General features: G+C 48.3%; 104 protein-coding genes and 1 pseudogene (2 of these 105 only partly in view). 40 read left to right on the top strand and 65 right to left on the bottom strand.

Going from position 1 to position 115,343, the window contains the following annotated elements; genetic code table 11:
* A protein-coding gene (locus ACYU8Y_RS13070; RefSeq protein ID WP_460937829.1) for an NAD-dependent epimerase/dehydratase family protein crosses the window boundary here: on the top strand, positions 1 to 344 show its 3' end. The gene continues 625 nt to the left of window position 1, outside the view; the window shows 344 of its 969 coding nt (coding positions 626–969); the start codon falls outside the window, past its left edge; its stop codon occupies positions 342 to 344.
* Positions 319 to 1,332 carry a glycosyltransferase gene (locus tag ACYU8Y_RS13065; RefSeq protein WP_460937827.1) on the top strand — a complete coding sequence of 338 codons (1,014 nt, stop codon included), beginning with the start codon at positions 319 to 321 and terminating at the stop codon, positions 1,330 to 1,332. Before ACYU8Y_RS13070 ends, ACYU8Y_RS13065 begins: the two co-directional genes overlap by 26 nt.
* Here ACYU8Y_RS13065 and ACYU8Y_RS13060 read toward each other — a convergent pair.
* From ACYU8Y_RS13060 to ACYU8Y_RS13050, 3 genes are all read right to left on the bottom strand, one after another.
* A complete protein-coding gene (locus tag ACYU8Y_RS13060) occupies positions 1,329 to 2,237 on the bottom strand; it encodes a DUF4249 domain-containing protein (protein WP_460937825.1) in 909 nt (302 codons plus the stop codon). The two genes, ACYU8Y_RS13065 and ACYU8Y_RS13060, sit on opposite strands and share 4 nt — an antisense overlap.
* A gap of 41 nt (positions 2,238 to 2,278) precedes the next feature.
* Positions 2,279 to 4,690: a TonB-dependent receptor gene (locus tag ACYU8Y_RS13055; RefSeq protein WP_460937823.1), complete on the bottom strand. Its 2,412-nt coding sequence runs from the start codon at positions 4,688 to 4,690 to the stop codon at positions 2,279 to 2,281.
* Positions 4,691 to 5,037: 347 nt separating this feature from the next.
* Positions 5,038 to 5,904, bottom strand: a complete 867-nt coding sequence (locus tag ACYU8Y_RS13050; RefSeq protein WP_460937821.1) for a glycoside hydrolase family 99-like domain-containing protein — start codon at positions 5,902 to 5,904, stop codon at positions 5,038 to 5,040.
* A gap of 357 nt (positions 5,905 to 6,261) precedes the next feature.
* Here ACYU8Y_RS13050 and ACYU8Y_RS13045 point away from each other — a divergent pair, with 357 nt between their 5' ends.
* A complete protein-coding gene (locus ACYU8Y_RS13045) occupies positions 6,262 to 8,034 on the top strand; it encodes an exo-alpha-sialidase (RefSeq protein ID WP_460937819.1) in 1,773 nt (590 codons plus the stop codon).
* 150 nt (positions 8,035 to 8,184) lie between these two features.
* Here the strand turns inward: ACYU8Y_RS13045 and ACYU8Y_RS13040 are convergent, their stop codons facing one another.
* The 14 genes from ACYU8Y_RS13040 to ACYU8Y_RS12975 all read right to left on the bottom strand — a co-directional run bounded on the left by ACYU8Y_RS13040 (position 8,185) and on the right by ACYU8Y_RS12975 (position 22,927).
* The gene (locus tag ACYU8Y_RS13040) at positions 8,185 to 9,330 is read right to left on the bottom strand and encodes a DUF1972 domain-containing protein (protein WP_460937817.1); all 1,146 of its coding nucleotides are present in this window, start codon (positions 9,328 to 9,330) and stop codon (positions 8,185 to 8,187) included.
* Between the two features lie 8 nt (positions 9,331 to 9,338).
* On the bottom strand, positions 9,339 to 10,442 hold the full coding sequence (locus tag ACYU8Y_RS13035) for a glycosyltransferase family 4 protein (RefSeq protein ID WP_460937815.1): 1,104 nt from the start codon (positions 10,440 to 10,442) through the stop codon (positions 9,339 to 9,341).
* 51 nt (positions 10,443 to 10,493) lie between these two features.
* Positions 10,494 to 11,276, bottom strand: coding sequence for a glycosyltransferase family 2 protein (locus ACYU8Y_RS13030; protein ID WP_460937813.1), 783 nt, complete (start codon positions 11,274 to 11,276; stop codon positions 10,494 to 10,496).
* Between the two features lies 1 nt (position 11,277).
* The gene (locus ACYU8Y_RS13025; protein WP_460937812.1) at positions 11,278 to 12,681 is read right to left on the bottom strand and encodes an O-antigen ligase family protein; all 1,404 of its coding nucleotides are present in this window, start codon (positions 12,679 to 12,681) and stop codon (positions 11,278 to 11,280) included.
* A gap of 14 nt (positions 12,682 to 12,695) precedes the next feature.
* The gene (locus ACYU8Y_RS13020; protein ID WP_460937810.1) at positions 12,696 to 13,538 is read right to left on the bottom strand and encodes a 6-hydroxymethylpterin diphosphokinase MptE-like protein; all 843 of its coding nucleotides are present in this window, start codon (positions 13,536 to 13,538) and stop codon (positions 12,696 to 12,698) included.
* A gap of 7 nt (positions 13,539 to 13,545) precedes the next feature.
* Positions 13,546 to 14,994, bottom strand: a complete 1,449-nt coding sequence (locus tag ACYU8Y_RS13015) for an MATE family efflux transporter (RefSeq protein WP_460937808.1) — start codon at positions 14,992 to 14,994, stop codon at positions 13,546 to 13,548.
* Between the two features lie 21 nt (positions 14,995 to 15,015).
* A complete protein-coding gene (locus tag ACYU8Y_RS13010; RefSeq protein ID WP_460937806.1) occupies positions 15,016 to 15,744 on the bottom strand; it encodes an SDR family NAD(P)-dependent oxidoreductase in 729 nt (242 codons plus the stop codon).
* A 4-nt stretch (positions 15,745 to 15,748) separates the two neighbouring features.
* A complete protein-coding gene (locus tag ACYU8Y_RS13005) occupies positions 15,749 to 16,693 on the bottom strand; it encodes a phosphoglycerate dehydrogenase (RefSeq protein ID WP_460937804.1) in 945 nt (314 codons plus the stop codon).
* A complete protein-coding gene (locus ACYU8Y_RS13000; RefSeq protein WP_460937802.1) occupies positions 16,690 to 17,373 on the bottom strand; it encodes an acylneuraminate cytidylyltransferase family protein in 684 nt (227 codons plus the stop codon). Before ACYU8Y_RS13000 ends, ACYU8Y_RS13005 begins: the two co-directional genes overlap by 4 nt.
* A gap of 35 nt (positions 17,374 to 17,408) precedes the next feature.
* Positions 17,409 to 18,047 carry a cyclase family protein gene (locus tag ACYU8Y_RS12995; protein ID WP_460937800.1) on the bottom strand — a complete coding sequence of 213 codons (639 nt, stop codon included), beginning with the start codon at positions 18,045 to 18,047 and terminating at the stop codon, positions 17,409 to 17,411.
* Positions 18,040 to 18,984 carry a glycosyltransferase family 2 protein gene (locus ACYU8Y_RS12990; protein ID WP_460937798.1) on the bottom strand — a complete coding sequence of 315 codons (945 nt, stop codon included), beginning with the start codon at positions 18,982 to 18,984 and terminating at the stop codon, positions 18,040 to 18,042. Before ACYU8Y_RS12990 ends, ACYU8Y_RS12995 begins: the two co-directional genes overlap by 8 nt.
* 89 nt (positions 18,985 to 19,073) lie before the next feature.
* A complete protein-coding gene (locus ACYU8Y_RS12985) occupies positions 19,074 to 19,748 on the bottom strand; it encodes a sugar transferase (RefSeq protein WP_460937796.1) in 675 nt (224 codons plus the stop codon).
* Between the two features lie 39 nt (positions 19,749 to 19,787).
* Positions 19,788 to 22,118, bottom strand: coding sequence for a GumC family protein (locus ACYU8Y_RS12980; RefSeq protein ID WP_460937794.1), 2,331 nt, complete (start codon positions 22,116 to 22,118; stop codon positions 19,788 to 19,790).
* Positions 22,119 to 22,129: 11 nt separating this feature from the next.
* A complete protein-coding gene (locus ACYU8Y_RS12975) occupies positions 22,130 to 22,927 on the bottom strand; it encodes a polysaccharide biosynthesis/export family protein (RefSeq protein WP_460937792.1) in 798 nt (265 codons plus the stop codon).
* 663 nt (positions 22,928 to 23,590) lie between these two features.
* Here ACYU8Y_RS12975 and ACYU8Y_RS12970 point away from each other — a divergent pair.
* The gene (locus ACYU8Y_RS12970; RefSeq protein WP_460937790.1) at positions 23,591 to 24,082 is read left to right on the top strand and encodes a hypothetical protein; all 492 of its coding nucleotides are present in this window, start codon (positions 23,591 to 23,593) and stop codon (positions 24,080 to 24,082) included.
* A gap of 119 nt (positions 24,083 to 24,201) precedes the next feature.
* On the opposite strand, the gene ACYU8Y_RS12965 is transcribed toward ACYU8Y_RS12970, so the two are convergent.
* Positions 24,202 to 24,870, bottom strand: coding sequence for a TetR/AcrR family transcriptional regulator (locus ACYU8Y_RS12965; RefSeq protein ID WP_460937788.1), 669 nt, complete (start codon positions 24,868 to 24,870; stop codon positions 24,202 to 24,204).
* Between the two features lie 397 nt (positions 24,871 to 25,267).
* Here ACYU8Y_RS12965 and tsaB point away from each other — a divergent pair, with 397 nt between their 5' ends.
* Positions 25,268 to 25,975, top strand: coding sequence for a tRNA (adenosine(37)-N6)-threonylcarbamoyltransferase complex dimerization subunit type 1 TsaB (tsaB, locus tag ACYU8Y_RS12960; protein WP_460937785.1), 708 nt, complete (start codon positions 25,268 to 25,270; stop codon positions 25,973 to 25,975).
* Between the two features lie 96 nt (positions 25,976 to 26,071).
* Positions 26,072 to 26,863, top strand: coding sequence for a type III pantothenate kinase (locus ACYU8Y_RS12955; protein ID WP_460937783.1), 792 nt, complete (start codon positions 26,072 to 26,074; stop codon positions 26,861 to 26,863).
* 15 nt (positions 26,864 to 26,878) lie between these two features.
* Here ACYU8Y_RS12955 and ACYU8Y_RS12950 read toward each other — a convergent pair whose 3' ends face one another.
* Positions 26,879 to 27,067, bottom strand: a complete 189-nt coding sequence (locus ACYU8Y_RS12950; protein WP_460937781.1) for a type II toxin-antitoxin system antitoxin — start codon at positions 27,065 to 27,067, stop codon at positions 26,879 to 26,881.
* 104 nt (positions 27,068 to 27,171) lie between these two features.
* Positions 27,172 to 28,023 (bottom strand): SPFH domain-containing protein, encoded by an 852-nt coding sequence (locus ACYU8Y_RS12945; protein ID WP_460937779.1) that lies wholly within the window; start codon positions 28,021 to 28,023, stop codon positions 27,172 to 27,174.
* A 263-nt stretch (positions 28,024 to 28,286) separates the two neighbouring features.
* On the opposite strand from ACYU8Y_RS12945, the gene lysS reads away from it, so the two are divergent.
* Entirely contained in the window at positions 28,287 to 30,062 is a 1,776-nt protein-coding gene (gene lysS, locus ACYU8Y_RS12940) for a lysine--tRNA ligase (RefSeq protein ID WP_460937777.1), read from the top strand.
* A 214-nt stretch (positions 30,063 to 30,276) separates the two neighbouring features.
* Here lysS and ACYU8Y_RS12935 read toward each other — a convergent pair whose 3' ends face one another.
* The gene (locus tag ACYU8Y_RS12935; protein ID WP_460937775.1) at positions 30,277 to 32,250 is read right to left on the bottom strand and encodes a CotH kinase family protein; all 1,974 of its coding nucleotides are present in this window, start codon (positions 32,248 to 32,250) and stop codon (positions 30,277 to 30,279) included.
* 476 nt (positions 32,251 to 32,726) lie between these two features.
* A complete protein-coding gene (locus ACYU8Y_RS12930; RefSeq protein ID WP_046576608.1) occupies positions 32,727 to 32,933 on the bottom strand; it encodes a cold-shock protein in 207 nt (68 codons plus the stop codon).
* 338 nt (positions 32,934 to 33,271) lie between these two features.
* On the opposite strand from ACYU8Y_RS12930, the gene ACYU8Y_RS12925 reads away from it, so the two are divergent.
* A complete protein-coding gene (locus ACYU8Y_RS12925) occupies positions 33,272 to 33,493 on the top strand; it encodes a PspC domain-containing protein (RefSeq protein WP_097127207.1) in 222 nt (73 codons plus the stop codon).
* A gap of 39 nt (positions 33,494 to 33,532) precedes the next feature.
* On the opposite strand, the gene ACYU8Y_RS12920 is transcribed toward ACYU8Y_RS12925, so the two are convergent.
* The 3 genes from ACYU8Y_RS12920 to ACYU8Y_RS12910 form a co-directional block, all read right to left on the bottom strand.
* Complete coding sequence (locus ACYU8Y_RS12920; protein WP_460937772.1) at positions 33,533 to 34,567, bottom strand: glycosyltransferase family 2 protein; 1,035 nt, start codon at positions 34,565 to 34,567, stop codon at positions 33,533 to 33,535.
* Between the two features lie 88 nt (positions 34,568 to 34,655).
* Entirely contained in the window at positions 34,656 to 34,994 is a 339-nt protein-coding gene (locus tag ACYU8Y_RS12915) for a YbaB/EbfC family nucleoid-associated protein (RefSeq protein WP_460937770.1), read from the bottom strand.
* A 78-nt stretch (positions 34,995 to 35,072) separates the two neighbouring features.
* On the bottom strand, positions 35,073 to 36,395 hold the full coding sequence (locus ACYU8Y_RS12910; protein ID WP_460937767.1) for a T9SS type B sorting domain-containing protein: 1,323 nt from the start codon (positions 36,393 to 36,395) through the stop codon (positions 35,073 to 35,075).
* Between the two features lie 865 nt (positions 36,396 to 37,260).
* Between ACYU8Y_RS12910 and ACYU8Y_RS12905 the strand changes: the two genes are divergently transcribed.
* On the top strand, positions 37,261 to 38,553 hold the full coding sequence (locus ACYU8Y_RS12905; RefSeq protein ID WP_460937765.1) for a bifunctional 3,4-dihydroxy-2-butanone-4-phosphate synthase/GTP cyclohydrolase II: 1,293 nt from the start codon (positions 37,261 to 37,263) through the stop codon (positions 38,551 to 38,553).
* A 60-nt stretch (positions 38,554 to 38,613) separates the two neighbouring features.
* Positions 38,614 to 38,919: a thioredoxin gene (trxA, locus tag ACYU8Y_RS12900; protein WP_460937763.1), complete on the top strand. Its 306-nt coding sequence runs from the start codon at positions 38,614 to 38,616 to the stop codon at positions 38,917 to 38,919.
* A 206-nt stretch (positions 38,920 to 39,125) separates the two neighbouring features.
* Here trxA and ACYU8Y_RS12895 read toward each other — a convergent pair whose 3' ends face one another.
* Positions 39,126 to 39,608, bottom strand: coding sequence for a hypothetical protein (locus tag ACYU8Y_RS12895; RefSeq protein ID WP_460937761.1), 483 nt, complete (start codon positions 39,606 to 39,608; stop codon positions 39,126 to 39,128).
* 349 nt (positions 39,609 to 39,957) lie between these two features.
* Between ACYU8Y_RS12895 and ACYU8Y_RS12890 the strand changes: the two genes are divergently transcribed.
* Positions 39,958 to 40,506, top strand: a complete 549-nt coding sequence (locus ACYU8Y_RS12890) for an outer membrane beta-barrel protein (RefSeq protein WP_460937759.1) — start codon at positions 39,958 to 39,960, stop codon at positions 40,504 to 40,506.
* Between the two features lie 86 nt (positions 40,507 to 40,592).
* Here the strand turns inward: ACYU8Y_RS12890 and ACYU8Y_RS12885 are convergent, their stop codons facing one another.
* The 3 genes from ACYU8Y_RS12885 to ACYU8Y_RS12875 form a co-directional block, all read right to left on the bottom strand.
* Positions 40,593 to 41,879 (bottom strand): AGE family epimerase/isomerase, encoded by a 1,287-nt coding sequence (locus ACYU8Y_RS12885; protein ID WP_460937757.1) that lies wholly within the window; start codon positions 41,877 to 41,879, stop codon positions 40,593 to 40,595.
* Between the two features lie 2 nt (positions 41,880 to 41,881).
* Positions 41,882 to 42,886: a bifunctional heptose 7-phosphate kinase/heptose 1-phosphate adenyltransferase gene (locus tag ACYU8Y_RS12880; RefSeq protein WP_460937755.1), complete on the bottom strand. Its 1,005-nt coding sequence runs from the start codon at positions 42,884 to 42,886 to the stop codon at positions 41,882 to 41,884.
* A 127-nt stretch (positions 42,887 to 43,013) separates the two neighbouring features.
* Positions 43,014 to 43,631, bottom strand: a complete 618-nt coding sequence (locus ACYU8Y_RS12875; RefSeq protein WP_460937753.1) for a class I SAM-dependent methyltransferase — start codon at positions 43,629 to 43,631, stop codon at positions 43,014 to 43,016.
* Between the two features lie 202 nt (positions 43,632 to 43,833).
* Between ACYU8Y_RS12875 and ACYU8Y_RS12870 the strand changes: the two genes are divergently transcribed.
* The 3 genes from ACYU8Y_RS12870 (at position 43,834) to ACYU8Y_RS12860 (ending at position 47,639) form a co-directional block, all read left to right on the top strand.
* Positions 43,834 to 45,183 (top strand): D-arabinono-1,4-lactone oxidase, encoded by a 1,350-nt coding sequence (locus tag ACYU8Y_RS12870; protein ID WP_460937751.1) that lies wholly within the window; start codon positions 43,834 to 43,836, stop codon positions 45,181 to 45,183.
* Positions 45,184 to 45,711: 528 nt separating this feature from the next.
* On the top strand, positions 45,712 to 46,395 hold the full coding sequence (locus ACYU8Y_RS12865) for a hypothetical protein (protein ID WP_460937749.1): 684 nt from the start codon (positions 45,712 to 45,714) through the stop codon (positions 46,393 to 46,395).
* Between the two features lie 194 nt (positions 46,396 to 46,589).
* The gene (locus ACYU8Y_RS12860) at positions 46,590 to 47,639 is read left to right on the top strand and encodes a methyltransferase (RefSeq protein WP_460937747.1); all 1,050 of its coding nucleotides are present in this window, start codon (positions 46,590 to 46,592) and stop codon (positions 47,637 to 47,639) included.
* Between the two features lie 10 nt (positions 47,640 to 47,649).
* Here ACYU8Y_RS12860 and ACYU8Y_RS12855 read toward each other — a convergent pair whose 3' ends face one another.
* From ACYU8Y_RS12855 to ACYU8Y_RS12825, 7 genes are all read right to left on the bottom strand, one after another.
* The gene (locus ACYU8Y_RS12855; RefSeq protein WP_460937745.1) at positions 47,650 to 48,255 is read right to left on the bottom strand and encodes a DUF1684 domain-containing protein; all 606 of its coding nucleotides are present in this window, start codon (positions 48,253 to 48,255) and stop codon (positions 47,650 to 47,652) included.
* Between the two features lie 123 nt (positions 48,256 to 48,378).
* Entirely contained in the window at positions 48,379 to 51,135 is a 2,757-nt protein-coding gene (locus tag ACYU8Y_RS12850; protein ID WP_460937743.1) for a putative Ig domain-containing protein, read from the bottom strand.
* A gap of 644 nt (positions 51,136 to 51,779) precedes the next feature.
* Entirely contained in the window at positions 51,780 to 52,148 is a 369-nt protein-coding gene (locus ACYU8Y_RS12845) for a VOC family protein (RefSeq protein WP_460937741.1), read from the bottom strand.
* A 1-nt stretch (position 52,149) separates the two neighbouring features.
* Entirely contained in the window at positions 52,150 to 53,187 is a 1,038-nt protein-coding gene (locus tag ACYU8Y_RS12840; protein WP_460937739.1) for an aldo/keto reductase, read from the bottom strand.
* A gap of 158 nt (positions 53,188 to 53,345) precedes the next feature.
* Positions 53,346 to 54,008 (bottom strand): mannitol dehydrogenase family protein, encoded by a 663-nt coding sequence (locus ACYU8Y_RS12835; RefSeq protein WP_460937737.1) that lies wholly within the window; start codon positions 54,006 to 54,008, stop codon positions 53,346 to 53,348.
* Positions 54,009 to 54,158: 150 nt separating this feature from the next.
* A complete protein-coding gene (locus tag ACYU8Y_RS12830; protein WP_460937735.1) occupies positions 54,159 to 54,470 on the bottom strand; it encodes a hypothetical protein in 312 nt (103 codons plus the stop codon).
* 28 nt (positions 54,471 to 54,498) lie between these two features.
* On the bottom strand, positions 54,499 to 54,669 hold the full coding sequence (locus ACYU8Y_RS12825) for a hypothetical protein (protein WP_460937733.1): 171 nt from the start codon (positions 54,667 to 54,669) through the stop codon (positions 54,499 to 54,501).
* A gap of 423 nt (positions 54,670 to 55,092) precedes the next feature.
* Here ACYU8Y_RS12825 and ACYU8Y_RS12820 point away from each other — a divergent pair, with 423 nt between their 5' ends.
* Together ACYU8Y_RS12820 and ACYU8Y_RS12815 are read left to right on the top strand one after the other, a co-directional pair.
* Positions 55,093 to 56,145: a LacI family DNA-binding transcriptional regulator gene (locus tag ACYU8Y_RS12820; protein WP_460937731.1), complete on the top strand. Its 1,053-nt coding sequence runs from the start codon at positions 55,093 to 55,095 to the stop codon at positions 56,143 to 56,145.
* 141 nt (positions 56,146 to 56,286) lie between these two features.
* A complete protein-coding gene (locus ACYU8Y_RS12815) occupies positions 56,287 to 56,502 on the top strand; it encodes a DUF4926 domain-containing protein (protein WP_460937729.1) in 216 nt (71 codons plus the stop codon).
* Positions 56,503 to 57,123: 621 nt separating this feature from the next.
* On the opposite strand, the gene ACYU8Y_RS12810 is transcribed toward ACYU8Y_RS12815, so the two are convergent.
* On the bottom strand, positions 57,124 to 57,888 hold the full coding sequence (locus ACYU8Y_RS12810) for an ImmA/IrrE family metallo-endopeptidase (RefSeq protein ID WP_460937727.1): 765 nt from the start codon (positions 57,886 to 57,888) through the stop codon (positions 57,124 to 57,126).
* Between the two features lie 342 nt (positions 57,889 to 58,230).
* Entirely contained in the window at positions 58,231 to 60,711 is a 2,481-nt protein-coding gene (locus ACYU8Y_RS12805) for a ribonucleoside-diphosphate reductase subunit alpha (RefSeq protein ID WP_460937725.1), read from the bottom strand.
* Positions 60,712 to 61,318: 607 nt separating this feature from the next.
* On the opposite strand from ACYU8Y_RS12805, the gene ACYU8Y_RS12800 reads away from it, so the two are divergent.
* The 4 genes from ACYU8Y_RS12800 (at position 61,319) to ACYU8Y_RS12785 (ending at position 65,038) form a co-directional block, all read left to right on the top strand.
* Positions 61,319 to 61,591 (top strand): type B 50S ribosomal protein L31, encoded by a 273-nt coding sequence (locus ACYU8Y_RS12800; RefSeq protein WP_460937723.1) that lies wholly within the window; start codon positions 61,319 to 61,321, stop codon positions 61,589 to 61,591.
* A 904-nt stretch (positions 61,592 to 62,495) separates the two neighbouring features.
* Positions 62,496 to 63,245, top strand: coding sequence for an acyl-[acyl-carrier-protein] thioesterase (locus ACYU8Y_RS12795; RefSeq protein ID WP_460937721.1), 750 nt, complete (start codon positions 62,496 to 62,498; stop codon positions 63,243 to 63,245).
* A 23-nt stretch (positions 63,246 to 63,268) separates the two neighbouring features.
* The gene (locus ACYU8Y_RS12790; RefSeq protein ID WP_460937719.1) at positions 63,269 to 64,177 is read left to right on the top strand and encodes a 2-oxoadipate dioxygenase/decarboxylase family protein; all 909 of its coding nucleotides are present in this window, start codon (positions 63,269 to 63,271) and stop codon (positions 64,175 to 64,177) included.
* 21 nt (positions 64,178 to 64,198) lie between these two features.
* Positions 64,199 to 65,038 (top strand): sugar phosphate isomerase/epimerase family protein, encoded by an 840-nt coding sequence (locus tag ACYU8Y_RS12785; protein WP_460937717.1) that lies wholly within the window; start codon positions 64,199 to 64,201, stop codon positions 65,036 to 65,038.
* 39 nt (positions 65,039 to 65,077) lie between these two features.
* Here ACYU8Y_RS12785 and ACYU8Y_RS12780 read toward each other — a convergent pair whose 3' ends face one another.
* From ACYU8Y_RS12780 to ACYU8Y_RS12750, 7 genes are all read right to left on the bottom strand, one after another.
* Entirely contained in the window at positions 65,078 to 66,322 is a 1,245-nt protein-coding gene (locus tag ACYU8Y_RS12780) for an exo-beta-N-acetylmuramidase NamZ family protein (RefSeq protein ID WP_460937715.1), read from the bottom strand.
* A 72-nt stretch (positions 66,323 to 66,394) separates the two neighbouring features.
* Positions 66,395 to 67,462 (bottom strand): aminotransferase class I/II-fold pyridoxal phosphate-dependent enzyme, encoded by a 1,068-nt coding sequence (locus ACYU8Y_RS12775; protein WP_460937713.1) that lies wholly within the window; start codon positions 67,460 to 67,462, stop codon positions 66,395 to 66,397.
* Positions 67,459 to 68,481 (bottom strand): dipeptide epimerase, encoded by a 1,023-nt coding sequence (locus ACYU8Y_RS12770; RefSeq protein ID WP_460937711.1) that lies wholly within the window; start codon positions 68,479 to 68,481, stop codon positions 67,459 to 67,461. Before ACYU8Y_RS12770 ends, ACYU8Y_RS12775 begins: the two co-directional genes overlap by 4 nt.
* A gap of 26 nt (positions 68,482 to 68,507) precedes the next feature.
* Positions 68,508 to 69,158: a response regulator gene (locus ACYU8Y_RS12765; RefSeq protein WP_460937709.1), complete on the bottom strand. Its 651-nt coding sequence runs from the start codon at positions 69,156 to 69,158 to the stop codon at positions 68,508 to 68,510.
* 123 nt (positions 69,159 to 69,281) lie between these two features.
* A complete protein-coding gene (locus ACYU8Y_RS12760) occupies positions 69,282 to 70,094 on the bottom strand; it encodes a sensor histidine kinase (RefSeq protein WP_460937707.1) in 813 nt (270 codons plus the stop codon).
* Complete coding sequence (locus ACYU8Y_RS12755; RefSeq protein ID WP_460937705.1) at positions 70,070 to 70,717, bottom strand: hypothetical protein; 648 nt, start codon at positions 70,715 to 70,717, stop codon at positions 70,070 to 70,072. The genes ACYU8Y_RS12760 and ACYU8Y_RS12755 overlap by 25 nt, the downstream gene beginning before the upstream one ends.
* A 47-nt stretch (positions 70,718 to 70,764) precedes the next feature.
* Complete coding sequence (locus ACYU8Y_RS12750) at positions 70,765 to 70,947, bottom strand: hypothetical protein (protein WP_460937703.1); 183 nt, start codon at positions 70,945 to 70,947, stop codon at positions 70,765 to 70,767.
* A gap of 468 nt (positions 70,948 to 71,415) precedes the next feature.
* On the opposite strand from ACYU8Y_RS12750, the pseudogene ACYU8Y_RS12745 reads away from it, so the two are divergent.
* Positions 71,416 to 71,656: pseudogene (locus ACYU8Y_RS12745) on the top strand (phosphoribosylformylglycinamidine synthase I); the annotation flags it as partial.
* A 123-nt stretch (positions 71,657 to 71,779) separates the two neighbouring features.
* Here the strand turns inward: ACYU8Y_RS12745 and ACYU8Y_RS12740 are convergent.
* On the bottom strand, positions 71,780 to 72,871 hold the full coding sequence (locus tag ACYU8Y_RS12740) for an alkene reductase (protein ID WP_460937701.1): 1,092 nt from the start codon (positions 72,869 to 72,871) through the stop codon (positions 71,780 to 71,782).
* Between the two features lie 95 nt (positions 72,872 to 72,966).
* On the bottom strand, positions 72,967 to 73,236 hold the full coding sequence (locus tag ACYU8Y_RS12735; protein WP_460937699.1) for an ArsR/SmtB family transcription factor: 270 nt from the start codon (positions 73,234 to 73,236) through the stop codon (positions 72,967 to 72,969).
* A 274-nt stretch (positions 73,237 to 73,510) separates the two neighbouring features.
* Here ACYU8Y_RS12735 and ACYU8Y_RS12730 point away from each other — a divergent pair, with 274 nt between their 5' ends.
* Together ACYU8Y_RS12730 and ACYU8Y_RS12725 are read left to right on the top strand one after the other, a co-directional pair.
* Positions 73,511 to 74,080 (top strand): type 1 glutamine amidotransferase domain-containing protein, encoded by a 570-nt coding sequence (locus ACYU8Y_RS12730; RefSeq protein WP_460937697.1) that lies wholly within the window; start codon positions 73,511 to 73,513, stop codon positions 74,078 to 74,080.
* Between the two features lie 86 nt (positions 74,081 to 74,166).
* Entirely contained in the window at positions 74,167 to 74,694 is a 528-nt protein-coding gene (locus ACYU8Y_RS12725) for a hypothetical protein (protein WP_460937695.1), read from the top strand.
* 21 nt (positions 74,695 to 74,715) lie between these two features.
* On the opposite strand, the gene ACYU8Y_RS12720 is transcribed toward ACYU8Y_RS12725, so the two are convergent.
* A complete protein-coding gene (locus ACYU8Y_RS12720) occupies positions 74,716 to 76,497 on the bottom strand; it encodes an ABC transporter ATP-binding protein (protein WP_460937693.1) in 1,782 nt (593 codons plus the stop codon).
* A 268-nt stretch (positions 76,498 to 76,765) separates the two neighbouring features.
* Here ACYU8Y_RS12720 and nusB point away from each other — a divergent pair, with 268 nt between their 5' ends.
* The 8 genes from nusB (at position 76,766) to ACYU8Y_RS12680 (ending at position 83,005) form a co-directional block, all read left to right on the top strand.
* Positions 76,766 to 77,902 (top strand): transcription antitermination factor NusB, encoded by a 1,137-nt coding sequence (nusB, locus tag ACYU8Y_RS12715; RefSeq protein WP_460939036.1) that lies wholly within the window; start codon positions 76,766 to 76,768, stop codon positions 77,900 to 77,902.
* Positions 77,903 to 78,037: 135 nt separating this feature from the next.
* Complete coding sequence (locus tag ACYU8Y_RS12710; protein WP_460937691.1) at positions 78,038 to 78,340, top strand: YtxH domain-containing protein; 303 nt, start codon at positions 78,038 to 78,040, stop codon at positions 78,338 to 78,340.
* A gap of 100 nt (positions 78,341 to 78,440) precedes the next feature.
* Positions 78,441 to 78,893 (top strand): DUF1573 domain-containing protein, encoded by a 453-nt coding sequence (locus tag ACYU8Y_RS12705; protein ID WP_460937689.1) that lies wholly within the window; start codon positions 78,441 to 78,443, stop codon positions 78,891 to 78,893.
* Positions 78,894 to 78,905: 12 nt separating this feature from the next.
* Positions 78,906 to 79,229 (top strand): preprotein translocase subunit YajC, encoded by a 324-nt coding sequence (yajC, locus tag ACYU8Y_RS12700; protein WP_460937687.1) that lies wholly within the window; start codon positions 78,906 to 78,908, stop codon positions 79,227 to 79,229.
* Between the two features lie 3 nt (positions 79,230 to 79,232).
* Positions 79,233 to 79,922, top strand: coding sequence for a hypothetical protein (locus ACYU8Y_RS12695; protein WP_460937685.1), 690 nt, complete (start codon positions 79,233 to 79,235; stop codon positions 79,920 to 79,922).
* Positions 79,923 to 80,034: 112 nt separating this feature from the next.
* Entirely contained in the window at positions 80,035 to 80,643 is a 609-nt protein-coding gene (coaE, locus tag ACYU8Y_RS12690) for a dephospho-CoA kinase (RefSeq protein WP_460937683.1), read from the top strand.
* A 51-nt stretch (positions 80,644 to 80,694) separates the two neighbouring features.
* A complete protein-coding gene (locus tag ACYU8Y_RS12685) occupies positions 80,695 to 82,362 on the top strand; it encodes an amidase (protein ID WP_460937681.1) in 1,668 nt (555 codons plus the stop codon).
* Positions 82,363 to 82,435: 73 nt separating this feature from the next.
* On the top strand, positions 82,436 to 83,005 hold the full coding sequence (locus ACYU8Y_RS12680; protein WP_460937679.1) for a DUF4136 domain-containing protein: 570 nt from the start codon (positions 82,436 to 82,438) through the stop codon (positions 83,003 to 83,005).
* Between the two features lie 97 nt (positions 83,006 to 83,102).
* On the opposite strand, the gene ACYU8Y_RS12675 is transcribed toward ACYU8Y_RS12680, so the two are convergent.
* From ACYU8Y_RS12675 to ACYU8Y_RS12665, 3 genes are all read right to left on the bottom strand, one after another.
* Positions 83,103 to 84,014 (bottom strand): nucleotidyltransferase family protein, encoded by a 912-nt coding sequence (locus ACYU8Y_RS12675; protein WP_460937677.1) that lies wholly within the window; start codon positions 84,012 to 84,014, stop codon positions 83,103 to 83,105.
* A gap of 459 nt (positions 84,015 to 84,473) precedes the next feature.
* Positions 84,474 to 84,821 carry a hypothetical protein gene (locus ACYU8Y_RS12670; protein WP_460937675.1) on the bottom strand — a complete coding sequence of 116 codons (348 nt, stop codon included), beginning with the start codon at positions 84,819 to 84,821 and terminating at the stop codon, positions 84,474 to 84,476.
* A gap of 59 nt (positions 84,822 to 84,880) precedes the next feature.
* Positions 84,881 to 85,609 carry a carbon-nitrogen hydrolase family protein gene (locus tag ACYU8Y_RS12665; RefSeq protein WP_460937673.1) on the bottom strand — a complete coding sequence of 243 codons (729 nt, stop codon included), beginning with the start codon at positions 85,607 to 85,609 and terminating at the stop codon, positions 84,881 to 84,883.
* A 303-nt stretch (positions 85,610 to 85,912) separates the two neighbouring features.
* Between ACYU8Y_RS12665 and ACYU8Y_RS12660 the strand changes: the two genes are divergently transcribed.
* The 5 genes from ACYU8Y_RS12660 (at position 85,913) to ACYU8Y_RS12640 (ending at position 92,501) form a co-directional block, all read left to right on the top strand.
* A complete protein-coding gene (locus ACYU8Y_RS12660) occupies positions 85,913 to 86,863 on the top strand; it encodes a hypothetical protein (protein WP_460937671.1) in 951 nt (316 codons plus the stop codon).
* A 36-nt stretch (positions 86,864 to 86,899) separates the two neighbouring features.
* Positions 86,900 to 87,487 (top strand): RNA polymerase sigma factor, encoded by a 588-nt coding sequence (locus tag ACYU8Y_RS12655; protein WP_460937669.1) that lies wholly within the window; start codon positions 86,900 to 86,902, stop codon positions 87,485 to 87,487.
* Positions 87,471 to 88,808 (top strand): hypothetical protein, encoded by a 1,338-nt coding sequence (locus ACYU8Y_RS12650; RefSeq protein ID WP_460937667.1) that lies wholly within the window; start codon positions 87,471 to 87,473, stop codon positions 88,806 to 88,808. The genes ACYU8Y_RS12655 and ACYU8Y_RS12650 overlap by 17 nt, the downstream gene beginning before the upstream one ends.
* Before the next feature lie 65 nt (positions 88,809 to 88,873).
* Positions 88,874 to 89,845 carry a hypothetical protein gene (locus tag ACYU8Y_RS12645; protein WP_460937665.1) on the top strand — a complete coding sequence of 324 codons (972 nt, stop codon included), beginning with the start codon at positions 88,874 to 88,876 and terminating at the stop codon, positions 89,843 to 89,845.
* 274 nt (positions 89,846 to 90,119) lie between these two features.
* On the top strand, positions 90,120 to 92,501 hold the full coding sequence (locus tag ACYU8Y_RS12640) for an ABC transporter permease (protein ID WP_460937663.1): 2,382 nt from the start codon (positions 90,120 to 90,122) through the stop codon (positions 92,499 to 92,501).
* Between the two features lie 231 nt (positions 92,502 to 92,732).
* Here the strand turns inward: ACYU8Y_RS12640 and ACYU8Y_RS12635 are convergent, their stop codons facing one another.
* The gene (locus ACYU8Y_RS12635; protein ID WP_460937661.1) at positions 92,733 to 93,479 is read right to left on the bottom strand and encodes a M17 family peptidase N-terminal domain-containing protein; all 747 of its coding nucleotides are present in this window, start codon (positions 93,477 to 93,479) and stop codon (positions 92,733 to 92,735) included.
* 491 nt (positions 93,480 to 93,970) lie between these two features.
* Here ACYU8Y_RS12635 and ACYU8Y_RS12630 point away from each other — a divergent pair, with 491 nt between their 5' ends.
* On the top strand, positions 93,971 to 95,707 hold the full coding sequence (locus tag ACYU8Y_RS12630) for a thiamine pyrophosphate-dependent enzyme (RefSeq protein WP_460937659.1): 1,737 nt from the start codon (positions 93,971 to 93,973) through the stop codon (positions 95,705 to 95,707).
* Between the two features lie 199 nt (positions 95,708 to 95,906).
* Here ACYU8Y_RS12630 and ACYU8Y_RS12625 read toward each other — a convergent pair whose 3' ends face one another.
* The 4 genes from ACYU8Y_RS12625 to ACYU8Y_RS12610 all read right to left on the bottom strand — a co-directional run bounded on the left by ACYU8Y_RS12625 (position 95,907) and on the right by ACYU8Y_RS12610 (position 100,709).
* Entirely contained in the window at positions 95,907 to 98,216 is a 2,310-nt protein-coding gene (locus ACYU8Y_RS12625) for a sensor histidine kinase (protein WP_460937657.1), read from the bottom strand.
* A 153-nt stretch (positions 98,217 to 98,369) separates the two neighbouring features.
* Positions 98,370 to 99,191, bottom strand: coding sequence for an alpha/beta fold hydrolase (locus ACYU8Y_RS12620; protein ID WP_460937655.1), 822 nt, complete (start codon positions 99,189 to 99,191; stop codon positions 98,370 to 98,372).
* A gap of 63 nt (positions 99,192 to 99,254) precedes the next feature.
* Positions 99,255 to 100,034, bottom strand: coding sequence for an alpha/beta fold hydrolase (locus tag ACYU8Y_RS12615; RefSeq protein WP_460937653.1), 780 nt, complete (start codon positions 100,032 to 100,034; stop codon positions 99,255 to 99,257).
* 216 nt (positions 100,035 to 100,250) lie between these two features.
* Positions 100,251 to 100,709: a nuclear transport factor 2 family protein gene (locus ACYU8Y_RS12610; RefSeq protein WP_460937651.1), complete on the bottom strand. Its 459-nt coding sequence runs from the start codon at positions 100,707 to 100,709 to the stop codon at positions 100,251 to 100,253.
* A 421-nt stretch (positions 100,710 to 101,130) separates the two neighbouring features.
* Here ACYU8Y_RS12610 and ACYU8Y_RS12605 point away from each other — a divergent pair, with 421 nt between their 5' ends.
* Entirely contained in the window at positions 101,131 to 103,191 is a 2,061-nt protein-coding gene (locus tag ACYU8Y_RS12605) for a sigma 54-interacting transcriptional regulator (protein ID WP_460937649.1), read from the top strand.
* Positions 103,192 to 103,222: 31 nt separating this feature from the next.
* On the opposite strand, the gene ACYU8Y_RS12600 is transcribed toward ACYU8Y_RS12605, so the two are convergent.
* On the bottom strand, positions 103,223 to 103,693 hold the full coding sequence (locus tag ACYU8Y_RS12600) for a nuclear transport factor 2-like protein (RefSeq protein ID WP_460937647.1): 471 nt from the start codon (positions 103,691 to 103,693) through the stop codon (positions 103,223 to 103,225).
* Positions 103,694 to 104,050: 357 nt separating this feature from the next.
* On the opposite strand from ACYU8Y_RS12600, the gene ACYU8Y_RS12595 reads away from it, so the two are divergent.
* A complete protein-coding gene (locus ACYU8Y_RS12595; RefSeq protein WP_460937645.1) occupies positions 104,051 to 106,351 on the top strand; it encodes a histidine kinase dimerization/phosphoacceptor domain -containing protein in 2,301 nt (766 codons plus the stop codon).
* Positions 106,352 to 106,572: 221 nt separating this feature from the next.
* Positions 106,573 to 108,735: a tetratricopeptide repeat-containing sensor histidine kinase gene (locus tag ACYU8Y_RS12590; RefSeq protein WP_460937643.1), complete on the top strand. Its 2,163-nt coding sequence runs from the start codon at positions 106,573 to 106,575 to the stop codon at positions 108,733 to 108,735.
* Positions 108,736 to 108,782: 47 nt separating this feature from the next.
* On the opposite strand, the gene ACYU8Y_RS12585 is transcribed toward ACYU8Y_RS12590, so the two are convergent.
* The 8 genes from ACYU8Y_RS12585 to ACYU8Y_RS12550 form a co-directional block, all read right to left on the bottom strand.
* Positions 108,783 to 109,370 carry a DsbA family protein gene (locus tag ACYU8Y_RS12585; protein WP_460937641.1) on the bottom strand — a complete coding sequence of 196 codons (588 nt, stop codon included), beginning with the start codon at positions 109,368 to 109,370 and terminating at the stop codon, positions 108,783 to 108,785.
* 97 nt (positions 109,371 to 109,467) lie between these two features.
* Entirely contained in the window at positions 109,468 to 110,385 is a 918-nt protein-coding gene (locus ACYU8Y_RS12580) for a helix-turn-helix domain-containing protein (protein ID WP_460937640.1), read from the bottom strand.
* 333 nt (positions 110,386 to 110,718) lie between these two features.
* Positions 110,719 to 111,216: a MaoC family dehydratase gene (locus tag ACYU8Y_RS12575; protein ID WP_460937638.1), complete on the bottom strand. Its 498-nt coding sequence runs from the start codon at positions 111,214 to 111,216 to the stop codon at positions 110,719 to 110,721.
* A gap of 194 nt (positions 111,217 to 111,410) precedes the next feature.
* The gene (locus tag ACYU8Y_RS12570) at positions 111,411 to 112,346 is read right to left on the bottom strand and encodes a ring-cleaving dioxygenase (RefSeq protein WP_460937636.1); all 936 of its coding nucleotides are present in this window, start codon (positions 112,344 to 112,346) and stop codon (positions 111,411 to 111,413) included.
* A gap of 109 nt (positions 112,347 to 112,455) precedes the next feature.
* Positions 112,456 to 112,860 carry a response regulator gene (locus ACYU8Y_RS12565; RefSeq protein WP_460937634.1) on the bottom strand — a complete coding sequence of 135 codons (405 nt, stop codon included), beginning with the start codon at positions 112,858 to 112,860 and terminating at the stop codon, positions 112,456 to 112,458.
* A 144-nt stretch (positions 112,861 to 113,004) separates the two neighbouring features.
* Positions 113,005 to 113,790, bottom strand: a complete 786-nt coding sequence (locus tag ACYU8Y_RS12560; protein WP_460937632.1) for an alpha/beta fold hydrolase — start codon at positions 113,788 to 113,790, stop codon at positions 113,005 to 113,007.
* A gap of 645 nt (positions 113,791 to 114,435) precedes the next feature.
* Positions 114,436 to 115,023 carry a hypothetical protein gene (locus tag ACYU8Y_RS12555; RefSeq protein ID WP_460937630.1) on the bottom strand — a complete coding sequence of 196 codons (588 nt, stop codon included), beginning with the start codon at positions 115,021 to 115,023 and terminating at the stop codon, positions 114,436 to 114,438.
* 206 nt (positions 115,024 to 115,229) lie between these two features.
* A protein-coding gene (locus ACYU8Y_RS12550) for a hypothetical protein (protein ID WP_460937628.1) crosses the window boundary here: on the bottom strand, positions 115,230 to 115,343 show its 3' portion. The gene runs 75 nt beyond the window's last position; the window shows 114 of its 189 coding nt (coding positions 76–189); its start codon lies beyond the right edge, outside the window; its stop codon occupies positions 115,230 to 115,232.

The raw sequence follows: 115,343 nt of genomic DNA, 5'->3' as shown, positions 1-115,343 counted from the left end.
TCGGTGACGGCCGCAGCCAGCGCGATTACACGTATGTCGACGATATCGTACTGGGTATCAGCCGGGCGATCGAGCGGGTAAAAGGCTTTGAACTTATCAATCTCGGCAGTGCCAACCCGGTTACGCTGCTGGAACTCATTGCTCTGCTCGAACAGCAAACCAAACGGCGCGTTCCGCTCAACTGGCTGACGGATCAACCGGGCGATGTGCCCTACACGCACGCCGACATCCGGAAAGCCCGCCAGCTATTGGATTATCAACCGACTACCAATCTGACCGAAGGCCTGCGCCGAATGGTCATGAGTTACCAGCAAAACCATGTCTACTTACCAGCCCTCGATTAACCAGCCGGTTACGGAGCATCCGTATGTCTCGGTTGTTGTATGCGCCTACAACGAAGCCGGTAACAGCAAGCCGCTGGTTGCCCAGCTGACATCGGCGCTACAAACGCTCGATTACGAGATCATCTATGTCAACGATGGATCGACGGATGCAACGCTGGCCGAGCTGCTGGCCATTCGGCACGAGCGGCTGACTATCCTCGATCTCCAGAAGAACTACGGCCAAAGTGCAGCCCTGGCAGCGGGCATCAGTGCGGCCAGGGGCCAGTTCATTGCTACGATGGATGGCGACCAGCAAAATGACCCGCTCGACATTATCCCGATGCTTCAGGTAGCGGAGGAACGCGATGTGGATCTGGTGGTTGGGCACCGGCACAACCGGCAGGACAACGCCTGGCTACGTCGTTTGCCAAGCCGGCTGGCCAACAGCCTTATCCGGCGAGCGGTTGGATTACCCATCCGTGATAACGGTTGTGCACTCAAGGTCTTCCGGGCTGGCTTTGCCAAACGAATTGGCTTATACGGCGAACTTCACCGGTTCATCGCGATACTGGCTCACTTCGACGGAGCGCGGATTGTTCAGGTTCCCGTTCGCCATCATCCCCGCCGGATCGGTCAGTCCAAATATGGACTAGGTCGTACGGGTCGCGTATTGAGCGACCTGCTATTACTGCTGTTCCTCAAACGCTACCTCAACAAACCCATGCACCTGTTTGGCGGCCTGGGCCTTTCTCTGCTTGCCAGTGGATTATTCCTGGCTACGCGTTTTTTTTGGGTTACCGACCCGAATGTTACGGGACTGGATCGGTTTGCAGTCGGGATCGTCTGGTTACTGGCGGGCCTGCAATTTCTGGCGTTCGGCCTTGTGCTCGATCTCCAGATGCGCACCTATCACGAATCGCAGGGTAAGAAGAACTACCTCGTTCGGCGCACGTATCGTGCTGTTCTCTCCTCCGTTTATGAGTCGGTTTTAACTGACTATCAGGGTTAACGAATTCTCAGTTTCATACTGATTGTCGAACAATTATAAGACCCGAAGCAGCCTAATCCACCCTGAATATTGCTCGGAATTAACACGGGTTCGGCAAAGGGGTTCGTGCTGGCCTGTAATTGACGGTCAAGCGCTTCATTGTACCGATAATACATTTCATCGATATGCAGCAGACTGACCGATACGGCTGATGAGCGACACCGTTTGTTGATCGTTTCTGCCCCTACTTCATCACATAAGTAGGCCGATGCCGACAATAGAGCACTGACTCCTCTGTTACTCAGCAGTCCTGAATTATTGTCGGCCATTTTGAAGGGGACGACGCTCAGGTTCGTGTATGAAGCCGTGGAGGGTAACTCACGCTGAATACCTTTGATGCTTCCCTGAATCTGATAAAAATTCGTTGCCGTACCGGCATCCTGCCAGTTGCAAACTACAGAATATTGCTTTTTACTGGATTTGTCTACCTGCGTAACCAGTGAAGAGTCCAGCACAACCGTTTTGAGTGAAACGGCCTGGGGAACCGTGGTAACAGCCGTTACCTGATTACCATCGGGTGTCCGAACAGTCAACGTATACGTAGCACTCGCGCGGATAGGCATTTTGGCTGCCGTTGCCCGGTAATACCGGAGTTGAGAATCGTAAACTAAAGCGACAGTCTGAGTACCGTTAGTGAGTTGGACAAGTGCATCGGTAATTTCCACGCTTTTCGACGGATCGCTGTCCAGAACCGGCCGTGATCGGGTAACCTTGGCCGTTAAGACGGTGTCTTGTGGAGAAATAAAACAGTTGACAACCAATCGTCCGGTCTGGGTGGTTAGTCCAACTGGCTGAACTTCTTCCCGATTGCTTTCGCAGGCCGTAAACAGGAGTGATGATAGAATGAGCGTAAGTAGTAATTTCATTGGTCGGTTAGGTTATACGTTTGGTTTCGTTGACGGGTTGATTAAAAGCGAATCGCGTAGCTGACGGTGGGTACAATAGGAAACAGTGAGTATTTATACAGAACCGTTTTCGATGGCAGGTCTTTCCCCTGATCTTTTCCCTCCAGCGAATACAGAAACGCGTTGCTGCGGTTGTAAACATTGTAGACACTCAGCTCCCATGTCCGCTCGTAATGAGCTTTCTTTTTGTTGAACTGAAGACTGATGTCAAGCCGATGGTAAGGAGCGGCTCTGAAGCTATTCCGATCGCCGTATTCCTTAACGTTTGGCCCATCTCCGTATAAAAGTGCAGCCGAAGGACGAGTGGACGCCTGGGTGTTGTTTGTGAATCCAGAATAGCGAGATAGTGGCATGGTCAGCGCATTACCCGTTCCGTAAACCCATGTACCCGCCAGGGTAATTGAAGGAGTCAGTTCATAAATCAATACAGCAGAAGCATCATGCCGACGATCGTAACGTGGGTTGAATCGCTTGCCTCCGTTCAGTTCGGCAAACTGCCATTGCGTCCAGGAGAGGGTATAACCCAACCAGCCGGAAAGCCGTCCCACCCGTTTCTGAAGCATCAACTCTACGCCGTAAGACCAGCCCTGTCCGTTCGTCACGTTGTTTGTCCAGTTCGAGGCATCGACTGCCCCCTGCGCATTCGTGGATACGAAACTGGCTCCCTCCCGATAGCTAAGCAGATTCTGCATTTGCTTGTAGTACCCTTCAGCCGTGAACGTAAGGCCCGATGCTGGCAAGTCTTTGGCAAGGCCCAGGGCTATTTGCTGCGATTGCTGAGGCTTGATGTGATCGACCGTCGGCATCCACAGATCGGTTGCCAGGCCAATGCCCGTGCTCGATAGCAGGTGAACGTATTGATTCATCAGGGCATAGGAACCTTTCAGCGCCATCGTCGACGACACCTTATAAGCAACGGATAAGCGGGGTTCAGGTTTAATATAGCTCTTCGTTCCCACGGCTGGATTGGCAGACGTACCCAGCACTGAATAATAGCTTAAACGTAGTCCGCTATTGATCCGTAACCGATCCGTTGGCTGCCAGTAGTGCTCGCCATAAACGCCGGCTTCCAGCGCGTTGATTGTTTGCGTGCTGGCCTGCTGCGGCAATGTATCCTGAGCGGATGTGATCGTCGCTTTAGGCGTAAACTGATGATTGGTCGCCTGAATGCCGTACTGGAACTGGTGTTTGTCCGAGATGTACTGGTTGATGTCATACTTCAGGCCCAGGTCACGAATGCCTGACTGGTATTGAAGGGTGTAAAGTTGATTTTGTGCCGCAGGCGATAACGATTGCTGATCAGAAACGCCCATTTTGTACTGGCTGTAGATGAGCGACAACGTAGACGTGGTGCCGCCTGCGAAGCGGTGGCTCCACCGAGCACTCCCCGCCAGATTGGCCCAGTTAAGGCCCGACCGCAGCGGAGTTGCCCCTGCCTCGCGAACACTGAAAAACTGGTCCTGACTCGTGTAAGCACTCAACGATACCTTATCTGCCACGCCAGCATCAACGGTCACTTTCGCATTCAGGTCGTAGAAATACGATTTGGTAGCAGGCTGAGCCGAATTGCTGTTCTGAATAAGACCGCTTAACAAATCCAGATAAGTACGCCGGCCGGAGACGAGAAACGAAACTTTCGGAGACAGCAAAGGCCCCTGAAGCGTCAATCGGGATGCCACCAAGCCAAGGCTTCCTTCTCCGTGCAACTTATCGGAACCACCGTCTTTGGTGGACAGCTCGACAACCGACGACAAACGGCCGCCGAACCGAGCCGGAAAGCCTCCCTTCGTTAAGTCGACCCGCTTCAGTACATCGCCATTGAAGGCGGAGAAAAAGCCAAGTAAGTGATTAGGGTTGTAAATGGGCGCGTCATCCAGCAGAATCAGGTTTCCATCCGGACTGCCTCCCCGTACATACAGTCCTGCGTTCCCCTCAGAACCTTTCTGCACCCCTGGCATCAGTTGCAGCATCTTCAGCGGATCTTTTTCGCCAAACAACGCGGGTATTTTCCGCAGTTGAGCTCCCGTAATGCTGATGGTGCTCATCGTCGCTTCATTACTAACGCTGCCTGCCTTGGTAGCCCGTACCGTTTGTTCGTTCAATTGTTCGCCCGGCGCCAGGTAGATGTCGAGTTTGGTGTCCTGAGCGAGCGAAATAGTCTGCACGATTGATGAAAACCCAACAAACGAGAACCGAACCTTCAGGCTGGCACTAACGGGTACACTCAGGGTGAAATAGCCCTGCTCGTTCGTTACGGTACCTACCTTATTATCAAGTACATAGATCGTCGCATGAACAATAGGCTTGCGACTTCCTTCTTCGTACACGTAACCGCTTATCGTACATTTCTTCGGCGCTCCGAAGCTGAAAGAGCTTATTAACAAGAGAAATGGTAACAGGACTGACAGGCGCATCTTGAGTAATCGTTTTTGGCTTGAGATTAACGTCAAAACAAAATTCCCTCATTTGATGGCGCTCTTTTTTTCTATTCGATAAACTGCTCTTTTCCGCTCTTTTTTGGTAAAGGCTGACTGATTTCCGGAATTCGAAGCGATCCCTCCTACCCGCATAACGGGCAATTCTGAGCATACTGGTAGTTGCCTGTTGTTAACTACCAGATTTTTGCAAACGCGCTAAACTACCTTTCATTAAAAGCAATCAGGCTCTATAGAGGTATCCCTATAGAGCCTGATGTTGTGACGATTACCTGCGCCCATGTAAGCCAATCAGCAATTAGCACGGGACGAACAGCCTAGAGAAGTTAAGGTTTCACAGCACGACGTACACCATCAAGTGGGCTATCACTCTGGCTAACAGAAGGCGTAAGCCAGGCTCCCTCCCCATTTTCATTCCAGGCATAGGCCAAAATTAATCTCTCCTTCGGTGTCTTGTCAGGATGTGCATTAATCCAGTTACGGGCATCTGTTATTGCCTTATACACGGAGCTAGACGAATACCCCACATACCGGGGCGACTGAGCATAAGAGCGACTGGTAGATGCCCAGGGGCGAGGATCCCAGTTTAAAGTGGCCACAGGAATGTAAGGCAGTGGTGAGGCCTCGAAGCGATCCCAGATTCGGCGACTTCCAGCCAGTAAACTATCTATGGGTATCACCTGATTATCCTGCTTAAAACCAGCGTAATGGTAGTTATACCCCGTAAGTACATCAAACCCACATGCCTGGGCCTGCGTTAGATCTGGTTTACTTCCTGACATACAGGCTGCGATGGTTACGCCTGGCAGCCCTTGGGCTATAGCATTCGTACGTAAACTATCGAAGGCCTGGTGAACGGCCTGTGGACTACCAAATTTCTGAATAAGTGAACTCAAACTAAAAAAAATCAGTAGCGGACGTCCGTTCACTTTCACATACTGGGGTTGTTTAAACAAATCAATCCATGCCTGAGAAACGCGGGACCATTCTGGTGGCCCAATGAAAAAGCCCGAGTGATTAGCCACCATCAGGCAAAACTTAAGACGCTTCTGATTGGGAGCTTTCAGATAAAATTTTAGCGCCCGATTAAGAGGGTCGTTTTGAAATGTAGTTTTCGGATTGTTTGGCGAATACCAGCAGAAACTGAAAAAAGAAAGCCCTGCATCCGCTGCCGCATCGATTTGATCCTGCATGATTGCGGGCGTACTCGTCATCCATCCCCATTTTGGTTTTCGCTCAGGGAAGCTGTCAATAAGAGCTTCCGTTAAATGACCGTTTGTTAAGCCAGACCAGCCATCAAAATAATAAGCACCAAGTTGAACAGATTGTGAACGTTGACCGACCGCACTGGTTTTCAATTGCGTAGCAGTAGTCGACCTTGGCAAAACCCAATTGGTCAATACGGAACTTAGGACCAGTAAAATACAGAAGTGATGTAGTTTGAAATAATTCATACCGCTGGGTTGAATTTTTATTTAAATATAAATTATTTTATATACTTTAGTTCTCATTTAATATAATTTTAATTAACTAGTTATTGACTTATTATCATGAATAACACATTATACGGTTATTACTGTATACTTTTTTTCTTTATTCTTAGTTGTCGATCAGGCAAAGAACCTCTCGACCCGTCAATTGCTATAACCGATCCAGACTCCCGAAAAGCTGAAACAGGAAATCCTATGGTTGCCAATGGCTATGTTGATCAGCCTTATACTATAGTTCTCCCGAGTGGAAAGTGGTTCAGTTGCCCCACAGTTTCTCCTGGTGGCGAGGGTAGTGATCTGGAAGCGGTGCGTTGCCTATTTAGTACCGATCAGGGAAAAACCTGGTCGTCACCTGCTTACCTGGAACAACACAGTAATCTCTCAAATTCTTACGCTCTTCCTTACCTTACTACATTCAACAGATTGTATGTATTCTACATGTACAATGGAGATAATATTCGCCAATTAAATGGAAAAAAAGTCCGTAATGATATGCTGGGCTGGTTTTGCTACCGCTACTCCGACGATGAGGGAAAAAGTTGGTCGGAACGGTACCGACTCCCTATTCGCACGACCTCAATTGACTTAACGAATGATTGGCAGGGAAAGGTGCAAATGATGTGGGGAACTGGAAAACCCGTCAGAACAAATTCTGGCATGTTCTTCGGATTTTCTAAAATTGGCACTTATCTGATAGACAATACAGAAGGATGGTTTATGAACTCACCCAATATTGACCATGAGAAAGATCCTCAAAAATTAATCTGGAATATGTTGCCTAAAGGAGACGAAGGCATCAAGAATCCTCAAATGGGAACAATCAATGAAGAGCAAAATCTTGTAGAATTAAGTGATGGGACATTATATTGTGTGTATCGGACCAGCAAGGGATATCCAGCCCATGCGCTTAGTAAAGACCAGGGTCAGACATGGATGTTGCCTACTCCTATTACTTACAAAACGGGAAATCAACTTAGACATCCCCGAGCTTGCCCCCGTATTTGGAAATGTCAAAATGGGAAATACTTACTTTGGTTTCATAATACAAGCCTTGACATACGCAATCCTGGCTGGGTAACGGGTGGAATTGAAAAAGATGGTACTATTGAATGGTCGCAACCAGAAGTGTGCATCTATAGTAATGACCTTAGTCAACGATTTAGTTATCCTGATTTAGTTGAAATCAATGGCAATTATTGGTTAACAGAAACCCAGAAAAAAATAGCACGTATTCATTCCATCGACCCTAGCCTATTCGATGACCTCTGGAATCAAGGCACTCGCCGTGACTTAATTGTAAAGGGACTAGCGTATCAACCAGAAGACTCTCAGTCGGCTAGCTCATTCCAGTGTCAGTTGCCAAGTTTATCAACAGGAGGTTTTACGCTGGAATTCAAGGTTTCAGCCACAAGCTGGAGCCCAGGGCAAATTTTGTTTGATAGCCGTCAATACGACGCTAAAGACCACGTCAAGGGGGTAGTAGTGCAAACGGGAAGCTTGTCTAACCTGTTTATCCAGGTAAGCGACGGAGATAAAACGTTTACCCTCACAACCAACCCAAATACCTTCACTCAGTTGAATAAGCTCTATCAGGTGGCCTTCGTTGTGGATGGAATGGCTAATCTTGGTACAGCTGTCGTAAATGGACAGTTGTGTGATACTGGCAACTCTTTCTATGGCTGGAATCGCTTCGACGACTCTTTCAGCGATATTAACGGCACTGGCAGGTTGAGCATTAGCCCTAAGTTTAGTGGCACTATTCGGTCTGTGCGAATATATAATCGCTACTTGCGCACTTCCGAGTTACTGAGTAACTATCTTTCCGGGAAATGACCTGTTATCCTTACTATCAAATGTAAGATGACTCTCCTATTGCAGGAGATAGAATAAACAGTAAATCTATTTCCAAGATTTGACAGGAGCTTTGCCACCATTATCTATTACAATAATAGTGGCAAGGCTCCCAAAAAACAACCCATGCGGTTAAAGCGCTTTAGCCGAAGACATGGCTAAAGCTTCTTGTGGCTGCGTTGTTCTGCTGTTTTCCAGCGCTGAAATGAACAGACTTTCGTATCGATCAACAATTAATGGCCAGTGATAAATGTCCCGAACCTTGGCCCGGTTCCTGTCCACGTACAAACTATATTGCTTTTTACTAATCGTTTCCAACTGCCTGGCAACATCTGCTGGCTCACTGAAGTAAAATGCATCGCTCTCCAGTATAGCTTTATTGAATGCATTATCGTGCGCACAGATCAGGCAATCAGAACCCATTGCTTCCAACAACGACGGATTAGTACCACCGACGGTATGACCATGAAAGTACAGGTTCGAAAAGTGCCGTACATTGTTCAACTTTTTCAGGTTGTATATTCCGCCCATAAATCGAATGTTCGACTGCGCTTTGTACTTTTCGACCAGATACTGACCATATTTTGTATGATTTTTACCGACGACCAGAAACTGGGTATTATCCTTGGCCGCCACAACTCCGTCCAGGATCAACTCGATACTATTCTCTGGTTCCAGCCGGGCCACCAGCATGTTGTAGGTGTATGGAGCCAGGCCGTATTCCTGTAATATAGACGTATCGGGTTCATCGAAAACATACGAACCATAGGGTATATACGTCGAGTCTTTATTGTATTTATCTTTCAGGTATTGTTGTATGCCTTTTGAATCGGATACCAGATAATCGCTCGTGTGAGCTGCCCAGGATTCGGCCTGTTGCAGAAAGCGTTGAACCTTGGGTGAAAATTTGGTACGTTTCCATTCCAGTCCATCCATGTTGGTAATGATGACGGCATTACGGGGCAGCAACTTGTTCCAGATGGAATTGCTGTTGTAGCCTAGCTGGAGAATAATGTCGAAGTTCCGCTTGCGCGAATCAATGATGCAATTCAGATCGTAGATAAACTGTCCAAATGTGCCAACACGGTACTCGGGATCGTAACAATGAATAATATCTACTCCTTTAAACGTCTTCTCCTGGTGCAAATGATTATGCGAATTATACACGGTCACCTGATGGCCCTTCTCAACCAGAGCTACAGATAGGAACTCAGCACACTGCTCGAAGCCACTATAGTGGTTTGGTACTCCACGGGTACCTATAATACCTATTTTCATATCAATTGTTAAGATAAAACTACAGACTCATTTAGTGCACGTTCGTATGCGTAAAGTGTTTTCTGAGCAGTTATTTCCCAAGTATAGTTTGAAAGAATATTCTTTCTGAGTTCCTCAGGGAACGGAGAATTATACGCTTCTACAATCTTACTTTTAATCGAATCAACGCTACCAGGATCACAATAAAAGGCGTAATCACCAAAATAATCATAGGTGTCTCCCTTTTCAGTTATGACAATATTGCAACCCATTAATGCGGCTTCAAGCGTACTCAAACCAGTAGTTTCAAACCAACTAGCTAGTACATGAACACTAGCAGCTTGGTATATAGGTGCTAAATCGTCCTGTTTTAAATGATCAATAAAACGAATACGATTGGAGCTGGAAGCCATCTGACGACATTCATTAAGATACTGTATGTGGTTTGGAGATGCTTTACCAATTATATCAAGTGAATAATCTGTTTGTAAAAGTGCTTTTACCACATTTAGCTGATTCTTACGCCCTTCAATTCGGCCAACGCACACAACGTGGTCAAGATATTCAGAATTAGGTGTCGTTTCTTCCTTAAATAGAGTTGAATCGATTGCATTAGGAATAATATAATAGGGCCGCTCTATGGAATAACTATTAACAAACCTTTTATATTCACTGGCAGAATTAGGCAGTAAAAATTTAGCTTCTTTCGCAACATATTTTATTGAATTGTGATGTCCATTTAATAAATAATAATTACTACGTATTGGCTCATTATTTTTAACATACCTTGCGATACATTTAAAATACTCAATTGTATCAGCGCTAAAAAAGCGAAAGGCGGCACCTAATAACCCTTTTCTATTTTTCTTCTCATACTCAGAATAATCTACATAAATAGTTGAAACGACAAAGGGCAACTTTGATTCTACTATATGTGATACTATATCTGCAGGTCTTATGATATTAAAAAAATGGATTAAATCATAATCTTTATAATCAATAAGGTCATTTGTTAAGCGGATATCAACATCAACACCTAAATAGCGCAAATATGCTGCTGTGTTATTAATTTGTATTGTATCCCCGCCAGGACTACTATACAAAGTAGATCGACTTATCATCAAAACTTTCATATATAAATTATTTATAAGCTAATTTTACTAATCAGCGTCCTGCACTCCAATTCATTTCCGTAAGTAGACATTAAACCCAATAGATCGAAAAATTTTTTTCGTATAAAATTTAGAACCTGTAAGCAACATATTAGTCTTAGAAGATAAGACGGAAGATTGACCAGTTAAAATACACGCGCGACTATGTTCCTGTATGGCGGCCCAGCTATCACTAGCCCCTCCTTCTCTCATTATTACTGTTATAATATCCATGTATTCAGACTTCAGATCAACACGTGGTCGAAGTAGAAACTCATAATCACCGACAATTTTGTAATCTATATTGAAGCGCCCATATTTATCAAACATCTTTCGAGCATGTAATGATCCTGGATGAGCAACTGTCATTTCTTTTAAGAAGCGAGGCCATTCCCAAGCCCAGCCTTTAACTCGTATAAGATTTAGATTTTGATCTGTTATTTTAACTTTAGAAGATATATACTCTACATCTGATGACACTGTATTTACAAATTTTGCATACTCATAAAGGGCATTTGGTAATAGGATATCATCACATCCAAGAAACATTATCCAATCTCCAGTTGCTTTATCTATCCCTTTATTCCAGGCATCATAAATTCCTTTATCAGGTTCACTTATCCAATATGAAACATATTGATTGAATTGTTTAATAATAGTAACCGATTTATCTGTCGATCCCCCATCAATTAAAATCAATTCTAGATTATCATAATTTTGCTCAACAATACTTTGAAGTAAACCTTCAAGATATTGCTCTCCATTATATATAGCAGTAACAATAGATATTTTTGGCAGTTTCATTTGTTTTTTCATTTTATAAGATCACTTCTTTTTCATATTTAAAATATACAGCCGGGTTAGGGACAAAACTTTTCTTTTTCTCAATATTACCTCCTAAAACGTTACCATCGGAAACAGTTCTAAATGCCAATCCCATAAAAATCCAATAGTAATAGATGTAGGTAGTTCCTACTACATTAATAGAAATAAAACCAGCTATCAAAGTTGATACAGTTATAGCAATTGCGTATGACTCAAAAGGAAATAATACTTCATAACGCCTTGATAACTGTTTATACTTTATAGTTTCAAGTAATATATTTACGTTGATTAAGAGAAATAGAAATAGGCCTAGAATACCTAATTCATAACCTATGTTCCACCAACCGCTTTCTACAAAAAAACCTAAACTTTCTTTATAGCGTAAATCACTAGTCCCAACACCATGACCCAAGGGTTCAACAATTGTTTTTTCAACACCTTTCCAAAATTGATTTCCTCTATCCGCAGCACTAGCCTCTTTCATACTTATTGAATTCGTTAGAACTTCACCAGCTTTGATGATAGTATCCGGAGCGAGCGCAGTAGCAATTCCTATAATTAAAAGCGTGACAAAAGTTAGACCAAAAACACTTTGTATTTTATTCTTTATGTGCACTAAAAAAATGATCGATAATGAAGCAATGGCTATAAACCAACCTGCTCGAGAGAAACTTAAAACTAAACATGCAAAAGTGCCTATTATATTAAGCACAATTAGAGCATTAAATAGCTTAGAGAATGAGTTTTTATTAGGAGACAAAAAAATTACCGTTGAAAAAACAAACACTAATGCCATGTATACCCCAAAATCATTTGGGCCAGGAAAAGCTCCAGACATTCGTTCAATGCCCATTATTCGAAAGGATGTGTTGACATACTGGACGTACCCTTCATCATCAACAAAATCAATTGTTCCCTTATAAATAGAAAAAGGAAGGCTCAGCAAATATTGCTGTACAAACCCCAAGATAACAGCAATAAGAGAAGAGTAAATAGTAGATCTAATTAGCCATTTCGGCTCAATTGCGAATCTGGAATTTGCGATTATTATAAAACATACAGCTGGAAATGTATAATTTCTTAAACTCGCAAGACTAGTGATATGATTTTCAGTGATTATATAGAAAATAAAGGACAATGTAATAAATGACAATATTTGAAATTGAATTTTAGGTAGTATATTCTGCCTAGAGCTAAATGTCTTCGTAAGTAATATTATGACCAACAACTCTTTCCATACAGAAAACAAATCACCGCTAGCAAATTGATTATCAAAAACTTTCTTTAAAAAAAACTGGTGTGGCAAAAAAAACAATATTAAACATATAGTCACATAAGGTTTCTTGTACCATGCTAAAGCAGCGGTAATCAAAACGAATATTAGTGCAAATATCATACTGTTCAGTTTTATTATTTACGGTCTGACATTCCCAAAAAGTCCTGCAAGCTTAATCGCTCAAATAGCTCTAACTTTCCACCTTCTGTACAATTATAAATAATTCGACCAGCTTCATAATACTCATCTCTTGCCAATTGATAATGAAATTCCGATCCTAGTAAGTCTGGCAATTGCCATTTATCTTTTTCAGAAAAATAATTAGGATCAAAGTGGTTGGGATCATGCCCGTTTAATTTAATTTCCTTATTAGCAGTCCCTTTGGTTTCGAAATTATGATCACACCCCACCAACGCCACTTTAGAGAAACCAAGATGGTAGGCTATTTGTGTAGCCACATACGTTACTGTATATCCCTGGCATATCCCTAACGAGATATCCTTCGCAAATTCACCAAGAACATTCACCGAATTAAGGAAATGTAAATTCGGACGACTTTTCAACGTTGAAATATCAACTCTAGCTGCTTTAGTAGTTACGTAATCTAAAAATACAGGAATATCAGTTTCTTTGAAAAACTCATAATTCTGTTGAATAACATAAGGATTCACACACACTATCGCTTTCGGACGATGAGCTACCCTTGAAAATAACAGATTTATTTTATTAAGCCCAATAGTAAAGACACCAGATTCATCGAGTGCATCGAAGTCTACTTTATTTAAAGAAGGACCATTACAAAGAATTACACATTTCTGGTCTTTATATTTATTTCTAAGTTCTTTTAACTTATAATAATTTTTGAGCGCATAGGGATTAAAATCATACTTTAATCGATTAAAAAGTACACTCGCTCCAATTCGATATGGATTTATCGTATCCTTAACCTTTTTTTCTAAATTAGCAGTAGTAGACATAGAATTTTCAGATGAGTGATTTAACGACAACAAGTAGAATAATAGAGAGTGGTAACAGAACTATTCCTGCTTCAAAACTTTTAAATTTTAAGGAGAACGTTGAATATGACTTATTACTTGAATACCATGAATAGAAGCATAAATAGGCAACTAACATGCTTACAGGAAAAGCAAAAACACCAACTATCGGATATGTAATAACAGCCAGCATTATATAAATAGCACCCGTTATGCCGTTTGCTATATGCCAAACAATAGTATTTGTAATACTATATAACTGTAAATGCATAGCCCCATATCGCTCAATAAAGAAGGCTAATCCAATAATAGCCCATAGCCGTTGGTCCACAAATTGAATAGAACTACCTATCAACCCCATGACAGGCTGAGCCAAAAATGCGACAGCCATAAATCCGATGACAAACGTCCAGTGTGCACGCTGCATTCCTTTTTGGGCTACTTCTATTATTTGCTCGCGTTTGTCCTGAGCATACAAACGAGCCATCAAAGGAAGCTTGCTGTAGAAGGGTGCCTGAGCGAATGTGATAATGATCTGGATAAGGCGCATGGCAAACAAGTAAGCCGATACCTGCCCAACCTGGTTACTTTGTGCATAAATCAAGCTACTACTTTGGATCAGCCCATACGACATGAACACCCCAACACCGCTACGCCAGGCTGCAGGCCAAATCTCTTTTAGAATGTCTCTGTCGAATTTGAAGCGTTGACCAGGAATAAATACCCCTTCATTGAACCGGTAGCACAACCAGCGGTTCCTTATAACTGACAAAACATTCCACAGTTGATTGACGGCTACCAGACCAACCAGTCCTGCCTTTGCATAAAGCACTACAACACTGGTTAGAATGGCGGCTAATGAAAACAGCGTTTCATAACGTCGGAATTCGGCAATTCGATTTATACCCTGTAAATACGTTGAATAGGCATTTCCGCGAAAAGTGATCGTCGTCGCCAGTATCACAATGCCCCATGCAATCCATCCCTGGTTTGGATTTGACAAGAAATGGATGGGTTTATAGACAGAAAAAGTCCCGGCAGTTACCAGCAGCAGGAATACCACACCCGACAGCCAGCTGAAAAGAATTTGCTGAGTACCGACTACTTTAAGCAGATACGAGGCCTGACTAGAACCATTACCATCAGATAACGCTGCCGGCTTTATGCTTGCTTCCGTTCCATTCAACCCACCCATAGCGTAAGCCACAAATCGGGAGAAAGTAGTGCCTAACCCCAAATCAACCATCAAATTCAAGCTGATAATTGTACTGAATAGGTACCATAATGAGATTTCAGCCGGACTAAATTGCCGGAGGATGAATGGAATCAATAGGACTAAATTCAGCGAACGCGTTGCCAGACTGGCCCATGTTGTAAATGTTGGGGAGTGCCAGAGACGGTTAAACACTGAATGCTGTCTTATTTCCAATGGTAGCATAAACCTGCTTTTACGCGTATTTTATAAATCCTTCAATACCGAGCTGATGCCCCCATCCAGCGACAGATTCGCGCCGTGGATGAAACCACTACTTTCGGAGGCTAAAAACAAGGCCATCTTGGCGACATCACATGGGGAACCAATCCGCTGCACGGGGTGAATTTTTCGTAGTTCATCCAGAGCGTCCTGATTCCCGTCAAAGCCTGCTAACAGCATATCCGTTTCAATAGCTGCCGGACTGATGGCGTTGACCCGTACCCGCCCTTCCAGGTCCACCGCTAACGCGCGGGTTAAACCAATGAGCGCACTCTTTGAGGTGGCATAGCTAATGAACCGGCGCTTGGTAAGCTGCTGGTGAATGCTGCCAATGTTGATGATGCAGCCATTGGTTTCTTCCAGCGTTTCCAGAAAATGCTGACTCAGCAAAAGCGGCCCGGTTAAGTTGACTGTCATGGTGTGATTCCAGTCGTCCAGCTTCAGATCGGCCAGACTATCCAGCAATTGAACCGCGGCATTGTTGATCAACACATGCAGCTCCGGTATCATCACATTGAAGTTGTGCTTCCACTCATTCCGATAGGTCTCGTCGGTGCTGAACTGGTGCAGATCGAACTGGATCAATCGGTCAGCTTCGTGTCGGTCAGACTGTTGAATGTCCAGGCCGTAGACGTAAAATCCAGCTTCCCGAAAGGCTAGTGCCAGCGCACTACCAATACCCCCTAAAACCCCTGTGATCAATACTTTTTTCATCGTCTTACGCCGTTACTCCAATTTCCAGAAACTCGAACATGGTACGGATGGCCTGATGGCTGGCGCGCCGAACGCCCTGAATGGTATTGGACCCGTTGTGGGTACCGAAAATGCACCGGTCGAAATTCCGCAGTTCCGAGTCCATCGGTAGGGGCTCGGTTTCGAATACGTCCAGACCCGCTGAATGAACCTTGCCACTTTTAAGCCCAGCGATCAAAGCCGCTTCGTCGATGATTGGCCCTCTCGATACATTGACAATCCGGACGCCGTCCTTCATCCGCTGGATGCTTTCGGCGTTGATCATGTGTTTTGTACTGGCTGTCAGGGCGCAGGTCGTGACCACGAAGTCAGCGGTTTCTAACTCGTCCGGGAAGCTCAGGAACCGGTAAGCGGCCTCGTCAGCTTCTGTCCGGCTAGCAAATGGATCATACACATTGATGTGCATGTCGAAGGCCTTGAGGAAGCGGGCCGTGGACTTGCCGATATCTCCGAAGCCAACGAGTGCCACCGTATGACCCGCCAGCGACATACCCGCCGGTTTGACCCAGTTGCCCGCCCGCACTTCGCGGTCGATGTAGTAGGTTTGGCGAGCCAGTCCCAACACGTAGGATACGGCGATGGTGGCTACTTCGGCCCCAAACATCATGGGGGTGTTGATAATGGGAATACCCAGTTCTTTGCAGGCCTTGAAATCGACATTATCGACGCCAATCCCCCATTTGACGGCCGCTTTCAGCTTACCGGCTTTACCCGCCCGGAAAATCTTCTCGGTAGCCTGGTCATCTCCGATAATCCAGCCATCGACCGTTGGAACGAGTTCCAGTAATTCTTCTTCCGATAGAATTTGAACGACATTGGGCGCAACAACCTCGATGCCTGCTTCTTCGAAGATGGGTAAAAACTCGGCCAGTTGCCCCAGCATGGGTGGACAGGTAATTAAGACTTTCATAGGGCCAGTTCAGGATAAAGTTCAGTAAAGAGGAATTCAGCGACTTTAAAATTCAGTTCAACATCAATATCCTGGGCTTCAATCTCGGCGATTTCATACATGAAAGGGCGATCACCAATCCGGTTGCCTTTCTGAATCAGGGTCTCTTTCTTGAAGATATACATGCAGGAGTTTTCCATGTAAACGGGCGGTAAATCCTGAGTGCGTAGCAAGATGTTTGCGTTGTGGTTGATGGCGCGTGCCAGCGGGTCCCAAAGCCGGGTCTGCATCCGGGTCACCCCAAACAGCGTGTCGTATATCGGGTACTGATTCAGAAATTGCTTAACGCCTTTCTCAACCGTTTCGGCCGACAGCAGTGGATTGGTGCTGTGGGTTTGCAAATAAAAATCGGCCGGGACCTGCTCACAGCTATTGAGCAGCACGTTGTTCATGGGAATGGCCCCGTCGCGCAGGTGCTGGGGACGTTCCAGAATAGTAACCGATGGGTAATAGATTTCGGCCTGTTCGATGACGGTAGGGCTATCGGTATCGATCACCACCTGCGTAATCGAAGGACACTCCAATAGGGTGTCGATAATGCGGTGAAACAACGGTTTACCGGCGAAGTCACGGTAGTTTTTTCCAGGAACGCGTTCGCTGGAATGGCGCATCGGAACAATAGCAGCAACGGAATAAGACATAAGCTATTGGTGTTGGTTTATAGTTTTTTGGCTACTTAATTCTGATACAGTATGGCCCGGCAGGGAACCCCTTCAACACCCTGAACTTTCAGGGGCAAACACACTAACTGGTAAGCGCCGGGCTCCACATGTCCCAGGTAAATCCCTTCCAGAATGATAACCCGGTTGCGCAGTAGAATTTGGTGCGTAGCGGGGGAATCGGCATAGCGCTGGATGGACAGATAGTCGATGCCAATCAGCTCCACCTGGTTATCGACTACCCATTCAGCCGCATCCGCAGCCAGGGCCGTAAACGAGGTTCGAAACGGTTTTTCTTCCCATTTCGTCCGTGAATTATCCGTGCGTAACAACAAGCGACGGGGTATTTCGGTCCCTACGTGCTGCTCCAGCAACGACCGGGTAATGGTCTCGGTATCAGGAATCGAGACGACGCGACAGGCACCAACCAGTGTCGTTAGGGACAGCGAGCTGGTATCCTCACCACCCGCCACAAAATGCAGGGGGGCGTCGAGATGCGTTCCCGTATGAACGTCCATATCCAGGCGACTCACATTGGCATCCGACTCGGGGCCAATGGCTTGCAGCGACTTCGTCTGTACACCGATGCTGCCCGGCCATGTTGGTAGCGTAGGACACAGGGTTACTGAAATATCAATAATGGCCTCGCTAGTCATACGCAATCTGTTTCATGAGTGGCCGAACGGCGGGTTCCACTTTCTCGCGCCGGAAAAATTCATTGGGGTAATAAAAGCGCTGCCGCAACGTGCGGTCGAGTGTACCAATGAACCGGTAACCTTGGTACGTTCCCCAGAACTGCAATACCCGAAACATGGGAATGTCGAGGCTATTGGTCCAGAAAGTACCTTCCTGTATAGCTGCGATATAATCGCTCAAGATGTTGGTGATGGCTAAATAGACGAAGTTCCAGGCGTTGAACCGAGCATGGGGCTTGAGCCGTTTGAAAGCGATAGCCTCCCGATAATACCGGTTAAAGATTTTACGGGGCGTCTCTTCATGCACATGGACGATAACGGCATCGGCCTCGTAGGCAATCTTGTAGCCCTGTTGCTGGATAGCGCCCGCCCAATGCAGATCTTCGAGGCCGGTCAGGGATTCATCATACCTCAACTGTTCCCAGAGCGAGCGTCGGATAGCCGTATTGGCATTGTTACAAAACGGAATAAGCTGGTTGTAATTCGAAACAGGCGGAAACCACTTGGCAAATAATTGCTGCTCGGAGAATTTACTGAGGTGGTTACCAATTTGGCGTCCGTAGGTCAGTCCCACTTTGGCGTCCTCGAAAGGGGCCAGCATGCGGTCAATCCAGTTGGTATAGACCGGGTACACGTGGGCACTGGCAAACAGCAGAATATCGCCCGTAGCCTGCTGGCAGCCCAGGTTGAGGGCCCGACCGAAGGAGAATTCTTCGGGGCGGATTCGAACGACTATCGCTCCTTTCTGCTCCGCGATCTGGACGGTATTGTCCGTTGACCCCGAATCGACTAAGATAATTTCTACCGTATGCTGACTCTCCCGACAGGCGATGCCGTCGAGGAGTTTTCCAATATGTTTTTCTTCGTTAAATGCGCGGATGATGACACTACACTTCATAAGTAACAAGCCTTACAAGCCCCTTTAAACGTTTCCTAATGTCCGTCAACGACTCATTATTTTACCCCAACGGGTACCAGAGCGAACGTTTACCAGGCTTTTTTATCCCCCTGTATCATCTTGGCCACTGTCCACCAACAGATCTTAAGATCCAGAACTGGCGACCGTCGGGCTATGTACCAGCGATCCAGCCGAACGCGGTGTTCCATTTTCTGGAGTGTGTCCGTTTCACCCCGGCAACCGCGTACCTGAGCCAGCCCCGTTATGCCGGGCTTTACGGCGTAGCGTTCAGGGTAGTTTGGCATCGTATACCAGTGCTTGGCATCCAGTGGGATGGGGTGAGGACGCGGCCCCACTACGCTCATGTCGCCCAGCAGTACATTCAGAAACTGGGGCAGTTCGTCCAGGTTCGTTTTCCGCAATACCTGCCCTAGCTTGGTAACGCGGGGATCATTTTGGGTAGCTTGCTGAAATACCGTTTCGGGTCGGCTGACCATCGTCCGGAGCTTGAAGCACTGGAACTGGCGTCCTTTTCGTCCTGTCCGGGATTGAACAAACAAAACTGGCCCCGGTGAATTTAGACGGATGGCCATACCCAGCATGGGAATAAGCCACGACAGCACAAAGAGACAGATCACCAGGGAGAAGCCAATGTCGAACAGGCGCTTACCCAGCATACTGTGTTCGGTGACCGACGTTGTTAAAACGTCGTCCTCTGCATCGATATACGGGTTGGTGTTGGAAAAGGAGGCATTACTAAGCATAATAATCTCTGAATTTGCTTTTCATGAATACACAAGGAACTAAGACAGTGCTTTGCGGGCCTTTTTATCCGACTTTTCGTCATCATAGTAGCCGCCATAGCTGTAACTATAGTAGTAGGACTCCCCATCACCCACGGCATTCAGAATGACATTCAGGTTCTGGAACCGATGCTCTTTGTAGAGCGAGTCGACCATTTTGAGGTAAGTCTTGGGCGTTATATCATGCCGAACCATGTATAATGTTGCATCTGCATACGGAGCAATCACCTGGGCATCGGTTACCAGCCCAATCGGTGGCGAATCGACAATGATGTACTCGAATCGGGCACGCAGTTCGTCGAACAGCTTGCCCAGGTAGGGGCCATTAAGCAGCTCGGATGGGTTCGGCGGTATGGGACCACAACTGATCAGATAATAGTTTGGGAATCCTTCGATTGGCTGCAACACATCATCCAGCGAAGCCTCACCAATCAGATAATTACTGATACCGACCGAATTACGCATACCCAGAGCCACATGCAGCTTCGGCTTCCGCAAATCCATCTCCAGGATCACAGTAGGTCGATCAACCAGCGCTAAACTGGCCCCTACATTCATCGACATGAACGATTTGCCTTCGCCACTAATGCTTGAGGTGAATAGTAACACCTGGCTGCCCGTTGGGTTACTGCGGAGGAACTGCAGGTTCGTACGAAGGGCCCGTATCTGCTCGGCAATTACTGAACGACTTTTCGAGACAACAACCAGTGCTTTCTTACCGTCAGATTGAACAACTTCACCGAGAATGGGGACTCTGGAGGCTTCTTCCACATCCGACCGGCGGACAACCCGGTTGTTTAACATATCCTTAGCGGATATGGCGCCTACAGGTAACAATAACCCGATGATAGCGAACAACATAAATGTCATTTTACGCACTGGCTTGATCGGGTCCTTCTCATGACGAGGTAGATCGACCGTGCGGCTATCGGGTAGCGTGGATGCGTACGACAAGGCTGTTTCTTCCCGCTTCTGCAACAGGTAGGTGTACAGGTTGTTCTTGATGGCCTGCTGCCGGGTGATGTTAAGCAGTGCCCGCTCTTTATGGGGCACGGTACGAACCATGCTTTCCAGCTTCCGGTTTGTTGAGTTCAGTTGACTTTTAGTACTGGTCAGCTGTTGTTTTATCGTCTGAATATTTTCGGAGATGCTTTCTTTAGTCGATTTGATCTGACTGTCCAGCGATTGTAAAAGCGGGTTACGTTCCGAGGTTGTCCGGGCCAGTACATCCCGCTGAAGCTCCAACTCCGATACCTTCGTCACCAGACCTAACAAAACAGGATCGCTCAGGCTGAGCGTACCCGGCGTGGTGCCCCGGCTGTCTGCCTTGCTGTTCACGTAGCGCTCAATGTCGTTCAATGAGGTAAGCTGAATATTTACCTGATTGAGTTGAGCATCGTTGGCCTGAACCGTTTGCAAAAATGTTTGCGCCTGTACGCTCAGATCAGTAATCCCCTCGCTTGTTTTATAGGACTCAACGTCTTTTTCTACATTGGTCAGTTCCCCGGAAATCAGTCGGAGACGCTCCTCGATGAAGTCGAGTGTGCTGGCTGCCACCAGGTTTTTGTCGACAACAGCCGCCTGGTTGTATTCTTCGATCAGTTGTCTTAATACCGCTTCGCCTTTGGCAGGTACAGCTTCTTCCAGCGTTATCTGTAATACAGTCGATGCTTTGCTGGTTGTTTCAACGTTTAGATTTTTCAGATAATCGTTTACGGTTTCGGTGCGGGGCGACACGGCTATCTTAATCGGCTCCAGCGACGCTTTCAGGGGCTGACGGGCAAAAACGCGTAGCCGGCCGTAAGGCGTTTTGATGGATTGGTTGACCGGATAAGTCTGATCGTTGATTCGTACGTGATTACCGTCTACGAAGCTGAGTTGTAGCTTTTCTTCATAAAGGGACGATAGTGGCCGTTCAACGATCAACCGAATCGGCACTTCGCCATACATTTCCTCGTCGACCGTTTTGGTGGGTCTGAAATACTGAACATCCAGATTGAGGTGATTCACCACCTTATCCATCAAGGTGTACGACTTGATGATTTCGATCTCGTTCTCGACCGTTTTCTTCGGCTTCAGAATATCCATTTCCTTCAGGATATTTTCGCCATCGAGCCCTTTTTTGTCATCCTTGATGAGCAGACTCGCCTGAATTTTGTAGATGGGCGTCTGGTATATTAAATAAATATAGGCGCCGGCTCCAGCTAGTATTAATGACAGGACAAACCATTTCCAATGCTTCAGATACCGAAGCAATATTACACGCAGGTTTGGCTGGTTATCAGCACTATAAACCTGATATGGTGTGTATGAGTAGGCATTTTCAGACATGTGTATACTAGTTAAAATCGACTAAATATGATAGCTAGAAAAGAAAGCGCACTGAGAGCAATAGGTAATAATTGATAGGTTCGGTCAGCAGTAGCTACGCGGGCCCGGCCGGGCTCAACGTAAATGACATCGTTCGGACGCAGGTAATAATACGGTGAACGAAAGAGGTCGCGGTTCGTAAGATCAAGGCGAGTGAAGGTCCGCTGACCATTCACTTCCCGAATCAGCAATACGTTGTCCCGTCGGCCGTAGATGGTGATGTCACCCGCCAGACTGAGGGCTTCCAGCATCGTGATCTTTTCATTCGGAACTGTGAAGAGCGATGGCCGGGCCACTTCGCCCATGACCGAAACCCGGAAGTTCTGGTTTCTGATGTTAACGGTCGGCTCCTTGAGGTACGTTTTAAGTTCTTCACGAATCCGGTCGGTTGCCTGAGCCGTGTTCAAACCGCCCACTTTTACTTTTCCTATTAGTGGCAATTCCAGTGTGCCATCCGGATTAACCAGATATCCGGTCACTTCGGGAAGCGATGTCATGATTGGCGTCATCATTCGATCGATCGGCATGGTTGCCGATGGTGGATTGAAGAACGCCGTAGCCTCTGGGCTTAAACTACTTACGCGGACGGTCAGAATATCGCCTGGCTGAATTGTTGGCATGAACCGATCCGTTAATTTGATTGAATCGGCAGCGGTTGGCTGACCCTGGAAGTAGACTAGCTGTTTCGACGATATACATCCCGACAAAAACGAAATCAAACTTAACCCAATCAGTATAGGTAACTTTTTTACATACGTGAATGAAAGCATAGATGGCAAGCGTAAAGTAAGTAACGTGGAGTAAAGCGATAGTAAATGATTGAACAGACAGGTTTTCTATTTTTAAAAATTGATTACTCTGAGCTAACGTTTAAATTATTGGAGCCTCTGACTTACTATTATCACAGCCTTTGGCCGTCGTTTCTAGCCCTATTACATTGTTATCACTTTTCAAATATATCTTATCTATTCTGTAGTAGCAAGCGAATATTGTATATATTATATTAACACTTTAAATAAAACATAAACTAATAAGATATTACTTCTGGGCTATGCTCTACCGGGCTACGTGTATAAGGTTTACTATCAGTCAGTTACAATCCAACGCGATACGGATCTGATAACTACTTACCTTTTTATAAGTAGTATATCTATTTTTAAGAATAGCCCTGAAAATAAAGTGGTGTAAGAGAGCCTGTTTTTTGTATTTTATACTATTCTGTGAAATTATAAAATATAATAAATATCCTATAAACGAGCTTGTGGGGCGGTTTTAAAAAATTGCATATTTGCAAAATCCAGGAACCATACACTATGAATTTACAATCTTCAGTAGATATATTACAAAATAGAAACTGGGAGTTAGTACACCAAAGCAAGACATGTTGCATCTACAAGTGTAAAGGCCAATACCTGCTATTGCCCGTCAAAAGTGTGGGGAAGGTACCCTCGGGTACGCTGGATGCTATATTTAGATCACCCTCTATACTAAAAGAGGATATAGTCTACTCCAATAGCAAGCTCCCGCTCATTCGGGTGATTCTGGAGAAGCAAAGTAGTCAAATCTGGGGGCGGATTGACTGGCAGGGTATAATGGCAATCGCTTCGGGGAATAGCGACGATGCTGTGACTAAAAAACTGAATGCTCAACTAAATGAGTTCGCGACGTACACCCGTACGGAATACACGAACCAACCCTTATTTCCAACGGAGTTTGTTTTCGATTATCAATATGATCTGACCCGTGTCAGAGAGCTTCTTCAACAATTCAGAATTACCAGCCTGGCTGATCAAACGACTATTTCGCCTGAATTACTTAGTCAGTTCATGACCAATAAGCAATATCCCTCTCTCCAACAGGCGCGTCAGATAGAATCATCGATCCACGAATTAGGCAGGGAATTACTCAATTTCGCTCTTTTATAAATAAAGCTGTTTATTGTGTGCCCAAAATGGCCTGGACCACCAGGCGTTATGTACAAAAAAAGCTTTCATCTTAATTGAAAGCTTTTTTTGTACATAGCCATCGAGCATTGGCAGAGGTTTTACCATTGACTTGCAGGTTGAGCTTTTGCCTGAGCACTGAGTTTCACAGTTTGCGAATCGACGGCCATTTTATTCAAGGCTAAATAAATCACCTTAACCGCTCCTTCAATACGTTGCCATCCCTGTTCGCTTCGCAGGTCGATACCAACCATCGTGTGATTGTTCTGTGCCTGAATAGTCAAATAAGACAAAGCGCCCAGCATTACTGCCGATACGGCCTGAATATCCGGTCCCTCGATAAACGAAAGCTGGTTGACCAACCGCATTAGTTCATCGTCCTGTGCTTTGCTGATTACATCGGCAGTTGGATCGTTTTCAACAACATTCGCTTTCAACACTTCACGAGCCGCCTTCGATGTCCGCATGTAACGAAACATCTGAATCGCCTGCCGATACCACACTTTCGCCAGATCATCCTGATGAATCGGACGAATTTGATCCAGCATTGCTGGTGTAAACTGCGGAAACATCCGCCCCATACGCACGTAGTATTCCATTAATCCGTCCAGACCACCAAAATACCGGTAGATCAGCACTTTGCTAATACCCGCTTTTTCAGCGATCTGATTGATTCTGGCACCTTCAAGGCCCTGCTCAGCTAATACATCTTCAAGGGCATTTACGATGCGCTGTGTGGTTTCTGCGCGGTTTCTTCTAATTTTTTCCATCTATAATCGGAGGCAACATTAGATACTTACTGCTAATGTAGAATTTATAGTTAACAAAAAGTCACCTTAAATCAACTATTTATTTTAAGTACATAGCTATAATTAACACGAAACTGATGAATTTAAAGGAATTTATTTAGTATTTATACTTATTTTTTTTTGCATTTCTACTCGATTTTAGCCGGCCTATTGACCATGAGTTTATTTACTCATGCCTGTACCTATATACCTATCTGTTTGATCGACGGGCAATACCAGGGCAGAAGAGTATCACTAAAAAATAAGCCTTCTTAGCGTACAATGGCCCTTTCTCCGTTTAATTTCATTAAGTAGTAACAACCGTTTTGTTAATTCTTCGGACGGGGCTTACTTTGAAATTCGTTTCGTTTTCAGGCTTATGGCGCTTATTCTTTCCCTCGATACATCTACTACCGTTTGTTCAGTTGCCCTGCATCGTCAGAACGACTCCTCGGTCACGGCATTGCTCGGCTGTTATGAACTATTTATCGAACGGACCTCTTCAGCTATGCTGACGACCCTGATCAACGACATCGTTAATCAGGCGGGTTTTACCTTACCGGAGCTGGACGCTATTGCCGTAGCCAAGGGACCAGGCTCTTATACGGGCTTACGTATTGGTGTCTCAACGGCAAAGGGGCTTTGCTTTGCCCTGGATAAACCGTTGCTGGCGATCAATACCCTGACGGCCATGACTGAACAGGTTCGGCCATACTTTTCTGACAACCAGCTGCTCTGCCCCATGATCGACGCCCGGCGAATGGAAGTTTACTGCGCGCTTTACAAGACCAACGGGCAGGAGATCCAGCCAACAGCCGCCACAATCATCGACGATCAATCGTTTGCCGACTCGCTGGCTCAGGGGCCCGTCGTTTTCTTTGGTGATGGCGCCGAAAAATGTCGATCCTTGTTGGGTGTTCAGCCAAACGCCATCTTCCCGGCCATCACTGTCCTGCCTTCGGCCCGCACCATTGGTAAACTCGCCCTGGAAGCTTTTCATCAGGGACAGTTTGATGATGTTGCCACATTCGAGCCGTTTTACCTGAAAGATTTCATGGCGATGAAACCCAAAAAGCCGATGTTTTGACCGGTCAGCGGCTTTAGAAATTGAATGACGGTATCAATAAAGTGTGATTCTGCCGTTTTTCCCCTTATTTCGCCCCGGTAACTACTTCCATCGCTCGTGCAGATTATCGTTGATATTGGCAATACCGATGCCGTCTTCGGATTATATACCTCAACTACCTGGCAGCATATCTGGCGCACACCCGTCGGAAAGCCGAACCTCCAGCGCAATGAGCCCGCTCAATCCTACGAACGTCGGCTGCGGCTGTGGCTGCTCGAAGCGGGTATTCCCCTTAGTGCCATACGATCAACGGTTTTGAGCAGCGTAGTGCCCGATCTGACGCCGACGATACGCGCCATGCTGGCCGAGCTGTTCGGATATGATCCCGTTGTTGTCGGGCCGGGCGTTTATCCACTTTTGCCAATTGAGGTCCTGCGTCCGCATGAGATCGGTACTGATCTGGTTGCCAATGCCCTGGCTGCGTACACGCGCTACCGGCGAACCTGCGTTGTCGTTGATTTTGGAACGGCCTTAACGTTTACAACCGTATCGGGCACAGGTAAACTGCTGGGCGTGGCCATCGCTCCCGGTTTGAAAACGGCCATTCGGTCACTGTTTGCCAATACCGCACAGCTACCCGAAGTACCGATCGAAGTGCCTTCGTCGGCGCTCGGTACCAGTACGACCCACGCCATTCAGGCCGGCGTTGTGTTGGGTTACGAAGGGCTGGTACGTTCGCTGGTTGGCCGGATTCAGGCCGAACTCAACGGCGACTGTATTGCGGTGGCCACGGGTGGTTTATCGGGCCGGATTCCCTCACTGCAGGACGTCTTTACAGATATTGTTCCATCGCTGACGTTGGATGGTATACGACTGATTGGCGAACTGGTAACCACATCGCAACCGTAAACCCATAGCAAGGCATTAGTCCTCAGCTGACGATACCTCGTCAGCCGGGTCAGATATTGTTTTTTTTCGCTTGCGCAAGGCGTCGTTCAGGAGATACTCGATCTGGCCATTTACGCTCCGAAACTCTTCCTGTGCCCAGCGTTCCAGTTCCTTCAACGTTTCGGGTTGAATGCGCAGGACAAATGCTTTTTTCTCAGCAGCCATTTTTTTGAGGAGCGAGGAAGCGGGGCGGGAGAAGCAAGGAGCCATCCGGCGGCATAGCCTGCGCCAGCAACTCTTCGTTTCGCACGCCCCGCTTCGGGTACTGTCTAATTATACAACGTTCCCGCATTGACAACCGGGCTGACCGATTTCTCACCGCACAGGACGACCAGCAAATTACTCACCATAGCGGCTTTACGCTCTTCATCCAGTGCAATAACACCATTTTTTTCCAGACGCTCCAGGGCCATTTCTACCATACCTACAGCGCCCTCAACAATTAGCCGGCGAGCGGCAATCATAGCCGACGCCTGTTGCCGCTGTAGCATGGCCCCCGCAATTTCGGAAGAATATGCCAGGTGACTGACGCGGGCTTCGATAATATCGACACCCGCCCGTTCCAGACGCTCGTTGAGTTCCTTTTCAAGAAATTCATTGATCTGACCCGTACTGTCGCGCAGGGTTACCGACGAGGTTTCGTCTTCCATGTGGTCATACGCATACGAGTTGGCTAACTTCCGCACGGCCGCTTCGGACTGGATCTGGACGAAATTAACGTAATTATCGACCTCGAATAAGGCTTTAGCCGCATCGCTCACCTGCCAGACGACAACCGCTGCAATCTCAACCGGATTGCCCATTTTATCATTTACCTTCAGTGTCTGCCCATTCAGGTTACGAGCGCGTAAACTAATCTTCGTTTTGCTGTAAAGTGGGTTCACCCACCTCAATCCCGTTTCTTTAATGGTGCCAACATAGTCGCCGAAGAACGTAGCATTCATCCCTTCTTTTGGATAAATGACAACGATGCCCTTCAGCAAATAAAAACCGGCCAATCCCAGCAATATGGCCAACAAAGGCGCATTATAGGCAGCGGCCAGGGCAGCGACACCAAAACAGGCCAGGGCACCTATCACAAAAATGTAACCCGAAACAGACGTAAGCTTTTTCTCCTGCATGACCGTAAACGTTAATTCAAGTGAATAATATCATTTTGATATCACAATGATAGATACTATTATCATTTCTTTCGAAGAAATTGTGAGAACGGTTGAGCAAGTCCACCAGCGGCTCTGCTAATCAAGGAACTATAAGCCGAGTAACTAAATGCACGTATTAACGCGCCGGTTGATCTGCATCCATATAAAGGCCAATCCTTTTCACTATTTTTGCCCCCTCTAAATACGGGTTAGCTTAGTGGTTAACCGACTCATTGACGATCATGCTGCTGAGTGAACAGGAAATAAATCGCCGACAAAAGCGCGAAGAATTGATGCGGATGGGCATTGACCCCTACCCCGCCGAGTTAGTGGACGTAAACACAACCATTGCCGACATTCGGGCGGCTTTCCAAACCGATGGCCCCGGCACAGAGGTTGCTCCTGAACAGGACTTTTCCGGCGATGAACGCTGGGGAAATGTACAGCTGGCGGGCCGGTTGATGGTCTTTCGGATAAGTGGCAGCGCGTCGTTCGCTGAACTACAGGATTCGACTGGTCGAATGCAGTTTTACTTCCGCCGGGACGACCTTTGCCCCGGCGAAGACAAAACGCTCTACAATACCGTCTTCAAAAAGTTACTGGATATTGGCGACATCATCGGCATAAAAGGCCATGTGTTCACGACGAAGACCGGCGAGCTATCGGTTTACGTTCGGGAGTTCAAAATCCTGAACAAGTCACTGCGCCCGTTGCCCGTGGTGAAAGAAGTTATCAATGAGCAGGGAGAAAAGGAAACTTATGACGCCTTTACCGATCCTGAACAACGCTACCGCCAGCGGTATGTCGACCTGATCGTGAACCCGCAGGTGCGCGACATTTTCATAAAACGTACCAAACTGGTCAATTCGATCCGGCAGTTTCTGAGCGAAAAAGGCTATCTGGAAGTGGAAACGCCCATTTTGCAGCCTATTCACGGCGGGGCTACTGCGCGGCCATTCCGTACGCACCATAACTCGCTCGACATGACGCTGTATATGCGGATTGCCAACGAGCTCTACCTGAAACGCCTGATCGTGGGCGGGTACGACGGTGTCTTTGAGTTTGCCAAAGATTTTCGGAACGAAGGCATGGACCGCACGCACAACCCGGAATTTACCCAGGTTGAATTCTACGTTGCCTACAAGGATTACCTCTGGATGATGGACACCATTGAGGAAATGGTGGAAAAAGTAGCCCTCGATGTGGCGGGAACCACGAAAGTGACGGTGGGCGAAAACGTTATTGACTTCAAACGGCCCTGGAAACGGCTGACTATGTTTGAAGCCATTCAGGAATATACGGGCGTGGATGTATCGGCGATGGAAGAAGCGGAACTCCGGCAGGTAGCCGAAGGCCGGGGCATTAAAGTAGACAGCACCATGGGCAAGTCGAAGCTGATCGACGAGCTATTCGGTGATGCCTGCGAGCCTAACCTGATTCAGCCGACGTTTATTACGGATTATCCCGTTGAGATGTCGCCCTTGACCAAAAAGCACCGGAGCAAAGCAGGCCTTGTCGAACGGTTTGAAGCCATTTGCAACGGCAAAGAGATTGCCAATGCGTACTCTGAGCTAAATGATCCCATCGACCAGCGCGAGCGGTTTGAAGAGCAGTTGCGACTGGCCGAACGGGGCGATGAAGAAGCCATGGCTTTGGACGAGGACTTCCTGCGGGCGCTTGAATACGGTATGCCGCCAACGGCGGGTGTGGGCCTGGGCATCGACCGACTGGCCATGATCATGACCAATCAGGCGTCTATTCAGGATGTGCTGTTTTTCCCACAGATGCGCCCTGAGAAAAAACAGGAGCAATCCGATGAAACTGATTTCGTTTCGGCAGGCGTTCCGGCCGAGTGGGTTCCGGCCGTGCAGAAACTTGGGTTTATGACGGTAGAGCAGCTTCAGGCAGCTAACCCGAACAAATTGTTCAATGACTTGGGGGGCGTCCGTAAAAAGCTGAAGTTAGACGCGAAAATGCCTACGCTCGCTGACGTTAAAGGCTGGCTGGGTCAAGAATAGACGCTTACGAAAGACTCATCGCTGTAGAGCAGACCCTGGGCTTAACATGAACAGAAGCGTCAAACGACTGAGATTGAGCCGATGAGTTACCAATACAGCCAGGCAGACTTGTTTTTGATTGAATCAAGAATAAGCCTGCCTGGCTGTATGTATTTAGCCCCTTCAGGAAGAATTTGGTCTCGATAAGGCATAAACTGTATTGGTAGGTTTGTTATTACCGATTCACAATTACTCTGTGAGAACTTACCAATCCGTTTTTGTGGGTAATCCGCACCAGATATATACCCACCGGAAAGCGTGCCATATCGATTACATTACCTGTTGAACTATCGGACTCATACACAGGTATCCCTGGCAGCGAATACACATTAATTCTATCGACATCTCCGCGAACCATCAGCGTTGTAGAAACTGGATTAGGATATAAACTAAGAACAGAGTTTGCAAAGGACCGTTCAGGATTGATAGATAGAACCGAACTGTATAAAATACTATCACTTTTGGCCATGACTTTCAGCCGATAATACAGCCCACTTGCTGCTATTTCCGTATCCGTAAATGAATAATTACATGTAGCAGAATCGCTGGCCAACAGGCTATTCGGCGTGATTTTGCGCCAGGCTACCTGATCAGTACTGACTTCAACATCAAAGGAGTGGATAGCCGAGCAATTGGCACTCCACGTTAAAACCACTCCAGAATCCGGAACCGAGGCACCGAAACTATATATGATCGGCTGGTCACCTGCAAAATTCCTGAAGTAGGAATCCAGCCAGGTTGCGCGCGCCTGAATCCAGTTTTTAGCGTAATCAAGCTCATCCTGGCCATACGAAAGGTAATCGCCGGACCACACCCTGTTTTCCCGTTCATAGACTCCATTACCCGATAAAAAAGAATAATTCGCTGTCATTTGGGCGCATAAACTATCCGTTGAAAGGAGATTTGCCCTCAATGAGAACCATCTTGCCGCAAGTTGTTTCTTGAACGTACTCGTACTATTAATCAGACGATTGAATAAATTGTTAGAGAGTACATCATTGGTAATGTCTCTCCGGTCGCCAGTCCAATAATAACCCCATGTTCCATCTAAATCCCAGGGTGTAATAAAATAGGGATCTGTTTCATTATAGCGGGCCAGAAACAGGTTTTTCCCCTGGTTATCCTCTGCCCGTAGCAGGTTCAGAAAAATGAAATAATCGACAAAATTATCTTCACGTATTTTAGTCGAAATTTGCTGGCTAAAAGAACTATCCGATGCATTTACGGCGAAGTTTGTGAAGTTATAAATATGCTGCCAATCCGTCTGATCAGCATCGGGATAGGTCAACTCCCACCCACCCCACAGTTCGGTTTCTTCAATAGGCAAAGCAGGTACGCCAGTAAACATATTTGCGTCGCCCCATGAATCCCCTTTGTATAGTTCTCCTCCCGTACCTGCCGTAGTTTGTTTTTTTAATTTTAACTCTTTACGATCCATATCTTCGGCAAAGAGATAAACCCCCTGGTAGGTATTATTCAAAAAAACGTCAACGTATCGCGTACGTATGGAGGCCTGAGCATCAGGCTCTTTATCAGCATAATAGAGTTTATGCAGTCTTCTCCACAAGTCGTGAGATACTTTATTATTGAGCCGTAGCTTCTCGTTATACATAGCTAATAGTAGCCATCTTTTATCACTACGCAAGCCAAATATGGATTCGTCTTTCGTTGTCTTTCCAGTACTGTCAGTCCATAGTTGAACACGGTATGGCTTTTTAGGTAATGTACTCGAATAAGCCCCCCGAATCTTAATTCCTATGTCTGATTTGTAAGATGTCCCTAGCGTATCCGTTATATCAATCAGGCCACCTGTTTCATTACTGGTTATGGCTTCTTTCACGCTTAAATTTATGAGTGGTAAGCGCGTAAAATAAAGTTTATACGTTGTATCATTACGCGTTACGTCATACGCTACACCCAACTTAATTGCATTAATAGGGGTTGAGAAAACGTATTTTTTCCCTAAATCAATTGAGGTAGTGCTTGCTGTTATGTTATCAGGCATTGCATTGCATACAATAAGCTGTAGTTGTTTGTCTACCTGATAATGACCATCATTAATTTTCAGCTGGGCGTTTACGATCCCTATCTTAAAAAAGAGGAGAAGAGTCAATACAGTTAGTTTCGATATAGGATAACGTGTTTCCATCAGGGAGAAGGTTTGGACTTTGCAAGGTGGTTCACCTTTCACATACCCTTAGATGGCCAACTACCCTATACGTCACGCTTTTTACGACTAATGTTTATTTCATCGTAGCATTGCAACACCTAATCTTGCGGCCATCAGGCAGGCATGTACGCTGTTACTGGTTAACTACGACGCTCGGAATGCTACCGTTGCATTATTTTTTACAGTTCATCATTTTTTAATCCAGGAAGCGTACCGGCAATTTTTACTTGGGTGACGGTTCCGCTCCTGGAGATGCTTCCGATAAAGCAAACCGAAGTTAATTGGCAGCAAAAGCGTCAAGTCCGTGACAGATGGCTCAGGAAAGAGAAACGCCTGAGGAGGTCATCTTCTCCATACAATTTTCAGGTCGACTCTCTGGAACAGAACTGGCATTAAAAAACCCTCGCCTGATAGCAGACGAGGGTTATATGTTTCTGTAAAGACGTGCTATAGACTTAATAATCTGAATCTATCTTTTTCACCTTTACGGCGTTTAGTCCTTTTTTGCCGTCAACCACTTCAAACTGTACCCGATCTTTTTCGCGGATGGTAACCCCATTGAGGCCGGTGATATGGACGAAGATGTCCCGGTTGGTATCGTCTTCAACAATGAATCCGTAACCCTTACTTTCGTTAAAGAATTTTACTACACCTGTTTGCATAAAACTTAAACAATTTAACAATTAAAAACTTAAAGGGTCAGTTACTAACAAAATCGCCGACCAAACATCAGGCCATCTAAATAGTTTAGATACATTGCTAAAAATCAACGAGATTTGTTGTCGCAAAAACGAAAATAGCTCGCGTGAACCATCAACGTCGTTACACTACAAAGAAAAGAAAAATGTTGCGACTTCAAGTAGATTCCACCCTTTTTTTAGCTATTTTCACTGCGTTTGTATTGACATTCTGTGTAAACGGCAAACATTCTATAAATGCTTTCCGTTAGATTCTCTTAACAACAGTAGACAGCTTTATACAGACTTTGCAAACTAAAGGCATGAACAAGATCAGATATTTCGTTGAAAGTCAGGCGTTTGGTGTCTGTTCGCGCTTGGGCGAGAAGATGAATATTTCAGCCAGCAGTATTCGATTGTATTTTATTTATACCTCATTTCTTACCCTGGGCTCCCCCGTTATTTTATATCTGATCATGGCCTTCTGGATGGAAATGAACAAGCACCTGCGTCGACACGCACACCCAACTATCTGGGAACTGTAGGTTTGTGATGTAGTATGTATGGCGTTCACGTTAGCTACATCATACATTGCGTTCTATCTCCTCAAACGTTTTCTTGCCTTTAGCGAAATATTGCCAGACAATACTATGCGGATAGAGGCCAACCTCCGTCGTCTGCTGGCTTTTCAGGAGTTTCCGCTGGCGATGAAGTTTCGGCAGCTGGCCATAAAAAGCAAAATGAGCGCGTATAATGGCCCAGATGTCACGCCATTGCCCAACTTTCAGAAATAAAAGAGACGATAACCCATCCAGTACCAATCGGAGCATGATTTTAGGCCACAACCAGCCATCGGCAGGCCAGTTTTTATACAGCATGAAGAGGCTGTTACGGTAATTGAGGTAGGTTTTGTGCGGATTCGATTTGTGAAGCGTTCCCCCGCCAACGTGGTACACCATCGACTGACCGCAGGCCCACACCTGGTGGCCCAGCCGCTGGATGCGCCAGCACCAGTCAATCTCTTCCATGTGGGCAAAAAAGGACGCATCGAAACCGCCCGTCTGATGAAACACGGCAGCCCGCATAAACAGGCAAGCTCCCGTAGCCCAGAAAACCTGTCGATTGTCGTTGTACTGCCCGGTATCGGTTTCAAACGTGGCGAAGACACGCCCCCGGCAAAACACGTAGCCAAGCCAATCGACAAACCCACCCGCAGCCCCCGCATGTTCGAATAAGCTACGCTGGTCGTAGGACCGGATTTTGGGCTGGCAGGCGGCAATCTGTGGATTGGCCTCCAGCAAGGCCAGCATAGGCGACAGCCAGCCGGGTGTTACCTCAATATCAGAGTTAGGAAGGACGTAGTAGGTAGCGCCCCCGTAGTGAGCCCGAATGTGTTCGAGAGCCAGATTGTAGCCGCCGGCATAGCCTTCGTTTCGGGGAAGTTCAATAACGCGGACAGCGGGAAAATGGGTACGCAGAAAGGAAACGGATGAATCTACCGAAGCACTGTCGGCCACATAAACCGGGTGACCATCGGCATTGGCAAGAACCGTAGGCAGAAATTTAGCTAAAAACGGTTGCCCGTTGTAATTGAGTATGACGATGGCAAGGGTATCCACGAAGCAAGCGGGTAGTTTGTTGTTTGTAGTTTATTGGCTGTTCAACCCAGCTCGTCTGACTACAAACAACAAACTTACAAACACTTTCCTACATTAAACCATCCAGATTCAGTCCGGGGATGTTTGGCAGTAAGCCTTCGGTAGCCTGCTTCAGGTGTTCGCGTGCTTTGGTTTCTACGTTGCTCATCGCTTTGTTGGTAGCGGCAACGATAAGATCCTGCAGCATCTCGCGGTCAGCGGCTGTGTTCGACTTGATCAGGTCAGGGTCGATGTCAATCTTCAGAACATTTTTCAGTCCGTTTACCGTCACTTTTACCAGACCCGCCCCCGACTCGCCCGTCTCAGTAACAGCACTTAGATTTTCCTGGGCGTCTTTCATTCGGGACTGAACTTCCTTCATCTTCCCGAACATATCCATCATATTCATGCGCTTATTGGGTTAAGTATACCGTTATGAAGTTGTGGCCGCTGGTAGCAACCACTTACCTTATAACGTATTCCTGTTTTATCGGATCAATAACAACGCACCAGTGCGAACAGTTTTCAGTCCCGTCAGGTCTACCATTTCGATACGGTACATGTATTGCCCAGGTTCGGCATTCTGTCCATTGATTTTGCCATCCCAACCCTGGCTTTTGTTTGTTGTGCTGTACACAACCTCGCCCCAGCGGGTGTAGATGTTCATCGTGAATTTATCGACGTAAATACCCTTGGGCAGAAACTCCTCATTCATGCCATCACCATTGGGCGTGAAGGCATCCGGAATGAGAATACGGGCTTCCCGACGAAACGTGTAATAGTTGGAATAGCTAATGGTTCCCCCATCGGAGACGGCAATAACCCGGTATCTCTGTGATTGTAAATTCGGGTCGTCGGGGTTGGGCTCGTAGTGGGTATTGCTACCGAGCGGAATTTCCTGTCTTGTCCCATTCAGCGAATCGATGACCTCCAGCGTATAACTGGCAACGGCCTCGGGTGTAAAGGGCGAATCGGTATTCCAGTCGATTCCCGTGTTCGATTTTGCGGCCAGAAATACTGTACAAACGGGCGTCGATGGTTTCGATTGCAGGCCACAACCGTTCTGATAGGTCACCTGATAACAATAAGAGCCCGCCGATGGGTCAGCGCTTTCATCCGTATAGGTACTCTTGCGGTCAAGAGTAGCAACGGGCTGGAAAGTGCCCGACGAACCCGATGCCCGGCTTACGATCATGGTATAGCTGTCAGTAGGCCCAATTTCAGTTGGTGGCGTGGTAATCAGTCGCGGATGACCATCCTCAATGGAGACAAGAACAGTGTTGATATCGCCCGGCACATCGCCGTTGGTGCCATTGACGCAAACGGGAGCCGATGTAACAACTGTTTGCCCAACGCCCGCGATTGTGGCTTCTACCGAGTAACAGTACTGGGTTCCGCACTCAATAGCAGCCGCATCGGAATAGCTGCCGGTACTCGGATTCGTTATGGTTCCCCCAAGAGGAGCATTGTTTCGAGTGATGCGGTAATAGCGTAGCTGCGAGTTTCCGGATAGTGTTCCGGCATAGGCTTGCCAGGTCAGGTTATTCTGTTTATTGGCTGTCTTCACATCAAGCACCAGACTACAGACTTCATCTGATTTCAGCGAAGCTGTGCTATTACAGGCATCCTGGGCTACCAGTTGAAAACACTGTACTTGCTTAGCATCCGTTTGAACGGTAAATGTGCCAACGTCAGAACCCTTCTGATTTATTGAACTATATGTTCCATTTATCTTCTGGTATAGCTCTACTGTTGCGCCGGTGCTAGTCTGATACTTAATGTCAATCGTCTTGTCGCCAGTCGTGGTCAAAGCTGTGATTACAGGTTGGGTAGCGGTTCCTAATAACGAGACTGGTTGCGAAGATTGTGGCCCATTGCAGAGAGAAGTATAAACCCCTTCTACGGTTATAGTTGGAGAAGCTGTTGATCCTATATTGTAAGTGTGTGGTGGATTATCCAGCATTTCAGCCCGGCTTTTTGGATCAGGATATCCGTCGCCCCACCGAATGATGTAGCTATCGTATTGACCTAAGGTTGAGGGGTCTACTTTTACAGTCGCTCGGCGGCCCAGGCACGCTTGAACAGTGAATTTTATGGGGTCAAGAGGAAGAACTTCTATCTCTTCACAGTGAATCATGGCAGTTGCATTTAAACTACCAGCTTGTAAAATTTTGTATCTACCAGCTTTACTGAATGTGTATGTTGTTCTAGAACTTCCTGCACTTGCCAGACTGGAATCTTTTGTATAGCTAAAAATATATTTAACTCCGATAGCCGTTGTCTTCGTATTGGTTACAGTTACAGGAGAATTAATGCAAACCCGCTTTGCTACAGTAAAACCGCCCTCGACGGTACTCGATGGCCTCTGAGCAGGATCGCAAAAGTCTTGGGCAAAAACTGATTCAATGGGGGAGATACATGTAATGATGGCTATCAACAAACCAGCTAATGTGCTGGACTTCACTCTTACTCCAATCAGCCACAGTCGTAAAATTCGCACGAAGAGTAGATTTTTATCGTTCGTATATATAAGTCGGTTCTATACCTGAAAACGGCTTCAGCCGACATTTTCGCATCCCGCGAAACGTATCTTTCTTAAAATCAGTTTTCCATTCAAAATCGAAGGAATCACTGCACCCCAAAGATACTTGCATAGGCACGCATCAACCAATAAGATGAGCAATAATAGTACCAACTCTGACACCACCGCCCAGAATCCGGTAAATCCCATCGACCCAAATCCTATTCGGCTGGATCGTATCGAAGAGGCCATTGCCGATATTAAGGCGGGCAAGATTATCCTGGTGGTCGATGATGAAGACCGGGAAAATGAAGGTGACATGATCTGCGCGGCCGAGATGATAACCCCCGAAATGGTTAACTTCATGGTGCGTGAGGCCCGCGGCCTGATGTGCGCCCCACTCACTCAGGAACGCTGCGATGAACTGGGGTTAGATATGATGGTAACCAGCAATACGTCTGTGCATACAACGCCGTTTACGGTATCGGTCGATCTGCTGGGAAATGGCTGTACAACCGGCATTTCGGCTTCCGATCGCTCCAAGACTATTCAGGCGCTGGTAGACCCCAACACAACACCCGATGACTTGGGCCGACCGGGCCATATTTTCCCCTTACGCGCCGTAGAAGGTGGCGTCATCCGTCGGGCGGGACATACCGAAGCCGCTGTCGATTTGGCCCGACTGGCCGGGTTGTCGCCCGTGGGCGTGCTGATTGAAGTGCTGAACGAAGACGGCACAATGGCCCGCCTGCCGCAGCTACGCGTACTGGCCGACCGCTTCGGGATGAAACTTGTCAGCATTCAGGATTTGATCGAATACCGGCTCCGCACCGAAACGTTGATTCGTCGTGAAATTGGCGTTGACATGCCGACCGAATGGGGTCATTTCGATCTAATCGCCTACAAACAAAGTAATACCGGCGATACCCACCTGGCGTTGATAAAAGGCAGTTGGGAACCTAATGAACCAGTGCTGGTGCGTGTGCATTCGTCCTGCGTTACGGGCGACATTTTCGGCTCGTGCCGCTGCGATTGCGGTCCGCAACTGCATGCCTCCATGAAAATGGTTGAAGCGGAGGGGAAAGGCATCATTGTGTATATGTTTCAGGAAGGTCGCGGTATTGGCCTGCTTAATAAGCTGAAAGCCTATAAGCTCCAGGAAATGGGGCGCGACACCGTTGAGGCAAACCTCGATTTAGGTTTGCCGATGGACTCCCGCGATTACGGCGTAGGCGCACAAATTCTGCGTGACCTTGGCGTTCGTAAGCTCCGGCTCATTTCAAACAACCCCAAAAAACGGGCGGGTTTGATGGGCTATGGACTGGAAATTGTGGATACGGTACCCATCGAAATTAAGTCGAATCCGCACAATGAACGCTACCTGCGAACAAAACGCGATAAAATGGGTCATACCATTATGAATGAACCCGTTAACGAAGAGCAATAAGTTGGTGAGTGGTTTGCTGTTTACAGTGGAAATTCCATAAACCGAATAACGTTTACAATCATGAACAAGGAATCGTTCAACGATATCATCAACGGCGACAAACCAGTGCTGGTTGACTTTTACGCCGATTGGTGCGGCCCCTGCAAGCAGCAGGCGCCCATTTTAAAGCAACTGACCGAACGCGCCGGCGACAAAGTACGCGTTGTTAAAATTGACGTCGATAAAGCCCAGGCAGCTGCCCAGCAGTATCAGATCCGGAGCATTCCGACTATGATTATGTTCAAGGACGGCAAGATCGTCTGGCGCCAGTCGGGCGTTCAGCCACTAACTACGCTGGAAGGCCTGGTTAGGCAGTTTGGCAGCTAATCATTTGATGTAATTCTCTGAGGTCGTGAGGTTAAGATAAATAGATTGTTATTTCCACGGACCGTGGAAATGGTGATTTTTTGTCATGCTGACGAAGGAAGCATCTTCGGTAGGTTGCTTTAAGATGCTTCCTTCGTCAGCATGACAAAAACCATAATAAAGTACTCCACGGTAAATTAGCCTGAGTACTTACAATCACCATCCTATCACTTTGCATTTTGCGCCAGCCCAAAGCTTTTCAGGTTGGTGAGCGCCGTGACGTTAATAATTTTCCACTGGCCATTAATTTTTTCGACTGTCCGCGACTCTTTCGATGTCGTTTTGCCGTGGCTGTCTACAAGCGTCTGATCGTAGGCAACAAATGCCATATTCCCATTCTGGTGAATGGTGTAGTTCGAATTCTGCACGGTCACCTTATCCGATACTTTTGAGCTTTTGAACTGGCTGGCGAACTGCTTTTCTAACTTATCCCAGCCCTTCACCAGCATAAAATCGCCCCCATACAAGTTGGCCGCAAAATGAATGTAGGGCGTATGAGCCCAGGCATTCGACCACTCTGCTTTATCGCGCTTAAAAAACCCTTCCGTCTCACTACGTAACACACGTTTAATGGCATCGTCGTCGGCCTGGGCCAACGCACACACAACGGAACCCAGCAACAGGGCAATTACCCAAAGGAGCGTTTTCATGACCAATAAGTGTTTAGTTACCAGTCAAGCTATAGAAATAAATTAAATTATACAATTATTATTTTGAACTTTTCTCATATAGCTAACAAAGTTCGAATCGGATGACCTTACTAATTCCTCAACTGCCGACTTAAGTACTCTGGCATGTATCCAAACGAATAGAGCCAGGCAAAAACACTCAACCAGCAGGCTATGGCTAAACGCATTAATCCGTTTTTACGGAAAAAGAGAAACACGCGATCTGGCGAAAAAAGAAACTCGGTGACTTATTCACCTTTTCTCGTCTATGAACCTACCAAATCGGGCAGGCACTTTACCTGATCGAACGTTTCACTAAACAAGTTGATTAATGAAAAAACTGATTTTCAGCCTGTTGTTATCAGTAGCTGGCTTAGCCAGTGCTCAGGCACAGAGTAACACATTGCTGGTATACGGAACCGTCAACTATTCTACGGTTAAGGCAGGTGATAGTAAAAGCAACAATTTCGATTTTTCACCGGGCGTGGGGTATCAATGGAATGACAACTGGACGGGTGGCCTAAACCTTAGCATAGGTAGTGCAAAAACGGACGCCAATAAAGCAACTTCGTTTTCGGTTGGCCCCTTCGTACGGTATACGCAGCCATTAGCGGGCGTTTTTGCCATTTATGGTCAGCTCAACACCAATTATTTGTCTGGCAAAGTCGGCAACATCAACTACAATGGTTTTGGAGCTACCTTATTTCCAGCTATTGGCGTGAATTTGAAGAATAATTTCGCCCTCAACTTCACCTTCGGCTCGTTAAATTTCTCGTCTCAGAAATTCGACGGCATTTCACCAAAATCCAACAGCTTCAGTGTTGCCTTTGGGAGCGGTGCCGGATTCGGCATTTCGAAGAACTTCGGCCTGAGTAAGTAATTTACCACGAACCATTTTCACACAGTTATCTTGATCTATTCCGCGAGATCTGTAAGGCCACAGCTCGCGGAATAGATCAAGGCACATTATAGCCTCTCCATCAACCTGTCCAGCCGCTGAATTGACTGGACCATCGACCGAACGGTATGGTAGTTTATTTTCCAGGAATGGCTCATGTGGGTCCAGATTGGCACTCCCTGGCGCGTCATTAACGGCCACCACTCCCCGACCGCGTGGTTTACGAGTTTATCCAGCACAAATCGGTGCACATTCTCATAGGCTTTCCAGTACTTTTCGTCTCCGAAAATTCGGTAGGCATCCAAAAATCCGATGAGCGCTTCGGCCTGCTGCCAAAATTCCTTTTCCCGGTCGTACACGACTCCGCTGTGCGACCCTTCGACAAAAACACCCCCAAACTCCCAGTCTACGCCATAATCAGCCGCATGCGATAAGGCTTTGTTTAATTTATTAAAGTACGTTTCGTAGGGAAGGTCGAGTACGTCGAGCGCGTGAATCAATAACCAGGCAAACTCCGCATTATGTCCGTAACTGGTATTGTCTTCGGCTTCCCGCTTGACGCCATCTTCCGTGAAGCGATCCCAACCCCAGATAATGTCGAATTTGATTTGGGGCGCTACCCGCCAGTCGGCCCAGAACTGCGGCACGCCCGTACCGTAAACGGGATGCATAATTTTCCCAACCAGCAGGCTGATAATTTCCAGAAGCTTACGGCGATGAATGGGCTGGCGCGTGCATTCATACAAACTGGTAAAGGCCTCCATCAGGTGCATGTGTGCGTCGAGCGTTTTCCGGTTTCCCCCGGCGGCCCCTGGCCCCTGGAGTGTCCAGGCCCGGTCGAACATTTCGAAATAGCCGCCATAACAGGTGTCCGACGCATATTTCTGCAACAGATCAAACACCTTTTCGGCATACTCGACTCCGCGCGGATCACCCGTTGCCAGTGTGTATTCGCTTAGGCAGTAGATAGCAAAGCTCTGCCCATACACGATTTTGTGATCATTCAGCACCTCGCCCTTTCGGTTTGTCATCCAGTAAAACCCACCGTGCACATCGTCCCACATGCGCGTCAGGAGGTAGTCAACGCCATGCCGGGCCAGATCGGCGAGCGTGCCCTGGTCCGATGTGCCCCCGGTATAGCCCGCCCGGTGTGCCGACGAATAGGTGTAAATGGAGCGGGTTTGGGCAATCAGTGATTTTTCGTCCTCACCCGAATCACGACCATGCTGGTCGAAGTGCGTAATAAAACCTCCGTTTACGTAATCGGCGGTTCGAGCTGTCCAAAAAGGTAATAACTCCGTCGTGAGGTGGGTATGCAGTTCCTGACGGCACCGCAATAAGGTCTCGTTAGTCATAGTTAATAATGCATGGCGTATAACGCCAGAATTTCGGATAGACTGGCCGTTCCCGTCTGGTTCAGTTTCTGAACGGTTACGGCAGCTGCCAGGTTAGCGATTTGTACAGCTTGTGTGGGTGTGGCTCCGGCTCCCAGGCAAGCAGCCCAGGTGGCAACCACGGTGTCGCCTGCGCCAACGGTATCGAGCTCGCCATCAAGCGACAAACCCTCCGCCATTTGTGTATCGTGCTGGTTCAGATAAAGCAACCCCGCCGGACCACGTGTCAGTAGCAGTGGACCACCCGCCCCCTCCCGAAAGGCGTTTCCGTGTCGAATGCACCAATCCAGATCAGGCAGTTCAGGCGCATCGACCTGCAAAAAAGCAGCCAGCTCGGTTGTGTTCACTTTCAGCGTGGCTCCCCGAACCTGGTCTCCCAGGTCACGCATATCAGCCAGAAACCGAACGGTTGGAAAACGGGCGATCAGTTCATTGAGCACGGCCACCCGGCTTTGGGTCAGGAGTGGACTGGCAAACTGCTGGTTGATCATAACGACATCCAGATCGGCCAGAGACTTTTCCAGCCCAGCGATCAGTTTAGCAAACAGGTCATCAGCGAGTTGGTTGGCGACCCCGAAATCGATCCGGTTTGCTTCCTGCCCATTCAAATTTGGCTTGGTATACAGGCAGGTGTCCCACCCGGCAGGAACGGTATACAGGTGTTGCGTATCGACGCCGATGGCGTTAAACAGATAGTGCATTTCGCGGCCGAACAGGTCATTTCCGACACAACCAATCACCCGACAATTCGACACGCCCAGTGCCATCAAATTCTGCACAACATTACCTGCCGCCCCGAGTGACGCCCTGGGGCGGCTTCCCCAAAATACATCCCGCCGGGTTTCCAGCGAGCGCTCACCGGTTTGGGTTTGCAGGGTAAAATAAAGATCGAGGGCAAAGTCGCCGATAACACCCACCTGTATGGTTGAAAATCGTTGAAAAAGCGCCGTTAATTCGGAAGCAGTCATTCGTAAAAACCTGGATTTAGCTTGCCGCTATAAAACCAACTCATGCGCCTTGACTACTCACTGCGGCAAGATTTGTCCAGTCTAAACCGCCATGATAGCAAATTTCTAACTCAACAGAAACCTATTGCTACTGCTTGATGAAATCATACGAAATCAGGCTCTTGCCATTGGGCATCCGGTACGTTTGTCGACCCTCGAAACGCAAAGCCGGTGCCGTATGCTGTAGCAATGTCTCTTCGGCTATCTCATGGGCAATGGCAGCTACCGGCTGCAACGTGGTGACACCCGTGTTGCTCACCCAACCGCTGTCGTTACTCCGCTGCAGCACGACATTTAACAGACCTCCCCGTCGGAGCGTTTGACAGATACTGGCAAACGCACGGTCCAGATCGACGTATTCCAGAAACAGGTGGCAGATAACCAGGTCGACCGACTCGGGTGGAATAGCCACGTCATCCTGATTGATATCGGCCTGCACCAGAACCAGTTGATTCAATATGGGTTCGTATCGCTCGTAGCAAACGGCCAGGTACGTGGAATTGATATCGACGGCATATACCGTTCGGGCTTCCACAAAATGAACGAATCCGTTGCCGGTACAGGCTCCATAAACGGCCACCGTTTGCGGGTAGCGCTGCTCGACCTTCTCTTCTGTAATCTCACTCATCAACGCCAGTTGCCCAACTGTCTCGTGGTTCATATGGCGTTCATAATCAGCGTAAGGAACCTGGCTCCAGGGATTCATAGGTCTTCTTTGGTAAAGGATATGTATGCCGTCAACAACCCGGCTGTCGCTGCGGCTATTTTTTCTGCTTTTACTGAATTGGCCACCAATTTGTTAAATTATCCACTTAGTTTAGCATTAAACCCCTGAGACCTTGCCCACAAGCCCTACAGGTCAGAACGCTGGTAGCGCAGCTTACGGTAAAAGCCCTATTCCTATAACCATGAAAAAAAGAACCTTTCTTAAACTATCGTCTACTCTTTTGGCAACGCCCGTATTATCTCCACTCGTTGAGTTGGTAGCCAACGAAAAATTAAAAAACTGGGCCGGTAATTACGAATACAGTACCAACCGGCTTTATCCGGCCAACTCAATTGGTCAGGTTCAGGAACTTGTCAAAAAATACCCGAAGGTGAAGGTGTTGGGTACGCGCCACTGTTTCAACGGGATTGCAGATAGTAAAGACAACCTGCTTTCGCTCAAGGCGATGGACGACGTGGTTGCTCTGGATGCAAAGGCCCACACGGTGACGGTTGATGCCAGTATGAAATACGGCCAGCTGGCCCCTTATCTGGACGGCAAAGGATTTGCCCTGCATAATCTGGCGTCGTTGCCTCATATTTCGATTGCCGGTGCCTGTGCGACGGCAACGCATGGATCCGGGGTAAAAAACGGGAACCTGGCCACGGCGGTATCCGGTCTCGAAATCATTACCGCAAAGGGTGAGATCCGAACATTGTCCCGCGCTAAAGATGGTGACGATTTCCGGGCGGCCGTGGTTCACCTGGGTGCGCTGGGCGTTGTGACAAAAGTTACCCTCGACATCCAACCTACGTTTTTGATGCGCCAGTATGTCTACGAGAATCTGCCGATGACGCAATTGAAGGATCATTTTGAGACCGTCGCGTCGGCGGGCTACAGCGTAAGCTTATTCACCGACTGGCAGAAAAGTCGTATCAATGAAGTCTGGATCAAAGAGCGCATCGAGAAGGGCGCCAAACCCAAAGCCGCCCCCCCGACGTACTTTGGGGCTACGCTGGCCCGGAAAAACCTGCATCCCATTGCGGAGCTTTCGGCGGTAAACTGCACGGAGCAACTGGGCGTCCCCGGCCCCTGGTACGAACGCATGCCTCACTTCCGCATGGGTTTCACGCCCAGCAGCGGCAAAGAATTACAGTCAGAGTATTTCGTTCCCCGAAAAAATGCCGTCGAAGCCATTCTGGCTGTTGAGCGGCTATGCGACCAGATAAGCCCGCACCTGATGATTTCGGAATTACGTACGATTGACGCCGATACGCTCTGGATGAGTCCCTGCTATAAGCAACCCAGCCTGGCGATTCACTTTACCTGGAAGCAGGATTGGGCGGCCGTCAGGAAGGTCTTGCCCCTGATCGAAAAAGAACTGGCCCCGTTTACCCCCCGACCGCACTGGGGCAAGCTATTTACTATGGCACCCGCGCAACTCCAGTCTCGCTACGAAAAGCTAGCAGCATTTAAACAGATCGTGCAGGAATATGACCCGGCGGGCAAGTTTCGAAATGCTTTTCTACAGACGAATCTGTATGGAGTTTAGCCGCAGACCAGACCTTCCCGAAGACGCACAGCTAACGGTAAGAACGCCTTGTCTACGAAGTTGACACAAATTTATTGACCATCGTATCGATGCGCCTTCATCGATCAGCTAATGCCACCTCTCGTCAAGGTGGCATTTTCTTTTATTGACCAACTACACGCACATTAAGTCGATACCGCATACCTATAGGCTGCGCTGATAGGCAAATCATACCCTAAAAGACAGCTATTACTTTTGCACTATTCCAATTTCAGAGAAAACGGCCTCGTAAATTATAGGCCGCAAAATAAATATGCTTTTCAGCCTCCGTCTACTCTGAAACTTGAAAAATACAACTCTCTTTTCTACTTCTCCTGTCGGTTCTATTTCATCCAGATATAATGAAAATTTAGAAATAGGACAATTTTTTAGCAGAAAACAAGGCATTTACGAATCAATTATATTGACACAAGAACTAAAACCTCTTTGTAGAAACAGAGGAGAGCCTCTCGACTAATTTTTATTTATACAACCTAAACATTGATTAGTATGAAAACGGTATACACGTTCACATTCGCGGTATTTTTTGTATTTTTCTCATCAACAGTTACCCTTGCCTCGTACCCTAAAGTTATCTGGCACGCAGGCCATATCGAACTTTGGGATAGAACCGACCTGGAAGGTGATTTATCATATAACTGGGCTGCCGAGATGGTATCAATCCGGCAGGAAGACGGCCGCATTCGTACGTTCTCAGCCAATCAGGTCGCTCGGTTCAGCTGGTTCGATTATTCACAGCACAAACTGAGAAGTTTCATCTCACTCACAAAACCGGTTGATAAGGGCCTTACCAATCAGGCATTTTATGAGGTCTGCATGGATGGTTCATTAACCGTCGTTCGGCGGCTACGCCAGTCGCATGGATTGTTGAAACGCCTGCTCAGCCACCCGGCCCACGCCACCGATCAGCCTATCCTGTCGCAAAACATGGATCTCTTCGACTACTCCGTTTATGATGCGGGTCGGCTGTTGGCCTTAAATCGGTTTTATATTGACATTTATGAACCACTCATGACGACGTATAAAAAGGAGTTGAGCCATTACGTTCAAATCCACAATATCAATGACCGGACATTACCGGGGCGCCTGGTGATGATCGATCGCTACAACTGGTTTGCCCAGCACGATTCAAAAGCCGCTTCGGCTAAGGGAATGGCGGATGCACCGAATTGATTTTTGATATAGATGTTCACCGTGGTTCGTGTCCTTACCACATTCGCGTCAGTAAAAAACCATCCGGTTAACTGGTCCGTGAGGACACGGACCAAGGACTAGAGAAACGGTCTACAAAAACACTATTTAAGAAACCACTAGTATCTTTGGCGTTCCCCGAACTGGCGAATTCGACCAGTAAACGTAGAACGAAAATGCTCAACACTCCTCAACTCGATCTGGCACCCATTACCCGACATTTGCGCGCCATGTATGGCTCACGTCTGTTAGTTGCCGCGGTTCATCATCTGCACGTATTTGACCAGTTAAGCGATGGACCGCTTCCACTGCCCGAAGTCAGCCAGCGGCTAGGCCTGAGTGAACGCCCGGCCATGGTTCTCTTTCCAGCCCTGTGCGCTATGGAACTCCTGGCTTACGACCAAGCAGGTCAGCTATCTATCACGGAATTAGGCCGTTACCTGACGCAGGCGCAAACGCCCAACCTGACTGGTTACACGGGTTTGGAAAAAGACGATGCTGGTGTTGTTGAAATGGCCGCCCGGCTCCTGAACGACGGCCCAATGGACGCACCGGAGGGCATTTCGTTCGTGAAAGAAGGCGAAGGCCCTTCCCCCATGGATGACCCTGAACTGGCCCGCAAATTCACGCTGGGGCTGGCCGGACGGGCGAGGCATCTGTCGCCTATTGTGGCGGCAAATCTCACAAAGCGCGATGGGCATCTGCTCGATGTCGCTGGAGGAACAGGCTTTTACACCTACGAATGGTTACTGGCCAATCCCAATTCAACCGCGACCCTGTTTGACCGGCCCGCCGTGCTGACGGTAGCCGCGGAGATACTGGCGGAACTCAGTCGCAGTGGTCGTCCGGGCGCCAATGATCTATCGGAACGGGTACGCTTTCTGCCAGGTGATATGTTGACTGATGAACTTCCGGAGACGGATATTTTATTAGCCGCCAGCCTCTTCCACGACTGGCCTACGCCAACCTGTCAATCGCTGGCTCATCGTTTTGCCTCAGCCCTGCGCGCGGGTGGAGAACTGTGGGTGCATGATGCTTTTCTGAACGATACACTCGATGGTCCCCTACCCGTAACCGACTACTCAGCCCAACTTTTCTGGGGGACCAAAGGCCGCTGCTATAGCCGGGCCGAATACAGAGGCTGGCTCACCGACGCGGGCCTGACCCCAACCTTGGAAAACATTCCCACGCAAATGGACTACGGACTGATCTGGGCGAAGAAATGACAACTGGCTCTTAATGATCCTTGCCAAACGTTTTTTCACCGGCTTCAACAGGCACGGTCAGCAGGTTATTTTTGGGTGGGATTGGACAAGGATAGCCTTCTTTGAAAGCGCAGTAAGGATTGTAGGCTTTGTTAAAATCCAGCGTCACCTGCCCGTTCTGGATAGCACCCGTGCGTAAATCAAGATACCGGCCGCCCCCGTACGTTTCTTTTCCCGACGTGGCATCCTTGAAGGGTAGAAACAAATAATCGCGGTATTCCGGTATCCGAATCACATTCAGGTTTCGGTAAAGCGTCAGTTGCTGCGGCTTCCCGTGGAGCACAAACGACAGCAACGCATAGGCCACATGTGGTCTTGTTTGGCCATTGTAGGTTGGCATCTCGAAGGGTTCTGCATTCGGAATCCGTTCGACCGTAGCCGTTATGCGATAGGTGGAGTCGGCTGCGTAAAACTGGACGTAAGCCAGATCAGCCTCGTCGGTCAATGGGCCACCAGCAGACGCCATGAGGTCTTTTTTGTAGGTTTCCCGGTGTTTGGCGAGTTGCTCAGCGAAGGGAGTTTGTCCCATAGCCCTTCCGGCGAGCAGACAAACCAGCAGAATCGATAAAAGACGCATACAAAATTCAGTCAGAAAGTCTAAAACAGGTGTTCACCGACCCCTGTTCTGACCAAAGATAAGGAATGATGGGCAAGGTCAGCCCGATTAGTCACAAGGCTATCCGACTGACCTCCACCGGGTTTATTGTTTGAGCAGTTTCAGGCTGGAGACGGGCCGGCCATCGGCTTCGATACGCAATAGGTATAAGCCCGTCTTGAATTGACTCACATCAACTTTCAGCTGGTTTGCTACTGTAGTATACGCCAGTGAATGCGTTACTCCGTCCATTGTAGCGACTCTTACGCTCAACTTCGCTTTCTGATAGGAAGCCGGAATGGTTACCAGTGCGTAATCGGCCGTTGGGTTGGGCAATAGCCGCCAGGCCAGCGCTTCGCTTTCTGCCGATAAAGCCGCCAACCGGAAACCGGCATTGCAGTATACGGTCGTGGTCTGGAAGGGATTAGCCGCGCCCACAATCTGTAACATTACCTGGTGCGGTCCAGCCGTCGTCAGGTTTCCTGGCGCATCATAATTGAACGCGTGTTGCCCATTATCGCCAAAAGCCGTTGCCAGATCCTGACGATATGCGTTGGCCGTCAATGTCGTTACCAGCGCTCCATCCCACGTAACGTTCACCTGCACCGGCGCGTTGGGCGTACCGGCATCCCGAGCCCAGCCATATTGCCGGTTGCAGTCCGAAATATCGACCCAGCCCTGTGGACTTATCAATGTTGCGGGTACTGGCGTAGTGGGGGTGGGCGGTGTAGGATCAGGCGTGGTGGGCGGAGTTACCGGTGTCGTAGGTGATGTAGGATCGGGTGTGGTGGGTGGCACGGCGTTTCCGGCACAGTTGAGCGTAAATGCACCGCCGTTCAATACGTAGCTGCTGTTCTGAACGCGCACCATAACGCTGATGTCGCTACCGGTTTTCAAGGCATCGGGTGTAGCAAAGTTATACCCGTGATAGCCATTGCCTTTCCCAGCCGCTACCAGATCGGCCCGAAATTGCGAAGCGGCTTGCGTAGAAATAACCCGTCCACCCGCAACGACTTCAAGAACAAGGGCATCGTTGGCCGCCGAACTATTGTAAATCCAGCCATTCAGGGTAGAGCACCCCTTACCGTCTACGTACCCCTCATAATTACCGACCGCCGTTGTCTGCCCGTCATTAACGACTAACGTAGCCGTTGTTTCCGCATACAGGTTGCCGGGGTCGGTAGCCCGAATCCGTATCGTGTAGGTTCCGGCTTCGGAAGGGGTTCCACTGATGGTCAGCCCTGAGGACGAAAGACCGGCCGGTAAACCACTGACTGTGTACGTTAGTGCTGCATTTTCAGGATCGGCAAACGTGTTGGCAGGGATCGTTGCGTCGTACCGTTGGTTGCGTGTTGCAGTACCCAGGTTTACCGAGGCAGCTACCGTTGGCGTCTGATTTGACGAAGAGGGCGGAGTTGGATTTGTGGGGTTCTCCGACGGCCTATCCCCCGTTTTATGCGCCGTAAACAGTTCCGAAAACTCCCCCGTCCAGGCGGGTGAGCTGGACTTGATTCGCACCTTTACGCGGCCATCCGACCAAGCCGGCAGCACAAAATCCAGGACATTACCTACCTGACTGGCCGGCACATTACCCACTAAATCGCCCCCTTCGGTATACACATCTACGGTATACTGGTTGCCGGAATTGATCGGTGCTGTAACCATATAAGGAAGTTGAATAGGGTCACCGCCATTGCGATTGATGGGGAATACATAACCCGCCGTAATACTGGGTGTAGTGGCGGGCTGGCTTGGCTGGCATTGCGAAAAGAAAGAGTCGGAAAGCGCCTGATTCCACCAGTCGGCGATCTGAGGATAGACCGAATCTTTGAAGTGCAGCCCGTCTGACCGCCAGTCGGGACCTATGAAGCCATCCGTCGAGATACCGGGAAAACAGTTATTGATCTGACCGATAAGCTGTTCCTGGGCGTTGATGATGTTCTGATCATAGTCGTGCCCATTTCCAGGAAAGTACGACACTTTGGAAATAACCCAGCTCAGGGCACCCATACCCGACTGCGACCGGCTCTTGTTGATGACAGTTGTCAGGTTATTGACATAGTCTCCCTGCGAAACAGCGTTGTTGTCGGATTCGCCCTGATGCCACAAAACTGCCCGCACCCCGCTGCGTTTGATGTAATACATGACGGCCACCCCAAACGGCCGATAGGGCGACGATTTATTGAACGAGGCAACATTTTCGACCCCGTTCGCGGCATCGCGCCATTCCGATGAGGAAGTGGAGCCGTAGGAAGCACCCAGAAACATAACCGGAACGCCCAAACGAGCCACGAGCCGATCGCCCAGACCACCCCAGATGTACATGGCTCCGTGTGGGCCCGACTGTGCCCCACTTCCGGCCTGTACCATCTGTTTGGGCAATGCCGTTTCGTCGATATTGCCCTGAGGCCAATTATAGTAACCCAGTACTGACACCCGATCATCCTGCGCGTTGAGGTTATTCGCATAAGGAGACCCATATTGGTTCGACTGGCCAGCCGTAATGAAGACTTCGCCCACCCCTACCCGGTCGAGCGTCCAGTTCCCCACTTCGGCCCCACCGGCCAACGCACGAACCTGAAGGCTATACCAGCCACCCGTTAGCGTCAGTGAACCCGAGAAAGCACCATTACTGGCCGATCCTACCGTGGTCCAATCGACCGATTGGCCGCCATTGATGGCAGTGGCTTTAACTTGAAAACTGGCGGCTGACGTCGGGCAATTGCCCTGAATGGGAACCTGGGCATGATTGCCATTGTCGCGTTGAAAAACCATCCGGGAAAGCGGCATGGTAATTTGCGCGGAACCAAGTAGAGGCAGTAAAAAGAAGAGCGTAGAGATAATGTAGAGGACACGATTCATGGGATAAAGCAACCTGATAATTTGAAAAGAATTAGAAATTAGTCATCGATTGGCTGGGTTAGAAGCAGGGAGTTAAAGGAGATCCGTGGAGGCTACGTGCTGTATTCTCCAGTTGATTTTCAATGGTTACCAGCATGTGGTTACTGGCTCTTGTGAGGCTATTCCATGCGTGATAAAGGATACCACAAAGCAAAGACACCGTAAAAATGACATCCCATTTGTATCCAAAAAACATTGGTACCTAACGGACTGACGTCACTTATTTATGGATTGTGTGGAGAGTAAATCCTTAGTATATAGGCTTACTGTGCCTTTAACGCAAAAAACGACCGCAGCATATGCTAATCCGATGCCACGGGTGAGGATCTATCTTGTTTATCCCTGAAAAACCAGCCAAAATCGCTGCGCACTTAGCGGTTCGTCTATCTACTTTCGGCCCTGGAAGCGTTCAGACCCAGTAAAATTGCTTCCCCATGGGTGATTACAGTGTCAGGCACACAAAGCCTAAATTTTTAATGCATTTTTAATGCAAAACAACAGGGCTTCGGCGTTGACTCAAACCAGAATGAGTCAACGCCGAAGCCCTGAATGTATAAATCGTATATTTACCGGGGAGCTATGTGGCCCTGCACGAACTAAGGCAGTTATACGGTTGGCTTGTCAACAAATTCGAGCAACTCGATACGATTGCCAAACGGATCCCGGAAGAAAAACCGCTGTCGCCCGTCGATGTCTGACGAATAAGAAATAGCAATTCCGTTTTGCTCCAGTTCCTGTTTGGCCCCGGCCAGATTACTCACTTCGAAAGCCGGATGCCGTAGCGATAAACTCCCTCCCGACTCTTCCCGCAGGTGAAGTTGAATACCGGCTATCTCGAACCAGATGGCTCCTCCAGGATGCTCGCCCGGAATTTCAGTTAGCTTCAATACCTGACTGTAAAAAGCTCTGGCCTCCGTCGTTTTTCCGTCCGGAATTGGCAATAGAATATGATCCAATCGGGTAAACTGAATCATCTTAGTAGAACGTTGGGGGTGGATTCAGCGTCAGGTTCTGGCGCTGGTGCCAATACGGATAAATGGTGGGCACGTCGCTGGCTGCGTCTAGTTTCTTTAGCTGCTCAACGGTCAGACTCCAGCCGACGGCGTCCAGGTTTTGCCTGAGCTGTTCTTCGTTGCGCGCACCAACGATGATGCTCGATACCGTTGGGCGTTGCAGCAGCCAGTTAAGCGACACCTGCGCCACTGATTTGCCGGTTTCGGCGGCTATCGCTTCCAGCGCATCAGTGATGGTATAAAAGACCTCTTCTGAAACCGCCGACTGCGGCACCGGACTTTTGCCTTCAGATACTCGCCCTTCGGTTGGGGCGGGCTTATTTCGGCCGTATCGCCCGCCCAGGCGGCCACCCGCTAATGGACTCCAGATAAACGCGCCCACTTTTTGATCAAGACCAAGGGGCATCAATTCCCATTCATACTCCCGGTTTACCAGCGAGTAATATACCTGGTGAGCCACAAACCGATTCCAGCCGTATTTTTCGGAAATAGCCAGCGATTTCATCAGGTGCCAGCCCGAATAATTTGAGCAGGCAATGTAGCGAACTTTGCCACTCTGCACCAGATCGTCCAGCGTACGCATCGTTTCTTCCAGCGGAGTGACCCCGTCGAAACCATGCATGTGATAAATGTCGATATAGTCCGTTTTCAGGCGTTTCAAACTGCCTTCACACTGCTTGAGCAAGTGAAAACGGGACGACCCCTGGTTGTTAGGGCCTTCGCCAAAAGGAAACGTAGCCTTCGTTGAAATGAGCAGCCGATCCCGTTTTCCGGCAATCGCTTTCCCCAGAATTTCCTCCGAAAGTCCGTCCGAATAAATGTCGGCGGTATCGAACAGGTTTACGCCAGCATCGAGGCACAGGTCGACCAGCCGGGTAGCTTCGTCAACCTGCGTACTGCCCCAACCCTTGAAAAACTCGTTACCTCCGCCAAAGGTAGCCGTACCAAAACTTAAAACGGGCACTTGCAACCCCGATCCCCCTAGTTGTCTGTATTCCATGTTTGAGTCATTTTCAGACTTTGCAGCCTGCTTTTCTGACAAAACCCCGCGGCCTCCGTAAAGGTTATTTTCAGCCTTGGTTTATACTTCTTGCTTTGTTCGTATCCTCAGTTCGTGTCTTCACGAACCGAGGGTATACGCCCTAAACCTGCCTTGAATTAGGCCATCATCCCTTTGTGCAGTTCAGTGCCTTCCTCCCAGAATGTACACAGCGTTTGTTTCAGCGAAAAGGCGAGCCCATAGCAGGCAATCTGATTCCGGTACGATTTATAAGGAGCCACAAACTGCGGAAACGACCGCAGATTCGCAGGGGCCAAAGGCCAAATGTCCAGAACCGACAGAACATCGCCCTCGTTCAGCAGAACCCAGTCGGCAGCAGTAAGTTGCGGCTCATCGACCCGGTACTTCTGCCCTTTATCATCGACACCGGCTTGCAGGTAATGCCCATAAGCCGCCAGCAGAAACGCCAGCGACGAGACATCTTTTCCCTGTTCGAGCCGCTCGAGTAAGGTTGGAATGACGAATTCCTGCAACCGGGATGCTCCGTCGTGGCATAAGCGACTTAGCGAATCAGCCTCTGTCGGTTTTGACAGACAGTCCAGTAACTGAACCATTGTTTCTTCTGCATCATTGGATAACGCTGAGGAAGCCAGCGACTTGCCCGTTGTCGTTAAAACTGTGCGCAGGTATGTATTGATGTGTCCATCTCCCATAGCTTCCTGTACGGTTCGATGCCCGGCCAGAAAAGCCGGATATGCCAGTACACTATGCGAAGCGTTGACAAGGGGGCGTGTTGAAGCCTCCTGAGTGGTTGTAAACATACAGAGTTGATGTTGAGTGTGTTGACGTCGAATGCATACGGGCTTCTGTAGTGAAAAGAGAAGCCATGGAGACCAACACCAATGTACCGGAAACTCTTGCAGTTCCGGTCCTCGGGCTGTCGTCTACTCCTGACAAGTAACGCTCGTTACTTACGCGAAAAAACTGGGTCTTCTGAGCATGCTTGCTGGCTGCCAACTGGCATCCCGACGGCGCAGCGCCTGGGCGATGGTAACAATTTGATCGGCAAGTCTGCCCTGCTCTTCAATAGAAGCCTGATTGTAGTTTTTTTGACGATCCGGCTCCCACTCGAACAACTCCGTTTTGGCATCGTAGATACCAACGGGGACCCGTTTTGTGTTTTTTGAAAGGTTTTGTAAGACGGACTGGGCATCGGAGTAAGTAGCCAGGCTAATGTGATGATACTGTCCGTTAAGCATATATAAAACAGAGAAACGATTCATGATGATGAAAATTAAGTGGAACAACAGCTTAGCGATTGCCAGCCAGAAGAGACCCGCCAAATGGGGTCTGGTGACGAGACAGTGCCTCGAACACTCCGGCATGCCGGTTGATAAATGTTAAAATTGACCCCCGAACCAGGTTCCACAGATTGCCTGCCGTTGCCTGATTCCTTGTGTTATGTTCGTGAATGAAGTTCATTTTTTTTCCTGTTTAGCAGTCTACGCTGGCCACGCTCTTTCTGGTGGTTTTCCTTAAAATAGACCAGGTGATCTGTCTGTGACTGTATTCATTGCTGGATTTCTGAGTGCTATCTACCTCCTCTACTCTACGCGTATGCATACACCCGATAAGCCGCCATTAACAACCTGATTTACATTGGCATGCTACGGGTTTGTCAGCTATAAAACCCCAGCGAAATCAGTTTGGTTTAAACGTTTCAATAGTTTAGGTCCAAAACAGCTAAAGTTCTTTATATAAGAGTCTAATTATATTATAATAATACAATTATTGTGGCAATTATAGTCCTTTTCTACGAATCACTCTATCCTTCCATCATTATTTAAACAATATGGCTGTTTAAACGATTAAATTATTTATTGACTTTTTCTTATGTTTGCCACCATGACAAAGAAAACATCACTGAAAGATATTGCTCAGTTGGTGGGCGTCTCAACAACGCTCGTCTCGTATGTACTTAACAACCAGAAGATAAACAGGATCGGTAAAGAAGTAGCTCAGCGAATTAGAGAGACCGCTAAAACCTTGAACTATCAGCCTAATCAGATTGCCAAAAGCCTCAAAACCAATAAAACCTTCACAATTGGTCTGCTGGTATCCGACATTTCGAATCCGTTTTCGTCGTCGCTGGCGCGTATCATTGAAGACGAAGCCGATATACATAACTACACCGTCCTCTTTGGCAGCTCAGATGAAAAGCCCCAGAAGGCCCAAAAGCTAATTACGACCCTGCTCAATCGGCAAGTCGATGGTTTATTGATTGCGCCCCCCGCCGGTATTGAGCCCCAGCTTGCCGAATTGCAACGACAAGGCATCCCGTTTGTCTTGATCGACCGCTACTTTCCGGATCTCAAAACCAATTACGTGGCGCTGGACAACTATAAAGCTATATATAAAGCAGTACAGCACCTGATCGACTCAGGATACCGGCGTATTGGGTTGATCACCTTCCAGACGAGTCTGATTACCCTACTGGATCGCCGACAAGGTTACCTGTCGGCTCTCAAAGACAACCGGATTCCGATCCGGAAAACGTGGGTGAAAGAGTTAGGTATCGGATCGATCGAAGCCAATGTAAGAAAGGCCGTAAGCGACCTGACGACAGGATCGAAACCTGTTGATGCGCTCTTGTTTGCGTCCAATACCCTGGCCCTGTACGGGTTGCAACAACTCAACGCGTTACACTTGAGCGTCCCCGAACAAGTTGCCGTGATCAGCATTGACCAGGCCGAATCTTACAACCTGTTTCAAACCCCAATCACGTACATAAAGCAACCACTGCAGGAAATGGGCCAGCTGGCCACCAAAATTCTGCTGGATGCCATCAAAAAAAACAATACCGTTACACAGGCCAATCTCGAAGGCGAGTTGGTGGTTCACGAATCAACGCGGGCGGTTGAAAAGGAAGGTTCAGGTAAGATAATGCTGATGCATTAGCGACTAAAATCTGCTAAAAATGAAAGCCGCATGTTGGGCGTAGTCACAGACCACGCCAAAAACTACTGCCTGCCGGATTCATAATGGCGAAAACTTTCCACAATTAACCAGTTGTTATATCATTGACTAATTGACAACACTATGGACGAGTTGAAACTACATGATCTTGTCGCACTTACAAAAGCTATACCTGAACGCAACCTCCGTCGGGGGGAGATTGGGGTTGTGATTGACATCGGCCCTAACGGCCGCTATCTGCTGGAATTTGCAGACAAGAATGGTGTACCATATGCCATGCCAACTGTCAGTGTAGAAGGATTAATGAAAGTGTATTTACATACTGATATGGTGGAGTAAATAAGTAGCCATCCGTAGGCGCTCCATCAATATTTTTGGCTGGTTTCGTGCATGATGCCGCTCGGTTCATTAACACGTTCCTGCGTGAAAAGCAGTACGCTATAATCGAAATTGCATAGCATAAAATAAGTATTTCAAAGCGAAATAATCTCCGCTGTTTCAAGAATTTTAAAACTATCTACGGATTCATTAATTGTAAATTTCATCTTAGCATCAACAGATTTCCCTTAGCGCATGCCATCGGCCGAATAATACTAGGATTTAATTAAAATAGTCGTATTAATTAAGCAAATAGATCGTCATAATACTCAGTAACTATTTGTCGTATCGATTTTAGTCTAGATTGATCATTGATCAATTCAAATTCTTTTAATCTATATATTATTGAAGTCTTTGATGTAGCAAATTGAGTAGAAAGACTTTTAATTAATTTGCTAAAATCCTTTGTATTTTCGTACTGATCATCAAGGTATATTTTACCTAAACTTTTGTTGAAAAATCTCTGAGTTTGATTTAGTCTAACTAAAAGAGAAACTTTAGGTAATACCAGAGAAGTAGCAAAGTAATTAGCTTGCCATTCAACCCAGTGTCTAGAATTTTTTAGATCATGTTTGCCAGTTTTTAAATTGTAGGGCGAGTCTTCAAAAAATCATAAGTAGATTGTCCAATTGATAATTTTTGATGCAATATATAATGCCCGAATTCATGAGCAATGATAAATAACTCTCTATCGGTTCCCTGTATAGATCTACTTATTCTAATAATATTATTTTTAATATCACATGAGCCTAACAGGTTTGTTCTATCTTCGAATTCTACAATCTTGATTCCATATTCACTATCCAAATACCTGATTACCTTCTCCGCGGTGAGGGTGTAAGCACTAGATAATATTTTTGAGTCTATTTTATTTAATTCAACATTCGCTAACTCCTCAATAGCTTCTTTAGTGAGCCTGTCAAGGTTGTAACTTATTCTAGAGTTATCAGAAATTAATTTGAATACATTTATTATCTCCTTGTCAATAAGATTTTCTATATAGTTCACACCAACATCAATAAATCCTCCGTCTACTGTTTCTTTAATAAATGGCAATTTATTTATTTTTTCTTCTCGGTTAGCTTTATGAAGTATAATTTTATAATCATTGCTTGATTCTCCCTGAATAACCATCATACCAACGGACTCCGCAATATTATACCCTCCTTCCTGTAATGGTGAGTTTGTAATAAATATTCCTTTGACATTTACTCCAGCCACTTGCAAAATTTTACTATGAAAGTCCTCTATTTTACTTACGGGAACTCTCTTATCGTAATCTTTACACTCAATAATATAAATTAAAACGTAACGATTTGCTCCAGGTGGCCATACTTCTATAGTCAAATCAAATTTTATATTTTTTTTCGTAGTGACGAATAGTATTCTTTCTTTTGAAATATTTTCACATGATCTGCTAAATGGGCAAGCTGCCCATCTTCAATCACTTTCATAATAATATCGAGTGATTTAGCCTCGAATTGGTCTCCAATTTTTGTAGTATTTATTTTATTATCCAAGTTCATTTGATAGATATAACGTTACATTTATTATACCAATTTTCACCGGGGGCCGGTGACATCGACTGATAAGAATAATACAAGAAAACAGGAGTGGAAAGATAAAACACAACTCCCGACCATGTTGACCACAGCCGGGAGCGTATAATTCTCAAGTTATCAATTCAAACTACGATCCACACATCTCGCAACCTTCCGGATCGTCCAGCGAGCAGGTCATGGCGGCATACTGCTGTTCGAGGTCCGTTACCATCGGTACGGGTTGCGGTGTCGTGTTTTGAGCGTGCTCTTTGGCATACTGCACATAATCGAGCGGACGTTCGACGGTGACGGCTTCGGCCATAACCGGCTCCAGTTGGGGCTCGGCTTGTGGCTGCACTACCGTGAACTTCACTGCGTCGGAAGCGGCTTTCGTGCGCAGGTAGTACATACCTGTTTTCAGACCCGCTTTCCAGGCGTAGAAGTGCATGGACGTCAGTTTACCAAAGTTTGAATCTTGAATGTGAATGTTCAGCGACTGCGACTGGCAGATGTACGCACCCCGGTCGGCCGCCATATCGATGATGTGCTTCTGCTTAATTTCCCAAACCGTTTTGTACAGGTCTTTGATATTCTGCGGAATATTCGGAATCGCCTGGATCGAGCCGTTGGCCAGAATCAGGTTGTTCTTCATGGTATCGTTCCAAAGACCCAGCTTGACGAGGTCTTTGAGCAGGTGTTTGTTCACGACGACAAACTCGCCCGACAATACACGACGGGTGTAGATGTTGCTCGTGTACGGTTCGAAGCACTCATTGTTACCCAGAATCTGCGAGGTCGACGCCGTTGGCATCGGAGCCAGCAGCAGCGAGTTCCGAACGCCGTGTTCAACAACATCCTTACGCAGGCTTTCCCAATCCCAGCGACCTGATTTTGGTTTAATGCCCCACATGTCGAACTGGAAAATACCTTCCGAAATTGGTGAGCCTTTCCAGGTTTCGTAAGGACCAGATTCTTTGGCCTGCTCCATCGACGACGTCATGGCACCAAAGTAAATGGTTTCAAAAATATCTTCATTCAGGCGACGCGCTTCCTCCGACTCGAACGGCATCCGCAGCATAATGAACGCATCGGCCAGCCCCTGCACGCCCAGTCCGATTGGCCGGTGGCGCATGTTGCTCCGACGGGCTTCCTCAACGGGGTAATAGTTGATGTCAATAATCTTGTTAAGGTTGCGGGTGGCGGTTCGGGTCACCTCGTACAACTTCTGGTGATCGAAACGCATGATTCCATCTGGATCGCGCTTGATGAACTTAGGCAACGCAATAGAAGCCAGGTTACAAACAGCGATTTCATCGGGCGCGGTATACTCGATAATTTCCGTACAAAGGTTCGATGACTTGATGGTACCGAGGTTTTTCTGGTTCGACTTTTTGTTGGCCGCATCCTTGTACAGCATGTAGGGCGTGCCGGTTTCGGTTTGCGATTCCAGAATTTTGAACCACAACTCCTGCGCCTTGATTGTCCGGCGAGCACGGCCTTCGCGTTCGTAGCGAGTGTACAAAGCTTCGAACTCATCGCCGTAGCAGTCAGCCAGACCGGGGCACTCATGGGGGCAGAACAACGACCAGACATCGTCATCTTCTACCCGCTTCATGAACAGATCGGGCGTCCAGAGAGCGTAAAACAAATCGCGGGCGCGACCTTCTTCCTTACCGGAGTTCTTTTTCAGATCAAGAAAATCGAATACATCGGCATGCCAGGGTTCCAGGTAGATAGCGAACGAGCCTTTCCGCTTACCACCACCCTGATCTACATAACGCGCCGTGTCGTTAAAGACCCGCAGCATGGGCACAATGCCGTTGGATGTTCCGTTGGTCCCTTTGATGTAGGTGCCCGTTGCCCGCACATTGTGAATGCTCAGCCCAATACCACCCGCCGATTGTGAAATCTTGGCGGTTTGTTTGAGGGTGTCGTAAATACCGTCGATGGAATCATCTTTCATCGTCAGCAGGAAGCAGCTCGACATTTGTGGCTTCGGCGTTCCGGCATTGAACAGCGTAGGCGTGGCGTGCGTAAACCACTTCTCGGAGAGCAGATGGTACGTCTCGATGGCCGCATCAATATCTTCCTGGTGAATTCCAACGGCTACGCGCATGAGCATATGCTGCGGACGTTCGGCAATCCGGCCATCCAGCTTCAGCAAGTATGACTTTTCGAGTGTCTTATACCCGAAATAATCATAGCCGTAATCCCGGTCATAAATAATCGTAGAATCCAGAAGCGCAGCATGCTGGCGCACCACATCGTAAACTTCTTTGGAGATCAACGACGCATTTTCGCCGGTTTTTGGATCTTCATACAAGTACAGTTTCTTGATCGTTCCGGAAAACGACTTGTTGGTCTCCTTGTGCAGGTTCGAGATGGCGATCCGGGCGGCCAGAATCGCGTAATCCGGGTGCTTGGTCGTCATCGACGCGGCTGTTTCGGCAGCCAGATTGTCGAGTTCCGTGGTTTTAACTCCATCATAAAGGCCACTAACGACCTTCACAGCGACCTCTACGGGCTGCACGTAAGCAGGGTCGAGGCCATAACATAGTTTCTCGATCCGAGCGGTGATCTTGTCGAATTTAACCGACTCCCGGCGGCCATCGCGTTTAACTACAAACATGAGCGTTTGGGTTAGTTTTAAAGTATAAAAAAGATGACTAATTCAATTTAAGATAGACTTATACTAGGTTCAGGGGGCAACGGTAAGGTATTTGTGCTCTTTATGGAGGCTATTGATGGCTACCACACCCGAACAAGATCAACCATAGCCAAAGGCTATTACTGAATCGAATGGCGTTCTAAAGTTCTTTTGAAATAGACGGAAAAGCAACCCGGAAGGTTCGGGCAGATTGATCAATCCTTGAAAGGTGCAACTCTACCAGCCAGGTTAATAAATTGTTAAGGCGTCAGTGTTAAGTACTTAACAATATCCTGTTGGAGAGCTGATCTGGGAAATAAAAAAAAATAGATTTTATTAATCGGGCGGCTGGATAAACACCGGCCCGTACGATTCAGTGCAGGCGTATAATTCACTGGAAAAATAAGCAGAAAGAAAGAGAGCGACAAGGCTTTGTTACCGGATTATTAGGAAACGGCACAGATTTAGTTGCCTCATAATCACCTCGTAAAAGAAGCGAAAAAAGACTTGGCTATTCCAGTGAAAGGCCGTACATTTGCAGTCCTTTTCGGTCGGAAACCGAGAAGATGATAAGAAACTGAGATTCATCATGAAAAAGGGCATTCACCCGGATTACCGTGAAGTGGTATTCCACGATCTGTCGAGCGATTATAAATTTCTGACCCGCTCAACCGTTCAGACCAAAGACACTATCGAGTATGAAGGCCAGACCTATCCGCTCGTAAAGATTGAAGTTAGCTCGCAGTCGCACCCTTTTTACACGGGTAAAAACGTACTGCTCGATACCGCTGGCCGTGTGGACAAGTTCCGCAAGCGTTACGGTACCAAAGAGAACGCAACGCCAACGTCGACTGCTCAGTAGTCATTTCGTTAGCAAGAGAAACTCCCCCGCTGCGGCCAACGCGACGGGGGAGTTTTTTTTGTGTAAAAAACAATCACTTCATCCATCGACCAACGTATCCCCATCAGGCGTCAGGTATCTGAATATGATTTTAAGGGATCCTTTCGTCGCTTTTTTATGTCGGAAAACAACATTAGCCTGCTTGTTGTAATAATCTCCTGTCCAAGTTGTATCAAATTTTCCTCTGGGAAGTTGAACCTTAAGAAATTGGTCTGAATGGTTATCATCTTTCAGAAAAATCTCGGTGGAATCGTCAATTTCGCCTATAGCTCTGAGGGAAATATTTCTACCGTACTCGTCCGAAACATCCCAGACTGAGTTTCGGAAGGTCGTATCAGATGAAATATGTACCACTTGAAATGTTATAGAAAGGGGAGGTTTGTCAAAGAAGACGAAAAACAGAATTGCCGCAATACATAGTAGCAGCATAACGCTAAGGACTCTCATAGTTTTTTTTAAGTAATATTTGTGTAGCAGCTCTCATAAGCAGGCCAAGAAGTCAATGGCTCAACATTACTCAGGAGGTATAAACCTAATAGTAAAGAAAACTGCAGTTGTTTTAGGTGTACCATTTTCTACGAAGTCAGCTCTAGTAGATGACTAGGCAAGCAGGGATAGTTTAGTATGTTGCTAGCATCGCTGGTGAACTCGACTGGTGACTTCATGGTAGAAAATTAGCCTTTCGGTATGATGTAACCTATTTTTATATTCTTTGCAATTGTGCTCATAATCTCCCGGAGTGAAAAGAAGTTCAGCGCTTGCCTGCCTGAAATCACCATTTTATCGGACAAAATCACCCAAAAAGTTTCATCCAGCAGGGGCCAATGGATTAAACGATAGGTCAGATTCGTCGTAGCTTTACCGTATGGCTTTTATCCAGACAGACACCTTTACCCTGCGCGGTTACGAATGCGATGCCTTCGGGCGGATGAGCATTCCGGCACTGATGAATCTGATGCAGGAGTCGGCCAATCGCAACGCTATCGATTACGGGATCGGCATTGCCGATCTGGCCCGCCAGGGATTCGGCTGGATGCTGATGCGCTTCGGCCTGCGGATGCACCAGTACCCGCGCTATGGCCAGACAATTCAGTTGATGACCTACCCCACGACGGTTGAGAAGTATTTTATTCACCGTGATTTCCGCATCCTTGCCGAAGATGGAACCCTGCTGGCCGATGCCAGTAGTACATGGCTTGTCTTCAGCATGGCCAAGCGGAGTATGGTGCCGCTCCCTGATTTTATTCGAAGCCTGAGCCCACCAATCGACATTGATGCCTTACCTACCTTGCCCCTCAAGCCCGATTTTCAAACGGCTGCGTTTTCACCAACGGATACTAAACGGGTAGAGGTCGGTTGGTTGAGCATTGATCAGAATAAACACGTCAATAATGTGGCGTATGTGCAATGGCTGCTCGAAGCCGTTGATCCAGATGTGTTACAGACGCGGGAAATTGCCGAAATTGATTTAGTTTACCGCACCGAAAGCCATTGGCACGATTGGCTGGACATTCAGTCGACGGCTGAAACCGACTCGTCGCTACTGCACCGGATTGTCCAGACCGAATCGGGAAAGGATGTACTGCTGGCCAGAAGCCGGTGGCGGCCGAGTTAACGATAAACCCACAACTGAAAAACATGACGACTTCACCCACGACGACAACACTCGACGCTGTACTGGCTGGCTTGATGCGCCGATACAGTGAACGCGTTCCCGATGTGCAAAAAGTACTGGACGCCATGCTCGACGCGGGCGTTATTCAGTCACCAAATGAGGTCGAGAATGACCACATTGCCTTCCGGACACTGGGCGTACCAAATCTGGGCCTGGCTTCGTTCGAGAAGATATTCCTGCACCTTGGTTATGAACGACGCGACGAATACAACTTCGTGGAGAAGAAGTTGTTGGCCTACTGGTACAGTCCTCCTCGACCAGACTTGCCCCGCATTTTTGCCAGTGAACTGCGTGTCAATGAATTGTCGGCAGAAGCGCAGCGCATCATTCATCGCTACACGGACACAGTAACCAGCGACCCCGTTGATTCGCTGGATTTAACCGACGCCAGGGCAATCGATCAGTTTCTGCACCAGCCACTTTGGGAAACGCCTACTCTGGCCGACTACCAAACGCTGTTGCAAGAAAGCGAATACGCGGCCTGGGTCATCTACAATCGCTATTACCTAAACCACTTTACCATCAGCGTACACAACCTGAAACCCGGCTACAACACCATCGACGAGTTTGTGGCTTTTCTGCAGGAACGGGGTTTGCGGCTCAATTCGGCGGGCGGCATTATCAAAATCAGTCCGGACGGCGATCTGCGACAAGCCTCTACCGTGGCGCAGATGATCGATGCCGATTTCGCGGATGGTGCTACGTTTCATATTGCGGGTTCCTACGTCGAGTTTGCCGAACGGCGCGTGCTGCCCCCCTTCCGGCACCTTGCGGCCGATCAAATTACCCGCCAGCACCGGCGCGAAGGGTTTGAAACTGGCAATGCTGATAAGATTTTTGAAAGTACGTTCACCACCCAGACGGGTAAATAATTTATGGTAACCCTTCACTCCATGAATTCAAAATTTGGCGGCTTACTTGCCGGCCTGCTCCTGTGTGGTTGGGTTGCGCTGGCGCAAAAACCGGCCCCGGTGGGTTTACAATTGTATAGTTTTCGGACGCAATTTGCGAAAGATGTGCCAGGCACGATGGCGAAAGTAAAGGAAATGGGCTTTCGGGAAGCGGAGATTGCCGGTACGTATGGCCTGAGTTTGCCTGATTTCCGAAAATTACTGGATCAGAATGGTATCAAGGCCATCAGTACGGGGGCCAGCTATGAAGACCTGGACAATAACGTACCGAAGATTATTGCCGAAGCCAAAGCATTGGGCGCTAAATACGTGGTGTGCACCTGGATTCCTCACGCGGGTGATGCATTCACCATTTACGATGCCGACCGGGCCATCGACGTGTTTAATACCGCCGGCAAATTATTGGCTGAGAACGGGCTTACGTTCTGCTACCATAATCATGGGTACGAGTTCCAGACCTACAAAGACGGTACATTTTTCGATTATTTAGCCGAGAATCTGGACCCTAAATCCGTTAATTTCGAGATGGACGTTTTCTGGGTAAAAGCGCCCGGCTATGATCCCGTGGCTCTTTTACAGAAATACCACAAACGGTTTCTGCTGATGCACCTCAAAGACCGAAGACCCGGCACCCCCGATAGCAACAATGGCCATTCCGACGTTGAGTCAAACGTGACGCTTGGACAGGGCGATGTGGGTATTGCGGCTATCATGAAGCAAGCCAAAAAATCAGGCGTAAAGCACTTCTTCATCGAAGACGAATCGTCGCGTTCGATGGAGCAAATGCAACCCAGTCTGGCTTTTTTATCGGGACTGAAGTAATCAGAAAACGAGATTATTCGGATGCACACTCGAACGTCGCTACGGATAGAGCAAGTACTTCTTCCGTAGGGTTTTAAAATTGGAAAGACCTGGTTCCCAGCTTTTACGAATCTCCGCTTCCGATGCACCCGCAATGATTTGCTTTTTCAGGTTTTCTGTGCCAGCCAGTTTATCAAAATTATTTATCTGCTTGCTTTGGCTGGCATCAAAAAACCGCTCTTTATCAGGATAAGCCTTGTACAACTCCATCAACCAGGCCAAATTAAGTTGTTTACTTTTGCGAAGTTTGGCCGTGTCGTATTGGCGTAGATCGAGTCCGTAACAATCCATATCCTGGTGCAGCGGTGTTTCGCTCATCCCCTTCAGGCTGACCGGCCTGAATGAAAACGAGTATTTTCCTTTAAGTGCCGGTGCGCCCAGCACCGTAAACGGCATGTACGTTCCGCGCCCCTGGCTAATGATCGTCCCCTCGAACCAGCAAATACTGGGATAAAGCACTATGGATTGCTGCGTACTCAAATTTGGTGAGGGAAACACGGGCAACTCATAAGGCATGTCGTGGTTGTAATTCGCTACCTTAACGATATGCAGTTTGCACTGGGCCCGGTTGGGAAGCCATCCCTCCCCATTGATCAGTTGCGCAAACTCACCAATAGTCATGCCATGACTGATGGGAATACGATGCATGCCAATACCCGAATGCAGATGATCTTCCAGAATAGGGCCATCTACCAGATAGCCATTGGGGTTAGGCCGGTCCAGAATCATCAACTCCTTGCCATTTTCGGCACAGGCCTCCATAACGTGATCCAGCGTATTGATGTACGTGTAGAAACGGGCACCTACATCCTGAATGTCATAGATCAACAGGTCGACGTCGGCTAACTGCTCACGGGAGGGCTTCTTGTTTTTGCCGTATAAGGAGATGACCGGTATGCCGGTTTTAGCGTCCACCTCGTCGTTCACCTTCGCGCCATTGCTGGCATTTCCCCGGAAACCATGTTCAGGGCCGAAGACTTTTACGATCTTAACGCCCCTACTCAACAAACTATCGACACTGGGCCGAGTGCCAATAATAGACGTCTGATTGACAACTAGAGCCACCCGCTTCCCTTTTAGATACGGCAAATAGCGATCAACCTGATCCGCACCCGTCAGAATAGGGGCAGCTACCCGCCCATCCGTAATTAATGGCGTAACTACCTGAACTGTCGACAGCCCAAAGGCAATGATAAAGAGAGCTATCCACGGGGATGTAAGGAGGTTTTTAACAGGTCGATTCATGCAGTCAGTCTATTTTTTACAGCCAGAGTAAAGGGTATCTCAAATAATGACAAGCCAGTCGATTCCGGTAGGCTAACCAGAAATCGACTCTGCCAGGCGCTCAATATCAGCTACTTCGTGAAACGCACTGATCACGATACGGGTGTTGGCCCGGTCGGCCGACGTTGGGTAAGCAAAAGAGTAAATCAAGATATTTTTCTGAAGCAACTGCGCATATAACGCATCATGCTCCGTAAAAAATACGGGGTACCCAGTTGCCTGATGAAACAAATTGGTTGGCAGCAGCAATTGCTCCGCTAATTTTATATTCCGTTGAAGCCTTTCCTGCCCTTCAGCATATAAGCTATCCGCATGCAGAAAGGCATCCAGACAGGCGGGTGGCATTGGCGAGCAAGCACCGAAGAAGGCCGTCTCCCGAATAGATTTTATTGTATCTGCATCCCCAAAAACTACCCCCCCCGGCAGTCCCATGCCCTTCGCCAGCGATCCGGTACCTACAATACGAAGGAACGGGTGCTTATCGACGGATTCGTGGGGAATTGCGGGCCAGACTCCCCTCCCCCTGTTTAATACGCCCAAGCCGTGCGAATCATCAACGACAAGCGTGATTGGCCGATCGTCAGGCAACTGGTGGACCCAACCGAAATCATAGTAGTCGGAACAAACGGCATCCAGGGAGTTGACCAGAATAGCCACTGGTCCGGCGGGTAGCGCGTTCAGTTGGCCGGGCAGTTGAGCGGTCCAGTCAGCAAAAGATAGTTGCGGTATCGTAACCGTCGGAGCGTGCCAGAGCGCCGGATGCGCTTTGGGCGCGTATACAAACGTGTAGTCCTGACCTTGCAGCCAGTTGACAACAACCTGACCGGCCATCATTCCCGACGAGAGCGTCAGGGCCGATTCGGCGCCAATCCGGGTAGCCAATGTCGATTCCGCTTCTTCGTACACGCCGATGCGTACATTTCCGTTCCGGGAACTACCAAAAACGGTTCCGTATCGGCGCATGCTTTCCGCCATTAGCTGGTGAAAACCCGGATGCTGAGGTATGCCCAAATAAGCGGTTCCGCTAAAGAACAGGTATGCCTGACCATCGTGGTCTATCGTTCGGTTGGGGAGTTGGTCGATGTGAAAAATTGCACTCATTCGCTTATTAATAAATTGACCCCGGTGCCATTCTCCCGAGGGTAAACAACTTTGCCGTAATCGAAGGTGACCCCCGTAGCTGGGTCATTGGCAATGAGCATGGCTCCATCCAGGTCGGCATAATCCAGCAGGGGCAGCAGCTGCGCAATGGCTGAAATACCAACGCTCGATTCGGTCATACAGCCAACCATGACCCGTAAACCCAGTTCGCGCGCCCGGCTGATCATACGCCGGGCGGGGGTCAATCCGCCACATTTTGTCAGCTTGATGTTTACGCCATGAAAATAACCCGCACATCGGTCAACATCGCTTTCCACAATGCAGCTTTCATCAGCAATGATGGGCAAGGCACTCTGTTCGTACACCTGTTTGGCTCCCTCCCAATCGTCGGCGGGGAGTGGCTGCTCAATAAACTCAACACCCAGCGCCTTCAACGGGTCGGATTTAGCCACGGCGTCGGCCGCCGACCAGCCGCAGTTTGCATCCACACGAAAGACAGCATCGGTATGCCGACGCAAAGCCGCAACAAGCGTCAGGTCCATTTCGGGCCGTCCTAATTTGATTTTGTAAAGCGGCCAGGGGCGTTCCTGCATTTTCTCAACCATACGCTCGGGCGTATCCAGCCCAATCGTATAATCGGTCAATGGGCTGCTGGCTGGGTCCAGATTCCAGCGCTTATAAAGAGGTTGGTGCTGTTTTTTTGCCCACAAATCCCAGGCAGCCTGGTCGAGCGCACACAATGCAAACGGATTCTGCGCCAGATAGGGCTGCGTGGCCGCCCAGAAGTCAGCGGGGTTCCGTAAAGAATACGCTTCGACATGAGTTCGGATAGCATCAAGGGCCGCTACCATGCCATCAATGGTAATTCCATAATAGCGGGTGGCCGTAGCCTCGCCAAATCCACGGTACTCACCGTCCCGTAATTCAACGATCAGGGTTGGCTGAACGTCGCGGCTATCATGGGCGATGGTGAATGTATGATTCAGCCGAAGATCGACCCGGTGAAAGAGCAATTGCATGGCGTAAAGATAGGAGAAGGACGCGTCTATAAGGTAATCAACCCGTGACGAAGTCCTTCAATGACCATTCCTACGCGCGTTTTCACGTTCATTTTCTGAAAGATAATCTCCCGGTAGCCATCTACTGTACGCGGACTTACGCACATTCTATCGGCAATTTCTGTGTAGGTCAGTTCACTGCAGGCAATTTTCAGGAAGTCAAGTTCACGAGCGTTCAGGGTAAACGGCGGCTTAGGGTTGCTCTCGGCTGGAGCATTCAGATTTCGGATCAGTTGCGTTGTCAGAAATTCAGAGTAGTAGTAGCCTTTTGTCATGATCTCATCCAGTGCCAGACGAAACTCGGCCGGGCGACATCCTTTAAGCAGATACCCACGGGCTCCGTCGCGTATGATCCGGATAATATGCTCTTCACGATCATCCATCGAAAGCGCCAATACCCGTATGGCGGGGTACAACTGCCGCAGGTGAAGGGCCGTTTCGAAACCATCCATAACGGGCATGCTCAAATCCAGCAGTAGAATATCGGGCAACTGCGTACTGTTGGCCAGTTGGTCCAGTAAATCGCGCCCATTCTCGGCGACGAGTAATACATCATATTTCTCAAATTTTCGTATCATATCTGACAAAGCAGACGCTAATAAGGTATGATCGTCAGCAATGGCGATGAGTACAGACATGGGTTGGTTCGTATAAGCGTTATGGGCATCTGGGAATAGAAAGTTAAATCAATCTACACAATACTCAACTTTGGCTATTCTTAACTTTAAACATATGCCCGATAAGTTACTAAAGTTAGGCGTTTAATCCAGTTTAGCCTGGGAATAGGGAACCCGAATGTCAACACGTGTACCAGCACCGGGCTGGCTATTAATGACACAGGTTCCGCCCAGCAACCCTGCCCGGCGGTACAGGTTACTCAGCCCCGCCCCCGACTCGCTCAGTTGCCGGGCGCTAACTTCTGGCACACTGAATCCTCGCCCATCATCACGGATTGTCAGCGCGAAGCTGTCTACATTAAACTCAGTCAGCACATGCAAGTTCTTCGCTTTGGCGTGTTTGAGGGCATTGTTGAGAGCCTCCTGCGTCATTCGTAGCAGAACGATTTCCGTTTGCTCCCCCAGTGAACGGGGTTCTCCCAGGGTAGTCAACTCAGCCTGTATCCGCTTCGTGCGCTGAATTCGTTCCAATTCGAGGGTCAGACTGGGCAACAAACCAAACCGACGCACGGTATCGTGGTCGAGCGTTTTGGAAAGGGCACGAACGTCGGAAATAATGGTCTGCACCAACTCGCGGGTTTGTTGAACCTCTTCCTGCCTGGTCGGTTCAGCCACTTCGTCTTCGAGTTCGTTCAGTCGCATAACGACCACCGTGAGCAGTTGCCCGACATTGTCGTGCAGGTCGTTGCCTACCTGCTGAAGTGTTTGGTTCTGAATTTCGAGTTGCGACTGGAGCAGTTCGCGCTGGTAGAGGTTCTTGATCTGTTCTTTATCCTGCAGATAACGCAGATACTGGCGCTGGTGCATCATCACGAAGGCAATGGGCGCGCCCGTTATGAACAGTAAAAAGATCGTAGCGATGCTAACGATTTCTATTTCTCCGGTGAGGTTTTGCATCGCATACCAATAAAAAAGTAAACGCACATCACCAGGAAAACAACATTATGAATTTTCCAGACTATGCCAATATTGGCGTAGTTCCGACTAATCAGTGAGTTGTAGGTCAGGAAAATGAAGAAATTGCTGGTGTAATACGTGAAGATACCGTTGACGTACCAGAAATTCCTAACCGTCAATATATTTTCCTTTGGTTGCCCGGCTAGTTGCTGTCCGTAATAAAACAGGCAGGCGATCGTAATCAATAAACTAACTCCCCCAAACGATATACTGTTGAAGTCAGCTACCGTACTCGATGCCTGTAGCGTATAGATCAAATTCAGCTGGTATAAAGCAACAAGGCCCAGAATAAACCATGCCCATTTACGGGATGCGTAAAGTCTGGAAAAATAGAGCGACAGGATGTAGTAAGCCCAGGCAAAATTCAGAGAATAGGCAAACAGGTTATCTTTTTCTAATTCATTCAAAACGTTGGCGTAGCCATTAAAAAAAAGTTGGCCACCCAGGTAGTACACAATATAATCCCTCCCCTGCCGACGCATCGTGGTCAGAACCAGGACGAGCAATAGCAAAGGAGGGATCGTATCAAAATAATTGATGGCTTTTGAAACCACTGGCCACATCCGTGCAGAGGAATAAATAGTGAGCAGACAGAACCCGCAACCGCCGGTTAATCGCAGCCGGGAGGCCGGGGGCAACCATCGATTTCGCCCGTTGTTAATTCACCCGCGTTGCCTTCGCAGTAGGCGGTTATGAAAGCCGGAAACGAGTCCCCATTCTTATGGCCAAACTTAAGTCTGACAACAACATTTCCTTCATCAGGATCACCCGATTCATCAATTAACTGAATCATTTCTGATTTTTTGAATACAAATTCCAACATAGCCGCAACGTTAAAATAGAGTGAAGGCAACAAGTTTCAGCAAAGGTATGCAGGTAGATGGAATCAATGTTTCCATACCGGAGCATAAGGCACAATTTAAGGTTAATTATCAACCTTTTATCCAGTATCCGTTAACTTTTATTTACTAGTGGGGGGAAATCTCCCGTATCAAGTACCGTATTTTTCCCGCCTTATATTGGTGTATTCTCCCCTACACTAAAATTGATTTATCCATCATATTTGTAGAGTTAATTCTATCCTCACTCATATCCATCGCCTTCCCAAAGATTGTAAGACCGCCGGGCACTAACCCGGCGGTTTGTTTTTAAGAGCTCCTATCCTCGTATCGTACAGACGATCAGTCTGTTCGTTAGCGCTGAATTGAACAGAAGACGACTATTGGAATCGTAGATGTAGTGATTGTCCTCTATGTATTACATCGCCCAAGGCGATGGCCGGTACTTTGCCGATGCGCTTAGATCACTCAATGACCGGGTGTTCTTCCGCTATGGCGACGCAACGGAAGAAGCTAACCCGAATAGCAGCCTGAGAAATATCGCGGGGGTCACCAACAGGCGCAAAAACGTATTTGGTATGATGCCCCACTGCCGATTCGGCCCTTGGCAACGTAAACGGGCGACTTATTTCAGCGCAAACCTTAAAGGCAGTTCTGGTCTAGGTTCGGCATCAATACAGCATCAAGGCAAAAACTAGTCTATCGAAAACGCGAATCGGTTATACCAATATACCCGCCTGATAAGTCAGACGGGTATATCGACACTACATCAAACTGGATTAAGGGTTATGCTTTTGCTTCTTCCAGCACCGGATAATCAGTATAGCCTTTTTCACCGGGTGTGTAGAACGTTTCAAAATCGGGTTGATTGAGCTCGGCACCGGTTTTCAATCGCTCGACGAGATCGGGGTTAGCGATGAAAGGGCGGCCAAAGGCCACTAAATCTGCTTTACCACTTGTCAGATCAGCTTCAGCCCGTTCGGCATCGTAGCCTCCGCTTAACATCAGCGTACCCGTATAGTTCTCACGAATAGCTTCGACAATAGCCGGATCAACCGCTGGTGCGCCCATCGATTCGTGATCGACGAGGTGGATATAGACCACATGATCAGACAGTTTCTCCGCCAGGTGATGATAAATCTTGTCGTCGTCTGGCGAGTAAGGCATGTCATTGAACACGCCATAAGGTGACAGCCGGATGCCCGTCTTCTCTTTTCCAATGGCCTGAGCTATCTGCTCGGCAACCTCAAGGGCAAAGCGAGCGTTATTCTCGGCCGAACCACCGTACTCATCGGTCCGCTGGTTAGTTGTCGAACGCAGGAACTGCTCGACCAGATACCCGTTGGCACCGTGAATTTCTACGCCGTCGAAACCAGCGTCAATGGCATTTTTGGCAGCCTGCACAAATTCCTGTACCGTTTGCTTGACCTCATCGGTTGTCAGGGCACGGGGCGTTGGGTGATCTAGCATGCCATCGGTATCGGTATAAATTTGCCCGGCGGCAGCAATAGCCGAAGGAGCAATAACCTCGCCCCCTTCGTGCATATTAACAGGGTGACCAACCCGGCCCGAGTGCATTAACTGAGCGAAAATTTTACCTCCCTTTGCATGAACGCCATCGGTAACGTTTTTCCAGCCAGCCACCTGGTCTGCGGTATACAAACCCGGCACGCGGGCATATCCATTGCCATTGGGCGATGGCGCAATTCCTTCTGTTATGATCAAACCAGCCGATGCTCGCTGCGCGTAATAGGTTGCCATAATAGGCGTTACGGCATGATCGACTGTAGCGCGGTTACGGGTCATGGGCGCCATGACGATGTGGTTCTGAAGTGTCAGCTTGCCAAGGCTAGCTTCTGAAAAAAGTTTTTGTGCCATCTGTTACTATCCCTGAAGATACGGATTCAATGTGTCTTATTTGGGCAGAAAACGCTTTGATATATTTAAAGGTTTGAATGTTTTTGATTAAATTTTTACGTCAGCTCTGCCAGGAAGGTCGACAATTGACGCACTTTCTCTTTGTTCAGGCGCAAATGCACATTGCGTCCTTCTTTAACTGCGCAGACCAACTCGCTCTCGGTCAGCAGCCGGACATGGTGCGACACGCAAGGCTGCGATAAACCCGTTAGCTCCTGAATATCAGAGGGTGTCATGCTCTCTCGCTGGGCTAATTCCAGTATGATCGAGAGCCGGTACTTGTCGGCCATAGCCCCCGTGGCTTTCTCACATGATTTAGAATCCATAGTACAAACGTAACAAAAACGACGGGTTGACGTACTGTTTGGTCAGGTTAAATGCTTGACTGACTCCCCTACTATACAAGCCACGCGAAGACCCGCTGAGCCTGGCACTCAGGTAGAAACGATGTTCTCACCTCCGCAATCCATCCAGCATAAATAAAGCTACGTCGATTATCGATAGCGTGTTCCATGCGCATAACCTTAGGGGTGTTTTCGCAGTTGATAGCTTATCAGGTTTACTCGAAAAGACCTGCCACGACTAAATTCTCAACGTATTATGGAAACGCAGCAACGATTGCAGGGAAAGAAGGTAGCGATTCTGCTAACCGATGGATTTGAACAGGTCGAAATGACCGAACCACGCAAGGCGCTCCAGGACGCAGGGGCTACTACGCACCTCATTTCACCGAAAGGCGGTGAGGTTAAAGGATGGGACGAAACCGACTGGGGCGACAGCTTCCCGGTCGATCTACCCCTGGCTGGCGCTGACCCCAACCAATATGATGCCCTGCTATTACCCGGTGGCGTCATGAACCCGGACACACTCCGGACAGAGCCTAAAGCTGTGCAATTTGTCCGGCATTTCTTTGAATCGCAGAAGCCCGTGGCGGCCATTTGCCATGCGCCAATTATGCTCATTGAAGCCGATGTCGTTCGCGGCCGGAAATTAACGTCGTACCCATCCATCCAGACGGATTTGAAGAACGCTGGTGCCAACTGGGTAGATGAAGAAGTGGTAACCGACCAAGGGTTAGTAACTAGTCGCAAGCCCGATGACATACCGGCTTTCAATCGAAAAATGATTGAAGAAATTAAAGAAGGCAAACACAGAGGGCAACACGCCTAAAAAATAAAAAATGCCGATCCAGCAGGGTCGGCATTTTTTATGCTATGTTAGAAACTTTAATCACCAGATAACGCAATTAAAGAAGTATGTTGAGGGTTTTATTCGACGAACACGGAAGCGGCTCCAAGGACTTATTTATTAAAATCGACGGAACACCAACGCATGTCTGGATTGCAGACTCAACATGGTTGGATGCTTTCTTCAATACCGACGAAAACGTCCCATGGAGTGATGAGGACATATGGAGTGATGAGGATATAATGAAGGCTAAGAAAACGAATGTCTCTTTGTTGATCAGGTTATGGCAAAAAATGCTACTCTCCGATCAGCCTGTTTGTTATCTACCTGTATGTTTAGCAGACCAGAGTGGTGGTGCATTAGAGATTACTAAGAACAAAAAATTATATCACATTGCCATAGTTGGGTCAAGGGATATAACAGACGGCATAACGGAAGCTTATTATCGTCAAAAACAATACACTACTTCATGGCATTCTTCAGGCAGAATGCAACCAGAATTTGAGTGGGATTTAGCGCCCTCTTCTATACTAACAGGGCTAAACTGGAGTTTGGCTCAATTAGAGCAACCCATTATTCCACTACGATACCAGTAAGTTCAAATCTTACTATCCGCCCTAAGCCTCCTCCGTCTGCAACTGCTTCTCGTACAGTTCGCGGTAGGCACCATTCCGGGAGATCAGGTCGTCGTGGGTGCCCTGTTCGATGATCGTCCCTTCATCGAGCATGATGATGAAGTCAGCCAGTTTTGCCGACGATACCCGGTGTGAAATGACCACCGAGGTACGGTCGGCCATGATGCGCTGAAGGTTATTGAGAATAATGTTCTCCGTATTCGTGTCCACCGCCGACAGGCAGTCGTCCAGAATCAGGATTTTGGGGTCGCGGGCAATGGCGCGGGCAATGCTCAACCGCTGCTTCTGTCCACCCGATAAGGTAACGCCACGCTCACCAACGCGCGTATCGAACTGTTCGGGAAACTCCAGTACGTTCTGGTATAAATCAGCATCACGAATGGCCTGCTCAACGCGCTCCTGCGGCAGTTCCGGTTTACCGAAACGAACGTTGTTGCTGATCGTTTCGGAGAACAGAAATACATCCTGGGGCACGTAGCCCATCTGCTCCCGCAACGACGTCAGATTATAGTCTTTAATCGGGATACCATCCACCAGAATTTCGCCGGAGGTCACGTCATACATACGGGTCAGCAGGTTCGCCAGTGTGCTCTTGCCCGATCCGGTCGTCCCCAGAATGGCCACCGTTTCGCCCGCCCGAACGTGCATCGAAAAATCCTTGATAGCTACGATACCCGAATCGGGGTAAACGAAGCGGACATTTTTGAACTCAATTGCCCCGTTGATCGTACGCTGAACATCTTTTTGCGAGACGATATCCGTTTTGATGTTCAGAAACTCGTTGATGCGCTCCTGCGAGGCAGCCGCCCGCTGGGTCTGGCTGGTAGTCCAGCCGAGGGCCATGACGGGCCAGGTCAGCATATTCACGTACAGGATGAATTCAGTTATGTTGCCCGGAGTGAGTCGCCCGGCCAGAATTTCCTGCCCCCCGACAAAAATAACCAGCACGTTGCTCAACCCAACCAGAATGGCAACGATGGGGAAAAACAGGGAGTCGACCCGTGTCAGGCTCAATGACTTGTTCCGGTATTCATCACTTTCGATCTCGAACTTGGCCGCGGAGTTGGTTTCCTGCACAAACGCTTTCAGAACGCGAATACCCGAAAAAGCTTCCTGCACGTAGGTCGAAAGCCGCGACAGGGAGCGCTGAATTTCTTCTGACCGTTGAATGATAATGTTGTTTACAATATAAATAGCAATCGACAAAACCGGCAACGGCAACAGCACATACAGCGATAAACGAGCGTTGATGCTAACCATGTACGTAATGACCAGAATGAACAACACAATCAGGTTCAGGCCATACATGATACTCGGCCCAACGTACATCCGAACCTTGCTGACATCCTCCGAAATACGAGCCATCAAATCGCCGGTATTGTGCTGGCGATAGAAACTCAGCGGCAACGTCTGGTAATGATTGTAAATCTCGTTTTTCAGGTCGTACTCGACGTGTCTGGACATCACAATGAGCGTCTGACGCACCAGAAACAGGAAAAATCCTTTCAACAGGGCCAGCACAAGTGTCATTACGCCAAACAGCAAAATACTGAAGGTAAACACTTCGTAGAGAGACGATTGCAGAGGAGACTTATCGTAGAGGTAATAGACGTCCAGCGTTTCCCGAACCAGATCGAGGGCGTAGCGGACCAGTTGCGCCGGAAAAATACCAAACAGATTGGAGATAACCGTAAACAGCGTCCCCAGAATCAGGTACCATTTATACTTGACGAGGTATTTATTGAGGTAAGAAAGTGATTTCACAGTACAGCCAAACAGCGTTTCATTCGTAACCGCCCCCATCGGCGAAAAGTTGCAGGAATCTGATCGGGAAAAGGAGCCGGGCTTAGGTAGCCGAAACACCGTGGTACGGGCAACATAACCCACTCATCACCACAGGCTTTTTACAGCATGGCTTGCCTTTTCCCCGAATAAACCGTACTTTTGCACCCAATTCAAGAAGTTCTTTTCTTACTGGTAGCAATTAGACTTAGGCGGGATGCTCAATCGGCGACTACTCCGAATCAAGGTCATGCAGGCGTTGTACGCGCTTCGGCAGGCCGAATTTTCCAATCAACAACTAGCCATTGATGGCATAAATGATCTCTTCCAACCCGACCTGAACTCGATGCTGCCGCAGAACAAGCGGCAACTCGAAGGCTACCGAAAACTTGCCGGTCTGCTGTTCGAAGAGGCCGTAAAAACCAATCAATCTGCTCAGGACGACGATGCACCCCGAAACGTGCTCAAAGCCGCCAACGACGGATTTGTTTTCTACCAGATACGTACCCGAAAAGATCGCCAGCACCTTGCCCAGATGATGATCAAGCAGGTCAACGGCATCTACGATGATTACTTGCGGGTGATGCTGCTCCTCGTTGAACTCGGCCACACGGCCCAACTGGATAGCGAACGTCAATACCGTGATGTCGATGAAGTAGCCTTTCCATTCGAATCAACTTTGGGCGATAATCGGGTGATAAAGGCCCTGGCCGAACACCAGCCGCTGACCAACGAAGCCGTTCGCCACGGAATTTCCTGGGTCGACGATCAGCCCTTTATTCGCAAAGCCCTTCGCGAAGCGCTCAAAACCGACGATACATACCGCGCCTACTGCGAACAACGGACCCATACGGCCGACGAAGATCAGGCTTTGGTACAACACGTGCTGCGGACCCTGATATTCAAGCACGAGGTTATCCGGGATCATCTGGCGGAAATTGATCTGAGCTGGACCGAGAACAGCGAAGTGGTGCGGGGATTGGCCATTCGCACCTTAAAATCCGCGCAGAGCCCAACGGGTCTTAAGCTCGAACCACTCACCGATGATTGGGAGGAAGACGAATTATTTCTCAATACCCTGTTCGAGCAATCGATTGAAAACGACGCGGAGTATGAGCAGTTACTGGCCGACCAGCTTCAAAACTGGGACGTTGAACGGGTCGCTATTATCGATAAAATTATTCTAAAATTAGCCGTTTGCGAGTTGCTCAGTTTCCCAAACATTCCGGTCAAAGTAACGATTAATGAATATATCGAGTTGGCAAAGGCATACAGTACGCCTAAAAGCGGTAAATTTGTCAATGGAATACTCGATAACCTGTCCGAGAAGTTAGTAGCCTCGGGCCGTCTGCGTAAAAGTGGACGCGGGTTGTTGGACAATAAATAAAAGAGTTTGTGGTTTACGGTTTGTGCGGTTCTCCGCCGGAATTTATAGCTTGTCGCCCCGGTGGCTGACCGCCCTAAACCCGTAAACTCATAAACCACAAATCCTGGCGGGGAACCGCACAAACCTTCTGAAAAAATGAGCAGAACTGGACGTGATTTAACCTTTTTGCTGACCGGTATTGCCGCCGGCTCTCTTGTTGGCTTATTGTATGCGCCTGATAAGGGCAAGATTACCCGCGATCGGCTCTCGTTCCGACTATCGAAGTACAGAGAGCAAATTAATCAGTTGCTCGATGATTTGAGCAACTCAGTAGAGCCACTCGAAAATTCGTCGAAAAACGAAGGCCAGCGCGTTGTCAATGATGCCCGCGAAAAGGCCGAACGCTTATTGGAAGATGTTGATAAGTTAATGGCCCAGATTAAGCAGCAAAATGCCTAATTTCGGTTCATGAAATTCAGTTTACGGCAGGCCGCTGCGCTCGTTTAAGGCAACAGCCTGCCATGAGCTGAATCAGTAGTCCCAAAACCTCAAACCAGAAATGTACCTCAAAAATTGGCTGGTGGTGGTAGCCCTAGCCGGAATCAGTTTCGGGCAGCTTAGCTGCGATAATCGTAAGCAGGGCGAGACCTCTAAGGAAACGGCCCTGGCCAAGATGCCTAAAATTACATTTGCAGAAAAAGGCATCTACGATTTCGGAACGCTCACTCAGGGCGATACGGTTGAACACACCTTCGCGTTTACCAATACGGGAGAATTTCCGCTGATTATTAACAATGTTACCGCATCCTGCGGCTGCACTACCCCCGACTGGCCCAGGGAACCAGTAGCGCCCGGCTCCCAATCGTCGGTGCGGGTCCGGTTCAATAGCCGTGGCAAAATGGGTGAACAGAATAAAACCATCACCATCTTTGCCAATACAGAACCGGCTATGACCGATCTGCAATTCAAAGCGCTGGTAAAACCGAAAGGTGATTCTACCAAAACATCGTAAACTACCTACCTTATGCTGACTATTCTCTTACAGGCCGCTGCTGGCTCCAATACGTCAATGATTTATAATGTGCTCCTCTGGGTAGCCATCATTGGAGTATTTTACTTCTTCATGATCCGTCCGCAACAGAAAAAGCAGAAAGATCAGAAGAGCTTTGTCGACAATCTTAAAAAAGGAGACAGCGTCGTGACGATCGGTGGCCTGCATGGCCGGATCGCGTCGGTAGAAGGAACGACGGTTACGCTTGAAGTGGATCGGGGCGTTAAAATGACGTTTGAAAAGAGCTCTATCTCCCGTGAAGCAACAGTGAAACCGGTTGAAGCTGAGAAGCAATAACGTGTGAATACCGCTCAAAACGTCCGCTCGTTTCAACCCACCAAAGCCCTGCTTTGCCTGGGGGCCGCTGCGCTATTCTGGTTTCTGAATGCCCTCAACAAACCGGGTTATACCCTCAATGTAGAGTACCCGATTCGATTTGTGTACGACGACTCCCTGTTCATACCTACCTCGCCCCTTCCCCACTCGGTTCGGGTCAATGTGTCGAGCGATGGCTGGGGGTTGCTGCGCCATTCGTGGTTGCCGTTCCGGGTCGATCCCGTTGATTATATCGTAGAAAATCCTTTACGGGCTACCGTTATCAACACGTCTTCGCTGGCAGCCGCACTGGCCGAACAGGTAAAAAAACTTCATGTTAACTACGTCGTTGCCGATACACTCGCGATGAGTTTCGATCGGCGCATGACCAAAACGATTCGCCTGGTCCCCGACAGCCTGCACCTGAATCTGGCTCCCCGGTTTATGGTGTCGAGCGTTATAAACATGACACCCCGCACCATAGACATCGATGGCCCGGCGAAGCTGGTTCGGGGCCTTCCCGATACGTTGTGGGTGAAGATTCCGCGCAAACGAATCTCGGATAACTACGACGAGGAGATTCCACTGAATCAACTCCGCCACCCGCTTCTTCACACCAGTGCTGACCGGGTAGCCGTTAGCTTTGAAGTCGGCGAATTGTTATCACCTCAATAAACGAGCGAAAGAATGAAAGAGTGTCTTGCCAGATTATGGCAGACAGACCGCTCTTTCACCGCTACGGCGGACCGTTCTTTCACCGCTACGGCGGACCGTTCTTTCACTCTTTATGAAAACACCTCTCCAGATTGGCGTAACGGGTGGCATTGGCTCGGGCAAGAGTGTTGTTTGTGCTGTGTTTGCGGCAATGGGCATTCCGGTTTATGCTGCCGACGAACGAGCAAAGTGGCTAACCGAACATGACCCAATCCTGAAAGCGGATATTCAGCGGGTTCTCGGGCCGAACGCCTATGATCCTACGGGACGGTACAATCGGTCGTGGGTGGCCTCTCAAGTCTTTTCAGACCCCGCTTTGCTAACGGCGCTCAACTCGGTCATTCACCCGAGAGTGCTCGCAGACACGGCAGCCTGGGTTAATGAACAGGCCGATAAACCGTATGTTGTCAAAGAAGCCGCCCTGATGAAAGCCGCTGGCTCGGGAAATTCTCTTGATAAAGTGATTGTCGTACAGGCACCCGTTGCCCTTCGTATCGAGCGTATTCGCAAGCGTGACCCGCAACGTTCTGAAGCGGAAATTCAACAGATCATTGACCGGCAGATCGGTGATGCAGAACGCTTGCAGCTAGCAGACTACGTGATCGAAAACGATGAAAGTCAGTTACTGCTGCCACAGATAATTCGCCTTCACAACGATTTTTTGCAACAAGCATCCAATTAATCTTCTTTCCGCTGTAATTTGGCTAATGACTTCGTCAATTAACCAAATTAAATGAAACGGATCCTTCTCGTACTTGCTGCCTGTGCCAGCAGCTTTTTACTCGGTGCCTTTGTCACCAACGACGACCCAAAAAAACCCATAACTGCCGACATGGTGGCGGTAGCATCGAGGCTATTCGACCTGGAGTTTACCGCTGCGGAGCGCGATTCGATGCTCGACAATCTGAATAATGCCCGCACGAACTACGAAGCGCTGCGCAAAATTGATTTGCCCAACGACGTAGCACCCGCCCTGTATTTCAATCCACTGCCGGCAGGTTTCCCGATGCCAACCGGTCCATCGTCGTTCAAGGCATCTTCTCCCGGAAAGGTTACTCTCCCCGCCAATCGTGATGAACTGGCCTTTTACACCGTCGGGCAGTTGGGTGAACTGATTCGCACGAAGCAGATTTCATCCGTCGAACTGACCAAGTTTTTCCTGAATCGCCTTAAAACGTTTGATCCTACCTTACACTGCGTCATCACGTTAACCGAGGAACTGGCTTTAAGCCAGGCCAAACGAGCCGATGATGAATTGAAAGCCGGTCGCTACAGAGGACCTCTCCACGGCATTCCGTACGGAGCGAAAGATCTGCTGGCGAAAAAAGGATACAAGACAACCTGGGGCGCCACTCCCTACAAAGACCAGACGCTCGACCTCGACGCAACGGTTGTTCAGCGGCTCGAAAAAGCAGGAGCCGTACTCTGCGGCAAAATGACCCTCGGTGCCCTGGCGATGGGCGATGTCTGGTATGGTGGCATGACGCGGAATCCGTGGAGCACCACAGCGGGTTCCAGCGGCTCGTCGGCGGGGTCGGCATCCAGTGTATCAGCGGGGCTGTTGCCGTTTGCCATTGGCACCGAAACCCTGGGCTCGATTGTTTCCCCATCGACCGTTTGCGGGACAACGGGCTTACGGCCAACCTTTGGCCGGGTGAGTCGGCACGGAGCGATGGCACTGAGCTGGAGCATGGATAAGATTGGTCCTATCACGCGGTCGGTGGAGGACTGCGCGCTGGTTTTCAACGCTATTTATGGACCCGATGGACATGACCCTACCGTTATGGCAGCACCCTTTCACTACGCTCCACTCACTACGCTCAAAGGCGTGCGCGTCGGCTATGTAAAAAAAGCATTTGACAGCAATTACCCCAACCGGGCGAACGACTCGCTCACGCTTCAAACGCTCCGTACATTAGGAGCCGAACTCGTGCCGTTTGATTTACCAACGGGCGTACCGGCGGGGAAAATATCCTTTCTGTTGTCTGTCGAAGCCGCAGCCTCGTTCGATGAGTTGACCCGATCGGGCCGCGACGATTTGCTGGTACGGCAGGGAAAAGGTGCCTGGCCGAATGCCTTCCGGTCGGCGCGTTTTGTTCCGGCAGTGGAGTATATTCAGGCCAATCGGGCCCGTACCAAGCTTATCAATGAGATGGCTGCCCAACTGAAATCGGCCAACGTCGATGTGTATGTATCGCCAGCATATGCAGGTGGCAACCTTACGCTAACCAACCTCACGGGTCATCCATGCGTGGTGCTGCCCAACGGCTTTACCAAACAGAACTTGCCTACCAGCATCACGTTTATGGGTCAGTTGTTCGAAGAAGGCAAAGTACTGGCAGTGGCAAAAGCGTATCAGGATGCTACGGAATGGCACAAAAAGCACCCGACTCTTCAGTAGTCACTTCCCTCACAAAATTAAACCAGCAGCCTACAAATACGTTAGTAGAGTAGAACAAAAAACTCTCTACGTTATGAAGCGATTACTGAGTATAGTCACTTTTTTAGCCCTGATTTATGGGTGTGCCCCCCGCGTAATTGTCGATCAGAACAGCCGGGTTGATTTTAACAAATACAAAACGTTCACCTGGATGGACAGCGATGTCAAAGCTGGAGAAAACCCCTTGTATTACAATCAGATAGCCACCGAGAGTGTCGAAAACACAATGAGTAACGTCTTGCAGCAGAAAGGCTTAAAGGAAACGAAAACCAAGCCCGATTTGCTGATAGGCTACCATTTCTTTGTTGAAAACAAGACTCAAACGGTGGCAACTCCCTCTCCGGTCTATGGCCCCTACATGGGTTGGGGTCGGTGGGGTTACGGCGGCTGGGGACCCGGCTGGTGGGGCTACGGTGGCCCACAGTATACCCAGCAGCAGTATGAGGCTGGTACGCTGGTTGTCGATATGGTCGATGCCCGTACCCGTAAACTGGTCTGGCGCGGTTCTGTCCAGAATGCCGTTGGCGACCCATCGCGAATTGCGGCTCAATTGCAAAAAGAAGCCGAGCGAATTATAGAGAAGTTTCCTGAGCGTACCAGCTAACCATTAACTCTATTAAACCTAAAATACCCCAATAACGCGTTATTGGGGTATTTTTATTGATTGATGACGCAAGACTAAACGCTTATACCACTATTAGTTACCACAGTTTATCTGGGTAAGCACCTTCGTCGTGTAGTTCTTTTAGAGCAGCCTGTACGACGGGCTTGTCTTCGGGATAGGTTACACCAAACCAGGCCGATTGACTCCGGAATACTTTACAGTGGCCCGTATCCGTCTGAATCAGGTTCGACATGACGGTTGGAATATAGAATTCAGCTTTGGGCGAATTAATGTTCGCAATCGCATAACTTTCGAACTGGTGCTGTACCAACGGAAACACGCTTGGTTTAAACCCCCAGAAGTTCATGGATACAGGTGTGTTGGGCTCCAGTGGCGTCAGGTTACCACCCTCTTCAAAGACAATCTTCTTATCGGCTGACCCATTTTCCTGTTCGTAAATTTTGGTGCGCTCGATCACCGAAATCAGGTTGCCATTCTCGGCTACTTCGCACACCCCCCGGGATACCGAACCATTCTCCGACAGGGTATTTTTCACTTCGTAACCCACCATGGCGTGCAGTTGGTCATCCGTGTCGGTTGTCAAAAAGTTACTGATCAACTGGAAAGCTTCGAGACCGTAAAAATCGTCGGCGTTGATGACTGCAAAGGGTGTGTGTGTGTGATTTTTGGCGCACAGCATGGCATGTCCCGTTCCCCAGGGCTTTGTCCGGTTAACTTCGCCCAATTCTTCCGGCACATACGAGTTGAGCGACTGAATAGCATAATCGACCTCTAGTTTACCCGCCAGCTTTCCGGCGAACACCTCTTCGAAATCCTGTCGAAGCTCTTCGCGTATAATAAATACTACCTTGCCAAATCCAGCTCGTATAGCATCGAAAAGGGAATAATCTATAATCGTTTCGCCATTCGGCCCGAATTGGTCAAGTTGTTTGACACCACCGTAACGGCTGCCCATACCGGCCGCTAAAATCAAAAGGGTAGGTTGCATTTCAGTTATCACCGGAACGCCGGTGCGTTAAACAGTTATCAATGGTCAGTTGCCGCAAACATGGCCGCCAAAATTAAAAAAAGGCTATGGGCTTTGCTATTTAAAGTAACATTTAGGTCTATTTATCCCTAACAATATACAATTTCAAACAACTATCCTGATGATTATAAGCCAAGCAATAGTTGCCCTAGCAAACAATCAATGTGCGTTGATCATCTACTGTCAATAACCTAATCACTCGGTTAGTTTGCGGGAGAACTGTTCATAAACGATGCCTACTCGCCCCAATGCCGAAGCAGCCTTAGGCTTCGAATCGAGGGAGGCAATTCTAGCTATACTGGACAACGCGATGAATGATTCCCAGGAGTAGGGCGGGGTAATCGCCTACGATCTAAGTTTACCTGGTGCACCGTATATTGAGTAAGGCCTGAATTTGGCGCGTCGGGCTGATTGGGTGCCTCATTGCCCCTGAATGGCCATGAGGGATAAGTAATAGTTCTTGTCACCTGCGAAAAAACCGACTTGTTTGTCACTCTGATAATACGTACCGCTGAATTTAACCTTCAGACCATTCTTTTGGTATTCAGTAGCCAAGTTGCAGGTGTACCCAAGATCATGAGAATCAAAGCTATTAGGAACCTGAATATAGTAGCTGCTTTGCGTGGAATCGTAATAAACCACACCGCTTACGTTTTTCACCTGTTTAACCAAAGCGCCAGCCTTGTCGCAACGTGGAGATAAGGCTTCTGTTTTACAGGAGCCTATGGCCAACAATAAGCTTAGAAGTGGGAGTAATCCGGATCGCATACTATAGTTCTTTGCCAATGTGATTCCCTATTTGCCGGAATAGTTGGAATTAGGGGCGATCACAATCGTTGCTCAAGTACGGCTTCTGTTTCTGAGTCGAAAATTAGTAGCCCCTCGCCTACATCGTCAAGTTGTTTCGCCAACGTACCGCTTTTTGTCCAGATGGCACTTTGCCCGGCACTGACAAAGTCGTCGCAACTACCCACACAATTGCTCATTAGAACGGGCATGGAAAATTGGGTGGCCTGTGCGGAATAATGGGCCATTGCTTTGGCAATACCCGGCTGTGATTTAGCTACGCTGGCTACATACATCCCAGCCCCAAGTTTGTAGGCATTCCGGGCATGGTCAGTTTGCAAACTTTCATAACATATGGCCGGTGCAATGTTGGTATCGCCAACGGTGAGGATAAGTTGCTTTTGTCCAGGAATAAAATAGGGTAGCTCGTCGGCGTGTAGCTGCTGTTTTGAATACGTTTGCCTTGGTTGGCCAGCCTGAAAGAAAATCATGCTGAGATGAATACCAGCACTACTCCGAATGGGCATCCCCAGCCCAATCGTGAGTTTATGAGCGTCGCTTAGCATTTGAAAGCCATCAAACCGGGCGTCATCCGGGGTTGTGGCTAAATCTTCTGCCAGTTTGGGTTCGTAGCCAGTCAGCGATAGTTCAGGAAAAAACAAGGCGTCAACCTTATGAGCAATCGCTAGCTGAATGGCCTGCTTATGTAATTCAATATTAGCGGCAACACGTCCTTTAAATGGCTTTATTTGGGCTACTGCAATTTTCATTGGGTTGCTAATTTACATTTCCCCTGAACTCAAAAGTAACTAATGGCTTCGTGAGCACCAGGATATCGTACGGATACGAGTGGTCAACCAGGGCTATCGGTACTAGACAAAATAAGCGCATTTTCCGAGATTGTACCGCCCATGTGGCTACCCCTTTCGTAAGGCGATAGAACGCCAGGGAGCTTGTCATCATTACAGGCAATAAAACATGAAAAAATTACGAGGCCATGCAACAGAATGAACGCTACCGGGTGTCTATCTAGTTGACGACTTCCACTCGGTTAATTCAGGTATTCCTTCTCTATGTTTATCGGAAAAACAATTATTGGGTTATTGCTTCTTTGCGTGGCTGTCAGCTCCTGCAATCCTGTAACAGATTCACAACCTGCCCCTCAGGACGACGAAGTACCTTCCAGTGCGATTCAGGCCGTGACAGAGCAGTTTCCACAAGCGGATGAAATGATTTTTAAAACCGTTCAGAAAAATCAGGTTTGGCAGGTGAGCTTCAGCCAAAAAGCGACCCGCTACTCAGCGGCCGCCAATACCCAGCGTCTTCTGGTTGCCTATCAGACTGAGAACCGCTCAGTACCTGATTCACTAAGCTCGTTGGTTCGTAACACTGTCATTGATGGGGGAACATTTTCCAACCTTCGCGTCCAGAATTATTCCTGGTTCAAAGATGATAGTAACAATGGCCTGTTCGTCTTCGCTGATTATGATTGGCTGGGTAATCGCTACACGTTCCGCTGGACCATAACGACGATTAATGCGACGACGACCTACGTTACCGAACTGTTCCCCTATTATCAACTGGAGTACCGAACCACGACACTGGCGGATCTACCGGCCATCATTCAGGAGTCAATTACCAGACAGCCGGGTGAATTTAGTTTTGCAACCGTGCAGCTGGATCTGCAGGGCAAAAAACGATACGCTATCAGCCTAAAACAGAGTAGCAGCACACGCCAGCTCCAGTATACCGACGAGGGCGTGCTGATTAGTGTCTATGATCCCGGTCAACTGCAATCGCTAAGTGCGCTGACTCAATTGCCTATGCCAATCCAGACCTATATACAGCATACACCTGAACTGGCGGGATTTGGGTTAGGTGGTCAGTTTACGATGCTGGCTAAAACCAGCTATAACCAGCTAGAAACCTATCAGGTAACCCTTCAGAAAGGCAAACAAACCTGGTTTATGCTTTTTAATGGCCAGGGGGAACTCTTGAAGCGAACCTATTTAAATCTGGTATGAAATCTAACGTCACCCGTTATTAACTTACTTTTCTGGATGGCGTTATTTCGCAAAAAAACCTATGCTGACCTGACTCAATTGGTCATTGCCTGTCAGCAGCAGAAGCCACAAGCCCAGCACGTGTTTTATGAACGCTATAAAGGACGATTGATGGGCATTTGTGTTCGCTACGCTAAAACCGGTGCTGAGGCAGAGGATATATTTCAGGAAGCGTTCATCAAGATTTTCCAGCATATTCATCAGTTGGAAAAACCCGAAGCGGCCGATCACTGGGTAAAATCGGTCGTGGTCCGAACGGCCATCAATTATTACAATCGGACAACCCGTCAGCAGGAACGCTTTACTACGTATGATGAGTTAACCGACGAACCGACGAGTGAAGATTACCAGTTGCTCATCGACCAGCAAACCAGCGAAGCCCTGATAACGCTGCTCAATCAATTATCCGATACCTACCGCGTAGTCATCAACTTATATTTAGTCGAAGGCTATACGCATGCCGAGATTGCAGCCCTGCTGGCGATACCCGAAGCAACGGCCCGCTCTCAATACAGCCGGGCCCGGCAATCGCTTATCAAACTAATTCAAAAACAAGGCATTGAACGACATGAGTTCTTCCGATGATTTTCAGGATAAACAACTGAGGGCGCACTTTCAGGAAGTATTCGATGGGTTGGAGCGACAACCTCCGCCGACATCCCGAAAGCGAATCTTTCAACACCTCCCGCAAAAGTCAACCCGTTATCGGGGGTATGTCCTGCTGAGTCTGGCGCTTCTACTTCTGATAGGGGTGGGCATCTATGGGCTAACCTATCGGCCGTCGGCAGGATCAATCCCGTCAGTGAGTCATGCATCAACAGGTAACCAGCCCGCACTGCCAGTTCACATGAATTCGCGAAGCAGGGACAAACAGGTAGCACGGGCCAATAAACATCCGTTTGTTAAGGTGGACGATCAGCAACAGGCATCGATGGTCTCCCCGACGGTTACTCAATTGTCCAGCACCGCTTATCCTGCCGAAAAGCAGAAACGGCATTGGGCCGCCAACGGCCGGTCTGCCGTCCGGGACCCAACCCCGTTACGATTGGCCAACCGAATCCGACAACTGACAACCGATCAACAATATAGTAGTACTGATGAACAGCCTCATACAACAACCGATCGCTTGCAGTCCGGCCCACTGAAACCAGGTTCACTCGCAACTGATTCCTTCGAGAGCGAGCCTGCCATCCGGCTCTCACTACAGCCAATTCCGCTGTCTTTCCATACCCACTTAATGGAAGCGATAACTCGGCCGATTAGGCTTTCCACGGTGACACAGCCCTTTTTAGAGCAGCCAGCAGGGCAGAAATTACCGATGCGTTGGCTGGTTGGGGTAACGCCAGTGAGCACCTATCAGTGGATGACTACCGTCGCTCGTCCGGAAACGTATGTGCAGCACGTAGATGCCCCTGCAGCTTTTTCCGCAGCAACCTGGGGTTATCAACTCAGCGGAGGGGTGGCTTGGCGTCAGGCTGTCTATCAACTATCCGTTGGGTACATCCGGCGCTGGGCCTATTACGATCTGGCGACCAGTACGTTTCAGGTTAGATCAGTGGGCCTGAATCAGTACGAAGTGACCCCGCTAAAGCAAGCTGTAGTCGAAAACGAAGCGCTGTTTATGCTGGGGGCCAGTGCCCGTAAACACTGGGTATTGGGAGGACCGTCCAGCCCGTACTTCGCCCGACTGGGCGGGGCCTTCACCTATGTACCGAATACGCGTCAGTCACTGGTTTGGGCTAATGCGTCGGCGGGCGTATCGATTCCCCTGACCAAAGCCTATCAATTACAGGTGGGGCCTTCGGTCGAGTATGGCGTCAGTCGGCTCTGGAGTTCGCAGCGACAGTTAATTATTCACCCCTACCTGGTGGGGGCTACTTTATCGCTACAGGCGAATAACCCATAACTAACCCCAACTGCTTTTCATTAACTATGTCTATCAAAAATAATTCCTTTTACTTCTGATAATCTATGACTTACTCTTCGCACTTCCTGCTTCGTCATCGATCCTGCCAACGAACGATAACTGGTTTCGTGACGGTTGGGCTATTTTTTTTCGGTCTGCTTCTGACCGGCTGTGAGACCAAGCTTGTTGAACGTGACTCGGCAGATTCTGTCCCCCTCGCGTTGCGGGTCAGTGCGCATCCGGACTCCCTGCTCACGCTACCTGATTGGCTCGACTTCTCCGTCGTCTCCAAATCTGGCCAGGGGCCCAGTGGTACCTTGATCCGCTGGAATCTGTTGGGTTCGCCTGGCAACAACTATACGGCTTATACGTACGATCAACAAAGCCGCCTGGTGAGTACCTGCGAACATACTAGTTATGGCTATGATCAACTTCGGCTAGCCCACTATGAGGACGGTTATTTAGCGCAGGTTTACACAGGAATTGATTACTCGGGGCAGGCAAGCAGTCCGAAGAAAGTTGGCACCATTGGGTCGATCAGCAAGTATACGTATGACGCCCAGCATCGGCTGGGGCAAGTTCTGGTGTATGAAAACGTAGGGGGTACCTTCAAACTCAATCAGACGATTCAATATAACTATGACACGGCAGGCCAGTTGCAGCAGACCCGCCACACAACGGGGTTAGCGTTTAGTTCCGTTGGTGGCTACCCGGTTGAGGTTCGCTACTGGGCAAATGGAGATATTTACCAGCTAGAGACCTACCCCCCAAACCAGCCGCCGATCAAGTCGACAAATCGGTTGTTTTACAACCAGGTGGTCAACCCCCGGAGTCGCCTGCATCTGTGGCCTCAAAATGTGCTCACGCAACATTATCTCATTGGATCAGGCGTTACCAGCCTCGATAGAGAAACGGACCAATACCAGTATGGCTACGATGCCCAGGGGCGCCTGTCGAGTGTTCAGCAACGCAGTGTGCATGAGTACAACGGGTGGACAGACTGGTCCTACAAAGAGGAATTTGTGTATGCTAAATAGCGAACGACACGTATACGCACCTCATTCAAGGCGTGTTCTTTGAGACTGGATTGAGGGCAATGCTTTAGAAAAAATTGTCCGTCAAAATTCTGCTTTTCATGAGCGACTAAGCCACCACGATACCGGACATTGCGTGGTCTGAAATGTCCGGTATCGTACAGGCATGCTTAGCAAACAGTCCTCCCTGAGCCCTAAAGAGCTTATATTGGTGGTGGCACAATAATTGACAAAAGGTCAACTATCAATAAGTTGGCGCGCGCCGTTTACCTCCAATATGCTTACTAACTATATCAAAATTGCCTGGCGCAATTTAAGCCGTGACCGGTTCTATAGCCTTATCAATATTCTTGGGTTAACCATTGGCATTACCTGTGGGCTATTGCTGTTGCTATACGTAACCGACGAGTTGAGTTATGATCGATACCATACAAAAGCCGATCAGATATACCGGGTTGTGACGGAGATTCACGAGCCGGAAAAAGTCAATCATTGGGTAGGGATTCAGGCCCCGGTGGCCACTACCCTGAATCAGAAATACCCCGAAGTAGAAAATTACGTGCGCTTCTTCCCAGGCCCGACTACGTTTCAGCTGGGCAGCGAACGATTTACTGAAGACCACATCTTCGCGGCTGACTCCACGGTTTTCGACATTTTCAGCTACCCTTTCCTCGCGGGTGACCCAAAAACGGCGCTCCACGCACCGGGTAGCCTGGTGCTGACCCGTACCCTGGCCAAGCGTTTTTTTGGCTCGACCAACGTACTCGGAAAAATTCTTCGTACCAACGATACAACCGCTTATCAGGTAACGGGGGTGATCGAAGATGTGCCCAAAAACTCGCAATTTCGGTTCAAGGCGCTCACCTCGCTCAGCGTTCGGGAACGGCGAGATCACGACTGGGCTAACTTCTGGGTAACCAGCTACGTTGTGCTGGCGAAAGGTGCCAACCCCTCCGTAATCGAAGGGAAATCACCGCAGCTTTACCAAGCCTATATGGCCTCCTATTTTAGGCGACTCGGTATCACCATCGCTTACCAGTTGCAGCCGTTGACCAGCATTCACCTCGACTCCACCTTTGACGGGGAAACCAACGGTAGCATGAGCTATATCTATACGTTCAGTGCGGTGGCCTTTTTCATCCTGTTGTTAGCCAGTATCAACTACATGAACCTCGCCACCGCCCGTTCAGCCCGCCGGGCCAAGGAAGTGGGTATACGCAAAGCGATGGGATCGGCGCGGACAGCTTTAATTGGGCAATTTCTGACCGAATCGGTGTTGATAACGGTTTTGGCCTTGCTGCTCAGCGTGGTGATGGTCTGGATAGCCCTGCCCTTTTTCAACACCCTTTCGGGAAAAGAGATCGAACTCCACCAGTTGGCACAGCCGCAATTTTTGCTCATCTCGCTAAGTATTGTTGTTTTTACGGGCTTTGCCAGCGGCAGTTACCCCGCCTTTTATTTGTCGGCGTTTGAGTCGGCGCTGGTGCTGAAGGGGGCGGTGAAAGGACTGAGTGGTAACTTGTTTCGTAAAGCACTCGTGGTAGTCCAGTTTTCTATATCGCTGGTTATGCTCATCTGTACCTGGATTGTGTTCCAGCAACTCGATTTCATGCAAAGCCAGAATTTGGGGTATGATCGTGACCAGGTACTCACCATTAACTACCACGATAAACAACCCGCGGGCCAGTATGAATCCTTGCGTCGGCATCTGCTGAGTAACCCGAATGTCCAGAAAATAGCGACCGCCAGTGCCACTGCCAGTAACATTGACGGCCGAATTATTTTAGGCGTCCAGACCAGCACGGGAATGAAAGACATGGCCTTTAAAACCTCTGCCATCGATCATGACTACCTGAACACCATGGGGATTAAGCTGCTCAAGGGCCGCAATTTCTCGGAGAAGCTACTCGCCGATACTACCAACGGCGTTTTAGTAAATGAGGCCACCGTTAAGCGGATGGGCTGGAAAGATCCCATCGGCAAAAAAGTAATGCTGGGCGGATTGCCCCAGGCTGGTCAGGCGGCTCCGCCCACGGCGCAGGTGGTGGGCGTAGTGGGCGACTTCCATCAACAGTCACTCTACCACGCTATTGAGCCGCTGATCCTGTTTTACCGGCCTGCCCTACCCATCACGCATATCAAACTGGCAGCTCATGATGTGGACAAGACGCTGGCATTCATCAAACACCAATGGACGGAGGCCTATCCCGACAAAGTCTTCGCCTACAGGTTTCTGGATCAGGATTTCGAGTCGTCTTATCATGCCGACCTACTGCGTGGACAGTTGTTTATGACATTCTCGGTCCTGACGATTCTGATTGCCTGCCTGGGTCTGTTTGGGCTGGCCACGTTCACGGCCGAACAACGGGTGAAGGAAATAGGCGTGCGTAAGGTACTCGGCGCATCGGTGTCGGGTATCGTGGCACTGCTGGCCAAGGACTTTACCAAGCTGGTGCTGCTCTCGTTTCCTATTGCGATTCCGGTGGCCTGGTATGCCATGCACCACTGGCTGCAAAGCTTCCCCTACCGGACCGTTATTCACGGGTGGGTGTTTGGCGCAGCCTGCTTGCTGACGCTGGTTATCTGCTGGGCCACGGTGATGTACCAGAGCGTAAAAGCAGCACTAATGAACCCCGTCAAGAGTTTACGAAGCGAGTAAAGACGTTGAATCGGCCCGCTATCGTAGAGTTATAGTTCATCATAAGTAGTTGTTGGGAAAGCCTAGTGGAGGCTCCACTAGGCTTTCCCGTGTTTCGCCGGGAAGGCTGGCTGACAAACTTTGCGTATAACATTTCTGGAGTCCAGCTATGTTTTTAGGCAAGTCAATCAACGGTGCTGCTCTTATCGTCTTAAGTTTTACAACTTCTGGATGACTCTCCGTAGCGTTGGTTCAATTCTGAGATACGTTAATCAGTGCATCCGTAAGCCCCTGCCTGGTCATGTCGAAGAAGGCCGGGCCAGACAGGATGGTCAGTTTTCGAACAGGCGATGGTGAACTAAGCTTGTGTTGATGTAGGTAACGTTGTGTCTGGTAGGCTGCCGACAGACCCTCAATCATTTGTTTGGCAACCTCCATGGTAGGCGAATCAATACCAGCATCTTTCAAGTCGCTGGCTTGAGAATAGCTGTCGACGCCGAGCCGACTGGCTTCCCGGTAACCTACCGTCGTGACTTGCTTCATGAGTTCAGGCGTAAATTTAGTTCGGTCGCCCAACCCGATCAACAGCAGCCTGGTCGCTGGAATTACTCCATCGCCAGGAGTAATGAGCAACGTTTCGAGAGCATGTCCTTGAAATCGACCGCTTTTCCGAATCTCCGTAATGATGCCGTGAAAGGCTTGATCCAAATGAACCATGCCATTGACCGAAGCAGGTAGTGCGGGTGGCGAGTTAGTTATATCTCCTTCAGTATATTCAAACAAACAAGCAATCTGCAGGGGAGTCTTCTGACCGGATGGACCGGCAACTTTGAGCTCCACCGCTACCGTATTCCCAATTTTACCAATCGTTTGCGCTGTGCCTACGGCGGTTGTCCCACTAAAGGGGTTGGTGCTTTGCGCCAGAACCTCGTTGTACGATCCTAACACGACCAATAAGAAGCAAAAAAATAAATGGACCCGTTGTGCAGAGAATGACATTCGTGAATGAGTCATACGAATAGGTAGTTTGGAGTGATTAATAAAAAAATGTCTGAAGTCGGCTCCTACCGTCATTTCTCAGCTCGGGTATTCTTACGTTTTTATCGCTCCGGCGGGTATAGATAGTTAACTCCTAAGCCGTCAGGCAAACATACCGGACGGGAGACCTACCGAAGCAGTACAAATCATGGGGTTTGCAGTAAAAAGTGAGGAGTTTAGAGGGTAGTATCCCCCTGATAATGCCAAAATACAGGCTAATTGACTGGCTAAAACCATGCATTTTACCGCAAAACCAGTTATTTATACCGTAACCATCGCCCGGTCGATCGATAGGTTTGCACCAGTAATCGTAGGAAAATCATGCCGCTGAACTCCGCCACTTCCGGGTAAGTACCGCTGTCTGTTTACAGGAAGTTGAGGCATTCGAGTAAAAAAGGAGGCCGGTAGGAGACCCTACGGTAAAGCTGATAACAAACTAACCAGACCACGTAATGGCGAAAAAGATAGCGGATCAACTTGTTGACATGCTGATTGAAAACGGCGTAAAACGTATTTACGCCGTAGCGGGTGACAGCCTGAACGAACTAAACGATGCCGTGCGCCGAAACGGTACCATTAAATGGATACACGTTCGCCACGAAGAAGCGGGCGCCTACGCAGCTGCTGCAGAAGCCGAACTGGAGGGATTGGCCTGTTGTGCCGGTAGCTGCGGGCCAGGTCATGTTCATTTGATCAACGGGCTGTATGACGCCCACCGCTCCGGCGTTCCGGTCATTGCCATTGCGTCAACGATCGATACGATCGAATTTGGTACCGATTATTTTCAGTCCACCAATACCATACGGCTGTTCGATGATTGCAGTTGCTACAATCAGATAGCGACCACCGCTACCCAGGCTCCCCGCATGTTGCAGGCGGCTATTCAGCACGCGCTTCACGCGAAAGGTGTGGCCGTGTTCGGACTGCCTGGTGATGTAGCCGCTATGGAAGCGGTAGAAAGCAGTAGCGCCATGCATAATTACCGGACCGAGGTTGTCATGCGCCCTACCGACGACGATCTACTACAGGTAGCGAATTTACTTAATTCACAGGCCAAAATCGCCATTTATTGCGGTATTGGAGCCGCTGAAGCCCACAAACAGGTCGTAGCCCTGGCGGCCTTATTGAAAGCACCCGTCGGTTATTCGTTCCGGGGTAAGATGGGTATTCAATATGACAATCCGTACGAAGTGGGCATGACCGGGCTGCTGGGGCTGCCCTCAGCTTACCATAGCATGCACGAAGCCGATGTCGTTCTGCTGTTAGGAACCGATTTCCCGTACACGCCTTTCATGCCCGTCAACAATAAGATAATTCAGATTGACGAGAAGCCGGAGCGGCTCGGCCGACGGGCCAAGCTGGACATGGGCCTTTGTGGAAAAATCAACGATTCTCTGATAGCCCTGCTGCCGCTGATAAAAGAAAAGGTAGATGATAGTTTTCTTCGAGCCCAGCTGAGCTTGTACGATACGGTGAAACTGCACTTGCGTACCTATGTAAAAGATGAAGGCAGCACGAACGCCATTAGTCCGGAATTCCTGGCGGCTTCGGTCAACGATCTGGCTAGTGACGACGCGATTTTTACGGTCGATACAGGTATGTGTTGTGTTTGGGGTGCCCGCTATGTACAGGCCACGGGCAAACGGCGCATGTTGGGATCGTTTAATCATGGCTCTATGGCAAATGCGATGCCGATGGCCATCGGGGCAGCTCTTACGTATCCGGGCAGGCAAATTATTGCCTTCTGTGGCGACGGGGGCCTGTCGATGTTGTTGGGCGACCTGGCCACAATTCAACAATACCGACTGCCCATAAAAGTGATTGTATTCAACAACCGGGCGCTGGGCATGGTCAAGCTGGAGATGGAGGTGCAGGGGCTGCCGGATAACGAAACCGATATGGTAAATCCTGATTTTGCCCTGGTAGCACAGGCGATGGGCTTCAAAGGCATCACAGTTCGTCAACCGGCCGATCTGAATAAGGCGTTAACGGAAGCGTTTGCCGAAGAGGGGCCGGTTCTGATCGATGTTTTTACGAATCCAGCTTCTTTAGCGATGCCCCCAAAAGTAGAATGGAACCAGTTTAAAGGGTATACACTGACGATGAGCAAACTAATTCTGGGTGGGCGTATGGACGAGGTACTGGATATAGTGAAAGCTAACTACAAGCATTTATCAGAGGTATTGTAAGCACTAGTCGGCTTGACAATGCGATCTTACAGTCGGTGAATTATTTTCAGGAGCCAGTCCTTTTAGGCTGGCTCTTTTGTGTCATTTCGGGAAGAATTCTATCGGTCTCTTCGGCTTTAGCGCCAATGTGCGTACATGGATGCAACGTGCAGATGTAAGTTGAGTAGCTGCTACGCTGACGACAGCCACGAAAAGGCGTTTAAACGACATTGCCCCGGCCTGGCTGCGTTCTCTTTAGTTGACTGAACTCCAACCGGATGTGTACGCCTTCGTGCTGACTTATGTCCAGGCGGCCGCCAATTTGCCGACTCAATCCTCGAATCATAGACAGACCTAGGGTTTTCTTCCGCTCCGCGTTGAACCCATCGGGCCAGCCAATGCCATCATCCGCTAACGTTAGCCGGTAAGCCTGGTTCTCAAATGGAAGAAGACTGACCGAAATTGTGCCCGGCCGGTTATTCGGAAATGCGTACTTCAACGAGTTGGTGACCACTTCGTTGATAATCAAGCCTAGCGGAGTAGCCAATGTAACATCCAGCCGGATGGCCGAAATGCTTACCTGTTGCTGTACTGAACCTTGTCGGTTAAAGGAATAAATCAGGTAATCAAGTATATCGTGGATGTACTGCTGCATATCGACAAAGGCCAGATTATCGGATTGATACAGTTTCTGGTGGATAAGAGCCATGGCATGCACCCGATACTGGCTTTCCCGAATAGCCGCCAGGGCTGTTGGGTCACGAAGAAAGCTTGACTGCGAGTTGAGCAAACTGGTGATAACCTGAAGGTTGTTTTTCACCCGGTGGTGAATCTCTTTGAGCATCCACTCTTTTTCTTCCAAAAGCTGGCTCAGGGACTGATTTTTCTGATTGATCTCTATCTGTTGGGCCTGGAGAAGCTGGTTACTGCGTTTTTTTAGCCGGAACTGGCTATAACTTACCCCCAGCAGGCCAGCCAGCAGCATGCTGGCTGCAATAATGCCATTACGCGTCGATTGCTCTCGCTTCAGTTCGCTTTGCTGTAGTTTACTCTGTTTGGTCAGTAAGGCAATGTCCTGTTCTTTTTGGCGAGTGTCGTATTGAATTTGCAGACTGGCAATCTGCTTACTTTTCGTTTCGTTAAAGAGTGAATCGTTCAAGGCTTTGTGCCGACGAAAATGGCCGATGGCCGACAGATAATTACCCTGAATGGAGTCTATCTGAAATAATAGATAATGGCTGTCCCGAACCGTTAGCAGCGTACTCTTTTGTGGCAAAATGCGCAAGGCTTTCTCTACATGGTTACGGGCTTCCGCCAATCGTTTCTGTTTGAAGTAAAAGGCTCCCAGGTCCAGGTGCGCTTTCTGTGCCTTCTCATCATCCAGCTTGTCTCGGTTATAGCAGCCAATAGCTTCCAGATAGTATTTTTCCGCCAGCGTATAGGTGTGGAGCGCTTCGTAGCAATAGGCTAAATTCTGAGCAACGCACCCTTTTTGAACCATCGTATTGGTCGGTATTTCGTTGATGAGGGTAGTCAACAAACGCAATGCTTCCCGGGGCTTATGGTGAGCAATAAGATCCTGGCTAATGACACCGGCGGTGTTGTAGAGGGCGTACGTAGGTTGTCGCTCCTGTCGCCATTTGGTGAGCGATTTCCTATACCATTCCAGCCCTTTGCTATGGCTCCCTATGTCCATGTAAATTTTGGCAAGATCACCATAGTAAGTAGCCGCGGAGGCTGTATCGCCCGTCTTGTTCATGCTGTCGATGCATAAAAGTGAATAAAGGAGCCCTTTATTCAACTCACCTTTTAACCGGCCAACGACAGCCAACAAATTATAGATATCACAGAGTTTTGGGTAATTAATGGCTTTAGACCGCTTCACTATATCCAGTAATCGGGCCTCGGCAATATCATTGTCGCCCTGAATCAAATACGTAACGGCGATTTCCTTTAGGGCTGAAATTTCACTTTGCGGATCGTTTATGGCTCTGTAAATGGTTGCCGCCTGGCCAAATTGATCAATGATATGGCGGTAATCCGTATCGATATTTCTTAACCAAATGGCGTTTCTGAACCTGGCTACCGCTTCTGTTCGCTTATCGCCTGTCCGCTGGCATTCATCCAGTAGCCGACGGAAGCGTAGTTGAGCAAGTTCATTGTTTTTCCCTTCCATTTCGGCGATGACCAACAGACTTTCTATCTCGTGTTGCCATCGGACTAAACGGAGTGAATCACTTATTTTTTTTGCCTGATACAAATAGGTTAGGCCACTATCCAGATCGGTCCTCGACTCCCCCGGCTTGTATATGTGAAACTTTCCCAGCTCGACTAAACCAGGAATGTTGCGTTCATCTGCGCTGCTTTTTTGTACATCTATCAGGAGCCGATTTACCTGCTGCCGGCTTATAGTCTGCCCATTCGTAGTCAACGTGCAGAGTAGCACAAACACAATCGTCAGGACGTTTTTCTTTTCGCAAACAACCCATTGGCTGATTGATCCCACCGTCGAACCGATTAATTCTTTCATAGCACGGGGTAGATAAAGGCGAGCTGAAGGGCAGTTCGTGAAAAAAGATGGGTCGCGGCATCAGGGAGTACCTGTAACCGTGGTTTTCAGATGCTACAAAAGGCTGCCATTAGAAAATGGCAGCCTTTTGTAGCATCTGAAGCTATCGATTTATCAGGCGTTGATAAATGCCAATAGATCGGCGTTGATGGTTGCCGCTTCTGTGGTGGGCATACCATGCGGGAAGCCCGGATACGAAATCAGTTTCCCATGCTTTAATAATTTGACCGCCTTCGCTCCGGAAATAGGAAAGGGAACGATCTGGTCATCCTCGCCATGCAGCACCAAAACGGGCACATCCACGCTTTTAAGATCTTCCGTAAAGTCTGTTTCTGAAAACGCTTTAATTCCATCGTGATGCGCTTTGATGCTGCCCATCATGCCCTGGCGCCACCAATTATCCCGGATACCCTGTGATACGTTCGCTCCTTCCCGATTGTACCCATAGAAAGGAAGAGTAAAATCCTGGAAATATTGAGGACGATGGGTAGCCGTACCTTCCCGAATTTCATCAAATACGGATACAGGAATACCGTCTGGATTGGCCTCGGTTTGTACCATCAACGGGGTAACCGCACTGATGAGCACGGCTTTGGCGACCCGGCCTTTGCCGTGTTTGGCTACGTAGCGAATCACTTCACCCCCGCCCGTTGAGTGGCCAATGTGAATAGCATCCTTTAAATCAAGGAAAGCGATAAGCTCCGCCACATCCGCTACATAGGTATCCATATTATGGCCCTCGGACGATTGAGACGAGCGGCCATGCCCCCGGCGATCATGGGCGATGACGCGAAACCCCTGGTTTACAAAAAACATCAGTTGGGTATCCCAGTCATCGCTGGATAAAGGCCAGCCGTGGTGAAAAACAAGGGGTTGGCCCGTGCCCCAATCTTTGTAGTAAATTTCTGTTCCGTCTTTTACGGTTATCTTGCTCATGTTTTTGGGATTTAATGGTGAATGTAAAACTTGATTTTAGGGCTGTGTATTGACTACGATCAACTACTGCGGACTTACCTTACGGGCAGCTTCGCTAATGAAATCAGCCACCTGTTTAGGCTGTGACAACATGGGTACGTGACTCGCTTTAACTTCCAGTGTCTTTGCCTTCATTGTCTTGGCAAAATGACGTTCCAGATCCGGGTTGATCATCCGATCCTCACTAGCGACGATATACCAGGAAGGTTTCACGTTCCAGGCGGCTTTGCTCACTTTTGCCGTCGTACAGGAAGAGGACCAGGGACCTTGCGTCGCCAATACGATTTTACGCTCTGCTATTGGTAAATCCGGGCAAAAATCTTCGTGGATTCCTTTGGCTGTCAGGGAGAGAAAGCCAGCCGCATCGGGTTTGGCTTCGCCAAGCCCAGGTGTGGGTGGGAAGGCTTTCGAGGCATCGACCAGGGACTCGTTATCATTGGGTGCAAAAGCTGCTACGTAGACCAAACCCGCCACTTTGGGATCAGTGCCTGCCTCAGAGATGACGACCCCACCCCACGAATGGCCCACCAACAGAACCGGCCCATCCTGCAGGGCAATGGCCCGTTTGGCGGCTGCTACATCGTCTTCCAATGAGCTGAGCGGATTCTGGACAGCGACTACGTGAAGCCCTTTGGCTTCCAGCAGTGGAATAACCTTTGCCCAACTGGAGCCATCGGCAAAAGCGCCGTGAATAAGAACCACATTTTTTACCCCGGCAGGCTGAGCCGATGCCTCTTCGGTTTGCGAAAGTGCCATTAGAATACTGAGTAATACGCCTGTCAGGACGCGTTTAATTATCCACATGAGTAATTCTGGTTAAATGACTTATCCGTTTTTGCCGCCACAAACCTACGGCGTACGGGACCGATCAGAGCGGTATAAACAGACGATATTCCAGTAAAAAGAGGGGATTTCAATCAGCAGAAACTGCGTCTTAATCTGAGCCAGCCAGCGGCAAAAATCAGTAACAAAAGAACCGTTTTAAGTGGATGCGTGCTTGTTGTCATCAGGCGCTACGATTCACTGCGTGCCGTTATGCCCGTTCGACGGCAGATTTGGTCCTTTGGTCGTGCGCTGCAATCGGTTGAGTAGTTTGGCAGAATTCCAGCTAAACGTTCTTAGTTCAACGATCCGCTCCTTTTTTATCTGCCAGTAATGCACAAAAGGCAAACTGGCAAGTTCATTGTCGATCAAAAGTGTACCCTCAAAAAAACCGGTTGTAACGATAGTGTCCGGCGGCCACTGGTCGTTATCAGGCGTAAAATAGACGAGCGAATTCACACTGGGATTCTCGCAGATGGCATATAGATCCGACATCATTGTTAAAAAACCACTTCTGCCGTAGTATTCGCGACCACCAGGCCCGTATTCAGAATTATACAGCACGATTTTTTCATCCAGCACAGGCAGTATCCGACTGAGATTGTAATCGGCAAAAACACCATAAACAACCTCGATAATTGGCTTGGGATTGGCCATAAGCATGCTAAGGTAAACCACATTGCCCTAGTTCATATCAAGGTAAGTGCCAGCTTTCGAGGTTCATCTACAACAGAAATTTGATTTGATTCATCGGATCAAATTCCTCAATGTCAATCAATAGTCTATCCCGTTAGATTTTGCCCATTCCTCCAGCTCGCTTTTTTACCCTGGAGAACTCCAGAAATACTGGAGATTTCAGTATTTTTCGTAGCCGGTGCGCGGTTTCAGCAACAGAATCGGACCGATGTACGCATGATGGGGCATTAATTTTTAATCGATTACACCGTTATTTATCCTTGTTCTCAGGGCCTACCTAAGTAAAGTAGCTAGTTTTCATACCCTGCTCGCTAAGAGGAATACTTCTTGTATCGTATGAAAACGCGGTCAGTGCATGCTATCCTCAAACTCATTCCGGACTATGCAATCACCAGTTAACTCTCCTCTTTCGCTAACCTCGGCTTGCAAAATTTTAATCGTCGAAGATGAATACATTATTGCCAATGATCTGGAACTCATCCTGGATGAAGCAGGCTATCCAGTCATCGGAGTTGCCGACTCCGTCGCTGAAGCGTTAACGCTCATGGGCCAGCAAACGCCCGATATCGTCTTGCTAGATATTTATCTGAAAGGAAAAGAAACGGGCATTGATCTGGCGAAACAACTGGAAGAGCTTAGCATTCCGTTTATTTATATATCGGCCAACGATAATAAAAGCGTGCTGGAAGCGGTCAAGGCCACACAGCCGATTGGCTACATTGTTAAGCCATTCCGGGAAAAAGATATTCTTACAGCCCTGGAAATCAGTCGATACCGGTATGCCCACAGTGTGGAAATGAGACTCCGGGAAGAAAAAGCACTTCAAATTGCCCTGACCGATGCGCTGTCAACGCCGACCGATTGGGAGCAAAAGCTGCTGAGTGCAGCGATGATTCTTCAATCGCAGGTACCGTTCGATTTCCTCTCGATTCAATACCAGAAGAAAGGTACAACGCAGTGTTTTAATTACTACCGGGTTGGCTTCGAGGAGTATCAAACGATTAGGCTGACGGACATCCAGCAAATGACCGCTACAAACGTCGATCAACTTCTTCAGCTTCAGACGGAACACGTGCCTGCCGGTCCTGTGCGCTATACGGAGGATACCTTTGGTGTTTTCTGTCAGCAGAATCGCCTGATACAACTACTGGCAAAAACGTTCCGACTTGAATCAGCCTTGGTGATGCCCTTCCATGTGGGATCGGCGGATGCATTCTATATCTCCTTTCTAAGTCGTAAACCTGACATCTATCTTTCTCGGCATCTCAGCCTGCTGGAACGGCTGGAACAACCGATCGTTTTGATGCTGGAGCGGGTGCTGGCCTTCGAGGAAGTGGCCCGGCTGAGTGAACAGCTCAAACGGGAAAACAATTATTTACAGGAGGAAGTAAAAACGCTGGCCAATTTTGAAGAGATCATTGGTCGGAGCCAACGGCTGTTACGCGTTTTTGATCAGGTTACTCAGGTAGCCAATACCAATACGACGGTACTTATATTAGGCGAGAGCGGCACCGGAAAAGAACTCATAGCCCGGGCGCTGCATAACCTGTCAGCCCGGAAAGATAAAATTCTGGTAAAAATCAACTGTGCCGCTTTGCCCGCTACGTTGATCGAGTCAGAACTGTTTGGTCATGAAAAAGGGGCTTTCACGGGCGCTTTTGAGAAGCGGATCGGTAAGTTTGAACTGGCGCACGGGGGCACTATTTTCCTGGATGAAATAGGCGAAATGCCCCTGGAATTACAAGCCAAGCTCCTGCGCGTACTCCAGGAAAAAGAGATCGAGCGGATAGGTGGTAAGAGTCCCATTAAAACGGATGTGCGCGTCGTAGCGGCCACCAATCGGTATCTGGAAAAAGAAGTTGCCGAAGGGCGTTTTCGAATGGACCTGTATTTTCGGTTGGCTACCTTTCCCATAACCCTCCCCTCTTTACGCGAACGGCCTGGCGATATTCCCCTATTAGCCCAATTTTTCGCCCAACGATCGGCCCGCAAACTAGGAAAGCCATTTCGAGGGATTAGTGAACTCGCCCTCAACGAGCTGATCAATTACAGTTGGCCCGGCAATATCCGGGAATTGGAAAATGTGATTGAACAGGCTGTCATTATCAACGACGGGCAATCGCCACTAACGCTGGGCCGCCCGTTGATCAATAGTTTATTTTCCCTGACAATGTCGGAACCTGTAACCCAATCGGAAGCCAGTTTAAAACAGGGAAACTCAACGCCTAAGGATTTACAGGATGTTAAACAGATTCAGCAGGAAACAGAACGGGACTACATCCTGGCCATTCTAAAACAAACCAATGGGCGAATTCGGGGAAGTGGTGGAGCGGCTGAATTGTTGAATTTAAAACCAACGACACTCGAGTATCGGATGGAAAAACTGGGCATTCGAAAAACTCTTTCCGTTCAGCCGCCAGCGTCATCTTCAGACATGCGTTAAGCCGATGGACTTTTCAAGTGCATGACGTTTGTCAGTTGAGTGAGCAAAAATAAACAAGGGTTGGCAGTTCGATTGCCTGGTAACTGGCTTCACACTTGCTCACTTTACCCATAAAATACCGAATGTCCGTAATTTTTCCCCTTCGGATCTTATAGAAATGCGTAAAGGGGGCCGTAAACAAGGGGCCATCTGGCTCATACTGAAACTGGTACTCACCAACAATAATTCCCCCAATTGACGAACCGATAATATCACTGATTACCTCGTTCCATTTCCAATATGTACCTGCCAACTGGTCATTATACCATTTTAAAAAATCAACACCCACATAGGCACCTTGATTGGGATGGCCATCCGCCAGTTTCCAGGTGCATTGTGGATGTAAGAACGCACTGCCAGGCTCGGAGATCCAGTCGTTGAGCAGGCGGACATGGAGACCCTGGATAACCGTAACGAGAGGGAATCCGAAAACCGTTCGGAAGAAGGTAACGATGAATTTCATGGCTCTTAATCAATTATGAGAGTCAACTACTTACCCGTAAAGTCCTGTCAACTTGAATGCCATAGTTGCCAAACTGGCTAACGGAATCGGAAAGTGGGCATAGGGTTATTGGGAGCGCGTTTTAACGCGATTGAGGCTCCGTTATCGGAATTGTTCAGAAACCAAACACCTCCAGACACTTCGTAAAAAGTCGTACAACTCCATTTTTTTCAGAGCCCGAAAATGAATTGTTGCCCCCTTGAATTCACGAATGCGGTTTAGCCCCAGCCCGTCAATCAGGATTCATTTTTGTAGTGCTGATCGATTACTGGACAGAAGTAAGCCGAACTTGAAAACCCGAGTATCTTTTTTATTGAGATGAAGCAGTACATTTTCCTGACATTATGGACACTGGTAGCTATAGCTGCTAAAGCTCAATGGGCTCCATACCAGATTGACAGTTTACAACGAGTACTATCCGTTAGTAAACAGGATACCAACCGGGATACCAACCGGGTGAACGTACTCCTGCAACTCAGTCAGTGCTACGTCCTTAAACCAGGTGAAGAAGCGCACGATTTAGATACGGCACTACAGTTGAGTAAGCAGGCCGGCAGGTTGAGCCAGTCATTGGGTTATGCATCCTGCCTGGGCGAAGCCAATTACACCTTGTTTCTGATCTGGCTGGAAAAAGGAAACTTCCCCAAAGCCAGAATGTATGCTCAACAGGCAATCAACTTTTTTTCAAGCCATAATCAATGGAAACAGCTTGGGTATGTGTACATGAATCAGGCCCGTTTTTATACGCTCGAAGGAGAGGAACTACCGAAAAAAATTAGTTACTACGAAAAAGCACTGGCATATTTCACACGGGGCAATGACAAAGTAAAACAGGCCGATATGTATAAGGAACTGTCTGATCTCCATCAGATACAGGAAAATTATGCGCTAGCCCTAACCGAATTACAAAGTGCCCTTGCGTTATTCCGCACCATTGGCCACACCGATTTAGCCATGGTGTACGATCTGCTCGGTTTCGTTTCAACCAAGCTGGGTGATTACAAAGAAGGCCTTGCCTTCGGCTTGATGGCTGTTCGAGCCGCCGAAGCCACAAAGGATAGTTCGTTATCCATGTGTACCATCTACAACCGGGTTGGCCTCACCTATTATGGAATGGGCCGGTTTAAACAGGCAAAATTCTATTTTCAGAAGTCGCTGGCTATTGCCTTAAAACATGCTAACAACGCCTATATCTTACATCTGGTGGGCAACCTATCCGATTTATTACTTCAACAACAAAAGCCGGAGAAGGCGCTTCAATATCTACAGCAAAAAACCCTGCAGTATCCGCCAACGACCGCAGAAAGTCAACTGCTGATCTACTTTCGTTTTGTTTCCATTTATACCGAGCTCAATCAGTTTAAACTAGCGCAGGTGTATTGCGACCAGGCTTTGGATTTGCTCGCGAAAAGGGGGATAGGAAGTTTAGGCCGCGCCCGGATTTATCAGGCCGTTATTGCCTTCTTCACCAAAAGCGGGCAGTATCAGCAGGCCCGTCGCTACCTGGCCCTTAATGAGTCTAGATGCCAGTCGAACGGATCGATTATGGCGCTGGCTAATAATCATTTACAATGGTTCAGGCTGGATTCGTCCCAGGCCAATTATTTCGCTGCTATTCAGCATTACCAACGCTATAAAGCCTTGCAGGACTCCTTACTGACGACCACGAAAAGTCGGCAGATCGCCCAGTTGGAAATCGAGTTTGAAAGCGAAAAGAAAGATCAGCATCTAAAGCGAAGTCAGCAGAATATTCAATTCTTGAGAGAGCAAAGCCTGTTGCAACAGACTCAGTTACAACGGGCACTTACTACCCGAAACGGTATTATTGTCGGCACGATCATGCTGATTGTCCTGCTCGGACTAAGCTTTAATCGCTATCACCTCAAACAACGTAGCAACAAACTTCTGGAAGCCAAACAACTGGAAATTAATCAAAAGAATGAATCCCTTCAAAAAGCGGTCCATGACCAGGAACACTTATTACGGGAACGGGAATGGATGCTTCGGGAGATTCACCATCGGGTGAAAAACAACCTGCAAATCATCACCAGCCTGCTCCACTCTCAATCCACGTACCTGAAAGATCAAGCGGCCCTGGCGGCAATCCGCGAGAGTCAGAACCGGGTTCATGCCATGGCGCTAATTCATCAGAAGTTGTATCAATCGAATCGGCTTTCCAGCATCCCGATGGCCGAGTACATCAGTGAAATTGTCGAATACCTCATGGGTACATTTGATATAAAAGCCAGTATAAACAAGCACATTGCCGTTTCACCGGTCGATTTGGATGTTACCTTAGCCGTTCCCCTTGGCCTAATCATTAACGAAGCCATCACGAACTCATTGAAATATGCGTTTCCTTCGGGGCGAAGTGGAAACATACAGGTTGAGCTGAAACGGCTGGATTACCAGGACTACTGGCTTTTAATCAGCGATGATGGCATAGGCTTACCGACGGACCTGAATCCGAATCGAAGTCGCACGCTGGGCATGAGCCTGATTCGGGGACTTAGCAAACAACTGGGGGGCGAATTGCAGATCAACCAGCTCAATGGCGTTCAGATTAGTCTGATATTTACCGCTGAACAGCTAGTTCAGCCCAATTTAATCGAAGCCTAATGGTTGTATCCGATGCCGATAACAAGCGCTGGATATAGTATGATTTTTAACGAGCACAATTGATGTCTACTTGGGTATTCCTTTTTTCACGGGCGAATAAGTTGGCAGGCAGGCATTCAGCACGACTTGTTGGGCCAGCTTTACTTTGGTTCGTCTGTCAGTTGGCCATCCCATTATGCACGTCGGGTCAGAATATTACCCAAAAAATGGCCAATCAATTGATGATCAGACTGCAACAAAGCACGACTGATACATCACGGCTCACGGCCTTACTGGAATTAGGTAAATTTCAAATCTATAAAGCCGGTGAGGTCAAAACTGATTTAGACAGTGCGATGCGCTATTTACGCCAGGCAGCAGTACTGAGTAATTCATTGCACCTACTAAATAAAAAACATGAGGCAGAAAGCCTACTGACCATTGCCTATATGGAGTGGGGCGATTTTCAGCGCGCAGAGTCTGTTTTTTCAACGTTAATTGACGATTGCCACCGAACGGGTGATAAAAGGACCGAAGCCGACGCTACTTACCGGTTCGCCACTGCTCAGCGGTACATTACCCGAAATTATCCCAAAGCTATTGCTGGTTATCACCAGGCTGAAGCTCTGTATAAAGAACTAAAAGAACCGGAGAAAGAAATTCAGATGGCCGAGCAAATTGCGGGTCTGCATGCGGATCTGGGCGAGCTGGATGTAGCTGAAGGCGAATTTTTGACCGTTCTACAGCGATACAAATCGATCAAGTATCCTAAACTTCATTACGTCTATAGTTCGTTAGCCAGTGTTAGCCGATTAAAAGGAAATTTCGAGAAAGGGCTTTTCTATTCGCTGCAATGCCTGGAAAGTATGAACAAAACCCAAGACACCCTGGCTGCGGCCAGCTTTTACGGGACTATTGCCGAAATCTATATGGAACTGGGCAAACAGGATCAAAGCATTTATTGGTTTAAAAAGACGCTTCAGCAATGGCGACAGGGGAAGCTGCCGAACTATTCATTATATTATTCGGCAAGCCTTATTGTACAGGATTTAATCAGACACCACAAAACGCAGGAAGCACTTCGGTTGATCGTGAATCTTGTTAAAGAAATCCCGCCCGTTACAAACATTCAGCGAGGGTGTATTGCACAAACGTTTGCTTATTGCTACAATGACTTGCGTAATTATAAACAGGCAGAGAAACACTATCTGGAAGCCATTGCCTGGTATAGTAAATCGGGTAATGACTTCGAAATGGCACAGAAAGCACCCAAAGAGGTTGGTGAGTTTTATCTAAATCGTAATGATGTCAAAAAAGCTGGATTTTATTTACGAAAAGCCCTCGCTTTTACGCCCCAAAAAAATGCGCCGTCGACCGTAAAGGATATTCACCTCATGCTGTTTAAAATAGACTCTACGGAGGGAAATTACCTGTCGGCCATTACCCATTTCCGGCAACATAAAGCGTTAAATGATTCGATTTTTAATGAAGCAAAAAGCCGGCAGTTTGCGGAACTGGAAGTTAAGTATGCCACGACCCAAAAGGTGCAGCAAATACAGCGTCAGCAGCAGGAACTGGAGCAGGAAAAAACAACGCGCAACGGCATATTAGCGGGTACTTTTTTATTGTTGGGTTTGCTGGGAGTCAGTTATAATCAGTACCGATTAAAGCAACGTAGCAATAAATTGCTGGAAGCCAAGCAGCTTGAAATCAACCAGAAAAATGAGTCACTTCAGTCTATTCTGAATGACAAAGAAAATCTGTTGGAGGAAAAAGAATGGATGCTCAAAGAGATTCATCACCGGGTTAAAAATAATCTACAGATAATCACCAGTCTGCTCAACTCGCAAGGTGTTTATCTGAAAGATAAGGCTGCTCTTTCAGCCATACAGGAGAGTCAGAACCGGGTGCACGTTATGGCCCTTACCCACCAGAAACTCTACCAATCGGACCGGCTGGCTACGATTCCAGTGGCGGAGTACATTGAGGAAATCGTCGATTATTTACTGGTTACGTTTGCCCGGCAAGATACGGTCATCAAAAAAATAGCCATTGCGCCCATTCATCTCGACGTCATTCTGGCGGTGCCATTGGGCCTTATTCTAAATGAAGTTGTTACCAACTCCCTGAAGTATGCTTTCCCTTCCAATCAACGAGGAAGTCTTAGCATCGACCTTACTGTCGTGGCCAATCAGGTGTATCGTCTCACGATCAGTGATGATGGCGTGGGGTTTCCGCCTGATTTAAATCCGAACCGAAGTCGCACGTTGGGCATGAGCCTGATTCGGGGACTCAGCAAACAACTGGGTGGCAAGCTGCACATCAACCAGATAAACGGGGTACAGATCAGTCTGACGTTTACGGAAGAGAAAGTTGGTTTATCCGACGTATCGACCAAGCTATAAAGCAGTTAGCATCTTAATGAATGAGATTCCGTTAGTAAAGGGGCATTTTAGCCGAATTCATTTCGGCCCCAATGCACCACTCCGCTCTTTTGATCGACCGTATTCAAGACCGATAGCCTGAAATGACTTAAATGAGCGTGAACAACGGGTGCCAGGCGAGCCTGCGTGGGTTTACCATGAAATAATTGGCCGCCAATAAACAGAGTCGGTGGATAGCGAACGCCTAACTGATAGCCTGTTTGCCAATCTGTTTTGATTAGATTGTATACGCTATCGTCTACCAAATCATGCAGGAACCGAGGCAGATCCAGCTCTAGGGCTGGAGCCAGAGCGGCCAGAGTAGAGCAATTGATAAGCGGCTGGGTAAATAAAGCGTTATGCATCAACCAGAATTTTCCTTGACGCTTCGCGGCCTCGGTAGCCACGGCAGCTAGTAAGGATTGATCATTCGCCGGATTGGGATAATGGCGATACGAATACGTAAAGGGCTGATCCTGAAACTGGTCCAGTATCGTGTAGATAACTTTTCGAATATGCTGGCTTCCATAGCATAAGGCATCACCATATTCAACGAGCTCTACCGCACCGGTAACAGGCCCGTTCGGGACCGAAAAAGTGTCGAGCGTAGAATCCATAGCAGTTGAGTTGAAGTAGATCGATGAGAATACGCGAACGATAAGCTATACTGTTAGCCACTCAAGTTGAGTGACTAACAGTATAGTAAACAAGCCTTTACGAGTAAGTGAGCTGAGGTGATAGACTGAACGAAGCTTGTACATACGTGTCTCTGACGCGGTCAGGAACGAGTACGCTGCGCCGGTACTCCGTGGGCGTCGTTCGGTAATACCGTTTGAATAATTTATTAAGATGACAGATATCGGTAAAGCCAAATTCATCAGCTATTTGCGAGATACTCATACCGCTCAACCGCAACCGCGTCTCAACCAGTTGAAGCTTATAGCGAATAATGTACTGACTGATGGATTCACCGGCCTGTTGTTTAAACAGGGCAGCCAAATGGCTCTGGGAGTAATTGAACACATCCGCCATTTTTTCCATGCGCAGGTGATCCGGGCTGGTGATATGATGGCAGATATACGCACCCATTCGCTGCATAAGCGATGCCGAATGCCTATTCGTTGCCGGTAAGCCCGGTTGCTGATGGAGCTGACGATCGACCAAACTCAGAATCGTTTTCATCAGCGCGTCAACAATCTGATTGGAAACCAGCGGCCGGTGGTTATTCTGTTCCGTTAACACGATCTCGACAAGCGCATTCAGATTTTTCTGCTCAGTACGGTCCGTAATGATACTACCCGCAAGTTGCTGGCTGGCCGTAAGTCCCCGCTCTCTGATTTGTGGCCAGCCGTCTGTACGGAGTGTGGTCAGGCCGTTCATGTAGAGCTCGGTAAAGGAGATGCTGCAAAGACTGGTCAATTTGTCAACGACAAAATAATGGTTGTCCAAAGGCCCCAAAAAGAATACATCGCCAGGCTGGTAGGTAAATCGGTTTCCGTTGATTACGTGTTGCCCGTTACCCGTTCGAATCAGGATTAGTTCAAAATGATTATGATCATGAATTGGAAAAGCCCATTGGCTGGTTTCAACGACGTGGACGGTCAGGAGTTCATGCTGGATGCTACGTTTCATAATGGGTAGTGTTTGATATGGAGCTAAGTTGAATTAACCACTACGAACTACATTGCCAATAAAAATGCCAGTCTTTATCTTACGAGAATATAGATGAAAATTTCAAGATAAATTATTGATAATCAACATCCTATCTAATAGCTAGCTTTATAGCCAACCTCCAATTTATTTGGAGGTTCCATTATATTTGGAGGCAGGCGTTGGAGTTGCGGTCGACTGTAGTTTTTTTATAAGCTTCTAAAAAAAATAGATTCTACTGGCCTACGCGGGCCAGTAGAATCTATTTGATAAAGTGCGACTCAGTTGTAAGGATGATCTCTTTGTCCTGATATACTATGCGTTTTGGGCCCGTAAGAGGTATTTATGTTTTCCAGACAGTACAAGCTCCCCCCGCTGGTTATACACTGTTGCCGCCGTTACCACTAAGCCAGTAGCACCCTGGGGAATGAGGTCTATAATTTCCAAAGAGGAGTATAATGTATCACCGGAATGCACTTCTTTCAAAAACTGGCAGGATACCTCATTGAAACTGATGAACACCTCACCGATGTAATGCGGAAACAAGGTCGCACCGGGGGCCGTGAAGGCCAGTACCTGAAGCCCGTGGACAACGGGTGCCGTGTGCCCATGTTTGCGCGCCCATTCAACATCGTAGTGAACGGGATGGTTGTCGCAGGAAACGGTTTGAAAAGCCGATGCATGGGCATCGGTCAACGTACGGCTTGGCGCACGAAACACATCGCCAACGCGCAGATCCTCAAACGTTTTAGCCGGAACGACTGCGTATGTATTTGGGTTGAATGGTTCGCTATTTATTGCCTCTGATTCCATTTGATACGTTCGTTTGGTTAGTTGATTCTTCGATTCGAATTCCGTCTACTTAAAATGTGCCCATCGCATCCAGGCTATTTTTTCTTCTTCAATGACCATCCGCCCATTTTTTTGCCGTCCTCATGTTGGCTGAATACCCCGTGCCCTACCCCTTTGTTGAGTGCCCGTTTTGGATCGGCCATGAATTTATTTGTCTAGTGGGAGGCCACTTTTGGGAGCGTCTTTTCAATACGTGCTCTGGACGACTCGTACTGCTTCGGAAGTTTCAAATGACTGCCCAGTTCCTGCAACGGCTCGTCGACTGTAAAGCCGGGATTATCGGTGGCGATTTCAAACAAGACACCACCTGGCTCGCGGAAATAAAGCGAGAAAAAATAATCACGATCAATTTTGGGGGTTATCTGTAACCCCTTGCTCAGAATCTTCTCCCGAAATTCCATCTGGATGGTATCATTTGCGACCCGGAAAGCAACGTGATGATTCGTTCCAGCGGCATTCCTGCCTACTGTACCGGTTGGTTCTTCCAGCAAATCAACGATAGAGGCTGTCGGAATGGCATCCGTAATGAACCGGTAGCGATTCCCCTCCTGCCCTTGTAGGGTATAGCCAAAAATATCGGTCAGCACGCTGGCAGTTGCGTCAATTTTTTGCAGACTCAGGGTGACGCTGTGAAACCCCTGGGTTGCCATATCCTGTTTGATGTCTCCCGTTTCCCAGGCGGGTCGCGTATCCGAATGCTGAATCAGAGCAATGGCTAGCCCATCCGGATCGGTAAAGGGCAAATAGGTTTGGCCAAACCGCTCGGCTTGTTCACCCATAGCTACACCAAACTCCCTGAAGCGCCCGGCCCAGTTGTCCAGGCTTCCTACCGGTACGGAATAGCCGATCTCCGTCGCCATACCCACGCCATTTTTACCCGGTCCGATGCCTTCCCAAGGGAAAAAAGTAAGGATGGTACCGGGCGTTCCGTATTCATTGCCATAGTAAAAATGATAGGTGCTGGGGTCATCGAAGTTGACGGTCTTTTTCACCATTCGTAGGCCCAGCACATGGGTATAAAAATCATAGTTACGCTGAGCGTTGTTAGCAATAGCCGTGATGTGATGAAGCCCTAAAATACGGTTATCCATAGTTGGTTAGTGACTGGTTAGTAGTTGAACTTTGTCTTTCATTGAGGCTCCTGGCGGGCTTCCAGACTAGCTTGGTAATACCGTCTGGTTGTCATTCATTCACTAGCGATTAACCCAATGGCAGTGAAAGAAAACAGACTTTGAGCGCATCGGCAATCCGGTCATATTCGCCTACTCGCGCTGGTTTCCTGATAAAGGAGTTAATTCCTTTTGCGTAGGCTGACGTTATTAATTCGGGCTGATCGCTGGTGGAGAGCATAACGACGGGCGTAGAAAACAGCTGGCTTTTCGACCGAATGGATGCCAGGGTTTCCAGGCCACTTAATCCGGGCATGTTCATATCCATTATGACTAACTGAATGAGGTGTCTTCCTAGCAAGTCCAATGCTTCTTCCCCATTTTTGGCCTCCAGGATAGCCGAATAGCCAATGATCCGCTCGATAGCCTGCCGCAGAAAATAACGGTCATCGTCATCATCATCGGTCAGTAGAATGGTCGTCTGTTTTTGGTACATAGCTTATTCTGGTATTCAATGAGCGGATTCTTCCTAAACGATCAACTGTCTCCCTGCGACCTGAGTATAGTCTATTTCCCAAAATCAGAGTGCCCACTCCCGACCTGGTTTAAGCCATTCCGAGAGCGGGCGTTCTGGTACTCTTTACATGGATTTCACCTTTTTGGCAGCCTCCAGAATAAACGCAGCTACTTTCTCCGGCTGAGCCAGCATGGCCACGTGGCTGGATTTTACCTCAAGGGTAGTCGCTTTCAGTTTCTTGGCCAGCGTCCGCTCCAGATCCGGATTAATCATCCGGTCATTGGCAGCTATCACGTACCAGGAAGGCTTACTTTTCCAGGCTGCTTTGGTGATTTTTTCTTTCAGTGCCGTGAACGCTTGTGGGCCCTGAGTCGCAATCAACAATTTCCGGTCTGATTCAGGTAGATCCTGCGCAAAATCTTCGTTGATCCCTTTAGGGGTCATACTGACAAATCCATACGCATCAGGTCTGATTTCGTCATTGCCGGGCGTGGATGGTGCCGTCTGTACCAGTTCCAGGAATGACTGACCTTCATCGGGCGCAGCTGCGGCTACGTACACGAGCCCGACTACCTTATCATGGTTACCGGCTTCGGTAATGACCACCCCGCCCCAGGAGTGGCCAACCAGTAAAACCGGACCCTTCATTAATTCAATAGCGCGTTTGGTAGCCGCCACATCGTCTCCCAGCGACGTGAGTGGGTTTTGTACCGCAATGACATTTAGCCCCTTAGCCTCTAACAAGGGAATTACTTTGGCCCAGCTTGAGCCATCGGCCCACGTGCCGTGAACCAGTACTACATTCTTTACGCCGGTGGCTGTTGCCTGAGCCGAAGCGTCTTGGGTCGTTGAAAGTGTCATGACAAAACTGAATAGTGCGGCCAGTATGGCGCGGTTAATTGCCTTCATAGTTGTAGATGATTATGCTTGGTAATAGGACAGTTCGGGCAGTAGGCCGCTAAGGCGGCTTTAGGCTAAATGAGGTAGTCATGGCTCAAGCATGGCTTAAAGCAATCTAGATATAGACCTGTAATTCAATAGCTTAGCTGAAGAAATTTCCTGTTTTTGTTGGCACAAAGCTATGGGGAGCGAGCCTGCAAGACGCGGTACAAACAGACGGTATTCCGGTAAAAAGAAGGGATTTTGAGTATGGCTCAGGCAGGTCCGGTAAGCAGAAGGGGCTGGATACGTATGCAACTAACAATTAAACAATAAATACTGGCTTTTATCCTAATTATGAAAATAGTATATAAATCAGTGAAATTCAGATTAACCGAGTATCAGCCGACCAAGTAATTTTACTGTCGCTCCCGCATCGGTATAACTGGCGATGTGTGGAAGTGTGGATAGAAAGTAAACGCTGGCTCTTTTAGAACCAGCGTTTTTTAAAGAAAAATATACAGTTTAGTAAGTAACGCGAGTTGGTAGTTATCCCTTTCCTGTTGCCTGACCCAGAAGGCCTTACCAATAAGTACAAATACTCAGTCAGGACAGTTTCTTATCAGTACGTCAACAAGCCCTTAATTCACGTTCTGGTCGATGCGCCTGTTCTGTTCATGGACGCTGCCCATCGATCAGACGATCATACAAGTCCTGCCTAGCCCCCAGATCGCATTCAGATGACAGGGCCGTAATCCGTTGGCTGGCAATCATCAACCAGGTAATTTCTTCCTGTCGGCAATCGGCCGTGTAGCCTTCCACCCGAACAGCCACTGCCTGAATATCACCATTTTTCCAGTTTTCGCCCCCAACCATCAGAGGCTTGTCCTGTCTTTTGGCACACTGTGGAAAGTTGATTTTCGACAGGAGGCCGCCTTTCCCGTACTTATCGATAAAAGCGGTCATTAACGCAGGGCTAGAGTCGCAGGAAATGGCAAACAACTTGTTATCATAAAAAGTCAACGAGAGGTTGCTCACCCGGATGCCTTCCACGTCCGCAGCCGGTGCCTTAAACACACGAATATGCGGACAGGCCAGCGTTAGCGTTCCCTTGGCATAAATCTGATCTTCTTCTATGAAGGCAGGTCTTTCCAATGATTCGGGCGTAGTAATACCAATCGAATAGCTTCCCAATCCATTCACTTTGGGCGGAACGCTGGTCCGATAGAGCAAGAAGAGCAGGTATAGGAACACGTAATACATAACCAATAGTCATCTATAATCAGGTGAGCCGACACAAGCACGACATGGCGATACCAGATTTAAACTCGACTCGGTCAGGATCGGGCTTACTGGTACATTTTCTACTCTATACAAACAAACGCAAGTAAGCTACTTCCTGCTCTTTGGAAAATAGCTTACTTGCGTTGAAAGGGTTTTTACGGATGATTTCCGCAAAATGTGCTGGCTTATTCGTCGTCCTCACCCTGGTCGACATGCCCGTGAATAAATCCGCCGGGTAGCTCTTCCTGATCCTCCAAAGGCGTATCTCCCGGTTCGTGCGTTCCCTCCTGACGTAAAAT

Source organism: Spirosoma humi (assembly GCF_054776575.1).
This window is presented reverse-complemented; position numbering and strand designations above follow the sequence as displayed.

Excerpts from the sequence above, each read along its gene's own strand:
- ACYU8Y_RS12795 (WP_460937721.1), top strand. The coding sequence starts at position 62,496 with ATGGCTTTTATCCAGACAGACACCTTTACCCTGCGCGGTTACGAATGC.
- ACYU8Y_RS12735 (WP_460937699.1), bottom strand. The coding sequence starts at position 73,236 with ATGGATTCTAAATCATGTGAGAAAGCCACGGGGGCTATGGCCGACAAG.
- trxA (WP_460937763.1), top strand. The coding sequence starts at position 38,614 with ATGAACAAGGAATCGTTCAACGATATCATCAACGGCGACAAACCAGTG.
- ACYU8Y_RS12805 (WP_460937725.1), bottom strand. The coding sequence starts at position 60,711 with ATGTTTGTAGTTAAACGCGATGGCCGCCGGGAGTCGGTTAAATTCGAC.
- ACYU8Y_RS12855 (WP_460937745.1), bottom strand. The coding sequence starts at position 48,255 with ATGCGTCTTTTATCGATTCTGCTGGTTTGTCTGCTCGCCGGAAGGGCT.
- ACYU8Y_RS13005 (WP_460937804.1), bottom strand. The coding sequence starts at position 16,693 with ATGAAAGTCTTAATTACCTGTCCACCCATGCTGGGGCAACTGGCCGAG.
- ACYU8Y_RS12575 (WP_460937638.1), bottom strand. The coding sequence starts at position 111,216 with ATGGAATCAGAGGCAATAAATAGCGAACCATTCAACCCAAATACATAC.
- lysS (WP_460937777.1), top strand. The coding sequence starts at position 28,287 with ATGCTGCTGAGTGAACAGGAAATAAATCGCCGACAAAAGCGCGAAGAA.
- ACYU8Y_RS12865 (WP_460937749.1), top strand. The coding sequence starts at position 45,712 with ATGAAAACGGTATACACGTTCACATTCGCGGTATTTTTTGTATTTTTC.
- ACYU8Y_RS12930 (WP_046576608.1), bottom strand. The coding sequence starts at position 32,933 with ATGCAAACAGGTGTAGTAAAATTCTTTAACGAAAGTAAGGGTTACGGA.
- ACYU8Y_RS12860 (WP_460937747.1), top strand. The coding sequence starts at position 46,590 with ATGCTCAACACTCCTCAACTCGATCTGGCACCCATTACCCGACATTTG.
- ACYU8Y_RS12950 (WP_460937781.1), bottom strand. The coding sequence starts at position 27,067 with ATGGCTGCTGAGAAAAAAGCATTTGTCCTGCGCATTCAACCCGAAACG.
- ACYU8Y_RS12890 (WP_460937759.1), top strand. The coding sequence starts at position 39,958 with ATGAAAAAACTGATTTTCAGCCTGTTGTTATCAGTAGCTGGCTTAGCC.
- ACYU8Y_RS12590 (WP_460937643.1), top strand. The coding sequence starts at position 106,573 with ATGATCAGACTGCAACAAAGCACGACTGATACATCACGGCTCACGGCC.
- ACYU8Y_RS13030 (WP_460937813.1), bottom strand. The coding sequence starts at position 11,276 with ATGAAAAAACAAATGAAACTGCCAAAAATATCTATTGTTACTGCTATA.
- ACYU8Y_RS12730 (WP_460937697.1), top strand. The coding sequence starts at position 73,511 with ATGGAAACGCAGCAACGATTGCAGGGAAAGAAGGTAGCGATTCTGCTA.
- ACYU8Y_RS12875 (WP_460937753.1), bottom strand. The coding sequence starts at position 43,631 with ATGAATCCCTGGAGCCAGGTTCCTTACGCTGATTATGAACGCCATATG.
- ACYU8Y_RS12740 (WP_460937701.1), bottom strand. The coding sequence starts at position 72,871 with ATGGCACAAAAACTTTTTTCAGAAGCTAGCCTTGGCAAGCTGACACTT.
- ACYU8Y_RS12770 (WP_460937711.1), bottom strand. The coding sequence starts at position 68,481 with ATGCAATTGCTCTTTCACCGGGTCGATCTTCGGCTGAATCATACATTC.
- ACYU8Y_RS12620 (WP_460937655.1), bottom strand. The coding sequence starts at position 99,191 with ATGAGCAAGATAACCGTAAAAGACGGAACAGAAATTTACTACAAAGAT.
- nusB (WP_460939036.1), top strand. The coding sequence starts at position 76,766 with ATGCAGGCGTTGTACGCGCTTCGGCAGGCCGAATTTTCCAATCAACAA.
- ACYU8Y_RS12655 (WP_460937669.1), top strand. The coding sequence starts at position 86,900 with ATGGCGTTATTTCGCAAAAAAACCTATGCTGACCTGACTCAATTGGTC.
- ACYU8Y_RS13045 (WP_460937819.1), top strand. The coding sequence starts at position 6,262 with ATGAATAACACATTATACGGTTATTACTGTATACTTTTTTTCTTTATT.
- ACYU8Y_RS12870 (WP_460937751.1), top strand. The coding sequence starts at position 43,834 with ATGAAAAAAAGAACCTTTCTTAAACTATCGTCTACTCTTTTGGCAACG.
- ACYU8Y_RS12640 (WP_460937663.1), top strand. The coding sequence starts at position 90,120 with ATGCTTACTAACTATATCAAAATTGCCTGGCGCAATTTAAGCCGTGAC.
- ACYU8Y_RS12645 (WP_460937665.1), top strand. The coding sequence starts at position 88,874 with ATGACTTACTCTTCGCACTTCCTGCTTCGTCATCGATCCTGCCAACGA.
- ACYU8Y_RS12685 (WP_460937681.1), top strand. The coding sequence starts at position 80,695 with ATGAAACGGATCCTTCTCGTACTTGCTGCCTGTGCCAGCAGCTTTTTA.
- ACYU8Y_RS12630 (WP_460937659.1), top strand. The coding sequence starts at position 93,971 with ATGGCGAAAAAGATAGCGGATCAACTTGTTGACATGCTGATTGAAAAC.
- ACYU8Y_RS12820 (WP_460937731.1), top strand. The coding sequence starts at position 55,093 with ATGACAAAGAAAACATCACTGAAAGATATTGCTCAGTTGGTGGGCGTC.
- ACYU8Y_RS12680 (WP_460937679.1), top strand. The coding sequence starts at position 82,436 with ATGAAGCGATTACTGAGTATAGTCACTTTTTTAGCCCTGATTTATGGG.
- ACYU8Y_RS12885 (WP_460937757.1), bottom strand. The coding sequence starts at position 41,879 with ATGACTAACGAGACCTTATTGCGGTGCCGTCAGGAACTGCATACCCAC.
- ACYU8Y_RS13015 (WP_460937808.1), bottom strand. The coding sequence starts at position 14,994 with ATGCTACCATTGGAAATAAGACAGCATTCAGTGTTTAACCGTCTCTGG.
- ACYU8Y_RS13000 (WP_460937802.1), bottom strand. The coding sequence starts at position 17,373 with ATGTCTTATTCCGTTGCTGCTATTGTTCCGATGCGCCATTCCAGCGAA.
- ACYU8Y_RS12965 (WP_460937788.1), bottom strand. The coding sequence starts at position 24,870 with ATGGAAAAAATTAGAAGAAACCGCGCAGAAACCACACAGCGCATCGTA.
- coaE (WP_460937683.1), top strand. The coding sequence starts at position 80,035 with ATGAAAACACCTCTCCAGATTGGCGTAACGGGTGGCATTGGCTCGGGC.
- ACYU8Y_RS13060 (WP_460937825.1), bottom strand. The coding sequence starts at position 2,237 with ATGAAATTACTACTTACGCTCATTCTATCATCACTCCTGTTTACGGCC.
- ACYU8Y_RS12880 (WP_460937755.1), bottom strand. The coding sequence starts at position 42,886 with ATGACTGCTTCCGAATTAACGGCGCTTTTTCAACGATTTTCAACCATA.
- ACYU8Y_RS12840 (WP_460937739.1), bottom strand. The coding sequence starts at position 53,187 with ATGGAATACAGACAACTAGGGGGATCGGGGTTGCAAGTGCCCGTTTTA.
- ACYU8Y_RS12995 (WP_460937800.1), bottom strand. The coding sequence starts at position 18,047 with ATGACTAGCGAGGCCATTATTGATATTTCAGTAACCCTGTGTCCTACG.
- ACYU8Y_RS12830 (WP_460937735.1), bottom strand. The coding sequence starts at position 54,470 with ATGAATCGTTTCTCTGTTTTATATATGCTTAACGGACAGTATCATCAC.
- ACYU8Y_RS12635 (WP_460937661.1), bottom strand. The coding sequence starts at position 93,479 with ATGTCATTCTCTGCACAACGGGTCCATTTATTTTTTTGCTTCTTATTG.
- ACYU8Y_RS12935 (WP_460937775.1), bottom strand. The coding sequence starts at position 32,250 with ATGGAAACACGTTATCCTATATCGAAACTAACTGTATTGACTCTTCTC.
- ACYU8Y_RS12845 (WP_460937741.1), bottom strand. The coding sequence starts at position 52,148 with ATGATTCAGTTTACCCGATTGGATCATATTCTATTGCCAATTCCGGAC.
- ACYU8Y_RS13065 (WP_460937827.1), top strand. The coding sequence starts at position 319 with ATGTCTACTTACCAGCCCTCGATTAACCAGCCGGTTACGGAGCATCCG.
- ACYU8Y_RS12665 (WP_460937673.1), bottom strand. The coding sequence starts at position 85,609 with ATGAAAATTGCAGTAGCCCAAATAAAGCCATTTAAAGGACGTGTTGCC.
- ACYU8Y_RS12750 (WP_460937703.1), bottom strand. The coding sequence starts at position 70,947 with ATGATTCAGTTAATTGATGAATCGGGTGATCCTGATGAAGGAAATGTT.
- ACYU8Y_RS12765 (WP_460937709.1), bottom strand. The coding sequence starts at position 69,158 with ATGTCTGTACTCATCGCCATTGCTGACGATCATACCTTATTAGCGTCT.
- ACYU8Y_RS12775 (WP_460937713.1), bottom strand. The coding sequence starts at position 67,462 with ATGAGTGCAATTTTTCACATCGACCAACTCCCCAACCGAACGATAGAC.
- ACYU8Y_RS12915 (WP_460937770.1), bottom strand. The coding sequence starts at position 34,994 with ATGAATATGATGGATATGTTCGGGAAGATGAAGGAAGTTCAGTCCCGA.
- ACYU8Y_RS12705 (WP_460937689.1), top strand. The coding sequence starts at position 78,441 with ATGTACCTCAAAAATTGGCTGGTGGTGGTAGCCCTAGCCGGAATCAGT.
- ACYU8Y_RS12905 (WP_460937765.1), top strand. The coding sequence starts at position 37,261 with ATGAGCAATAATAGTACCAACTCTGACACCACCGCCCAGAATCCGGTA.
- ACYU8Y_RS13050 (WP_460937821.1), bottom strand. The coding sequence starts at position 5,904 with ATGCAGGATCAAATCGATGCGGCAGCGGATGCAGGGCTTTCTTTTTTC.
- ACYU8Y_RS12785 (WP_460937717.1), top strand. The coding sequence starts at position 64,199 with ATGAATTCAAAATTTGGCGGCTTACTTGCCGGCCTGCTCCTGTGTGGT.
- ACYU8Y_RS12670 (WP_460937675.1), bottom strand. The coding sequence starts at position 84,821 with ATGCGATCCGGATTACTCCCACTTCTAAGCTTATTGTTGGCCATAGGC.
- ACYU8Y_RS12565 (WP_460937634.1), bottom strand. The coding sequence starts at position 112,860 with ATGTACCAAAAACAGACGACCATTCTACTGACCGATGATGATGACGAT.
- ACYU8Y_RS12710 (WP_460937691.1), top strand. The coding sequence starts at position 78,038 with ATGAGCAGAACTGGACGTGATTTAACCTTTTTGCTGACCGGTATTGCC.
- ACYU8Y_RS12985 (WP_460937796.1), bottom strand. The coding sequence starts at position 19,748 with ATGCTTAGTAATGCCTCCTTTTCCAACACCAACCCGTATATCGATGCA.
- ACYU8Y_RS12570 (WP_460937636.1), bottom strand. The coding sequence starts at position 112,346 with ATGGATAACCGTATTTTAGGGCTTCATCACATCACGGCTATTGCTAAC.
- ACYU8Y_RS12825 (WP_460937733.1), bottom strand. The coding sequence starts at position 54,669 with ATGAACTTCATTCACGAACATAACACAAGGAATCAGGCAACGGCAGGC.
- ACYU8Y_RS12945 (WP_460937779.1), bottom strand. The coding sequence starts at position 28,023 with ATGCAGGAGAAAAAGCTTACGTCTGTTTCGGGTTACATTTTTGTGATA.
- ACYU8Y_RS12925 (WP_097127207.1), top strand. The coding sequence starts at position 33,272 with ATGAACAAGATCAGATATTTCGTTGAAAGTCAGGCGTTTGGTGTCTGT.
- ACYU8Y_RS12835 (WP_460937737.1), bottom strand. The coding sequence starts at position 54,008 with ATGTTTACAACCACTCAGGAGGCTTCAACACGCCCCCTTGTCAACGCT.
- ACYU8Y_RS12790 (WP_460937719.1), top strand. The coding sequence starts at position 63,269 with ATGACGACTTCACCCACGACGACAACACTCGACGCTGTACTGGCTGGC.
- ACYU8Y_RS12815 (WP_460937729.1), top strand. The coding sequence starts at position 56,287 with ATGGACGAGTTGAAACTACATGATCTTGTCGCACTTACAAAAGCTATA.
- ACYU8Y_RS12755 (WP_460937705.1), bottom strand. The coding sequence starts at position 70,717 with ATGTGGCCAGTGGTTTCAAAAGCCATCAATTATTTTGATACGATCCCT.
- ACYU8Y_RS12555 (WP_460937630.1), bottom strand. The coding sequence starts at position 115,023 with ATGTATTACGTGTTCCTATACCTGCTCTTCTTGCTCTATCGGACCAGC.
- ACYU8Y_RS12650 (WP_460937667.1), top strand. The coding sequence starts at position 87,471 with ATGAGTTCTTCCGATGATTTTCAGGATAAACAACTGAGGGCGCACTTT.
- ACYU8Y_RS12610 (WP_460937651.1), bottom strand. The coding sequence starts at position 100,709 with ATGGCCAATCCCAAGCCAATTATCGAGGTTGTTTATGGTGTTTTTGCC.
- ACYU8Y_RS13010 (WP_460937806.1), bottom strand. The coding sequence starts at position 15,744 with ATGAAAAAAGTATTGATCACAGGGGTTTTAGGGGGTATTGGTAGTGCG.
- tsaB (WP_460937785.1), top strand. The coding sequence starts at position 25,268 with ATGGCGCTTATTCTTTCCCTCGATACATCTACTACCGTTTGTTCAGTT.
- ACYU8Y_RS13035 (WP_460937815.1), bottom strand. The coding sequence starts at position 10,442 with ATGAAAGTTTTGATGATAAGTCGATCTACTTTGTATAGTAGTCCTGGC.
- ACYU8Y_RS13020 (WP_460937810.1), bottom strand. The coding sequence starts at position 13,538 with ATGTCTACTACTGCTAATTTAGAAAAAAAGGTTAAGGATACGATAAAT.
- ACYU8Y_RS12800 (WP_460937723.1), top strand. The coding sequence starts at position 61,319 with ATGAAAAAGGGCATTCACCCGGATTACCGTGAAGTGGTATTCCACGAT.
- ACYU8Y_RS12980 (WP_460937794.1), bottom strand. The coding sequence starts at position 22,118 with ATGTCTGAAAATGCCTACTCATACACACCATATCAGGTTTATAGTGCT.
- ACYU8Y_RS12850 (WP_460937743.1), bottom strand. The coding sequence starts at position 51,135 with ATGAATCGTGTCCTCTACATTATCTCTACGCTCTTCTTTTTACTGCCT.
- ACYU8Y_RS13025 (WP_460937812.1), bottom strand. The coding sequence starts at position 12,681 with ATGATATTTGCACTAATATTCGTTTTGATTACCGCTGCTTTAGCATGG.
- ACYU8Y_RS13055 (WP_460937823.1), bottom strand. The coding sequence starts at position 4,690 with ATGCGCCTGTCAGTCCTGTTACCATTTCTCTTGTTAATAAGCTCTTTC.
- ACYU8Y_RS12605 (WP_460937649.1), top strand. The coding sequence starts at position 101,131 with ATGCAATCACCAGTTAACTCTCCTCTTTCGCTAACCTCGGCTTGCAAA.
- ACYU8Y_RS12895 (WP_460937761.1), bottom strand. The coding sequence starts at position 39,608 with ATGAAAACGCTCCTTTGGGTAATTGCCCTGTTGCTGGGTTCCGTTGTG.
- ACYU8Y_RS12560 (WP_460937632.1), bottom strand. The coding sequence starts at position 113,790 with ATGAAGGCAATTAACCGCGCCATACTGGCCGCACTATTCAGTTTTGTC.
- ACYU8Y_RS12990 (WP_460937798.1), bottom strand. The coding sequence starts at position 18,984 with ATGAAGTGTAGTGTCATCATCCGCGCATTTAACGAAGAAAAACATATT.
- ACYU8Y_RS13040 (WP_460937817.1), bottom strand. The coding sequence starts at position 9,330 with ATGAAAATAGGTATTATAGGTACCCGTGGAGTACCAAACCACTATAGT.
- ACYU8Y_RS12585 (WP_460937641.1), bottom strand. The coding sequence starts at position 109,370 with ATGGATTCTACGCTCGACACTTTTTCGGTCCCGAACGGGCCTGTTACC.
- ACYU8Y_RS12760 (WP_460937707.1), bottom strand. The coding sequence starts at position 70,094 with ATGCAAAACCTCACCGGAGAAATAGAAATCGTTAGCATCGCTACGATC.
- yajC (WP_460937687.1), top strand. The coding sequence starts at position 78,906 with ATGCTGACTATTCTCTTACAGGCCGCTGCTGGCTCCAATACGTCAATG.
- ACYU8Y_RS12660 (WP_460937671.1), top strand. The coding sequence starts at position 85,913 with ATGTTTATCGGAAAAACAATTATTGGGTTATTGCTTCTTTGCGTGGCT.
- ACYU8Y_RS12615 (WP_460937653.1), bottom strand. The coding sequence starts at position 100,034 with ATGTGGATAATTAAACGCGTCCTGACAGGCGTATTACTCAGTATTCTA.
- ACYU8Y_RS12725 (WP_460937695.1), top strand. The coding sequence starts at position 74,167 with ATGTTGAGGGTTTTATTCGACGAACACGGAAGCGGCTCCAAGGACTTA.
- ACYU8Y_RS12975 (WP_460937792.1), bottom strand. The coding sequence starts at position 22,927 with ATGCTTTCATTCACGTATGTAAAAAAGTTACCTATACTGATTGGGTTA.
- ACYU8Y_RS12625 (WP_460937657.1), bottom strand. The coding sequence starts at position 98,216 with ATGAAAGAATTAATCGGTTCGACGGTGGGATCAATCAGCCAATGGGTT.
- ACYU8Y_RS12580 (WP_460937640.1), bottom strand. The coding sequence starts at position 110,385 with ATGAAACGTAGCATCCAGCATGAACTCCTGACCGTCCACGTCGTTGAA.
- ACYU8Y_RS12595 (WP_460937645.1), top strand. The coding sequence starts at position 104,051 with ATGAAGCAGTACATTTTCCTGACATTATGGACACTGGTAGCTATAGCT.
- ACYU8Y_RS12675 (WP_460937677.1), bottom strand. The coding sequence starts at position 84,014 with ATGCAACCTACCCTTTTGATTTTAGCGGCCGGTATGGGCAGCCGTTAC.
- ACYU8Y_RS12780 (WP_460937715.1), bottom strand. The coding sequence starts at position 66,322 with ATGAATCGACCTGTTAAAAACCTCCTTACATCCCCGTGGATAGCTCTC.
- ACYU8Y_RS12600 (WP_460937647.1), bottom strand. The coding sequence starts at position 103,693 with ATGAAATTCATCGTTACCTTCTTCCGAACGGTTTTCGGATTCCCTCTC.